The sequence below is a fragment of the Aeromonas sp. 25-AL00135 genome, from assembly GCF_054052385.1.
In genome coordinates this window covers 1-112,755 of record NZ_JBSTYQ010000016.1, presented here as the reverse complement: position 1 = coordinate 112,755, position 112,755 = coordinate 1, and the positions used below count along the sequence as shown (strand labels likewise).

At 59.2% G+C, this 112,755-nt stretch carries 103 protein-coding genes and 5 tRNA genes; 61 read left to right on the top strand and 47 right to left on the bottom strand.

The genetic code is table 11. The features are described from left to right. Nucleotides 1–122: 122 nt before the first annotated feature. Nucleotides 123–587 carry a thioredoxin-dependent thiol peroxidase gene (gene bcp / locus ACW5XC_RS15750; protein WP_005358255.1) on the bottom strand — a complete coding sequence of 155 codons (465 nt, stop codon included), beginning with the start codon at nt 585–587 and terminating at the stop codon, nt 123–125. Nucleotides 588–611: 24 nt separating this feature from the next. After that, nucleotides 612–1,145 carry a glycine cleavage system protein R gene (locus tag ACW5XC_RS15745; protein WP_005349229.1) on the bottom strand — a complete coding sequence of 178 codons (534 nt, stop codon included), beginning with the start codon at nt 1,143–1,145 and terminating at the stop codon, nt 612–614. 205 nt (nt 1,146–1,350) lie between these two features. Between ACW5XC_RS15745 and dapA the strand changes: the two genes are divergently transcribed. The 3 genes from dapA (at nt 1,351) to ACW5XC_RS15730 (ending at nt 4,629) form a co-directional block, all read left to right on the top strand. Then, entirely contained in the window at nt 1,351–2,238 is an 888-nt protein-coding gene (gene dapA / locus ACW5XC_RS15740; RefSeq protein WP_005349232.1) for a 4-hydroxy-tetrahydrodipicolinate synthase, read from the top strand. Continuing rightward, nucleotides 2,231–3,358, top strand: a complete 1,128-nt coding sequence (gene bamC, locus ACW5XC_RS15735; RefSeq protein WP_005349235.1) for an outer membrane protein assembly factor BamC — start codon at nt 2,231–2,233, stop codon at nt 3,356–3,358. The genes dapA and bamC overlap by 8 nt, the downstream gene beginning before the upstream one ends. A gap of 167 nt (nt 3,359–3,525) precedes the next feature. Beyond that, on the top strand, nt 3,526–4,629 hold the full coding sequence (locus tag ACW5XC_RS15730; RefSeq protein ID WP_040065098.1) for a phosphoribosylaminoimidazolesuccinocarboxamide synthase: 1,104 nt from the start codon (nt 3,526–3,528) through the stop codon (nt 4,627–4,629). A 128-nt stretch (nt 4,630–4,757) separates the two neighbouring features. Here the strand turns inward: ACW5XC_RS15730 and ACW5XC_RS15725 are convergent, their stop codons facing one another. Beyond that, the gene (locus ACW5XC_RS15725; RefSeq protein WP_042052299.1) at nt 4,758–5,360 is read right to left on the bottom strand and encodes a short chain dehydrogenase; all 603 of its coding nucleotides are present in this window, start codon (nt 5,358–5,360) and stop codon (nt 4,758–4,760) included. A 97-nt stretch (nt 5,361–5,457) separates the two neighbouring features. Here ACW5XC_RS15725 and ACW5XC_RS15720 point away from each other — a divergent pair, with 97 nt between their 5' ends. The 4 genes from ACW5XC_RS15720 (at nt 5,458) to ACW5XC_RS15705 (ending at nt 8,378) form a co-directional block, all read left to right on the top strand. Then, nucleotides 5,458–6,357, top strand: a complete 900-nt coding sequence (locus tag ACW5XC_RS15720; RefSeq protein ID WP_042052300.1) for a LysR family transcriptional regulator — start codon at nt 5,458–5,460, stop codon at nt 6,355–6,357. A 71-nt stretch (nt 6,358–6,428) separates the two neighbouring features. Further along, the gene (locus ACW5XC_RS15715; RefSeq protein WP_042052302.1) at nt 6,429–7,070 is read left to right on the top strand and encodes a DUF2057 domain-containing protein; all 642 of its coding nucleotides are present in this window, start codon (nt 6,429–6,431) and stop codon (nt 7,068–7,070) included. Nucleotides 7,071–7,143: 73 nt separating this feature from the next. Continuing rightward, the gene (locus tag ACW5XC_RS15710; protein ID WP_042052303.1) at nt 7,144–7,590 is read left to right on the top strand and encodes an HIT domain-containing protein; all 447 of its coding nucleotides are present in this window, start codon (nt 7,144–7,146) and stop codon (nt 7,588–7,590) included. 89 nt (nt 7,591–7,679) lie between these two features. Beyond that, a complete protein-coding gene (locus tag ACW5XC_RS15705) occupies nt 7,680–8,378 on the top strand; it encodes a DUF3334 family protein (RefSeq protein WP_005339098.1) in 699 nt (232 codons plus the stop codon). Between the two features lie 67 nt (nt 8,379–8,445). On the opposite strand, the gene ACW5XC_RS15700 is transcribed toward ACW5XC_RS15705, so the two are convergent. After that, entirely contained in the window at nt 8,446–9,432 is a 987-nt protein-coding gene (locus tag ACW5XC_RS15700; protein ID WP_019446216.1) for a DUF2860 family protein, read from the bottom strand. A gap of 206 nt (nt 9,433–9,638) precedes the next feature. Here ACW5XC_RS15700 and arcB point away from each other — a divergent pair, with 206 nt between their 5' ends. From arcB to ACW5XC_RS15670, 6 genes are all read left to right on the top strand, one after another. Then, nucleotides 9,639–11,951, top strand: a complete 2,313-nt coding sequence (gene arcB / locus ACW5XC_RS15695; RefSeq protein ID WP_005339096.1) for an aerobic respiration two-component sensor histidine kinase ArcB — start codon at nt 9,639–9,641, stop codon at nt 11,949–11,951. A gap of 51 nt (nt 11,952–12,002) precedes the next feature. Then, entirely contained in the window at nt 12,003–13,367 is a 1,365-nt protein-coding gene (dgt, locus tag ACW5XC_RS15690; RefSeq protein ID WP_042052304.1) for a dGTPase, read from the top strand. 315 nt (nt 13,368–13,682) lie between these two features. Next, the gene (locus ACW5XC_RS15685) at nt 13,683–13,886 is read left to right on the top strand and encodes a hypothetical protein (RefSeq protein ID WP_042052305.1); all 204 of its coding nucleotides are present in this window, start codon (nt 13,683–13,685) and stop codon (nt 13,884–13,886) included. 223 nt (nt 13,887–14,109) lie between these two features. Continuing rightward, nucleotides 14,110–18,351: an ATP-binding protein gene (locus tag ACW5XC_RS15680; RefSeq protein ID WP_042052306.1), complete on the top strand. Its 4,242-nt coding sequence runs from the start codon at nt 14,110–14,112 to the stop codon at nt 18,349–18,351. Then, entirely contained in the window at nt 18,332–19,543 is a 1,212-nt protein-coding gene (locus ACW5XC_RS15675) for an EAL domain-containing response regulator (protein ID WP_042052307.1), read from the top strand. Before ACW5XC_RS15680 ends, ACW5XC_RS15675 begins: the two co-directional genes overlap by 20 nt. Before the next feature lie 39 nt (nt 19,544–19,582). Next, nucleotides 19,583–21,559 carry a HAMP domain-containing methyl-accepting chemotaxis protein gene (locus ACW5XC_RS15670; protein WP_042052308.1) on the top strand — a complete coding sequence of 659 codons (1,977 nt, stop codon included), beginning with the start codon at nt 19,583–19,585 and terminating at the stop codon, nt 21,557–21,559. Between the two features lie 59 nt (nt 21,560–21,618). Here ACW5XC_RS15670 and rfaH read toward each other — a convergent pair whose 3' ends face one another. From rfaH to metN, 4 genes are all read right to left on the bottom strand, one after another. After that, nucleotides 21,619–22,119, bottom strand: coding sequence for a transcription/translation regulatory transformer protein RfaH (gene rfaH / locus ACW5XC_RS15665; protein WP_042052309.1), 501 nt, complete (start codon nt 22,117–22,119; stop codon nt 21,619–21,621). A gap of 96 nt (nt 22,120–22,215) precedes the next feature. Next, entirely contained in the window at nt 22,216–23,016 is an 801-nt protein-coding gene (gene metQ / locus ACW5XC_RS15660; protein ID WP_042052310.1) for a methionine ABC transporter substrate-binding lipoprotein MetQ, read from the bottom strand. 25 nt (nt 23,017–23,041) lie between these two features. After that, nucleotides 23,042–23,695 carry a methionine ABC transporter permease gene (locus ACW5XC_RS15655; RefSeq protein WP_005339070.1) on the bottom strand — a complete coding sequence of 218 codons (654 nt, stop codon included), beginning with the start codon at nt 23,693–23,695 and terminating at the stop codon, nt 23,042–23,044. Further along, nucleotides 23,676–24,719: a methionine ABC transporter ATP-binding protein MetN gene (gene metN / locus ACW5XC_RS15650; protein ID WP_042052311.1), complete on the bottom strand. Its 1,044-nt coding sequence runs from the start codon at nt 24,717–24,719 to the stop codon at nt 23,676–23,678. The genes ACW5XC_RS15655 and metN overlap by 20 nt, the downstream gene beginning before the upstream one ends. A 505-nt stretch (nt 24,720–25,224) precedes the next feature. On the opposite strand from metN, the gene ACW5XC_RS15645 reads away from it, so the two are divergent. Next, a complete protein-coding gene (locus tag ACW5XC_RS15645) occupies nt 25,225–25,680 on the top strand; it encodes a hypothetical protein (RefSeq protein ID WP_042052312.1) in 456 nt (151 codons plus the stop codon). A gap of 104 nt (nt 25,681–25,784) precedes the next feature. On the opposite strand, the gene ppgK is transcribed toward ACW5XC_RS15645, so the two are convergent. Next, the gene (gene ppgK, locus ACW5XC_RS15640; RefSeq protein ID WP_005339062.1) at nt 25,785–26,525 is read right to left on the bottom strand and encodes a polyphosphate--glucose phosphotransferase; all 741 of its coding nucleotides are present in this window, start codon (nt 26,523–26,525) and stop codon (nt 25,785–25,787) included. Nucleotides 26,526–26,636: 111 nt separating this feature from the next. Continuing rightward, nucleotides 26,637–27,791 (bottom strand): tRNA epoxyqueuosine(34) reductase QueG, encoded by a 1,155-nt coding sequence (gene queG / locus ACW5XC_RS15635; RefSeq protein WP_074042700.1) that lies wholly within the window; start codon nt 27,789–27,791, stop codon nt 26,637–26,639. Between the two features lie 60 nt (nt 27,792–27,851). Here queG and ACW5XC_RS15630 point away from each other — a divergent pair, with 60 nt between their 5' ends. From ACW5XC_RS15630 to ACW5XC_RS15580, 11 genes are all read left to right on the top strand, one after another. Further along, nucleotides 27,852–29,363: a bifunctional ADP-dependent NAD(P)H-hydrate dehydratase/NAD(P)H-hydrate epimerase gene (locus tag ACW5XC_RS15630; protein ID WP_042054879.1), complete on the top strand. Its 1,512-nt coding sequence runs from the start codon at nt 27,852–27,854 to the stop codon at nt 29,361–29,363. A 10-nt stretch (nt 29,364–29,373) separates the two neighbouring features. Beyond that, complete coding sequence (gene tsaE / locus ACW5XC_RS15625) at nt 29,374–29,847, top strand: tRNA (adenosine(37)-N6)-threonylcarbamoyltransferase complex ATPase subunit type 1 TsaE (RefSeq protein ID WP_005339056.1); 474 nt, start codon at nt 29,374–29,376, stop codon at nt 29,845–29,847. Between the two features lie 23 nt (nt 29,848–29,870). Then, the gene (locus ACW5XC_RS15620; protein ID WP_042054880.1) at nt 29,871–31,562 is read left to right on the top strand and encodes an N-acetylmuramoyl-L-alanine amidase; all 1,692 of its coding nucleotides are present in this window, start codon (nt 29,871–29,873) and stop codon (nt 31,560–31,562) included. 16 nt (nt 31,563–31,578) lie between these two features. Continuing rightward, entirely contained in the window at nt 31,579–31,758 is a 180-nt protein-coding gene (locus tag ACW5XC_RS15615) for a hypothetical protein (RefSeq protein ID WP_042054881.1), read from the top strand. 3 nt (nt 31,759–31,761) lie between these two features. Next, complete coding sequence (gene mutL / locus ACW5XC_RS15610) at nt 31,762–33,633, top strand: DNA mismatch repair endonuclease MutL (RefSeq protein WP_042054942.1); 1,872 nt, start codon at nt 31,762–31,764, stop codon at nt 33,631–33,633. Then, complete coding sequence (gene miaA / locus ACW5XC_RS15605) at nt 33,623–34,552, top strand: tRNA (adenosine(37)-N6)-dimethylallyltransferase MiaA (protein ID WP_074042699.1); 930 nt, start codon at nt 33,623–33,625, stop codon at nt 34,550–34,552. The genes mutL and miaA overlap by 11 nt, the downstream gene beginning before the upstream one ends. A 72-nt stretch (nt 34,553–34,624) precedes the next feature. Further along, nucleotides 34,625–34,888 carry an RNA chaperone Hfq gene (gene hfq / locus ACW5XC_RS15600; protein WP_005339045.1) on the top strand — a complete coding sequence of 88 codons (264 nt, stop codon included), beginning with the start codon at nt 34,625–34,627 and terminating at the stop codon, nt 34,886–34,888. 63 nt (nt 34,889–34,951) lie between these two features. Continuing rightward, the gene (gene hflX, locus ACW5XC_RS15595) at nt 34,952–36,238 is read left to right on the top strand and encodes a ribosome rescue GTPase HflX (RefSeq protein WP_042054882.1); all 1,287 of its coding nucleotides are present in this window, start codon (nt 34,952–34,954) and stop codon (nt 36,236–36,238) included. Between the two features lie 91 nt (nt 36,239–36,329). After that, a complete protein-coding gene (gene hflK / locus ACW5XC_RS15590) occupies nt 36,330–37,481 on the top strand; it encodes an FtsH protease activity modulator HflK (protein WP_005339041.1) in 1,152 nt (383 codons plus the stop codon). Between the two features lie 3 nt (nt 37,482–37,484). After that, complete coding sequence (gene hflC / locus ACW5XC_RS15585) at nt 37,485–38,369, top strand: protease modulator HflC (protein ID WP_005339038.1); 885 nt, start codon at nt 37,485–37,487, stop codon at nt 38,367–38,369. Between the two features lie 105 nt (nt 38,370–38,474). Next, nucleotides 38,475–38,663 (top strand): DUF2065 domain-containing protein, encoded by a 189-nt coding sequence (locus tag ACW5XC_RS15580; protein ID WP_005339036.1) that lies wholly within the window; start codon nt 38,475–38,477, stop codon nt 38,661–38,663. 105 nt (nt 38,664–38,768) lie between these two features. Here ACW5XC_RS15580 and ispB read toward each other — a convergent pair whose 3' ends face one another. Next, entirely contained in the window at nt 38,769–39,740 is a 972-nt protein-coding gene (ispB, locus tag ACW5XC_RS15575) for an octaprenyl diphosphate synthase (RefSeq protein ID WP_019444890.1), read from the bottom strand. Nucleotides 39,741–39,982: 242 nt separating this feature from the next. Between ispB and rplU the strand changes: the two genes are divergently transcribed. The 4 genes from rplU to ACW5XC_RS15555 all read left to right on the top strand — a co-directional run bounded on the left by rplU (nt 39,983) and on the right by ACW5XC_RS15555 (nt 43,709). Continuing rightward, nucleotides 39,983–40,294, top strand: coding sequence for a 50S ribosomal protein L21 (rplU, locus tag ACW5XC_RS15570; RefSeq protein WP_005304210.1), 312 nt, complete (start codon nt 39,983–39,985; stop codon nt 40,292–40,294). 17 nt (nt 40,295–40,311) lie between these two features. Continuing rightward, nucleotides 40,312–40,569: a 50S ribosomal protein L27 gene (gene rpmA / locus ACW5XC_RS15565; protein WP_005339028.1), complete on the top strand. Its 258-nt coding sequence runs from the start codon at nt 40,312–40,314 to the stop codon at nt 40,567–40,569. 200 nt (nt 40,570–40,769) lie between these two features. Continuing rightward, nucleotides 40,770–41,972: an Obg family GTPase CgtA gene (cgtA, locus tag ACW5XC_RS15560; RefSeq protein ID WP_042054884.1), complete on the top strand. Its 1,203-nt coding sequence runs from the start codon at nt 40,770–40,772 to the stop codon at nt 41,970–41,972. Nucleotides 41,973–42,338: 366 nt separating this feature from the next. Beyond that, the gene (locus ACW5XC_RS15555) at nt 42,339–43,709 is read left to right on the top strand and encodes a YjiH family protein (protein WP_042054886.1); all 1,371 of its coding nucleotides are present in this window, start codon (nt 42,339–42,341) and stop codon (nt 43,707–43,709) included. An 84-nt stretch (nt 43,710–43,793) separates the two neighbouring features. Here ACW5XC_RS15555 and ACW5XC_RS15550 read toward each other — a convergent pair whose 3' ends face one another. Then, complete coding sequence (locus ACW5XC_RS15550; RefSeq protein WP_042054887.1) at nt 43,794–44,132, bottom strand: hypothetical protein; 339 nt, start codon at nt 44,130–44,132, stop codon at nt 43,794–43,796. A gap of 305 nt (nt 44,133–44,437) precedes the next feature. Between ACW5XC_RS15550 and ACW5XC_RS15545 the strand changes: the two genes are divergently transcribed. From ACW5XC_RS15545 to ACW5XC_RS15535, 3 genes are all read left to right on the top strand, one after another. Beyond that, the gene (locus ACW5XC_RS15545; RefSeq protein ID WP_042054888.1) at nt 44,438–45,427 is read left to right on the top strand and encodes a luciferase-like monooxygenase; all 990 of its coding nucleotides are present in this window, start codon (nt 44,438–44,440) and stop codon (nt 45,425–45,427) included. 3 nt (nt 45,428–45,430) lie between these two features. Next, nucleotides 45,431–45,877 carry a bleomycin resistance protein gene (locus ACW5XC_RS15540; RefSeq protein WP_074042698.1) on the top strand — a complete coding sequence of 149 codons (447 nt, stop codon included), beginning with the start codon at nt 45,431–45,433 and terminating at the stop codon, nt 45,875–45,877. A gap of 123 nt (nt 45,878–46,000) precedes the next feature. Continuing rightward, nucleotides 46,001–46,501, top strand: a complete 501-nt coding sequence (locus tag ACW5XC_RS15535) for a 2TM domain-containing protein (RefSeq protein WP_042054945.1) — start codon at nt 46,001–46,003, stop codon at nt 46,499–46,501. A gap of 118 nt (nt 46,502–46,619) precedes the next feature. On the opposite strand, the gene ACW5XC_RS15530 is transcribed toward ACW5XC_RS15535, so the two are convergent. Genes ACW5XC_RS15530 through lptD form a run of 6 tightly spaced genes read right to left on the bottom strand, consistent with a single transcriptional unit; the run spans nt 46,620 to nt 53,402 of the window. Then, nucleotides 46,620–47,441, bottom strand: a complete 822-nt coding sequence (locus ACW5XC_RS15530) for a symmetrical bis(5'-nucleosyl)-tetraphosphatase (RefSeq protein ID WP_042054892.1) — start codon at nt 47,439–47,441, stop codon at nt 46,620–46,622. A 6-nt stretch (nt 47,442–47,447) separates the two neighbouring features. Continuing rightward, entirely contained in the window at nt 47,448–47,810 is a 363-nt protein-coding gene (gene apaG / locus ACW5XC_RS15525; RefSeq protein WP_031227971.1) for a Co2+/Mg2+ efflux protein ApaG, read from the bottom strand. 4 nt (nt 47,811–47,814) lie between these two features. After that, nucleotides 47,815–48,627, bottom strand: coding sequence for a 16S rRNA (adenine(1518)-N(6)/adenine(1519)-N(6))-dimethyltransferase RsmA (gene rsmA / locus ACW5XC_RS15520; protein ID WP_040065075.1), 813 nt, complete (start codon nt 48,625–48,627; stop codon nt 47,815–47,817). After that, nucleotides 48,617–49,612 (bottom strand): 4-hydroxythreonine-4-phosphate dehydrogenase PdxA, encoded by a 996-nt coding sequence (gene pdxA, locus ACW5XC_RS15515; protein WP_042054893.1) that lies wholly within the window; start codon nt 49,610–49,612, stop codon nt 48,617–48,619. Before pdxA ends, rsmA begins: the two co-directional genes overlap by 11 nt. Continuing rightward, nucleotides 49,612–50,910 carry a peptidylprolyl isomerase SurA gene (surA, locus tag ACW5XC_RS15510; RefSeq protein ID WP_042054946.1) on the bottom strand — a complete coding sequence of 433 codons (1,299 nt, stop codon included), beginning with the start codon at nt 50,908–50,910 and terminating at the stop codon, nt 49,612–49,614. The genes pdxA and surA overlap by 1 nt, the downstream gene beginning before the upstream one ends. Before the next feature lie 26 nt (nt 50,911–50,936). Then, nucleotides 50,937–53,402 (bottom strand): LPS assembly protein LptD, encoded by a 2,466-nt coding sequence (gene lptD, locus ACW5XC_RS15505; RefSeq protein ID WP_042054894.1) that lies wholly within the window; start codon nt 53,400–53,402, stop codon nt 50,937–50,939. A 174-nt stretch (nt 53,403–53,576) separates the two neighbouring features. Between lptD and ACW5XC_RS15500 the strand changes: the two genes are divergently transcribed. From ACW5XC_RS15500 to djlA, 3 genes are read left to right on the top strand one after another with little or no spacing between them, the layout of a single operon-like run. Next, nucleotides 53,577–54,587 (top strand): aminoglycoside phosphotransferase family protein, encoded by a 1,011-nt coding sequence (locus ACW5XC_RS15500; protein WP_042054896.1) that lies wholly within the window; start codon nt 53,577–53,579, stop codon nt 54,585–54,587. Then, nucleotides 54,584–55,252, top strand: a complete 669-nt coding sequence (gene murU / locus ACW5XC_RS15495; RefSeq protein WP_042054897.1) for an N-acetylmuramate alpha-1-phosphate uridylyltransferase MurU — start codon at nt 54,584–54,586, stop codon at nt 55,250–55,252. Before ACW5XC_RS15500 ends, murU begins: the two co-directional genes overlap by 4 nt. A gap of 19 nt (nt 55,253–55,271) precedes the next feature. Next, on the top strand, nt 55,272–56,105 hold the full coding sequence (gene djlA / locus ACW5XC_RS15490; RefSeq protein WP_005358354.1) for a co-chaperone DjlA: 834 nt from the start codon (nt 55,272–55,274) through the stop codon (nt 56,103–56,105). 81 nt (nt 56,106–56,186) lie between these two features. Here the strand turns inward: djlA and ACW5XC_RS15485 are convergent, their stop codons facing one another. Then, a complete protein-coding gene (locus ACW5XC_RS15485) occupies nt 56,187–57,638 on the bottom strand; it encodes an aminoacyl-histidine dipeptidase (RefSeq protein ID WP_042054899.1) in 1,452 nt (483 codons plus the stop codon). A 946-nt stretch (nt 57,639–58,584) separates the two neighbouring features. Here ACW5XC_RS15485 and gpt point away from each other — a divergent pair. The 5 genes from gpt (at nt 58,585) to ACW5XC_RS15460 (ending at nt 63,520) form a co-directional block, all read left to right on the top strand. Beyond that, a complete protein-coding gene (gene gpt / locus ACW5XC_RS15480) occupies nt 58,585–59,052 on the top strand; it encodes a xanthine phosphoribosyltransferase (RefSeq protein ID WP_005339007.1) in 468 nt (155 codons plus the stop codon). A gap of 172 nt (nt 59,053–59,224) precedes the next feature. After that, on the top strand, nt 59,225–60,493 hold the full coding sequence (gene frsA, locus ACW5XC_RS15475) for an esterase FrsA (protein WP_005349360.1): 1,269 nt from the start codon (nt 59,225–59,227) through the stop codon (nt 60,491–60,493). A 62-nt stretch (nt 60,494–60,555) separates the two neighbouring features. After that, nucleotides 60,556–60,948: a sigma factor-binding protein Crl gene (gene crl, locus ACW5XC_RS15470; protein ID WP_005339003.1), complete on the top strand. Its 393-nt coding sequence runs from the start codon at nt 60,556–60,558 to the stop codon at nt 60,946–60,948. Nucleotides 60,949–61,127: 179 nt separating this feature from the next. Further along, nucleotides 61,128–62,231, top strand: coding sequence for a glutamate 5-kinase (proB, locus tag ACW5XC_RS15465; RefSeq protein WP_033114873.1), 1,104 nt, complete (start codon nt 61,128–61,130; stop codon nt 62,229–62,231). Continuing rightward, nucleotides 62,231–63,520 (top strand): glutamate-5-semialdehyde dehydrogenase, encoded by a 1,290-nt coding sequence (locus ACW5XC_RS15460; RefSeq protein ID WP_265339894.1) that lies wholly within the window; start codon nt 62,231–62,233, stop codon nt 63,518–63,520. The genes proB and ACW5XC_RS15460 overlap by 1 nt, the downstream gene beginning before the upstream one ends. A gap of 75 nt (nt 63,521–63,595) precedes the next feature. On the opposite strand, the gene ACW5XC_RS15455 is transcribed toward ACW5XC_RS15460, so the two are convergent. Genes ACW5XC_RS15455 through rsgA form a run of 5 tightly spaced genes read right to left on the bottom strand, consistent with a single transcriptional unit; the run spans nt 63,596 to nt 66,430 of the window. Further along, nucleotides 63,596–63,985: a hypothetical protein gene (locus ACW5XC_RS15455; protein WP_042054901.1), complete on the bottom strand. Its 390-nt coding sequence runs from the start codon at nt 63,983–63,985 to the stop codon at nt 63,596–63,598. 2 nt (nt 63,986–63,987) lie between these two features. After that, nucleotides 63,988–64,239, bottom strand: a complete 252-nt coding sequence (locus ACW5XC_RS15450; RefSeq protein WP_005338984.1) for a DUF2960 domain-containing protein — start codon at nt 64,237–64,239, stop codon at nt 63,988–63,990. Beyond that, nucleotides 64,229–64,498: a VF530 family protein gene (locus ACW5XC_RS15445; protein ID WP_005349372.1), complete on the bottom strand. Its 270-nt coding sequence runs from the start codon at nt 64,496–64,498 to the stop codon at nt 64,229–64,231. The genes ACW5XC_RS15450 and ACW5XC_RS15445 overlap by 11 nt, the downstream gene beginning before the upstream one ends. Further along, nucleotides 64,495–65,367: an archaetidylserine decarboxylase gene (asd, locus tag ACW5XC_RS15440; protein ID WP_026034874.1), complete on the bottom strand. Its 873-nt coding sequence runs from the start codon at nt 65,365–65,367 to the stop codon at nt 64,495–64,497. Before asd ends, ACW5XC_RS15445 begins: the two co-directional genes overlap by 4 nt. A gap of 28 nt (nt 65,368–65,395) precedes the next feature. Continuing rightward, nucleotides 65,396–66,430, bottom strand: a complete 1,035-nt coding sequence (gene rsgA, locus ACW5XC_RS15435) for a small ribosomal subunit biogenesis GTPase RsgA (protein ID WP_042054948.1) — start codon at nt 66,428–66,430, stop codon at nt 65,396–65,398. Between the two features lie 91 nt (nt 66,431–66,521). Between rsgA and orn the strand changes: the two genes are divergently transcribed. The 6 genes from orn to ACW5XC_RS15405 all read left to right on the top strand — a co-directional run bounded on the left by orn (nt 66,522) and on the right by ACW5XC_RS15405 (nt 67,730). Beyond that, nucleotides 66,522–67,067, top strand: a complete 546-nt coding sequence (gene orn, locus ACW5XC_RS15430; RefSeq protein ID WP_042054902.1) for an oligoribonuclease — start codon at nt 66,522–66,524, stop codon at nt 67,065–67,067. A 177-nt stretch (nt 67,068–67,244) separates the two neighbouring features. Then, nucleotides 67,245–67,320, top strand: a tRNA-Gly gene (locus tag ACW5XC_RS15425). A gap of 25 nt (nt 67,321–67,345) precedes the next feature. Then, a tRNA-Gly gene (locus tag ACW5XC_RS15420) sits at nt 67,346–67,421 on the top strand. A gap of 33 nt (nt 67,422–67,454) precedes the next feature. After that, nucleotides 67,455–67,530, top strand: a tRNA-Gly gene (locus ACW5XC_RS15415). A gap of 24 nt (nt 67,531–67,554) precedes the next feature. Continuing rightward, nucleotides 67,555–67,630, top strand: a tRNA-Gly gene (locus tag ACW5XC_RS15410). Between the two features lie 24 nt (nt 67,631–67,654). Continuing rightward, a tRNA-Gly gene (locus tag ACW5XC_RS15405) sits at nt 67,655–67,730 on the top strand. A 369-nt stretch (nt 67,731–68,099) separates the two neighbouring features. Here the strand turns inward: ACW5XC_RS15405 and ACW5XC_RS15400 are convergent. The 3 genes from ACW5XC_RS15400 to ACW5XC_RS15390 form a co-directional block, all read right to left on the bottom strand. Continuing rightward, entirely contained in the window at nt 68,100–68,309 is a 210-nt protein-coding gene (locus ACW5XC_RS15400; RefSeq protein ID WP_005338972.1) for a cold-shock protein, read from the bottom strand. 276 nt (nt 68,310–68,585) lie between these two features. Next, nucleotides 68,586–69,254: a LysM-like peptidoglycan-binding domain-containing protein gene (locus tag ACW5XC_RS15395; RefSeq protein WP_042054903.1), complete on the bottom strand. Its 669-nt coding sequence runs from the start codon at nt 69,252–69,254 to the stop codon at nt 68,586–68,588. A gap of 99 nt (nt 69,255–69,353) precedes the next feature. After that, nucleotides 69,354–71,456: a methyl-accepting chemotaxis protein gene (locus ACW5XC_RS15390; protein ID WP_042054904.1), complete on the bottom strand. Its 2,103-nt coding sequence runs from the start codon at nt 71,454–71,456 to the stop codon at nt 69,354–69,356. Between the two features lie 273 nt (nt 71,457–71,729). On the opposite strand from ACW5XC_RS15390, the gene gltX reads away from it, so the two are divergent. After that, nucleotides 71,730–73,145: a glutamate--tRNA ligase gene (gltX, locus tag ACW5XC_RS15385; protein WP_042054905.1), complete on the top strand. Its 1,416-nt coding sequence runs from the start codon at nt 71,730–71,732 to the stop codon at nt 73,143–73,145. Between the two features lie 174 nt (nt 73,146–73,319). Here gltX and ACW5XC_RS15380 read toward each other — a convergent pair whose 3' ends face one another. The 3 genes from ACW5XC_RS15380 to ettA all read right to left on the bottom strand — a co-directional run bounded on the left by ACW5XC_RS15380 (nt 73,320) and on the right by ettA (nt 77,018). After that, a complete protein-coding gene (locus ACW5XC_RS15380) occupies nt 73,320–74,663 on the bottom strand; it encodes an NCS2 family permease (RefSeq protein WP_042054907.1) in 1,344 nt (447 codons plus the stop codon). 264 nt (nt 74,664–74,927) lie between these two features. Then, nucleotides 74,928–75,257 carry a hypothetical protein gene (locus tag ACW5XC_RS15375; protein ID WP_042054909.1) on the bottom strand — a complete coding sequence of 110 codons (330 nt, stop codon included), beginning with the start codon at nt 75,255–75,257 and terminating at the stop codon, nt 74,928–74,930. 93 nt (nt 75,258–75,350) lie between these two features. Continuing rightward, nucleotides 75,351–77,018, bottom strand: a complete 1,668-nt coding sequence (ettA, locus tag ACW5XC_RS15370; RefSeq protein ID WP_042054910.1) for an energy-dependent translational throttle protein EttA — start codon at nt 77,016–77,018, stop codon at nt 75,351–75,353. A 242-nt stretch (nt 77,019–77,260) separates the two neighbouring features. Between ettA and ACW5XC_RS15365 the strand changes: the two genes are divergently transcribed. Together ACW5XC_RS15365 and ACW5XC_RS15360 are read left to right on the top strand one after the other, a co-directional pair. Next, nucleotides 77,261–77,836 carry a Crp/Fnr family transcriptional regulator gene (locus tag ACW5XC_RS15365; protein WP_042054911.1) on the top strand — a complete coding sequence of 192 codons (576 nt, stop codon included), beginning with the start codon at nt 77,261–77,263 and terminating at the stop codon, nt 77,834–77,836. A gap of 57 nt (nt 77,837–77,893) precedes the next feature. After that, entirely contained in the window at nt 77,894–78,457 is a 564-nt protein-coding gene (locus ACW5XC_RS15360) for a YgjV family protein (protein ID WP_042054913.1), read from the top strand. An 8-nt stretch (nt 78,458–78,465) separates the two neighbouring features. Here the strand turns inward: ACW5XC_RS15360 and ACW5XC_RS15355 are convergent, their stop codons facing one another. The 5 genes from ACW5XC_RS15355 to ACW5XC_RS15335 all read right to left on the bottom strand — a co-directional run bounded on the left by ACW5XC_RS15355 (nt 78,466) and on the right by ACW5XC_RS15335 (nt 82,973). Beyond that, entirely contained in the window at nt 78,466–79,320 is an 855-nt protein-coding gene (locus tag ACW5XC_RS15355; protein ID WP_042054914.1) for a lytic transglycosylase domain-containing protein, read from the bottom strand. A gap of 155 nt (nt 79,321–79,475) precedes the next feature. Then, nucleotides 79,476–79,664, bottom strand: a complete 189-nt coding sequence (locus ACW5XC_RS15350; protein ID WP_042054915.1) for a hypothetical protein — start codon at nt 79,662–79,664, stop codon at nt 79,476–79,478. A gap of 204 nt (nt 79,665–79,868) precedes the next feature. Then, on the bottom strand, nt 79,869–80,474 hold the full coding sequence (locus ACW5XC_RS15345; RefSeq protein ID WP_042054917.1) for a DUF2076 domain-containing protein: 606 nt from the start codon (nt 80,472–80,474) through the stop codon (nt 79,869–79,871). Between the two features lie 109 nt (nt 80,475–80,583). Next, on the bottom strand, nt 80,584–81,597 hold the full coding sequence (locus ACW5XC_RS15340; RefSeq protein WP_042054918.1) for an NAD-dependent epimerase: 1,014 nt from the start codon (nt 81,595–81,597) through the stop codon (nt 80,584–80,586). Then, nucleotides 81,594–82,973, bottom strand: a complete 1,380-nt coding sequence (locus ACW5XC_RS15335) for a UDP-glucose dehydrogenase family protein (protein ID WP_042054919.1) — start codon at nt 82,971–82,973, stop codon at nt 81,594–81,596. The genes ACW5XC_RS15340 and ACW5XC_RS15335 overlap by 4 nt, the downstream gene beginning before the upstream one ends. A gap of 243 nt (nt 82,974–83,216) precedes the next feature. Between ACW5XC_RS15335 and ACW5XC_RS15330 the strand changes: the two genes are divergently transcribed. Further along, nucleotides 83,217–83,828, top strand: coding sequence for a YitT family protein (locus tag ACW5XC_RS15330; RefSeq protein ID WP_005349421.1), 612 nt, complete (start codon nt 83,217–83,219; stop codon nt 83,826–83,828). Nucleotides 83,829–83,929: 101 nt separating this feature from the next. Here ACW5XC_RS15330 and ACW5XC_RS15325 read toward each other — a convergent pair whose 3' ends face one another. The 5 genes from ACW5XC_RS15325 to ACW5XC_RS15305 all read right to left on the bottom strand — a co-directional run bounded on the left by ACW5XC_RS15325 (nt 83,930) and on the right by ACW5XC_RS15305 (nt 90,208). After that, nucleotides 83,930–84,976: an ABC transporter ATP-binding protein gene (locus tag ACW5XC_RS15325; protein ID WP_042054922.1), complete on the bottom strand. Its 1,047-nt coding sequence runs from the start codon at nt 84,974–84,976 to the stop codon at nt 83,930–83,932. Beyond that, on the bottom strand, nt 84,973–86,031 hold the full coding sequence (locus tag ACW5XC_RS15320) for an ABC transporter ATP-binding protein (RefSeq protein WP_042054923.1): 1,059 nt from the start codon (nt 86,029–86,031) through the stop codon (nt 84,973–84,975). The genes ACW5XC_RS15325 and ACW5XC_RS15320 overlap by 4 nt, the downstream gene beginning before the upstream one ends. 31 nt (nt 86,032–86,062) lie before the next feature. Next, entirely contained in the window at nt 86,063–87,880 is a 1,818-nt protein-coding gene (locus tag ACW5XC_RS15315) for an extracellular solute-binding protein (protein ID WP_042054924.1), read from the bottom strand. Between the two features lie 149 nt (nt 87,881–88,029). After that, nucleotides 88,030–89,073: an ABC transporter permease gene (locus tag ACW5XC_RS15310; protein ID WP_013724081.1), complete on the bottom strand. Its 1,044-nt coding sequence runs from the start codon at nt 89,071–89,073 to the stop codon at nt 88,030–88,032. A gap of 109 nt (nt 89,074–89,182) precedes the next feature. Then, a complete protein-coding gene (locus ACW5XC_RS15305; protein ID WP_031227629.1) occupies nt 89,183–90,208 on the bottom strand; it encodes an ABC transporter permease subunit in 1,026 nt (341 codons plus the stop codon). Between the two features lie 739 nt (nt 90,209–90,947). Here ACW5XC_RS15305 and ACW5XC_RS15300 point away from each other — a divergent pair. From ACW5XC_RS15300 to ACW5XC_RS15265, 8 genes are all read left to right on the top strand, one after another. After that, nucleotides 90,948–93,473, top strand: a complete 2,526-nt coding sequence (locus ACW5XC_RS15300; RefSeq protein WP_042054926.1) for a TonB-dependent receptor — start codon at nt 90,948–90,950, stop codon at nt 93,471–93,473. Nucleotides 93,474–93,581: 108 nt separating this feature from the next. Continuing rightward, nucleotides 93,582–94,346: a DUF3450 domain-containing protein gene (locus ACW5XC_RS15295; RefSeq protein WP_042054928.1), complete on the top strand. Its 765-nt coding sequence runs from the start codon at nt 93,582–93,584 to the stop codon at nt 94,344–94,346. Then, nucleotides 94,343–95,716, top strand: a complete 1,374-nt coding sequence (locus tag ACW5XC_RS15290; protein WP_042054929.1) for a MotA/TolQ/ExbB proton channel family protein — start codon at nt 94,343–94,345, stop codon at nt 95,714–95,716. Before ACW5XC_RS15295 ends, ACW5XC_RS15290 begins: the two co-directional genes overlap by 4 nt. Nucleotides 95,717–95,726: 10 nt before the next feature. Next, nucleotides 95,727–96,254 carry a MotA/TolQ/ExbB proton channel family protein gene (locus tag ACW5XC_RS15285; protein WP_005338936.1) on the top strand — a complete coding sequence of 176 codons (528 nt, stop codon included), beginning with the start codon at nt 95,727–95,729 and terminating at the stop codon, nt 96,252–96,254. Nucleotides 96,255–96,321: 67 nt separating this feature from the next. Beyond that, nucleotides 96,322–96,729 (top strand): ExbD/TolR family protein, encoded by a 408-nt coding sequence (locus ACW5XC_RS15280; RefSeq protein WP_005338933.1) that lies wholly within the window; start codon nt 96,322–96,324, stop codon nt 96,727–96,729. A 16-nt stretch (nt 96,730–96,745) separates the two neighbouring features. After that, nucleotides 96,746–97,381: an energy transducer TonB gene (locus ACW5XC_RS15275; RefSeq protein ID WP_005343441.1), complete on the top strand. Its 636-nt coding sequence runs from the start codon at nt 96,746–96,748 to the stop codon at nt 97,379–97,381. 11 nt (nt 97,382–97,392) lie between these two features. Continuing rightward, nucleotides 97,393–98,634, top strand: a complete 1,242-nt coding sequence (locus ACW5XC_RS15270) for a tetratricopeptide repeat protein (RefSeq protein WP_042054930.1) — start codon at nt 97,393–97,395, stop codon at nt 98,632–98,634. A gap of 510 nt (nt 98,635–99,144) precedes the next feature. Continuing rightward, complete coding sequence (locus tag ACW5XC_RS15265; RefSeq protein ID WP_005338927.1) at nt 99,145–100,065, top strand: L,D-transpeptidase family protein; 921 nt, start codon at nt 99,145–99,147, stop codon at nt 100,063–100,065. A 92-nt stretch (nt 100,066–100,157) separates the two neighbouring features. Here the strand turns inward: ACW5XC_RS15265 and sppA are convergent, their stop codons facing one another. Next, the gene (sppA, locus tag ACW5XC_RS15260; protein ID WP_042054931.1) at nt 100,158–102,002 is read right to left on the bottom strand and encodes a signal peptide peptidase SppA; all 1,845 of its coding nucleotides are present in this window, start codon (nt 102,000–102,002) and stop codon (nt 100,158–100,160) included. A gap of 208 nt (nt 102,003–102,210) precedes the next feature. On the opposite strand from sppA, the gene ACW5XC_RS15255 reads away from it, so the two are divergent. Both ACW5XC_RS15255 and ACW5XC_RS15250 read left to right on the top strand, forming a co-directional pair. Next, on the top strand, nt 102,211–104,238 hold the full coding sequence (locus ACW5XC_RS15255; RefSeq protein WP_042054933.1) for an NADPH-dependent 2,4-dienoyl-CoA reductase: 2,028 nt from the start codon (nt 102,211–102,213) through the stop codon (nt 104,236–104,238). 114 nt (nt 104,239–104,352) lie between these two features. Continuing rightward, a complete protein-coding gene (locus ACW5XC_RS15250; RefSeq protein ID WP_042054934.1) occupies nt 104,353–104,901 on the top strand; it encodes an NAD(P)H nitroreductase in 549 nt (182 codons plus the stop codon). A 382-nt stretch (nt 104,902–105,283) separates the two neighbouring features. Here ACW5XC_RS15250 and ACW5XC_RS15245 read toward each other — a convergent pair whose 3' ends face one another. The 3 genes from ACW5XC_RS15245 to ACW5XC_RS15235 all read right to left on the bottom strand — a co-directional run bounded on the left by ACW5XC_RS15245 (nt 105,284) and on the right by ACW5XC_RS15235 (nt 108,433). Beyond that, on the bottom strand, nt 105,284–105,838 hold the full coding sequence (locus ACW5XC_RS15245; protein WP_042054936.1) for a sugar O-acetyltransferase: 555 nt from the start codon (nt 105,836–105,838) through the stop codon (nt 105,284–105,286). Nucleotides 105,839–106,001: 163 nt separating this feature from the next. Further along, entirely contained in the window at nt 106,002–106,880 is an 879-nt protein-coding gene (prmA, locus tag ACW5XC_RS15240; RefSeq protein ID WP_005358410.1) for a 50S ribosomal protein L11 methyltransferase, read from the bottom strand. A 536-nt stretch (nt 106,881–107,416) separates the two neighbouring features. Then, the gene (locus ACW5XC_RS15235; protein ID WP_042054937.1) at nt 107,417–108,433 is read right to left on the bottom strand and encodes a zinc-binding alcohol dehydrogenase family protein; all 1,017 of its coding nucleotides are present in this window, start codon (nt 108,431–108,433) and stop codon (nt 107,417–107,419) included. Nucleotides 108,434–108,533: 100 nt separating this feature from the next. Between ACW5XC_RS15235 and ACW5XC_RS15230 the strand changes: the two genes are divergently transcribed. Next, on the top strand, nt 108,534–109,406 hold the full coding sequence (locus tag ACW5XC_RS15230; RefSeq protein ID WP_042054938.1) for a LysR family transcriptional regulator: 873 nt from the start codon (nt 108,534–108,536) through the stop codon (nt 109,404–109,406). A 1-nt stretch (nt 109,407) separates the two neighbouring features. Here ACW5XC_RS15230 and ACW5XC_RS15225 read toward each other — a convergent pair whose 3' ends face one another. From ACW5XC_RS15225 to ACW5XC_RS15215, 3 genes are all read right to left on the bottom strand, one after another. Beyond that, a complete protein-coding gene (locus ACW5XC_RS15225; protein ID WP_042054940.1) occupies nt 109,408–110,835 on the bottom strand; it encodes a PTS transporter subunit EIIC in 1,428 nt (475 codons plus the stop codon). 89 nt (nt 110,836–110,924) lie between these two features. Continuing rightward, a complete protein-coding gene (gene panF / locus ACW5XC_RS15220; protein ID WP_042054941.1) occupies nt 110,925–112,382 on the bottom strand; it encodes a sodium/pantothenate symporter in 1,458 nt (485 codons plus the stop codon). Beyond that, nucleotides 112,372–112,635: a YhdT family protein gene (locus ACW5XC_RS15215; RefSeq protein ID WP_042054949.1), complete on the bottom strand. Its 264-nt coding sequence runs from the start codon at nt 112,633–112,635 to the stop codon at nt 112,372–112,374. Before ACW5XC_RS15215 ends, panF begins: the two co-directional genes overlap by 11 nt. Between the last annotated feature and the right edge of the window lie 120 nt (nt 112,636–112,755).

Sequence of the window (112,755 nt, the reverse complement as noted above, 5' to 3'; positions counted from 1 at the left end):
ATATATAAAATGAATTTTTTGATCTGGGCGGGGGAGTTGGTGAGAAAAATCCGCTGGCAAGGGGCGGCTGACCAGACAAAAAAAGGCCTGCATGGCAGGCCTTTCAATGACGCAGGGGAGGATTATCCCTTGAGGAAATCCAGTACCACCTGATGGTGATCGCTGGTTTTGAACTTGTCGAAGTGGTGGGCAATCTTGCCCTCTTCGTCGATCAGGAAGCTCTGACGGTGAATGCCGTCATACTCCTTGCCCATGAACTTCTTCGGGCCCCAGACGCCAAAGGCATCGGCGACGGCGTGGTCTTCATCGGCCAGCAGGGTGAAGTTGAGCTGGTCCCGCTCTTCGAACTTTTTCAGCCGTTTGGCCGGATCCGGGCTGATGCCAAGCACCACCACATTGAGGGCGGCCAACTCGGCGTTCACATCGCGCAGGCTGCAGGCCTGGGTGGTGCAGCCGGGGGTCATCGCCTTGGGGTAGAAATAGACCAGCACCTTCTTGCCGCGCAGGCCAGCGAGGCTGACCTGATTGCCATTCTGGTCGGGCAGGGAGAAATCGGGGGCGGGGCTGCCAGCTTGTAGTGGTTGCATGGGGTCTCCTCGGGTAAAACGCCCTCAGGCGTGTTTGCGATTGACGATAAACTCGAACGATTCGGCACCCAGTTGACGACAGAATTCGGCGAAGGCGGTTTGCGAACCTTCCACTTCACCCTCTCTGGCCAGATTGAGCTGAAAACTGATCTTCAGCAGGTTGAACGGCTGCTGCTCCAGGGTCATGGATTGCATCGCCTGAATGTTCCAGCCGTGTTCGCTGAAGAACTGGGTGCACTGGCTTACGATGCCGGGCTCGTCGCGGATCAACAGGTCGGCACTGGCGCGGACGTCATACTGCAGGGACTGGTGGCGTTCGGTGCGTTTCATCATGGTGATGAGATCCCACTCCTGGCTACGCAGGGGCAGGCTGATTTCGAGTTGCATCATGCTGTTCCAGTCGCCCGAGAGCAGCATGATAAAGGTAAATTCATTGCCGAAGATGCCAAGGCGGCTGTCCACAATGTTGCAACCACAGCCACTGACGTGGCGGGTCACTTCATTGACGATGCCAGGCCTGTCCGTGCCGATGGCCGTTACGACCAGGTAGTGAGTCATAAATCTTCTCTCGTCCGTTAATTCGTTGCGAAAGCCGCGCTGGCAAGCCAACCCTCCGGCCCTGATGACCACTCCCTGAGGGACGCTGCCGACTTTCGTCCATTACTTTTTGTTCCGGATGGTATCACGGCTTACCCCCTCTCTCCCTTGTTTTTCAAAGGGGTCAGCTTTACCATTACGCCCCTGAAAATCGGGAGAAAAGTCCATGTTACGCGGTAGTATTGTTGCGCTCGTTACCCCCATGCTGGCTTCAGGTGAAGTCGATTGGGCCAGTCTGGCCAAACTGGTCGACTATCATGTCAGCGCCGGGACCAGCGCCATTGTTGCGGTGGGTACCACGGGGGAATCGGTGACCCTGAGCGAGCAGGAGCATATAGCCGTCGTTGAAAAGACCGTTGAGTATGCCGCCGGACGCATTCCCGTCATCGCCGGTTGCGGCTCCAACAATACTGCCCATGCTATTGAATTGGCAAAGCGACTGGCCAAAACCGGCGTGGTGGCGGGTCTCTCGGTGACTCCTTACTACAACAAGCCCACTCAGGAAGGTCTCTATCGCCACTATTGTGCGATCGCCGAGGCTAGTGGTCTGCCCCAAATTCTTTATAATGTGCCCGGTCGCACCTGTTGCGATCTCAAACCGGAGACCGTGGCCCGTCTGGCCAAGGTTCCCGGCATTATCGGTTTGAAAGAGGCAACCGGCGATTTGAGCCGCACCCCGCTGCTGCGCGAGCTGTGCGGGCCGGAGTTTGCTCTCTACAGTGGCGACGATGCCACTGGTTGTGATTTTATGCTGCAAGGTGGCGATGGCGTGATTTCGGTCACCACCAATATTGCAGCGGCCCAGATGGCCGACATGTGTCGTGCTGCGCTGGCCGGTGATGCCGGGCAGGCGCATGACATCAACAATCTCTTGATGCCGTTGCACAAGACTCTGTTCTGCGAACCGAGCCCCACCCCGGTGAAATGGGCCTGTGCCCAACTGGGGTTGATTGCAACAGCCACCTTGCGCCTGCCGCTGGTTGACCTCACCCCCGAGGGCGAGCAGCTGATGGCGCGAGCACTGACCACAGCGGAGTTGATGGCGAGTGTTTAAATCTAATGGAAAGGGAAATAGAGCCCGTCTGGTGCTGAGCGTTGCGACTGTGGCCGTATTGGCCGGTTGCAGCACCCCCCAGGATCGCAAAATGGCCAACCGCGACTTCGGTTATGAAGATGCCCGCCTCGAGGGCCGCGCGTTCTTGATCCCCGCAGGATTGAGTGCCCCCACCTTCAACAGCCAGTACGATATCCCGCCGCTTCCCGAGAGCAGCCGTGAAGGTGCCCTCGGCGCTCAGGTCGATGTGCGCCCACCCGCTCAACTGCTGACCGTGGTACCGGGCAGTCAGGTGGTGCAGAGCGCAACCGAACCGACCGTTGCCTTCTATGCCCTGAGCACCAGCCAGAGCGTGGAGCGCGATACCTGGTCGTTCCTGATGAACTTCCTGGCCAAATACAAGGTCACCACCGAGAAGCTGGATCAGCAGGATGGCGTATTGCAGACCGGCTGGTTTGACAACACGGTAGCCCTCGATGGCTGGGGTGAAGATGACGAAGACTTCAAAATCCGTCAGCGTTACCAGTTCACCGTACGCAACGACGCCCAGCGCCACGCCGTCAACATGTCGGTCCGGGTACTGGATCACGAAGAGACCATCGACGGCGAGACCAGCAACAAGCTGACCCCTGCCGATGCCCAGCGCTATGCCGCACGAGTGCTGAACCAGTTCTCTCTCTATTACGACAGCCAGCTGAAAGCCCGCGAGCAGCACAAGTCCAACGATGGCATGGGTCTGCAACTGGGTCTGGACAACAACGAGCTGAGCGCCTGGATTGCCGAAGGTTCCTTTGATCAGGTGTGGCGTCGCCTCAACCAGGTACTGCCTGCTTACGGTTTCACCATCAAGGATACCCAGCAGTCTCTGGGCTGGATCGACGTCGAGTACGAAGAGCCGGGTGCCGAGTTCTGGAAGGCGAAAGGGAGCGAGCCGTTCAAACTGGAGGAGGAGAAATACCGCTTCCAGCTTGGTGAAATGGCGGGAGGCAAGACCTCCATCACCCTGTTCGACAAGGACAAAAAGCCGGTATCGTCCGGGGTTATCTCCCAGATGTATATCAGCCTGTCCGAGGCGTTCGCCAAGGGGCTGGCCGATCAGGCAGCAGCAAAAGCAGAATAAATACAGGGGCCTTGTGCCCCTGTTTTGTTATCGGAATCCCCCTGAAAACGCGGGGATTCCGAGTGGTTTTCGATGATGCGAGCCCCCTTGCCAGCCCGTTGCAAACAGAGCGCGCAGGTGAGGAACTCGCGATGTTTACCCCCCACAAACAGGAAGTGTTATTAGCCATGAGTCTTGCAGATCAAGTATTGGCGGTGAATGACGATTTGCCGATCCGTACCGATAAACCTGTCCATTCCGGCAAAGTGCGCAGCGTCTACTGGTTGACCCCCGAAGACAGTGCCCGGCTTATAAAAGAGAAAGGCTATGATGTGCCGGCCGATGCGCCCCTCGCCCTCATGGTGATCAGCGATCGCATCTCGGCTTTCGATTGCATCTGGCAAGGTGTGGATGGCCTGAACGGCGTACCGGGCAAAGGGGCGGCGCTCAACGCCATCTCCAGCCACTGGTTCAAGCTGTTCAAGGAGAAGGGACTGGCTGACAGCCACATTCTGGATATTCCGCACCCCTTCGTCTGGATCGTGCAAAAAGCCCGTCCGGTGATGATCGAGGCGATTGCCCGCCAGTACATCACCGGCTCCATGTGGCGTGCCTACAAGGATGGCGAGCGCGAGTTCTGCGGCATCACCCTGCCGGAAGGGCTCAAAAAGGATCAGAAACTGCCGGAGATCCTCATCACTCCCTCCACCAAGGGCGTGCTGAAAGGGCTGGATGGCGTGCCGGAAGCCGATGACGTCAACGTCTCCCGTGCCGATATCGAGCGCCACTATAAAGGCTTCAACTTCAGCAAACCGGCCGACATCGACCGCTACGAAGTGCTGCTCAAAGAGGGCTTCAACGTCATCAGCGACGCGCTGGCCGGGCTGGATCAGATCTTCGTCGATACCAAGTTCGAGTTTGGTTACGTCCACGATGCGGCGGGCAATGAAAAGCTGATCTACATGGACGAAGTGGGTACTCCCGACAGTTCCCGTATCTGGGATGGCGCGGCCCTGCGCGACGGTCAGATTGTCGAGAAGTCCAAAGAGGGTTTCCGTCAGTGGCTGCTCAACCACTTCCCAGATCCGGACATCCTGCTCAACAAGAACCGTATGCCGGAACGTTTTGCCCTGGCCCGCGACAACAAGCTGCCTACCGAAGTGATGATGGATATCTCCAACACCTATGTCGGGATCGCCGAGAAGATCATCGGCCACAAGCTGGCGCGTTCTGCCAATCCCAAGCAGGAGATCATCGAGGTGCTGCGCGATCAGTACGGTCTGATCGACTAAGGGTTGCTCTCTTTTTTTGTCGTCAACAAACAAACGTTTGCTGATGGCGAAGGAGATAGGCAGAGAAACAGACGGGCCCCGCTACGGGGCCCGTTTTTATTGCTGGTCTGGCGGCAAGCGAGCGGCGATCAGCCGTTGACCCTGAACACCTGGCCGGTCTGGATGCCCAGCACCGACTTCTTGTAAGCCTGCGCCACCTTGGCGGCGGGCACCGGCACGAACCCCGGGAAGAAGTCGGCGTATTTGTCCATCGACTCCGCCAGCACGGTGGGGCTCACCACGTTGATGCGAATGCCCCTTGGCAGCTCGCAGGCGGCCGCTTTCACAAAGTGATCGATGGCGCCGTTGACGGTGCTGGCGCTCACGCCCCAGTTGATCGGCTCCTCGCTCAGAATACCGCTGATCAAAGTGATGGAACCCTTGTCAGTCAGATAGGGAATGGCGGCTCGGGTCAGGTTGATCTGGCCCATCAGCTTGCTCTCCAGTCCCACCTGCCACTGCTCGTCGGTCATCTCGGTCAGGCCGTTGAAGGCCACACTGCCGCTGGCCACCACCAGCGCATCAAACTGGCCCACCTGGGCAAACAGCGCCTTGATGGAGGCGGGATCGCGCATGTCGACCGTGGCATCGCCACGGCTGTGGCCGACCCGGATCACCTGATGATCTTTGGCAAGCAGTTCACTGACAGCGGAGCCGACGGTGCCGGAGGCACCCACAATCACAATTTTCATCTGCATCACTCCTGGTTGGGATGTGTTGATTCTAGCGCAACAGAAAATGCGAAAAAGCGCGTAAAATAAACCCATTGTTTCCATATTGGAGCTAATGATGGATATCGCCCATCTGGCCAGCTTTTACGAAGTGGTGCTGCGCGGCAGTTTCTCGGCTGCTGCCGATACGCTGGGGGTCAGCAAGGGGATGCTGAGCCGCCATGTCAGCGCGCTGGAGACCTCCCTCAATGCACAACTGTTGCAGCGCACCACCCGCCGCCTCAGTCTGACCGAGGCGGGCAAGACCCTCTACCAGCAGGCGGGGGAGATCTTCGCGCTGGCTCGGCAGGCGGAGCAGGATATTCAGGCGCTGACCGAAGAGGATTGCGGACGACTGCGCTTTACCTGCCCGGTCAGCACCGGCGATCGCATGGTGAGCGAACTGCTGACCAGCTTTGCCGCGCTCTGCCCGGGAGTGGAGGTGGAACTCAATTTCACCAACCAGATGGTCGACATGAGTCAGGGAGAAAACGACATCGCCCTGCGCGCCATGAGCGAGGTGCCGGACAATCTGGTGGCCCTGCCGCTGGGGCGGCTCAAGGATGTGGTGGTGGCCAGCCCCGCGCTGGTGGCGCGAGAGGGGTATCCTGCCACTCCCTATGAGCTGAGCGGGCGCAGCTGCCTGTTGCAGGGGCACAATCCGGCCTGGGAGCAGTGGCACTTTATCCGTGAGGGGGAAGAGGCCCACATTCTGGTGCAGGGCAAGGTGCGGGCCAACCACTACAGCACAGTGCTACAGCTGGCGCGCGCCGGTATGGGCTATGCCAAGTGCCCGCTGATGCTGGTGGAATGGCAGCTGACGGCAGGAGAGCTGGTGACCGTGCTCGACGAGTGGCAGAGCGGGCTGCATCAGCTCCATGTACTGCATGCCCAGCAGCGGCGGGTGCCGCGCAAGATCAGGCTGTTCAAGCAGGTGCTGGCCCAGTGGTTTGCCGAGCGACCCCACTACCTGCTCTGAGCGGCGTTATTTTTCTGTCATCTTCGGCTGCTACCCTGCGCCCATCATCGGCATCAGGAAGATCAGCGGGAATGAAGAGCAATAGAGGGTTGACCGGGTTTGTGCTGCTCTGTGCAGTGTTGGGGGCTGGCAGTGTGCAGGCCACGGTGGAAGTGAAGGTGCCGGAGAATTTCCGCATCCTCGCGGTGAGCAACGGCACCTTGCAGGATGAGCAGCATGCCACCCTGGCGGATGGCGAGCAGCAACTGCTGGTGCGCTTCGAGGGGGTGATCCCCAGTCGCAGCAGCAGCGAGAATGATCGGCAGGTACGCTCCGAGCCGCAGGTGGTGCGCTATCAGGGCAGCAATCAGCATTTGCAGCTGACGGCCAGCTTACCGGGAGACGAGCGGGGGATGCAGGCCTATGCCAAGGATCCGGTGGTGGCATTGCAGGAGAATGGCCGTGCGCTTGCTATCCAGCAGGATGCGCTGGTGACCAGTGGCATGCTGCTTGGGGTGGACTGGAACGGCAAACTGGCTGATTACAACCGCAGCGGTGGCAAGGCGGCGCTGACGGCCGTCGCTGTTACTACGCAGCCAACTGCCACGATCGCCAGCGGGACGCAACCCGTTGTGGCTGCCAGCGAGCTGGAAGGGCAGTTGCAGCAGTTGTTCCTCCAGGCCGATCCTGCCTTGCGCAAGCGCTTTATCGGTTGGGCCGTCCCACAGCTTTAAGTTTTCTGCCCGTTGCAGTAACGTGGACACTCCTTTTTCAGGCGCTCTGTTCATCGTACTCAACGAGGTTTTCATGTTTGAATTGCATTCACGCCTGCAGGCAGATACCCGGTGGCTCGGTGATCTGCCCCTCTGCCGTGTCTTGCTGGCCAAAGACAGCCAGTATCCTTGGCTGATCCTGGTGCCGCGAGTGACCGATTTGCGGGAAATTCACCATCTGGCGCCGGAGCAGCAGCAACAGCTGATGCAGGAGTCCTGCGCTGTCGCCAACCTGATGGAACAGGCCCTCAGCCCGGACAAGATCAACATCGGCGCGCTCGGCAATCTGGTGCCGCAACTCCACCTTCACCATGTCGCCCGCTTTGCGACGGATCGCGCCTGGCCAGGCCCCATCTGGGGCGCTCATCCGGTCGTGCCTTATGAGCCACAAGTTTTGGCACAGCAGGCCGATATATGGCGTGCCCGGCTCGCCAAGCTGAGCGGTTTCACCCCTGTGGCTGCTGATAACGGAGTCAACTGAGAGGCGTGTCGCTATTTCAGTCTCCGGGCCGCGCCATCTGTTAGAGTTATGGTATAGATAAGCCCATTTTCGATGTTCAGGAAGGTCCCATGATAGTGACAAGATCCGATGACGATGCCGTATTGACCACAGAGGATGTGCTGCTCAGCCTGTGCAACTCGGTGACGGACGTTTTGAGTGCCGCGACCATGAGTCAGGTGCGGTTTTCCGGCATGGTGCAGCGGATCAGCAAGACCTGCCTCAAGCCGGATATCGGCTGCTTCGTGCTGTTTGATGGCGGTTTTTCCGGTCTGGTGGTGATCAACTTCTCCGCCGCCGCCGCCATGGAGCTGTACGAGAGCTACATGCTGAGCATGGGGCTCTCCAAGGAGGATCTCGCCATCTCCCACACCTCTGATGAGGTGAGCAACGTGATGGGTGAGCTGATGAACCAGATCGTCGGCAGCTTTACCGTCAAGGTGGGCCGCGATCTGCAGACTCACATCACCCAGAACCAGCCGAAGATGCTGGCGCTAAACAAGCAGGTGATGCTGAGTGTCGATACCAATCTCGACAGCCCGGAGTCCCGCCGCGTCACTTTCTTCACCGCCCGCAACAACATCTTCTATCTGGAGCTGGCGATGGACAAAACCGAGTTCATCCGCATCCACAATGAGGGAATGGAGCATGAAGAGCTGGATCCCGATGCGCTGATCGCACAGGCCAAGCAGGATGCCGCCAAGCCGGCTCAGGCTGCGGCCCCGGTTGCCAACGATCACGACGATCTGCTCGACTCTCTGGGTATTTGAGGCAAACGCCGGATAGCAACAAGGCCACCTTCGGGTGGCCTTGTTGTATCGGTGCGCACAACAGTTGTTAGAAGTTGTAGAGCAGGCCGGTGTTGAACATCACGGATTCAGAATCGTAGAAGTTGATGTCGGAATCTGACTTGGCATAGCCAGCGGTAAAGGTCGCCGAGAGCGGCGCAATACCGAACAGGCGGTGCCAGAAGAAGGTACCGGTCAGGGCAAACTCGTCGGAGTCGGCGTTTTGGCCAAAGATCGGGTTGGCCTCATCATATTTGGTCTGGCCCAGATAGGCGTTGCTGACGAAAGACCACTGGGAAGCGCGCATGCCGTAGGTCAACTGGAGGCCGTTGCTCTTGTAGCTCTGGGCGCTGCCATCCAGATCTGCTTGGCGGTAGATAAAGGCTGGCTCCAGCATCTGACCGGGTGCCAGCTGCCATTTGTAGGAGAGGTCGAGGGCGTGGATCTTGCCGTTGCGATCCAGTTTGGCGGCAGTATCGGCGCCGTACTGGCTGCCGCTGCGCTCCTCATCCACCTCGATGTTGCGGGTGGTCAGGCTGCCATTGAAGTTGCTACCCCAGATGCTGTCCCAGGCGAAGCGCACCCCTTTTGACTTGATATCGGTCGACTGGCGATCAACGCCTACGGCGAAGGGATCGCTCCACTGCTCGGTCGGCATGGCATTAAAGACCACGGAGCCAGCTACGATGCCCTTGTCGCTCATCTCCTGACGGATACCGAGCTGCTGGGTGAAGTCGAAACGGATGGCATCCTGGATCAGGTTACCGAGGAAGACCTGGGTGCGGGTATCGGCAAAGGTGTAGCGGATATCGGCGTTGAGCAGCGGGGCAACGGCGGAGCTGCTCTCGGCACTGCCCAGTCCGCTCAGGCGGCGGTTTTCATCATCACCACTATAAAAATTCGATTCGTAATTGATGACACTGACCCCGCCAAGCAGGAAACCGGACCAGCCAGACTCCTTGGGAATTTCACCCAAATCAGCATAAGCACTATTTGCGACCAGCAGGCCCAGGCCCAGCAAGGTGGTGTTGCGCATCGGATAACTCCTAAATTAAATGGTGGTGAATTTTTTCGGCCGGTGAGTATAAAGAAAAAACCTTAATGGCAACTGACTCAATATTGCCAATTATCCTAACCCACTCATTTCATTCGGCGAATCGTTAATTAATTGTGCGAGATTAAGAAGAGTTCACTCGGTTGTGCTGGTATTCTGTACCGCGAATATCGGGGGAAAACAATAAGATGAAACAGATTAAATCCTGGGCGCAATATTATGTCGATCTGATGACCAAGCTGGGACTGGTGCGCTTCAGCATGTTCCTGGCGGCGGGTATTATCGTGCTGGCGGTCGCCATCCAGATGGGGGTGACCCTGTTCCTGCGCGGCAACATCGATGTGATCGACTTCGTTCGCTCGGTCTTCTTTGGCCTGCTGGTGACCCCTTGGGCGGTCTATTTTCTCTCCATCGTGGTGGATCAGCTGGAGGATTCCCGTCAGCGACTGAGCAGGATGGTGCGCAAGCTGCAAGATATGCGCGAGCGGGATCTGGAGCTCAATACCCAGCTGCAGGAGAACATCAGCCGCCTCAACGCCCAGATTGCCGAGACCAACCGGGCCGAGAGTCTGCGTCTGCAGGCCATCGAGGATCTCGAGAATGAGGTGTTCCAGCGAGAGAAAGCCCAGCTTCATCTGGGGGAGCGTACTGCCCTGCTGCGCTCCTTTATCGACTGCTCCCCAGATCTGGTCTACTACCGCAACGAGGATGAGCAGTTCTCCGGTTGCAACCGCGCCATGGAGGAGCTGACCGGCAAGGTGGAGGCCGAGCTGATTGGTCTGACCCCGTTCGATGTCTACAAGCAGGAGATCGCCAACAAGGTGGTGGAGACCGACAAGCAGGTTTTTGCCAGCAACGAGCCGCTCACCTACGAGCAGTGGCTGGAGTATCCCGATGGCCGTAAAGCCTACTTCGAGCTGCGCAAGGTGCCCTTCTTCGACCGCTTCGGCAAGCGACTCGGCCTGCTCGGCTTTGGCCGCGACATCACCGAGCGCAAGCAGTATCAGGACAAGCTGGAGAAGGCGAGCCGCGACAAGACTACCTTCATCTCCACCATCAGCCACGAGTTGCGCACCCCGCTCAACGGCATCGTGGGCTTAAGCCGGATGCTGATGGATACTCCCCTCGATCCCAAGCAACACCAGCAGCTCAAGACCATTCACCTGAGTGCGGTGACCCTTGGCAATATCTTCAACGACATCATCGACTTGGACAAACTGGATCGCCGTCGTCTCGAAATTGCGCCAACCCGTATCGACTTGCCTGCCTTCCTCGACGAGCTGGAGACCCTGTCGCGCATTCAGGCGGAGCAGAAGGGGCTCTATCTGCATTTCGATCGGGATGGCGACATGCCGCAATTTGTGATGGCTGACGGCACCCGCCTGCGTCAGGTGCTGTGGAATCTGGTGGGCAATGCGGTCAAGTTTACCGATGAGGGGGGCGTCACCGTGCGTTGTCTCTCCCATCCCGCCGACGAGCCGGGCAAGCTGGCCCTGCACTTCGAGGTGGAGGATACCGGTATCGGTATCCCGCGCGCCCAGCAGGAGAAGATCTTCGCCATGTACTATCAGGTGCAGGGCAAGAAGCACGCCACCGGCACCGGCATTGGCCTCGCGGTCTCCCGTCAGCTGGTGCAGGCGATGGGCGGCCAGCTCTATGTGGACAGCGATCCGGGCGAAGGTTCCTGCTTCACTGCCGAATTGGAAGTGGCTTGCGCCGAGCCTGTGTTGCCAGAGCAGGAGGAGGAGATGCCCTCCCTCGATATCCTGCTGGTGGAGGATGTGGAGCTTAACGTGACGGTGGCCTGCGCCCTGCTGGGCAAGTTGGGTCATCAGGTGCAGGTGGCACGAGATGGTACCCAGGCGTTGGCGATGGCCAACCCGGATGATTTCGACCTCATTTTGCTCGATATCCAGCTGCCGGACATGACCGGCTTCGATGTGGCGAAAACCCTGCTGGAGCGTTATGGCGACAGCCTGCCACCCATGGTGGCGCTCACCGCCAACTCCACCGGCGATCGCCAGTACTACCGGGATCACGGCATGCAGGATGTCATTAACAAGCCGCTTGGCTCCAAAGCGGTGCGGGAGGTGATTGGTCACCTGTTTGCCGATCTGGCCGAGGATGAAGCGGACGAGCAGGCGGATGCGGGCAATCAGGATGCCCTGCTGGATATCCCCTTCCTCACCGATTACGCCGATACCGTGGGCAAGCCTGTGCTGCTCTCCAGCGTCGATCTGTTCGAGAAGATGATGCCGGACTACATGGCAGTGCTCGACTCCAACATGATTGCCAAGGATCAGGCCGGCGTGGTGGAAGAGGCACACAAGATAAAAGGGGCGGCAGGCTCCATTGGCCTGCGCCGATTGCAGCAGACAGCCCAGCTTATTCAGAGCCCGGATCACCCCGCCTGGTGGGAAAACGTGGAAGACTGGATTGAGACGCTGCGCCGGGAATATCCCGGCGATATCGCCCGTCTGCGGCGCTGGTTGCTGTCTTGATGCTGGAGGTTGTCTTGAGTCTGATGGAAGTTGCTGGCAAGGAGCTGCGAGATGTATAGCCGTTTGATTACCCCCGCGCGCATCCACCCCTGGGGGGACGAGGATCTGCTGGAGGCGACCGAGCAGGATCGCGCCCGTATCGTGCAGGCCGCGCCGGTGCGTCGGTTGCAGCAGAAGACCCAAGTCTTTCCGCTCGATGTGAAGGCCTCGGTGCGCAGCCGTCTCACCCACTCGCTGGAGGTGCAGGAGACCGGCCGCCAGATCAGCCGCCGCATTCTGGCTGCCTTGCCAGCAGGCACGGTCTGCGAAGGGGCCTTTATCAATCTGGTGGAGATGTCCTGCCTGCTTCATGACGTGGGTAACCCGCCGTTTGGCCACTTTGGCGAGCAGGTGATGAGCCAGTGGCTCGGCGAGAGGCTCGATCCCCTTTATCAGCAGGCGCTGGCGCAGACACCCTCGGCCCAGTGGGCTGAATTGCGTCAGGACCTGCAACTGTTTGATGGCAACGCCCAGAGTCTGCGGCTGGTGCACAGCCTGCACGAGCTTAACCTGACACTTGGACAACTGGCGGCACTCTGCAAATACCCGCAGCAGCCCCAGCCCGGCGTGAGCTATGGTCAGCATCATGGCTGGAGCAGCAAGCGGGGCATCTTCTTCAGTGAGCTGCCGCTCTACCGCGCCCTCGGTCAGAGCCTGGGATTGGCCCCGGGCTGCCGTCATCCGTTGGTCTACATCATGGAGGCGGCCGATGACATCTCCTACTGCATCGCCGATCTGGAAGATGCGGTAGATCGGCGGATCCTGACTAAGAGTGAACTGCTGGCGGCACTGCGGGCCGCTGACCAGAGTGACTACATGGGCACCTTGCTGGATGAGGCGCTGGCTTCTGGTCGGGGCTTTTTCCCCCATTTTCGCCAGCAACTGACCCGGGATCTGGTGGCGCTGGCGGCGCAGAGCTATGTCAGCGAACATCAGGCCATTTTGCAGGGCTCCTATCCGCAAGCGCTGCTGCATGGCCAGGCGCCGGCGGCGCGGGTGCTCGATATCCTTAAGCGGGTGGCCCGTGAGCTGGTCTTTATGCGCCCCGAGGTGGAAGCGCTTGAGCTGGAGGGGTATGCGGCGCTGCGCGGGGTGCTGACCAGTTATGCCTGCCTGTTGTCGCTGCCAGCGCCACAGTTTGCCCGTCTGCTGGCCGGGGAGGGGAGTCAGACGCTTTTCTTTGCGCGCCGCCTCTATCACCGTCTCTCGGCCCGCCATCTCAAGGCCTATCGATTGGCGATCGCCACCCCGGATCCGCGCTTTGCCTGCCAGAACGAGCTGGAGTGGTATTACCGGGTGCGGCTGCTGCTCGATTATGTCAGCGGCATGACGGATACCTATGTACTGGAAGAGTACCGGCTACTCTCGGGGATCTGATGCCCCAAGCTCCCTGTCGGGCAGCATAAAATGCCGTAAAAACGTTTAAAAAGGAGTCGCAAGAGGCTTGTTTTAAATTCGGATATTTTTTAGACTTCTGCAACCTGTTCAACTTTTATCCGGTAAGGAGACGAATATGCAACATCTGATGCTTAATATTGCATTCTCTCGCGGCACTGCGTGCGGCGTGAAATCTCGTGCTCTTTTACCGCGTGGCGTAAACAGGTAACCCCTGTCTTTTTATCACCCGCGGTTCGTCCCGCAGGGTGATATCCACTTTCTCCGGGAGAACCGCATGTTCAACTGGAGAATGTCATGTCTATCGAACTGGTTTTACTGCGCAGTGTTGAATCCCTGGTCCAGAGAAAGATTGCCCGGGTCGAGCGTCGTCTCGTGCAGGTCAATCTGTCACCCGCCCTGCTCAGGGATATCGGGCTGGAAGGATATCAGGGTCAAATCGCCCTCGTTCGCGAGCGGGAGTATCAAACCGGCTTCCGCCTCGGGAATCGAATAACCTGATCGCGAGGGGGAGAATAAGATCCCCCTCGCTAGTGAAATGGCAGGCTGCATGCCTGCCATTTTTCCATCTTATGGTTGATTCCAGGTTCACATGTTGGTGACTCAGTATTATCCTCTCCGCCCTCTTTGTAACAGCTGCGATTGTTTTCTCGCCTTGCGTCGTCAGGATCTGCAAGATTAGAGGTGGCAGCCCTATCTGTTTTACTCATCAGGACAAGACCTTATGCCACTCCTTCGTCAGCTTTTTCTTCCCATTTTGCTGTTGTTTTCGGGCATGTTGGCTGTTGCGGCTCCCCAACCGCAAGATGAGAGCACAAGTAACGAGATTTCTGCACAAAAGGAGCTGCTGGTTGGGGTTCCCCGTGGCGGCTATCTCCCTTTCATCTATCAACTCCCCAACCTGCGTTATGCCGGTCCGCTCAAGGAGCTGGCCTCGCGTATTGCAGCCGAAATGGGCGTGTCATTGCGTTATATCCCCTATAACTCCTACGTGGATGCCCAGATTGCTCTCCAGGGCGGCCAGATCGATGCATTAATCGGGGTCGAACGTAATGCTCTTGAATTGAAGGGGATAAACCCTATTGGCAGTATCGGTTCTTATGCTCGCTCCATTTTAATGCATACCCCGGATCAGCGATTGACCCTGGAGCAGGCGCGCAAGTTACGCTGGGTCTGTATTCGCGGGTTTGGCAGTTGCACTGAGTTGGATCGTTTGGGGATCTCTGATGTAACTGAGCTTGAGAGCCGTGACGAGGCGACCTATATGGTCAAGCTGGGCGCTGTCGATGCATATCTTGATTTGGAACCAATTGTTTCCCTTAAGATGGAGAGAATGCCTGCATCAATGGGGGTTGTCGCTCCTGGGTGGCTTTCTGGCAGCACGCTGACGATGGCGACCAGCTCCCGCCAGCCAGAACTGAGCGAAAAGCTTTGGCATGCATATCAACAGATACCCGTTGCAGACTCACGATTACGGTTGCATCAGAAAGATGAACGCGCCAACGCTGGCCTTTTGCTGGAACCAGATGAGGCTAGTTGGCTGAAGCAGAGAAACAAGGTGATCAAGTTCGCCGTTGCCCCCGGATTTGCCGGCATCAGTGAAATCGATGACGAAGGTGAATTGCATGGCTATACAGCAGACCTGATGAAGTTGTTGAGTCTGCGCTCCGGGATCCGCTTTGAGCTGGTGTCGACAAATACTTGGCAGGAGTCACTTAAACTGCTGAAAGAGCACAAAGTGGACCTTATTCCCTTGATGACACCGCTCAAGGATCGTCAGTCCTTTGCCTCTTTTACCTCCTCCTATCTGAAGTTCGACAGCTATGTCGTAGCCAGACACGGTGCTCGCCCGCTGAAGTCACTGGTCGAGCTGAAAGGGCGTCTGATTGGTGGTGTGACGGGTTCTTACGAAGCCTCTCTCATTCACGCGCTGGGCGCCAATATTATCGAAGTGGGCAAGGATGCCGATTTACTGACCTTGCTTGACACTGGGCGAGCTGAATATGTGCTGTTGACCATGACCAATCTGGGACAGCAGGCAATGAAGGGTTTCAATGAGAAGTATCGGGTGGTGCTGAGTTCTCCCGAATTTTCCGTACCTATCAGTATGGCTGTCGACAATGCTCAGCCCGAGTTGCTCCGCATCATGGACAAGTTGCTGCTGACCATCACGGATGAGGAGTGGCAACTGCTGGAGCGACGCTGGCTCAATGTGTCGGTCAATATCGAATCCGATTACACCCTGATTTACAAATGGTTGGCCATAGGGGGGGGCGCCTTGCTCGTCAGCGGTTTGCTGGTGATGTTCTGGGCTCGCAGTTTGCGTCGCCAGATTGCGCAGCGGAAAATCGCAGAGGACAAGCTGAACGAACAGTTGCTGTTTGTGCAGACCTTGCTCAACTCACTGCCAACCATGGTGGCGCTACGTGATAGCGAGCAGCGGATCACCTTGTGCAATCAGGCCTACCGCGATGCTTTCCTTGGTGCTGGCAGTAGCAGTGAGGAGCTGCAAAACATGCCAGAGACTCTCAGAAACAGTGTGTTGGAAGAAGAGCGTTTGGTGTGGCAGACCGGACAGGATCTGGAGGGTGCAGGCAGTAACCTGCGAGCTGATGGTACGCCCTGCCATGTTATCTATGCCAAACGCCCTTATCGCGATCCCGATGGCAATATGTTGGGGGTGTTGACAGTATTGACCGATGTCAGCCGGATCAAGGAGGCGGAGGAGCGCGCCCGTCAGGCTGAAAATCGCCTTACCCAGATTACCGACAGCATGCCTGGGGTGGTCTATCAGTATTTGTGGCAAGGACCCGGCAAGGGGCGGTTTTTGTATGCATCTCAGGGTGCCAGCGAGATCCTCGGGGCTTCCCGGCAGGATCTGTTCAATGCCGAATCGGGTGGTGAGGTGTTCGGCTTTACCGAAGAGGCGCTGCAGGATTTTGTCAGCAAGGTGGCCAATCATGCCGAGACTCTGGCGCCCCTCGATCTGGAGGTCAAGGTAGAGCGACCTGATGGAGATCGTTATCTGCAAGTGCGTGGCAACTTTGTCAGACAGGAGCAGCAGGCACTGATCCTTAACGGGGTGATTCAGGACATCACCGCCCTCAAGCAACAGGAATATGAGCTGCGCGAAGCTCGCGCCTATGCCGAGCAGGCGATGCAGGCTCGCAGTCGCTTTTTGGCAACCATGAGCCATGAACTACGAACACCTATTTCAGGCATGCATGGCATGCTCGAATTGCTGCAAATGAGCGAGCTCAACGACGACCAGCGTTTTATGGTGCGCAATGTGGTCACCTCGACCAACAACCTGCTCTATCTGGTCAATGACATCCTCGATTTTTCCAAGATAGAAGCGGGTCAGTTGCAGTTGAATTACCAGAGCAGCCGGTTGCAAACGGTGATCTGCGATGCCATTCGTGGCCATGCGGCACTGGCTCATAACAAGGGGCTCAACGTGGTGCTGGAGTGGGAGCATGATGTGCCGGATTGGGCCGACATCGATGGGGTGCGTATCGGTCAAGTCATCTCCAACCTGCTCAACAATGCGGTGAAGTTTACCGAACAAGGGCGGATTACGATTCGGGTCAGCTACCTGAGCGAGCAACTGACCATCAGTGTCAGTGACACCGGTATCGGGATCGCCGAAGAGAAGCAGGCGCTGCTATTCACGCCTTTTGAGCAGGTGGAGTCAGATATCAACCGTCGTTTTGGTGGCACCGGACTGGGGTTGGCAATCTGTGAGCAGCTGGTATGCAAAATGGGGGGGGCACTGACACTGACCAGCAAGGCAGGAGAGGGCTCCTGCTTCCGCTTTACCGTACCGCTTACCAATCCGCAGTGGGATCCCCCTGCTCTGGCTGACACAGAATGGTGGTTTTTCAGCGATGACACCAACCTTGAAGCGGCCATGGTACGGCAGGGGGCCAAGCTCAGGTACTTGGGGGCCAGTGAGCTCAGTCGCTCACTGGAAGGGTTGCTGTTGGCCGATCAACGGTGGCTTGAGCAAGCGCTGGGAGGGGAATGGCAAAGCTGGCTGCAACACTCTGCGCTGAAGGGGATCATAGCGTCACCCGATGAGGCGTTACGGGGGCGGATTGGTGAACAGAAATGGTGGCGCCTGGGTCTATCTCCTCTCTATCCGGATCTTCTGCTGGAGAGCTGCCACGAATTGCTACAGGAGCGGGTCACACCAATCCTCCCTGCGCTTGCAGAGAAGCTGGGTGGCAAAGTATTGGTGGCCGATGATCATCCGGTCAATCGTGCCTTGCTGGCACGGCAGTTAGCCATTCTTGGTATCGAGGCTCAGGTTGTGGAAGATGGCGAGAAGGCTCTGCGGGCCTGGCAGGGACAGCAATTCTCTATGCTGCTGACTGATTGCCATATGCCGGTGATGGATGGTTATGCCCTGACCAAGGCGCTGCGGGCTGCGGGAGTGACGGCCCCCATCATAGGGGTAACGGCAGATACGTCGGAAGAGGCGAGTGCTCGTATGGTAGAGGCAGGCATGAGTGACATGTTACTGAAGCCCTACCCGCTGGATATCTTGCGCCAGATGCTGGCCCATTGGCTGGCAGAGAGGACGCCAACCAGAAGCGCGGTTGCGCCCGTTGTTGGGGCTACAGGCATGCAGGCTGAGCGCTGGTTGGCGCTGTTTGGTGACGAGCTGACCGCGCGAGCCATGGCGGTGGAGTATCTCGATTCCAACCGGCAGGATGGCGAGGCCATGATGGCAGCGCTGATTTGTCATGATGCCAGCGCCTTGGTCGAGACCGCCCACCGGATCAAGGGGGCTGCCCGAATGGTCGGGTTGGAGGAGCTTGCCAGTCAGGCTGCCATGCTGGAATCGGCAGCGCGATTGAAGCGGCTCGACGAACTCGACGATCTGGTCAGCACAGTGCAGAGGCTGATGACGGCGATTACCCACGACATTGGATTATGGCTCGATGAAAAAAGCACAACATGAGTTGGTCATCATGGTCGTGGAAGACCATGGATTTCAGCGCAAGGCGCTGCTGCACCAGATCCGCAGCCTGGGTTACCAGAATCTGCTGGAAGCGGTTGATGGTGTCGAGGCATTGGCGCTTAGCCAGCAACACAACGTCGATATCCTGTTTTGTGATCTGCGAATGCCCGGAATGGATGGCATGGCGCTGTTGCGCCGCCTGTCGCTGGGTGGTTTTCAGGGCGGCATTATCCTCTCCAGCGCGCTTGAGGGGGATGTGGTAGAAGCCGTATTGCGTATGAGTACCGCTTATGGCTTGCAGGTGCTTGGTCGCATAGAGAAACCCTCAACGCCGCAGCAGCTCCAGCTGCTTATCCAGGCTTGGTCACCCCGGCAGGAACCCGTCAGGGAGGAAGAGGGGCACAGAATAGGACTCGATGAGTTGCGTCGGGCGATCGAGCAAGATCAACTGCTGCCCTGGTATCAGCCCAAGGTGAGTTTTGCATCCGGCGAGTGGGTCGGGATGGAGGCGTTGGCCCGCTGGCAACACCCCGAGTTTGGCCTGATCCCTCCAGGGCGTTTTATTTCACTGGCGGAGAGCAACGGGCTTATCGATCCGTTGACCGAGGTGATCATCAGCAAATCTCTGAGTGATGGTCATTTATGGGAGGAAACTGGGTTGTCACTCAATCTGTCGATGAACCTCTCCACCACCTCGCTCATTGAAGGGGACCTCTGCAACTTATTGATTGATCAGTGCAAGCGCTGGAGTATCAATCCTGAGCTCATCACCCTAGAGGTGACCGAGAGCGCATTCGTGCAGGATCTGGGCAAGTCGCTGGAGGTCCTGACCCGGCTAAGGATGCATGGCTTTGGCCTCTCCATCGATGATTTTGGTACCGGCTACTCCTCGATGCAGCAGCTGGCACTGTTGCCGTTCACCGAACTCAAGCTGGATCGCTCTTTCGTCGATCGCTGCCATGCCGATCCGTCACGTTTGGCTATCATCGAGTCCAGTATCGAGTTGGCCCGCAAGCTGGGGCTGAAGTCGGTGGCTGAAGGGGTAGAGGATGAGGCGACCTGGCGAGCTCTGGCCCAACTCGGTTGCGACCTCTGTCAGGGATTTTTCTCTGCCCGCCCGATGCCGCGCAGTGAATTGGCTAATTGGCACCGGACTTGGCAAGATAGATTGCCTACACTGATATCTATCTGATTCTGTTGGTTGGATCCCTCCGTTTGAACAAGGATGTTCATGAAAATCTCAAGCAAGTTGCTGCTCAGCTTCGGTTTTATCAACCTGCTGATCCTGCTCTCCTCCACGCTGGTCTATTACCGGCTGACCCAGATCAATCAGGCCCAACACACCCTGCTGGAGCAGGCGCTGCCCGCCTTGCAGCGGGATGAGGCGAGCCAGAAGGCGCTGGTTACCACCGTTTCTGCCTTGCGTGGCTATCTGATCCTCGGCAAGGATCCGGCTCAGGCTTCCCGCCTCAAGCAGGAGTGGGAGTCGGCCTGGCAGGCCATTGCCCATCAGGCCTTCAGTCCGGCGCTCGCCAAGTCTCTCGAGACCTTCAAAAGCCATCAGGAGAAGGTGTGGACCATAGCTCAGAGCGAAGAGAATCTGCCCGCTCACACCCTGATGCTGCAGGAGGCAGGGCCGCTGGCGGAGGCGGCGCTCGATCAGTTGCAATCCTTTGCCAATGAAGAGGTTGGTACTCCGCAGGATCAACTCTCCGGCGATCGCCGCATGCTGCTCAAACAGGTGGGGGATGCCTACAACAGCTTCGCCAACGCCCTCTCTGCCCTGCGGGATTTTCTTATCTCAGGTGACCCCGAATACCGCAGCAAGTATCAGGATTACTACCAGTTTCATCAGCAGCGGGTGGCTGAGGTTAAACAGCAAGCCGCGCTCTTTACCGACACCCAGCAGAGCCTCTGGCAGCTGTTTGAAGAGATGGCGACCCCTTTCTCCGAGCTGGTGGGGCAGGTGATCGAGAAGCGCCAGGCGCCGGATTGGGATCAGGCAAACTACCTGATGGCCACCGACATCGAGCCGATGCAGTCCAGCCTCAGCGAGCAGCTGGTCAAGCAGGTGGGGAAAACCCGTGCCGAGGTGGATCAGATTTCGGCGCAGATGACCGGAGCCGGGAGGGCCATCAACCAGACACTGCTGTTGGCTACCGGCAGTGCCATCGTGCTTGGCATGCTGGTCGCATGGCTCTTTAGTCGCCGTCTGACCCGTGACATTGCCTGTCTGGTGACCCGGGCGGGGCAGGTTGCGGATGGCCGGCTGGCGGCCGAGCCCTTGCCAATCACAGGGCAGGATGAGTTGGGAGAATTGACCGGTTCCATCAACCGGATGTCTGCCCAGTTACATCATCTGGTCGGGGAGTTGCAGGGGGCTGTGGGGCAGGTCGAGGTGGCCTGTCTCGATGTGGGCAGCACTACCAGAGCCATAGTGGCGGACCTGACGGAGCAGGATCAGCGGGTCGATGCGGTGGCGGCGGCTATCGATCAGATGTCAGTGAGTGCTCGTGATGTGGCTGGCAACATTGCCGGTGTGGCGGATGGAGCCCATCAGGTGCGGCAGCAGACCCGTCAGGGAGAGGCCGCGCTGGCGCGAATGAGCGATACCATGCAGCAGATTGCCGCCATGATTGGACAGGCCAACGAAGCCATGGGGCTGCTGGAGCATCAGAGTGAACAGGTGGGGCAGATCACCGAGGTGATCGCCACTATAGCCGAGCAGACCAATCTGCTGGCACTCAATGCGGCGATAGAAGCGGCGCGGGCAGGCGAGCAGGGGCGCGGTTTTGCGGTGGTGGCCGACGAGGTACGCCAGCTGGCGACCCGTACCCATCAATCCACCGCCGAGATCAGCCAGACTATTGCGGCCATCTCCCAGCAGACTCGCCAGACGGTAAGTACCGTCAGCAGCGGTACCCGGTTGGTAGAGCAAGGGCGGGATGCAGTCGGATTGGTGACAGATACCCTGAGAGCCATGAACCAGCTGGTGCACTCGCTGTCGGGCCAGCTGGAGGCCATTTCGGTGGCAACCGAGCAGCAGTCGCGGGTGGCCGCCGAGGTATCCGGGACGGTCGACGACATTGCCGCGCTCAGTCGGCAATCCTGTCAGCGCAGTCAGCAGGGGGAGGAGATCGTAGCCAGACTGGCTGGCGATACAGGTAAGCTGAAGGCGGTCATCGTCCGTTTTGATCTGGATGCGTGAGATGGCGGGGTCATCCCGCCATTGCTATTGCCATGCACCGGGCCGCCTGGCCCGTGGGTTTAATCCAGACGTCGGAAGGTGTGGTTGTCGAAGCTGCTGGTGGTCTCCCGGTTGAGCAGGCTGACCAGCAAAATCGCACGTTTATCTCCATCCGGCTCCATATAGATGGCTTCGAAGCCGGCAAGCGGCCCCTCTTCAATCAGCACCTTATCGCCCGAGCAGGGCAGGCTGGCGTAGCTGGCTCTCGCCTCGTCGCTGTCATCGCGGCTCATCAGCTGATAGACCAGCTTGCTGCTGATGGGGGTCCATTCACTGCCAAAGTGGATGATTCTGCTGATGCCGCGGGTCGATTTCAGGGTGACCGGTGTCACCTCTTCCAGATCGACAAAGATAAACAGATAGTTGGGGAACATGGGTTCCCGTACCGGAACTCGTTTGCCCCGGCGCAGCTTCTCGATCTCCACCATGGGGTAATAGGATTCGATACCCTGGGCATCGAGGTGGGCGCGGGCGCGGGCCTCTTCTTTTGGCTTGCAGTAGGCCAGATACCATTTTTTCATGTTATGAGTATGTTCGTGTTGCCGTGCTCGCGGATATGATAGCGGCGCCAATAAAAAAGGCCACGCATTGCGTGGCCTTTTTTGCCGAGTGAGCAATTACCAACCTTTTACCAGGCCGCCTTTGAACAGCTCGAGACCTTTCTTGTAGACATCATCGGTCTGGAAAGCTTGTACGAACTGTTTGACCTTCTCGTCATCCTTGTTGTTGTCGCGGGCGACGATCAGGTTGACGTAGGGGGACTCTTTGTCTTCAACAAACAGGCCGTTCTCGGTCGGGGTCAGACCAATCTGACCGGCGAAGGTGTTGTTGATGATGGCCAAGTCCACGTCTTCCAGCGAGCGCGGCAGCTGGGCTGCTTCCAGTTCCACAATCTTGAAGTTACGCGGGTTGTTGGCGATATCCAGCACGGTGGCTTCCAGACCGGCGCCATCCTTCAGGGTGATCAGACCCTGTTTGGCCAGCAGGATCAGGGAGCGGCCCAGGTTGGTCGGATCGTTCGGTACCGCGATCTGGGCGCCATCTTGCAGCTCGCTCAGCGCCTTGATCTTCTTGGAGTAACCGGCAATCGGGTAGACGAAGGTGTTGCCAACCGGCACTAGCTTGAAGCCGCGATCACGCACCTGCGCATCCAGATAGGGTTTGTGCTGGAAGGCGTTGACGTCGATGCTGCCATCGTTCAGCGCCACGTTCGGGGTGACGTAGTCGGAGAAGTTGACCACCTCGACTGTCAGACCGTATTTCTCTTTGGCTACCTTGGCAGCCACTTCAACCAGTTCGGTCTCCGGGCCGGCAATAGCGCCCACTTTCAGAACCTTGCTCTCTTCTTTTTGACCGCAACCGGCCAGAACCAGACCAGCCAGCAGCGCAGCCGCAACGGATTTGATGCCAAATTTCATAAAACCTCCTGTCAGAAATCGACGATTAACGATGATCACATTTGTTGACCAGGCGCTCACCCGCGCTCTGGATAAGTTGAACCAGTACTACCAGGATAACCACGGTCACCAGCATGACGGTCGGGTCAAAGCGCTGATAACCATAACGAATACCCACATCCCCCAGACCACCGCCACCGATGGCCCCGGCCATGGCCGAGTAGTTCACCAGAGTGACGAGGGTAATGGTGACACTGTTGAGGATGCCGGGCAGAGCCTCGGGCAGCAGCACCTTGGTGATAATTTGCAGCGGCTTGGCGCCCATCGCCTTGGCCGCTTCCAGCAGGCCGTCCGGCACCTCCATCAGGGCCCCTTCCACCAGACGAGCAATGAAAGGGATGCAGCCGACAGTCAGCGGCACGATGGCGGCGATGGTGCCGATACTGGTGCCGACAATCAGCCGGGTTAGCGGAATGATGGCGACCAGCAGGATGATAAAGGGCACCGAGCGACCCACGTTGACTACCATACCCAGAGTACGGTTGAGCAAGGGGTTGGCCAGGATCTGGCCAGCCTTGGTCACATGCAGTGCCACGCCGAGCGGCAGACCCAGCAGGCAGCCGAACAGAGCGGAGGCAAACACCATGATCAGGGTGTCGCCCAGGGCCGTGATGAGCAGATTAATCATGGCTTCGGACATAACCCATTACCTCCAGCTGAATGTGGTTGTCGATGAGGAACTGCTGGGTCGCCTCGCACTGGGCTTCATCCCCGAACAGCTCGGCCAGCAGGAAACCGAATTTGACACCACCGGCGTACTCGATGTCCGCGCTCAGAATGCTGATGTCGATATTGAAACGGCGGCTCGCCTCGGAAATCAGCGGCGTATCGACCGTGCTGCCGGTAAAGCCGAGCTTCACCAGTGGGTAGCTGCCCGGCACCCGCTCCGCACTCATCCGATCCTGATACTCCTGCGGTACCTCCAGATGGATGGTGGAGTGGATGAAGTCACGGGCCAGCTGGGTCTTGGCATTGCTGAAGAACCAGGCCACTTCGCCCTGTTCGATCAGACGGCCGTCGCTGATGATGGCCACTTCGTCACAGATCCCCTTCACCACGTCCATCTCGTGGGTGATGAGCAGGATGGTGAGCCCCAGCTTGACGTTGATCTCCTTGAGCAGGGTCAGGATCGAGCGGGTGGTCTGCGGGTCGAGGGCCGAGGTGGCCTCGTCGCAGAGCAGTACCTTGGGGGCCGGAGCCAGTGCGCGGGCAATGGCGACGCGCTGCTTCTGACCCCCGGAAAGCTCGGACGGATAGGCCTGGGCACGGGCTTCCAGCCCGACCAGTGCCAGCAGCTCGGCAACCCGTTGCTGGATCTTCTCTTTGCTCCAGCCTGCCAGCTCCAGTGGAAAGGCGATGTTGGCAAACACGGTGCGGGAGGCAAGCAGGTTGAAGTGCTGGAAAATCATCCCGATCTGGCGGCGAGCCTGGGTTAGATCCCGTTCGCTCAGGGCGACCAGATCCTGGCCATCGACAATCACCTGGCCGTCTGTCGGGCGCTCCAGCAGGTTGACACAACGAATGAGGGTACTCTTGCCGGCACCGGAGGCACCGATCACCCCGAAAATTTTGCCTTGGGGTACATGCAGACTCACATCACGCAGGGCGTGCACGGCGTCACTGCCTGTACCGTAGACTTTGTTGAGACCGATCAACTTAATCATGGATTCTTCCGTGCTAACAGCCTTAAAGCACAGGGCGCTACAGGCGGGGAAATTGGGCAGAGGTTCCACTGGGTTACTCTGTCATCATGGAGGATGATGCTAAGATGTCTGGATGGCCATGTCAACGCATGTTTTTACGTCTAGACGTCTAAAAAAGTGATAAGGATTTCTGTCAGGCGGATAACGATCAGGATGGTATTGTTGCTCTGCCAGATCCTGTTTCGTCCCTACGGCAGATAACCGAATTAAAGATGGTTTATGCCGGGTAAATGCTGGTTTTATTAGTGTGCCAGCCTGTTTCTGTCCATATCGGCTGTCGAGCTTAATGCTCCTCCATCGTTACACAAATTGCTGCACAAATCGTTCCCTATTCGTGACCGGATCACCTGATCGCCACTTTGTCGGCGTCAACCTTGATGCAGCGCAAGGGGGGCACGGATAGGGATTGGGTCGGTGGCGCCGGTTTTTTATACTGATGATGTCGACAAGCATGGAGGGCAGTGCGATGAGATTCCAACAGATCAAAGAGTTGCTGCACTATCTTGAGCAGGTTCATCACCAGCTCGGACTCTGTTACGGGCGTTTGACCAGTCAGGTCGACAGCGAACGCAGCCGGATGTTGCTGGTCTATCTGCAAGGGCGTGAGGATGCGGGCTGTGCCCATCTGCACGAATATACCGCTCAGCTGGGAGAGGCGGTCAGGGAGACCTGGCTGAACCAGAGTTTCAGCGAGGACATGCTGCCTGCCATTACCCGCTTCGAGCTGCCGGCATCAGTCCAGACCCAGGATATCGTCACTCAGGTATGCCGTTGGGAAGAGCAGCTGGTGGGCGAACTGAGTCATCTGGCCCGGGAGTGCCCGACACCGGCCACCACCGCCTTGCTCGAGAATCTGGCCAGGCTGGAGCAGACCCGCCTGACCCGACTGGTGCACGGAGTGCACCGACTCGACGACATGTAGCGGGTGATAAGCGCCAAACTCGCAAGATGACGGCCAAACAAAAGGGCCCGGCAGCAGTGCCGGGCCCTTTCCATTGGTATCTGCTGACTTGCAGTGAACGTCGGTCAGCCCTGCTGCTCGGCCGCGTAGAGGGCGGCCCCGATAATGCCCGCCTGATTGAGGCTGGCCGCCGGAATCAGCGGTGCCCGGGTCTCGATGCGATCGACAAATTTATCCAGCTTGGCTGCGCTGCCGCCCCCCAGAATGAAGAGGTCGGGGGAGAAGAGAAACTCGAGGCGCGCCAGATACTTGTTGAAACGCTTGCCCCAGCGGTTCCAGGAGAGATCTTCCCGTTTGCGCGCCGCATCGGAGCAGTAGTGCTCGGCGACCATTCCTTCCAGCATCAGATGGCCCAGCTCGGTGTTGGGCAGCAGATGGCCATTGACGAAGATGGCGGTGCCGATACCGGTGCCGACCGTGATGAGGATGATGACCCCCTTGCGATCCTTGCCAGCGCCAAAGCGCATCTCGGCCAGACCGGCGGCATCGGCATCGTTCAGCACATAGCAGGGCTTGCCGGTGACATCGGCAAACAGATGCTCGGCATCGGTTTCGATCCAGCTCTTGTCGATGTTGGCGGCACTCTTGGCAACCCCGTTGTGGATAGTGGCGGGAAAGCCGCAGCCCACCGGTCCTTTCCAGTCGAAGTGTTCGACCAGCGCCTTGAGGGTATGGGCGATGGCGGCCGGGGTGGCCGGTTGCGGTGTGGCAATGCGATGGCGCTCGCCAATCAATTCGCCGGTTTTGGTATCGACCAGACAGCCCTTGATCCCTGAGCCTCCAATATCCACTCCCAACATATGCATCTGTGTTGTCCTTGTTGTGTGCCGACCAGTTTGCAGTGACCACGCTGTTATGGGCACTGCAGGTCGGCAGAGCATGAAAAAAGTGCTGTAATCCGGCAAGGGGCAGATCACTTATGCGTGATCCGACAGACCTTTTTCGATGCAGCGGATCAGCAAACGGGTCTTCTTGTTCTCTTCATCCTGACGCCGGGCAAGGGTGGCCAGCGCCCATTCGATATGTTCGGCCACCATGGGCTCGGCGGTGGTCAGCCCCAGTTGCAGGGCGGCGATCACCTCGGGGGTCGCCGGGCCATTGCCAAGGGCGACTGCCAGATTGCGGCGCCAGCGTTGATAGCCGATGCGGCGGATCGGGCTCCCCTCGGTCTGTTTGAGGAAATCGCTCTCGCTCCAGCACCACAGCGCCAGCAGGGGCGGGCGGTGCAGGCTGGGGCGGGGGCTGAAGTCGGGTTCCGGGCTGGCATCGGCGTAGCGATTCCAGGGGCAGATAAGCTGGCAGTCGTCGCAGCCGTAGATGCGGTTGCCCATCAGGGGCCGGAACTCTTCCGGAATAGGGCCGTCATTCTCGATGGTGAGATAGGAGATGCAGCGGCGGCCATCCACCACATAGGGGGCGACAATGGCGCCGGTCGGGCAGATGTTGATGCAGGCGACGCACTTGCCGCACTGCTCCTTCTCCACTGGCTGGTCGAGCGGCAGCGGCAGGTTGAGCAACAGCTCACCGAGAAAGAAGAAGGAGCCGGCCGATTCGTTGAGCAGCAGTGAGTGTTTGCCAACCCAGCCTAGGCCCGCCTTGGCTGCCAGTGGCCGCTCGAGGATGGGGGCGGAGTCGACGAAGGGGCGCCACTCACCCAAGGTATCTTCGGTGCCCTGAAACAGCTCGGCGCAGCGCGCTTCGATGCGATCACCCAGCTGTTTGAGCCGGTTGCGCAGCACCTTGTGGTAGTCGCGGCCGAGGGCATAGCGGCTGATATAGCCGAGGGTCGGATCGCGCAGGGTGGCGGCAAAACCCGCCTCGAACGGCAGGTAGTTCATCCGCACCGACAACACCCGCACCGTGCCCGGCAGCAGCTCGTGGGGGCGCGCGCGCATCATGCCGTGGCGCGCCATGTAATCCATGCTGCCGTGATAGCCCGCATCCAGCCAGGCCTGCAATCTCGGCTCTTCGATACGCAGGTCGGTGTCGGTGATGCCCGCCTGGTCAAATCCTAGCTCCCGTGCCCAGAGCTTGATATCGTGGGCCAGCTGGTGGAAGTCAGGTGCGCTCATGCGGCTTGGCCTGGCCGGTGTTTGCTGGCGTGGGTCGATTGATAAGAGGCGGGAGCCGTCATGGTAGAGATCATCAGGGGCGCGTTGGGCACAAAAGAGGGGGGCAGTTTACCACAGGGGCTGTGGCAGACTGAACAGATCCGCACACTGGAGCGCAACTGGGCCACGCGTGAGGGGCAACCTCTCTATGCCCTGATGGAGCGAGCCGGTGCTGCGCTGCGCACCTATGCCACTCTGCATTGGCCCGAGAGCCGCTGCTGGTGGATCTTCGTCGGCCCCGGTAATAACGGCGGTGATGGCTATGTGCTGGCCCGCCTTGCCCGCCAGATTGGCATCGAGGTGGTGGTGATTGCCGCCAGAGCACCCGACCAGCTGAAGGGGGATGCCAGACGGGCCGCCGATGAGTGGCTGGCGGCCGGTGGCCGGGTCTGGCTGGCCGAGCAGTTTGATGATGCACAACACTCCGCCCCGGATCTGGTGATCGATGCCCTGTTTGGCACCGGCGTCAACACGCCCCTCTCGCCACTACTGACAAAGATCGTCGCAACAATGAATGGCTTGGCTGTGCCCGTGCTGGCGGTGGATCTCCCCTCCGGCCTCAACGGCGATACCGGCCGTGCCATGGGGGCCATGGTGCAGGCCACTCGCACCCTCACCTTTATCGGTATCAAGCAGGGGATGCTTACCGGCGACGGGGTGGATTGTGTCGGCCAGCTCGACTGTGATCCCCTTGGCGTCACGCCTGATGACACTATGCTGCCTGCCGCCTGGCGTATCGATTATCCGCAGCTGAGCACGCAGCTGACCCCGCGCCCGCGCGCTTCCCACAAGGGCTCTTATGGCAAGGTACTGCTGGTGGGGGGCAATCGCAGCATGCAGGGGGCTATCGTGCTGGCGGCCCGCGCCTGCCTGCGGGCGGGGGCCGGGCTGGTGAGGGTGTGTCAGCATCCAGAACATCCGCCGGTCAGCCTCTACCAACCCGAGCTGATGAGCCTCACCACCGCTGATGACGAGGGGTGGGCGTCGGTGCGGGTCATTGGCCCCGGGCTCGGTCAGGATGAGTGGGGAAGAGCGCAAATCGCTCGTAATCTTACCGATCGGCTGCCACTGGTTTTGGACGCCGATGGATTGAATTGGCTGGCGCAATCTCCCCGCCATCAGGATAATTGGGTGCTCACGCCCCATCCCGGCGAAGCGGCGAGACTGCTGGGATGCTCCATTGCCGAGATTGAAACCGACCGGTTTGCCGCCGTGCAGGCACTGCAGCGGCGTTATGGCGGTGTGGTGCTGCTAAAAGGGGCGGGAACACTTATTTATGACGGCGAGCGGGTCGCTCTCTGTTGTGAAGGCAATCCCGGCATGGCAAGTGGCGGCATGGGCGATCTGTTATCTGGTATAATCGCCGCCCTTTTGGCCCAGGGCTGGTCTGTCACCATGGCAAGCTGGCTGGGCGCCGTGATCCACGGTGAGGCTGCAGATCTGGCCGCCGCTGACGGCGAGCGGGGCATGCTGGCGTCAGATCTGCTGCCGCTGATCCGCAAACTGGTTAATCCCGACACCATTACAAGTTAAAAAGAAGAACATGGCAAAACAGTTGATGATGACACTGCCGGACGAGGCAGCAACCGTGGCACTGGGCGGCCGTCTGGCACAGGCCTGCCAGCAGGCGACTACAGTGTTTTTGCATGGCACGCTTGGCGCCGGTAAAACCACCCTGACCCGCGGCTGGGTGCAGGGCCTTGGCCATCAGGGCAAGGTAAAAAGCCCGACTTACACCCTGGTCGAACCCTATGAGCTCGATGGCTGGCAGGTCTACCATTTTGATCTCTATCGCCTGGCTGATCCGGAAGAGCTGGAATTCATGGGCATTCGGGACTATTTTGCCGCCAACACACTCTGTCTGGTGGAGTGGTCCGAGAAGGGCGAGGGCTGGTTACCGGCTCCCGACCTGGAAATTACCCTCACTTATGTAGGCGAGCAGCGCGAGGTTCTGATAGAGGCTCGTACTGCTATTGGCGAAGCCATTCTGGAACGGTTGTCATCTACGTGCGCTTGATCCTTGTTATTGCTCTCTCTTTGATGGCGTTACCCTCCTGGGCGAATCAGCTCAAGAGCGTACGAATCTGGCCATCACCGGATAACACCCGGGTGGTGCTCGATATGAGCAGCGCCCCCAATTACAACTACTTCACCCTCACCGGTCCGGATCGGCTGGTGATCGATCTGAAAGGGGCGAGCAACGCCGCCAATCTGGCCCGGATCGAGAACAACAGCGAACTGGTGCGCAAGATCCGCCAGAGCACTCCGCTGGAGAAGGGCGGTCTGCGGCTGGTGATGGATCTCAGCTCCGCCATCAAGCCGGTGGTCTTTCCGCTGGCGCCAGCCGGGCCCTATGGCCACCGTCTGGTCATCGACCTCCCTTATGAAGAGAAGCGCTCGGCGGCAGCAGTGCAATCCACGCCTGTCGGTGGCAAGGGCAAAGGGGTGGTGATTGCCATCGACCCGGGCCACGGCGGAGAAGACCCGGGCTCCATCGGCCCGCGCCGTACCTATGAAAAACGGGTGACGCTGGCGGTCTCCCAGAAGCTGGCGGCACTGATCGACCGCGAGCCGGGGATGCGCGCCGTGATGACCCGTCGTGGCGATTACTTCGTCGACCTCAACAAGCGCTCCGAGATTGCCCGCAAGGCCAAGGCGGATCTGCTGGTCTCTATCCATGCAGACAGTTTTCATAACTCGACCCCGCGTGGTGCCTCGGTCTGGGTCTTGTCGACCAACCGTGCCAACCGCGAGATGGGCAGCTGGCTGGAGAAGCAGGAGAAGCAGGGCGAGCTGCTGGGCGGTGTCGGCAAGGTGTTGGCGGAATCCGATCCCAACCCCTATCTGGCGCAGACCTTCCTCGACCTCTCCATGGACAAGTCCCGTGCCGAAGGATATGACGTCAGCCGCCAGATCCTGCGTTCCATGGGCAAGGTCGCCCGACTGCACAAGAAGGCGCCGGAACACGCCAGTCTGGCGGTGCTGAAGGCGCCGGATATTCCCTCGGTGCTGGTGGAGACCGGTTTTATCTCCAACCATGCGGAAGAGAAGCTGCTGGCCACCGCCAGCTATCAGGACCAGCTCGCCCGCGCCATCTTCGAGGGGATCCGCAACTACTACCGCGCCCACCCGACCAAGGGGGCCATGCTGACCGGCAAGGGGCAGGTGAGCCAACCTGTCGCGACCACTCGCCCTGCACCGGTAGCCCGGCAGCCGGTGAGCCAGCCCAGGCAGACACAGTCGCAGCCGGTAGTGACCAACAAGATGCCCGCCACCGCCCGCGACGGCGGTGCTGGGAGTGGCTCTGGCGCCGGGGTGATCAAGCCTTACTCGGCGGCAGCGCAGGAGAGCGGTGCACCGGTCAGCAGTGTGGGGGACTATGACAAATCGCGGATGCTCCGCCATGTGGTCAAACGGGGTGAGAGCCTCTCCCGCCTTGCCGAGAAGCATGGAGTGAGTCAGTCCACTCTGGTGGAGATCAACCAGCTGCGCAGCCGGGATATTCAGATTGGTCAGACCATCTATATCCCCCAGCAGGGGCAGAGCCGCGCTGCTGCTCCCGTTCGCAGTGACGACAAGTCGCAGATGATCCGCCATGTGGTCAAGCGGGGCGAGAGTCTCTCCCGCCTTGCCGAGAAACATGGGGTGAGTCAGGCTCGGCTGGTAGAGATCAACAAGCTCAAGTCGCGGAATATTCAGGTAGGGCAGGTGCTCTACATTCCGCAAAACTGACGCGCGGGAGCGGGCGATGCCGCTCCCGCTGTTAGCGAATACCATCAGCAAGATTGAAATTCAGGAGTCAGCGATGCCGATCCGTATATTGCCCCCTATCCTTGCCAACCAGATTCCGGTTGGTGGAGAGGTGGTAGAGCGGCCCTCCTGGAGACTTAAGAGACTGACCATCCGCAAGATTGAAATTCAGGAGTAAATGATGCCGATCCGTATTTTGCCACCCATTCTGGCCAACCAGATTGCAGCCGGAGAGGTGGTGGAGCGGCCCTCTTCTGTGGTGAAAGAGCTGGTGGAAAACAGCCTGGATGCGGGGGCTGACCGGGTCGAGATCGACATCGACAAGGGGGGCGCCAAGCTGATCCGCATCCGTGACAACGGCTCTGGCGTCGCCAAAGACGAGCTGGTGCTGGCGCTGTCGCGTCATGCCACCTCCAAGGTGGCCACGCTGGACGATCTGGAAGGGATCAACAGCCTCGGTTTTCGTGGCGAGGCGCTCGCCTCCATCAGCTCGGTCTCCCGTCTCACCTTCACCTCCCGTACTGCAGATCAGTCCGAAGCCTGGCAAGCCCAGGCGGAAGGGCGGGAGATGAGCGTCACTATCAAGCCGGCGGCCCATCCGGTAGGCACCACGGTGGAGGTGGTGGATCTCTTCTTCAATACCCCGGCGCGGCGCAAGTTCATGCGCAGCGAAAAGACCGAGTTTGCCCATATCGACGAGCTGGTGCGCCGCATCGCGCTCTCCCGCTTCGATGCCACCCTGATCCTGCGCCACAATGGCAAGGTGGTGCGCCAGTACAAGGCCGCCAATACCGTGCCGGAGCAGGAGCGACGTCTCGCCGCCGTTTGCGGCACTCCCTTCATGCACCATGCGCTGGCGGTGGAGAGCGAGCATAGCGACGTGCGTCTGTGGGGCTGGCTGGCGACTCCGGAGGGGGCAAGACCGCAAAACGATCTGCAATACACCTATGTCAACGGCCGGATGATGCGCGACAAGCTCATCAATCACGCCATTCGTCAGGCCTATGACGAGCTGCTGCCTCCCGATCGCTTCGCCGCTTATGTGCTCTATATCGAGCTGGATCCCCGTCAGGTGGATGTCAACGTCCACCCGGCCAAGCATGAGGTGCGCTTCCATCAGGCGCGACTGATCCACGACTTTATCTTTCAGGCGTTGTTTACTGCGCTGCGCCGCGAAGGAGTCAGCGCCGCTCATCAGGACGCGCCGCTGGCCGAAACTCTGGTCGAGTTGCCGGTCAGTCCGCAGATTGAATATCCCGGTCAGGCGCCACGCCCGGAGTGGTACGGTGCCGAGCACAGCTACCGGGCACCTGCACAGGTGCGGGAGGGGGGCGGTGGGTCTGGCCGAGCCAGCAATTATCAACCGCCCGAGCCCCCAAGCCGGGAGGCGATGCGCGGCATGGGCGCTCTGCTCACTACGCTGCCTATCGCAACTGCGGCTGAGGCTGCTCCCGCACAGTCCACCGACACAGTGCCGTCACCTAAACAGGGGGGATGTCGCGCCCTGACTCTGGTGGAGCAGGCCTACTTGTTGATCGAGCGGGATAATCAGCTGGTGCTGCTCTCGCTGGTGCGCGCCGAGCGGGTGCTGCTGCGCCACTGGCTGCTGGAGACCTGGGGCCAGGGACTGGCGGCCCAGCCACTGTTGCTGCCGGTCTCCTTCAAATTGCCGAAGAATTTTATCGCGCTGGTGACCGAGCAGGAACGTTTGCTGAAACGGATGGGGCTGGAGTTGAAAAGCGGGGGGCGCGACACCATGATCCTGACTCGGGTGCCGGCTCTGCTGCGCCAGACCGATCTGGTGCGTCTGTTACCCGAATTGCTGCAAATTATCGAGGGCGGATCTGACAGTGATGCTGGTCAGCAGGCTGAAGTATTATGCCAATGGCTGGTGGAGCAGGGGATAAGCCGCGAGAAGATATACGATTTTTCAACTGCCAGTCGTCTGCTGACGGAACTTGTGGCCGCTCACGCTGACCAACTGACAGACATTCGCATGGTACGCCCCCTTTCGCTGGCGACCGTGCTGGAGGAGTTTGAACATGGCGAGTGACTTGCCGACCGCAATTTTTCTGATGGGGCCGACGGCCTCCGGCAAGACGGATCTCGCCATTGAACTGTGCCAGGCGCTGCCCTGCGACATCATCAGCGTCGATTCGGCGCTGATCTATCGCGGCATGGATATAGGTACGGCCAAGCCGACCGCCGATGAACTGACACGTGCCCCGCACCGGCTGATCGACATTCTTGATCCCGCAGTGAGCTATTCGGCAGCCGATTTTTGCAAGGATGCCCTGCGGGAGATGAAAGAGATCGCCGACCGTGGCCGCATTCCGTTGCTGGTGGGCGGCACCATGCTCTATTTCAAGGCGCTGCTGGAGGGATTGTCCCCGCTGCCCTCTGCCGATCCCGCCATTCGTGCCGGGATTGAGGAAGAGGCTGCCCGCCTCGGTTGGCAGGCTCTACATGACGAGCTGGTGCGCATCGACCCGGTGGCCGGGGCGCGGATCCACCCCAATGACCCGCAACGACTCTCCCGGGCGCTGGAGGTCTACCGCATCAGCGGCAAGACCCTTACCGAGCTGACGCAGGTGCAGGGGGAGGGCTTGCCCTATCGGGTGCAGCAGTTTGCCATCGCCCCGAGCGATCGCGCCGTGCTGCATCAGCGGATCGAACTGCGCTTTGACAAGATGCTGCAAGGCGGCTTTGAACTGGAGGTTCGCGCGCTGATGGCGCGCGGCGATCTGCACCCTGATCTTCCCTCCATTCGCTGTGTGGGTTATCGCCAAATGTGGGACTACCTGTGCGGTGAAGTGGGGTATGATGAGATGCGTTATCGTGGCATTGTTGCCACACGCCAATTGGCAAAACGACAGATGACCTGGTTGCGCGGCTGGCCCGATGTGACCTGGTTGGAATCTGGTGAGTCTGGCAATCTCGACCGCGTGCTTGCTCGCGCTGGTGCGGCTTGACACTCCCTGTATAATCAGGTTGTTATATTGATATTCGGTGTTTAAAAACAACAAACTATAAGGAAAAGAAAAATGGCTAAGGGGCAATCTCTCCAAGACCCGTTTTTGAATGCGCTGCGCCGTGAGCGGATTCCTGTTTCTATCTATTTGGTGAACGGCATCAAACTGCAAGGTCAGATCGAGTCTTTTGACCAGTTTGTTATCCTGCTGAAAAACACCGTGAGCCAGATGGTTTACAAGCACGCCATCTCGACTGTCGTACCGGCCCGTGCCGTCAATCATCACCAGCCCACTCCGGGTGGCGCGGCTGATGAACAGGGTGATGCCGAGGCGTGATATCCCTGGGCGAGTCGACTCGCCAACTCAGATTCATCATGATTCCTGTTAAGGAGCAAGCGCTTGTTTGACCGTTATGAAGCTGGCGAACAGGCCGTTCTGGTGCATGTCAACTTCAGTGATGAGGGTGAGCGGGAGGATCTGGAAGAGCTCAAGATGTTGGTGAGCTCGGCCGGAGTCAATGCGCTGGGAGTGATTACCACCAATCGCAGTGCGCCCAGTGCCAAATTTTTTGTCGGCAGTGGCAAGGCTGAAGAGATCGCGTCCCAAGTCCAGATGCTGGATGCCGACGTCGTCATCTTCAACCATGCCCTGACCCCTGCCCAGGAGCGCAACCTGGAGCGTCTGTTCCAGTGCCGGGTGGTGGACCGAACCGGCCTGATCCTCGATATCTTTGCCCAGCGCGCCCGTACCCACGAAGGTAAACTGCAGGTCGAACTGGCCCAGTTGCGCCATCTTTCCACTCGTCTGGTGCGAGGCTGGACCCACCTTGAGCGTCAAAAGGGCGGGATCGGTCTGCGTGGCCCGGGTGAAACCCAGCTTGAAACTGACCGACGTCTGCTGCGGGAACGCATCAAGGCGATTTTGCGTCGGCTCGACAAGGTGGCCAAACAGCGGGAGCAGGGACGCCGCGCCCGCAACCGCAACGAAGTGCCGACGGTGTCACTGGTTGGTTATACCAACGCCGGAAAGTCCACTTTGTTCAACCAACTTACAGCTGCCAGCGTGTATGCTGCCGACCAATTGTTCGCAACTCTGGATCCCACCCTGCGTAAACTGGTGATTCGGGATGTGGGTGATGTGATTTTGGCGGATACAGTTGGATTTATTCGACACTTGCCCCATGATCTGGTCGCGGCCTTCAAGGCGACCCTGCAGGAGACCCGTGAAGCGGATCTGCTGCTGCATGTGGTGGACTGTGCCGATGAGCAGATGCAGGAGAATATCGACTCCGTGCAGCAGGTGTTGGCCGAGATCGAAGCCGATGACAGGCCCCAGCTGATGATCTGCAACAAGATCGACAAGCTGGCGGATCGTCCGGCAGGTCTGGAGCGAGATGACGAGGGGCGCCCGTTGCGCGTCTGGTTGTCGGCCCAGACCGGTGAAGGTTGTGAGCATCTGTTTACGGCGCTGACCGAATTGCTGGCTGGCTCCATGGTGCATCACACCCTGCAGTTGCCTCCTTCTGCCGCGAGATTGCGCAGTGCGCTCTATCAGCTGAAAGGGATTGAGCAGGAAGGTTTTAGCGAGGAGGGTGATTTCGTGCTGGAAGTCCGCTTGCAAGTGGCCGACTGGAACCGCCTCGTGAAACAGGAAGGTGAGAGTTTACAACGCTTTATCAGGCATTGATTCGTCGATGAAGATGAACCCTTAGGGGCTTCTCAACGTATGATGGCCCGATAGAGATGATATCCATCCGCATGTATTAATGGAGACGCTGATGGCTTGGAATGAGCCTGGTAACAACGGCAAAGACCGTGACCCTTGGGGGAATAACGGCAAGAATCAGGGACCCCCTGATCTGGATGAAATGCTGCGCAAAGTGAGTCGCCGTTTCGGTGGCTTGTTTGGTGGCGGCAAATCTGGCGGCGATGTAGGTCGCTTTGGTATTTCCATCGCGCTGGTTGTGGCTGTGGTGGTGTGGGTCGTCAGCGGCTTCTACACCATTCGCGAAGCGGAGCGTGGTGCCGTGCTGCGGTTTGGCAAGTTTTCCCATATTGTCGAGCCGGGCCTGCGCTGGAAGCCGACCTTTATCGATCAGGTGATCCCGGTGGACGTCGAGTCCGTGCGTTCCCTGCCTGCCTCCGGTTTCATGCTGACTCAGGATGAGAACGTGGTACGGGTCGAGATGGACGTGCAGTACCGTGTGGTCAATCCCGAGCAGTATCTGTTCAGCGTGACCAATGCCGACGAGAGTCTGGGTCAGGCCACCGATAGCGCACTGCGCTACGTGGTGGGTCATACCCGGATGGATGACGTCCTGACTACCGGTCGTGAGAAGGTGCGTCAGGAGACCTGGCAGGTGATCGATGGCATCATCGAGCCTTACCAGATGGGTCTGCAGATCGTCGACGTCAACTTCCTTCCGGCGCGTCCGCCGGAAGAGGTGAAAGACGCCTTTGATGACGCCATCTCCGCTCAGGAAGATGAACAGCGCTTCATTCGTGAAGCAGAAGCCTATGCCCGTGAAGTGGAGCCCAAGGCCCGTGGTCAGGTGAAGCGTCTGGAGCAGGAAGCGGAAGCTTACAAATCCCAGATCGTGTTGAAAGCCCAGGGTGAAGTCGCTCGCTTCAACGAGCTGCTGCCCCAGTATCTGGCTGCCCCCGAGCTGACCCGTGAGCGTATCTATCTGGAAACGATGGAAGAGCTCTATCAGCAGGCCAACAAGGTGGTGGTCGACATGCCGGCTGGCAACAACAGCATGATCTACCTGCCGCTCGACAAGCTGTCTGGCAAGCCGAAGGCTGCCCAGTCTGATCGTGCCACTGTCGCCCCGGTCACAGAGCAGGTCCCCGTTTCCAACGAGGGTGCCAACTCTACCCCGACAATGCCGCTGCGTAGCGGTGACCGCTTCAGCTCAGGGAGAAACTGATAGATGAAAAAGCTAGCTATTGGTGCAATCGCTGTCGCGGCCATGGTCTGCTTCTCCTCTGTCTTTATCGTTGATGAAGGTCAGAAGGGGATTGTGGTGCAGTTTGGCAAGGTGAAGCGGGTTGACTCCGGTGAACCCCGCCTCTATGAGCCGGGCCTGCACTTCAAGGTGCCGCTCATCGACCAGGTTCGCAAGATGGATGCCCGCATCCAGACCATTGACAGCCAGGCCGACCGTTTTGTCACCTCCGAGAAGAAAGACCTGATCATCGACTCCTACGTGAAGTGGAAGATCGAGGATTTCTCCAAGTACTACCTGGCAACTGGTGGTGGCAACAAGCTGCAGGCTGAAGATCTGCTCAAGCGCAAGATCAACAACGGTCTGCGTTCCGAGATAGGTAACCGCACCATCAAGGACATCGTCTCCGGTGAGCGCAGTACCGTGATGGAAGATGCCTTGAAGAAGATGGCGCGCTCCTCCGAGCTCGGTATCAAGGTGGTGGATGTGCGGATCAAGCAGATCAACCTGCCGGTGGAAGTCTCCAACTCCATCTACCAGCGGATGCGCGCCGAGCGTACCGCGGTTGCCCGTGAGCACCGCTCTCAGGGTCGCGAGAAGGCTGAAATCCTGCGTGCCGATATCGACCGCAAGGTGACCGTCATGATCGCCGACGCCGAGAGTAACGCTCGCCAACTGCGTGGTGAAGGGGATGCGGAAGCCGCCAAGATCTATGCCGACAGCTACAAGAAAGACCCCGAGTTTTTCAGCTTCGTGCGTAGCATGGAGGCCTATCGCAAGAGCTTTGCCGGTGGCAACGACCTGATGGTGTTGAAGCCGGACAGCGAGTTCTTCCGTTACCTCAAGTCTCCTCACGGCACCAAGCAGTAATCGCCACGAGGTCACATTCAAAGGGTCTGCATTGTCAGACCCTTTTGTTTTTGGTGCCAATGCCAGCCGTCGACCCGGGTGGCTGGTTGCATTGAAGGAGGTCGGATGCTGACATCCATGCTGATGGGGTTGGGATTGCTGCTGTTGTTCGAGGGGCTCGGCCCGTTGTTGATGCCCAGGGCATGGCAGCAGATGTTGCGGCTGCTGAGCGATCAGCCACCGGAGCAGTTGCGCCGTATCGGCGGCTCGTTAGTGGTTGCGGGTAGCGTGATCCTCTGGATGCTGAGTCGCTGAGTCGCTGAGTCGCTGAGTCGCTGAGTCTGGTGCAATGCACTGTCCAGCAGATAGCAGACAATAAAAAAGAGGCCGAAGGCCTCTTTTTTCATCCATGTCGTTTACTCAGGCACTGCGCTGCACGGCCATGTGGGCCAGTGTTTCCAGCGCCTGTTTGTGCGGGGAGTCCGGCAGGATGGCGAGGGCGGCAATGGCCTTGTCGGCCTCTTCTCTGGCACGCATGCGGGAGTACTCCAGCGCGCCAGTGCGGTCGAGAATGCCGAGGATCTGCTCAAGATGCTCCATGCCGTTGCGGTGCTCGATGGCATCGCGCACCAGCTGGCGCTCTTCCGGCGTGCCCACTTCCATGGCGCGCAGCAGCGGCAGGGTCGGTTTGCCTTCGGCCAGATCGTCGCCGACGTTCTTACCCATCTCTTCGCTCTGGGAGCAGTAGTCCATCACGTCATCGATGATCTGGAACGCGGTGCCCAGATACTTGCCATAATCGGTCATGGCCTGTTCGACGGGCTCGGGCTGATGAGTCAGCACGGCTGCAAGGCGAGTGGCGGCCTCGAACAGCTTGGCGGTCTTGCAGTAGATGACCGTCATGTAGCTCTCTTCGGTGGTATCCGGGTCGTTGCAGTTCATCAGCTGCAACACTTCTCCTTCGGCGATGGTGTTGGTGGCATCCGAGAGGATCTCCATCACCCGCAGGTTGGAGAGTTCGGCCATCATCTGGAAGGAGCGGCTATAGAGGTAGTCACCGACCAGCACGCTGGCGGCATTGCCAAACATGGCGTTGGCGGTCTCCCGGCCGCGGCGCAGGTCGGATTCGTCGACCACGTCGTCATGCAACAGGGTAGAGGTGTGAATGAATTCGATGATGGCGGCCAGTTTCAGGTGATCCTCACCCTCATAGCCCAGCGCACGCGCAGCCATCACGGTCAGCATGGGGCGCATCCGTTTCCCGCCGGCGCTGACAATGTAGAAACCCAGCTGATTAATCAGACTAACGTCGGACTGGAGTCGGGCCAGGATCAGTTCATTGACCGCCGTCATGTCGGCGGCACAGAGCGCACGGATAGTCTGTTGGTCCATAAGTCTCGTAACGTGACAGCAGCAATAACTGCGATTTTAGTAATGGCAGGGATTCTACACGATTTCACAATGGGTTACAGTTAGGCGTTTATCCACGGCGGCAGATATGCGCACAAAATAAACTTTTTGCTAAATTGGCCTTGCCTGAGCAGATCGATTTGCGTAGAATGCCCGCCCATTGTTATAGGTTTTTGCGCATGTCTAGCCTTGAGCAAAAGACATGCCTTTACGGAGTTAATCAAATGTACGCGGTATTCCAAAGCGGCGGAAAACAACACCGTGTGGCCGAAGGTCAAATCGTTCGTCTGGAAAAGCTGAACGTTGAGACTGGCGCTACCATCGACTTCAACGAAGTTCTGATGGTTGCTGCAGGCGACACTTTTAAAGTAGGTGCTCCTTTCGTTGAAGGTGGCAAGGTTGTAGCTGAAGTTGTGGCTCACGGCCGTGGCGAGAAAGTGACTATCGTCAAGTTCCGTCGTCGTAAGCACCATCGTAAGCAAGCGGGCCACCGTCAGTGGTTCACTGAAGTCAAAATCACTGGCATCAGCGCTTAATTAGAGGAGTCCGATAAATGGCACACAAAAAAGCTGGCGGTTCATCCCGCAACGGTCGCGATTCTGAAGCTAAACGCCTGGGCGTGAAGCGTTTCGGCGGCGAAACAGTTCTGGCTGGCAGCATCATCGTTCGTCAACGTGGTACCAAGTTCCACGCTGGCACCAACGTTGGTCTGGGCAAGGATCACACCCTGTTCGCAACCGCGACTGGTAAAATCCTGTTCGAAGTTAAAGGTCCGCTGAATCGTAAATACGTTAGCATCGTTGCTGAGTAATTACGGACCGCAAGGATCCGAAGCCCCGCCAACAGGCGGGGCTTTTGTTTTTCTGACGTCTTTCTGATGTCGTTGACGAAAAAACGGAACGCAGCTGACTTTGGCTCTGACGGGCATGATTGGCAAGATGCGTATCGCCCGCAGGGGTCTGTACCACTATAATTGCGTATCGGTTTTTCGAATTAAGGTGACGGTTACCTATGAAGTTTGTTGATGAAGTCCAGATTCGAGTCGATGCCGGTGACGGTGGTAACGGTTGTGTAAGCTTTCGCCGTGAAAAATATATTCCCAACGGTGGTCCGGACGGCGGTGACGGCGGTGACGGTGGCGACGTATATCTGATCGCCGACGAGAACCTCAATACCCTGATCGACTACCGTTTCGAGCGTTTCCATGCTGCCGAGCGCGGTGAGAATGGCCAGAGCGCCAACTGTACCGGCCGCCGCGGCAAGGACAAGATCCTGCGCGTGCCGGTCGGTACCCGAGCGACCGATGAAGATACCGGTGAACTGCTGGGGGATCTGACCCACCACGAGCAGAAGCTGCTGGTTGCCAAAGGTGGTTTCCATGGTCTGGGCAACACCCGCTTCAAGAGCTCCGTCAACCGTGCTCCCCGCCAGAAGAGCAACGGTACTCCGGGTGAAGTGCGTACCCTGAAGCTGGAGCTGCTGCTGCTGGCCGATGTCGGCATGCTGGGTCTGCCCAACGCAGGCAAGTCTACCTTTATTCGCGCCGTTTCTGCGGCTCGCCCGAAAGTAGCTGATTACCCCTTCACTACCTTGGTACCGAACCTAGGTGTGGTGCGTGGTGAAAACTCCCGCTCCTTCGTGATCGCCGATATCCCGGGTCTGATCGAAGGTGCAGCCGAAGGCGCAGGCCTGGGTATCCGCTTCCTGAAACACCTCGAGCGTTGCCGCGTGCTGATCCACCTGGTGGATATCTGCCCGGTTGATGGCTCCGATCCTGCTGAAAATGCCGTGACCATCGTCAAGGAGCTGGAGAAGTACAGCCCGGAACTGGCTGGCAAGCCGCGCTGGTTGGTGTTTAACAAGATGGACCTGATCCTGGAGGAAGAAGCCCGGGAGGTGATGGATCGCGTCAAGGCAGCCCTGAACCACGAAGGTCCGGTCTATGCCATCACTGCCATTAGCAAGGAAGGTACCAAGAAGGTCTGCTACGACATTCTGGATCTGCTGGATACCATGCCCCGTCAGCTGGCGGAAGATGCCAAAGACGCCATTGAGAAGGTGGAGTTCAAGTGGGACGACTACCACAAGAACCAGCTGGCCAAGGCTGAAGCGGAAGCACTGGCTGCCTCTCTTGCCTTCGATGAAGGGCTTGATGATGACGATTGGGATGACGACGAAGATGATGGCGTTGAAGTCATCTACGTCCGTGACTGATCCCCGTCACTCTCATTGAAAACCGGAGCCTGAACAGGCTCCGGTTTTTTTATGTCTATCGAGCAGAAACTCATTAGGTATATTTGTGATGTCACTTATTGCCTGCCACTGATAACCGATTATACTGCCCACCAAAATTAACAATAACGAAACAATCATCTGGCGATGTCGATTGAATCGATATGCGCATCTGTATCTTATTGTTTTAATGGAAGGTTTGCCTGTATAAATATTTATGCGCAGATTTCTGACTTAAGGGCTTGTTTGTGCATTTTTTTAGAGTATTCTTGCGCCCGTTTTGCCGGTTAATGCATGAATACGCAGGTTGGCCGGGCTAGGGAAAAGTAACATTAGGGTAGTCATATCATGTTGGAAAAGAGTCTCGAAGCACCTGCGGTCAATACTCGCCGTAACTTGTTGATGTTTCTGATTCCGTCACTTATCGGGATCCTGTTGTTCATGACGCCGGTCGTCTATGACGGTAACGTCACCATCCCGGTGGCCGTGCTGGCCAAGCTGGTACAGCGCGTTTTTGCCGATTATCTGGTCGCCATGGTCAGTGCGGTGATCACCACCACCATGCTGATGACGCTGATTGCCTGGCTGTTCAAGCCAGCGATCTTGGTGCGTCGTCCTTTCCTCAACAGTTTGTTCAATGTCTCCCCTTTCTGGGCCTGCGTGCGGGTATTGGGCGGTATCTTCGTGCTGCTGACCTTCTTCCAGGTGGGGCCAGAGGTGCTTTACTCCGGCGCAACCGGTGGACTGGTGCTCAACGATCTGCTGCCGGTGCTGTTTTCAGTCTTCATTTTTGCCGGCCTGCTGCTGCCGTTGCTGCTCGATTTCGGGCTGCTGGAATTTGTCGGCACCATGATGACCCGCATCATGCGTCCTGTCTTCCGGTTGCCGGGTCGCTCCGCAGTGGACTGCTTTGCCTCCTGGCTTGGCGATGGCAGCGTTGGCATCCTGCTGACCAGCAAGCAGTATGAGGGTAAGTTCTATACCCAGCGTGAAGCCGCGGTGATTGGCACCACTTTCTCTGCGGTCTCCATCACCTTCTGTCTGGTGGTGATCTCCCAGGTGAAGCTGGAGCACATGTTTGTCCCCTTCTATCTGACTGTCTGTCTGGCTGGGGTGGTTGCCGCTATCGTGGTGCCACGTCTGCCGCCGCTATCCTGGAAGAAGGATATCTATATCGATGGCGCTCCCCTGTGTCGCAAGCAGGAGGCGGTGCCCCACCAGCACAGTGTGATGAGTTATGGTCTCGAACGTGCATTGACCAAGGCAGAGCAGATGACCGGTCTCGGTGCCGTCGCCCGGGAAGGGGTGAAGAATGCACTGGATATGGTGTTTGGTGTGCTGCCGGTGGTGATGGCGATCGGTACCTGTGCCCTGATGCTGGCCGAACATACCCCTATCTTCAACTGGCTTGGCGCCCCGTTTGTCCCCTTGCTGGAGCTGCTGCAACTGCCGGAGGCGGAAGCGGCTTCCAAGACCATCATGGTCGGTTTTGCCGACATGTTTATTCCGGCGGTGCTGGCCTCGACCATCGAGAGCGACATGACCCGCTTCGTGATTGCCGCCATGTCGGTAACCCAGCTGATCTATATGTCCGAAGTGGGCGCCCTGCTGCTGGGCAGCAAGATCCCGGTCAAGCTGTGGGAACTGTTTGTTATCTTCCTGCTGCGCACTCTGGTTACCTTGCCGGTTATCGCCGGGGTGGCACACCTGCTGTTCTAAGGACGCAACGCAGTGAAAAACGGTCAACCTCGGTTGACCGTTTTCTTTTTCGCAGTAACGGGAGAGAGTACCCCTTCGGTTGGTTTAGCCTCTAGTGACAGGACACTGGATGGTTAACGAGTGGACCGTGTTGGCGATGCGATAGGGCTTGGCAGCTTGGTAGATTTTCTTCTCCTTGTCATAGCTTCCCCCCAGATACTGGGTGCTGTAGAGCGTCTGCTGGCGGCGGTCGGTCTCCTTGTAACCTTGCGGGCAGGTCTGGTTGGCCTGCTGGAAGCAGGCTTTCATGCTGCTGCACTCGATGTAGAAGCCGCGCTGGCTGGTATCGGCAAGGTGCACCGGGGTGACGGTGGGGGCGGGGGGAGACAACAGGGCGCAACCGGACAGCGTCAGCGCGCCCAGCAGAACGAGATGTTTTGACATAGATAACCTGAACAGTGTGGTGTGACAAAGAGTGAGGGGGAGTCTGTTGCTCCCCCTTCGCTATAGGGGCACCGTTATAACCAGCCCGGGGCGCTCAGGCCAGCCCGCAAATGTAAGAAAATATGATCCACCCCCGGGCTTGTGCGGCCAGCAGGATGAGCGTTCAAACAATACTTGCCTGAGATTTGTTCCGTTCGATTGCTGCCGCTTGGCAGGCAGAGTGTGGCAGGAGATAGTGATTCATTCAGGTATCCCGTGCTACATTGCCCCACTTGTTACTGGCCTGTAAATCAATGGAGTGACCCATGTCTGCCATCCCCTATTCCGTGCTCGATCTGGTGCCTGTTGCCGAAGGATCTGTACCTGCCGAGTCGTTTCGCCGTTCGCGGGATCTTGCCCGCCATGCCGAGGGTTGGGGTTACCAGCGCTACTGGCTTGCCGAGCATCACAACATGCCGGGCATTGCCAGTGCCGCCACCTCGGTGCTGATCGGCCATCTGGCCGAAGCCACCACCACTCTGCGGATCGGGGCGGGTGGCATCATGCTGCCGAACCACTCGCCACTGGTGATTGCCGAGCAGTTTGGCACTTTGGCTTCTCTCTATCCCGACCGCATCGACCTTGGCCTTGGCCGCGCCCCCGGGACCGATCAGCGCACCATGCGGGCGCTGCGGCGTATGCGCAGTGGCGAGGTGGATGATTTCCCGGCCGATGTGCGCGAGCTGATGAGCTATTTTGGCGACGAGATCGGCGCTGTGCAGGCGGTGCCCGGTCAGGGGCTGCATCTACCCATCTGGCTGCTTGGCTCCAGCCTCTACAGCGCGCAACTGGCGGCGGCGATGGGTTTGCCGTTCGGTTTTGCCTCCCATTTTGCTCCCGCCATGTTGCTGCAAGCGCTGGAGATCTACCGTAGCCAGTATCGCCCCTCTGCGCGCTGGCCCAAGCCCCATGCGGTGGTCTGCATCAACATGATCGCCGCCGACAGCGAGCGGGAGGCACGCTTCCAGTTCACTACCGTGCAGCAGCAGTTCTTGCGCCTCCATCGCGGTGATGCGGGCAAGCTGCCCGCGCCGGTCGTCCAGCTTGGCGACGAGTGGGCACCCCGTGAGCTGATGGCGATGGAGCAGACCTTGGCCCGCTCTCTGGTGGGAGATCCGGAGCAGGTTCGTCACGGTCTCAAGGCGCTGCTGGCGGAAACCCGTGCCGATGAGCTGATGTTCAATGGCCCCATCGTCGATCATCAGGCCCGACTGCGCTCCTTTGAAATTGCCGCCGAGCTGATGCAGAGCCTGTAAGCCATGACGAACCCTACTGTCGCTGTGGATGAGGTGTATTGGAATCCCATGGTACCGGAGCTGTCGGTTACCGATCTGGCTCGATCTCTGGTTTTCTATACCGGTTTGTTGGGCTTCTCGGTCCGCTATCGGCGCGATGACCCTCCTTTTGCTTATCTTGAACAGCAACAGGTACAACTGATGCTGGAGCAGGTACATCCGGCGGGTTGGCAGGTCGGGGCGCTGGAGCCACCGTTCGGTCGGGGGATCAATCTGCAGATGGAGCTGACCGAGATCCAGCCGCTACTCGACCGCTTGCAGGCCGCCGAGATTGCACTTTTCCGGCAGCCCACTGAGGTCTGGTATCCAGTGGGCGAGATGCTGGCCGGGCAGCGCGAATTTTTGCTGCAGGATCCCGATGGTTATCTGTTACGGTTTGTGCAATATCTGGGGAAACGAGCGGCTGACTGACAAGATCAAAATCTTAACCATCTGATTTTAAAGGACTGTCAGATGTATGTCGGCTATCTGTCGTGTCACCTTTCGCGGCGCAAGCCCTATGCTGGCCCTGTCAATTACCACAAGGAGTTCGAGATGATCGTCAGGAAGTTGAGATTGCAACGGGGTTGGTCCCAGGATCAGTTGGCAACGTTGACTGGTTTGAGTGTCCGCACTATCCAGCGGATCGAGCAGGGGCAGCAACCCGGACTGGAATCTCTCAAGGCCCTGGCCGCCGTCTTTGAACTCGATGTGGCTCAACTGGATGGATCAGAGCAACAGGAGCGCGAGATGAGAGGAAGTGACACTATGGGTCAGGATGTGGTGCAGGTATCGGCAGAGGAGCGGGCGGCAATGCGCTATGTGGAGGAGCTCAAGGGCTTCTATCACCATGTCGCCAGCTACGTGGTGGTGATCTGCGGGCTGTTTGTCATCAACTACCTGAGCAATCCGGAGTACATCTGGGCCTGGTGGCCAACCCTGGGTTGGGGGCTGGGGCTTGCCTCCCATGCTGTTCGAGTGTTTCAGCCCTTCAAGCTGTTTGGCCCCGAGTGGGAGCGGCGCCAGATCGAGAAGCGGCTGGGGCGCAAGTTGTAACTTCATTCGCCGGAAAACAGGGAACCTAAAACAGCAAGCCCGGCAGATTGCCGGGCTTTGTTATTGGTGCGGGTTGTTGCAATCCCTGCGGCAGCGACCGCCAGATTGCTGCGTCCCCCTAGCTGGCGTGAACCGGGCAGGGGGTGGCGATCAGGGCATCATCCTCGTAGCGCCACAGGGTCAGGCTGTTGCCCCAGACACAGCCGGTATCGAGCGCCTTGATATCGCTCTTGCCGGTGTTGCCCATCAGGGCTGCCCAGTGGCCGAACACCAGAATGGGGTCGTCCACGTGATGCTCGCGCTGCTCGAACCAGGGACGCAGCCCCGGGGTCGACTCCTTGGGCCCCTTCTTGCATTTGAAGTCGAGACGACCGTCGAAATAGCAGAAGCGCATCCGGGTGAAGGTGTTGATGATGTAGCGGTAGCGGTCGATCCCGACCAGATCATCTTTCCAGCCATCGGGCTGGTCGCCGTACATGTTGTGCAGCAGCCAGCTGTACTGGTCACCGCGTAGCAGGCTCTCTACCTCGCGGGCGCAATTGCGCGCGGTGCGGACATCCCATGCGGGGGAGATCCCGGCATGCACCATCATGATGGGGAGATCCGGATGTTCGGCCAGTAGCGGGCGGTGGCGCAGCCACTCCAGCAGTTCATCCCGATCAGGGGCATCCATCAGGCTTTGCAGCTTGTCTTTCTTCTTGAGCGGTGCAACGCCATCGGCGACGGCCAGCAGGTGCAGGTCGTGGTTGCCGAGCACGGTAACGGCGCGGTTACCCAGCCCTTTGACAAAACGCAGGGTATTGAGGGAGTCCGGGCCGCGGGCGACCAGATCGCCGCACAGCCAGAGCATGTCTTGGTCGGGATCGAACGCGGCAAGATCCAGCAGACGGCGCAAGTCGTCGTAACAGCCCTGGATGTCACCGACAAAACAGTTCGCCATGAAACCTCAGTTGATAATATTGGGGATGGCCAGCGTGAAGGGGGCGATGGGCGCCTCAAACTGCTGACCAGAGCCATCTTGCAGGGTATAGCTCCCTTCCATCACCCCAAGCGGGGTCGCCAGCGGCACGCCGCTCTGGTAGCGGTAGGTCTCACCTTCGGCAATGACGGGTTGTTCCCCGACCACGCCCGGGCCTGCCACTTCCAGCATCTTGCCATTGGCATCGGTGATGAGCCAGCGCCGATGCAGCAGTTGCACCGGGCCGGGCCCCAGATTCTCAATCTCGATCAGATAGTGAAACTGGTAAGGGTCTTTGGAGCCCGCCACATACACGGGGTATGGGCGGATCTCGATGTGCGGGAGTGCCACAGGATCAGGCCTGTTGCTGATCCGCCAGCCAGTTGGCGATCATGACAAACTGCTCGAGGGAGAGATTCTCCGGGCGCAGGTTGCCATCGATACCAAGCTCGGTCAGCTGGGCGTCGGTGATGAAGTTGGAGAAGCTGTTGCGGATGGTCTTGCGACGCTGGCCAAAGCCCTCGGTACAGACGCGATTCAGACAACGAATGTCTTTTGCGACTATGGTCGGATTCTTGTGCGGGATCAGGCGAACCACGGCAGAGTCCACTTTCGGCGCCGGTTTGAAGGCGCCCGGGCCCACTTCCAGCACCGGCACCACCTGGCAGTAGTACTGGGTCATCACGCTCAGACGGCCATAAGCCTTGCTGCCCGGGCCGGCGGCCAGACGCAACACCACTTCCTTTTGCAGCATGAAGTGCATGTCTTCAACCCGGTCGGCAAATTCGCACAGGTGGAAGATGAGCGGGGTGGAGATGTTGTAGGGCAGGTTGCCGAAGATGCGCAGCGGCCCCTTGCCTTCACCCATCAGGGTACTGAAGTCGAAGCGCATGGCATCCGCTTCGATGACGGTCAGCTTGTCTTTGAGGGTCGGGTGCTCGCGCAAGCGAGCTGCCAGGTCCCGGTCAAGCTCGACCACGGTCATTTTGTCCATCTGGGCGGCAACCGGCTCGGTCAGCGCGGCCAGACCCGGACCGATCTCCACCAGATTCTGACCCGGCTGCGGGTTGATGGCGGCGACGATTTGATCGATCACATACCGGTCGTGCAAGAAGTTCTGACCGAAACGCTTACGGGCCGTGTGACCCATGTGCACCTTACTGCTCATATCTTTTTTTCTCTACCATCTTGATGGCGTGGTTAATCGCGGTGACAAGGCTGCCCGGATCGGCCAGGCCCTTGCCTGCCAGATCCAGCGCGGTGCCGTGATCCACCGAAGTGCGGATGAAGGGAAGCCCCAGGGTGATATTGACCGAACTGCCGAAGCCCTTGTATTTGAGCACAGGCAGCCCCTGGTCGTGGTACATGGCGAGTACCGCATCCGCATCCTTGAGGTATTTCTCCTGGAACAGGGTGTCGGCCGGCAACGGGCCGACCAGATCGATCCCTTCCTGGCGCAGGATGGCCAGGGCGGGTTCGATCACGTCAATCTCTTCACGTCCGAGATGGCCACCTTCCCCCGCATGGGGGTTGAGGCCACAGACGTAAATACGGGGTTTGGCGATGCCAAACTTGGTGGCGAGATCCTCATTGAGGATCCGGATCACCTTGCCGAGGCGATCCTCGGTGATGGCCATCGCCACATAGGCCAGCGGAATATGGGTGGTTGCCAGCGCAACCCGCAGCCCCTCGGTTGCCAGCATCATCACCACATCGGCGGTGTTGGATTGCTGGGCAAAGAACTCGGTGTGGCCGCTGAACGAGACCCCGGCCTGGTTGATGATCCCCTTGTGCACCGGCCCGGTCACCACGGCGGCAAATTCGCCGCTCATGTTGCCATCGCAGGCACGCTGCAGGGTCGCCAGCACATAGGCGCCATTGCCTTCGTTCAGCTCGCCCGGCACCACAGAGGCGCCGAGGGTGACCGGACAGACGGTCAGGGTGCCCGCCCGCTGGGGGCGGGCAGGTGCGGCGGCATCGTAGGGCTCAAGCTCGATGCTGAGCCCCAGCAGGGCGGCCCGCTCGCGCAGCAGCGCCGGATCGGCGATCACCACCAACTGGTGGGGCCAATCCTGCTGGGCAATCTGCAGCACCAGATCCGGGCCGATCCCGGCCGGTTCGCCCGGGGTAACGGCAAGGCGACGGCAGCTCATCAGCTACCGGCTCCTTCGATCTGGATGTAGGCCTCGTCACGCAGCTCATCCAGCCACGCCTGGGACTCTTCCACGAAGCGGCGATTGTAGATCAGCTGGTAGGCGCGCTGCTCCTGAGCCTTGTCGGTCGCATCCTGGCTGCGGCGATCTTCCACCTGCACGATGTGCCAGCCATGGCTGGTACGGAACGGGGCACTGATCTGGCCCGGTTGCAGACGGTTGACCATGTCGCGGAACTCGGGGACATAGACGTTGGGATCAGACCAGCCCAGTTCGCCACCCTGCACCGCAGAGCCCGGATCTTCGGAGTACTTCTCCGCCATGCTGGCGAAGCTGGCCTTGCCGCTCTTGATGTCGTGCAGAATGCCATCCAGCATCCCCTTGGCTTTCTCTTCGCTCAGGATGATGGAGGGCTTGATCAGGATGTGACGTGCTTTCACCTCGGTCTGCATCACTTGCTGCTGACCCTTGGTGTCGAACACCTTGACGATGTGCAAGCCGGCGCCGGAGCGCAGTGGGCCGACGATATCGCCCTTCTGGGCACCCTGTACCGCTTCGGCCATCAGGGTCGGCATCTCTTGCGGGCTCATCCAGCCCCAGTCACCCCCTTCCAGCGCCTTGGGACCATTACTCTCGGCAATGGCCAGTTTGCGGAAGTCGGCACCTTGCTTGAGGGCGGCCAGAATGCGCTCGATCTTGCTCTTGGCGGCATCCAGCTGGGCGGCAGTGGGGTTGTCCGGCAGGGCAATCTGGATATGGCCGACGTGGTATTCGTTCTGCTGTTGACCCTGTTTCTTCAGGATCTCCACCACCTGCTTCACCTCCTGCTCGGAGATGTTGATACGGCGGCGCACCTGGTTGCGGCGCACCTCGTTCATCAGGATCTCGCGGCGAACCTCTTCCCGATATTGGGCATAGGTCATCCCTTCACGGGCGAGCTGGGCCCGCAGCTGATCCAGGGTCATCTTGTTGTCGGCAGCGATGCCCTGAATAGCCTGTTCCAGCTGGGTGTCGCTGATCTTCAGCCCCTGGCGCTCCGCCAGTTGCAACTGCAGGCTCTCCTGGATCAGGCGATCCAGCGCCTGTTTGCGCAGGGTGGCGTCGTCAGGCAGGGACTGGCCGCTCTCCTGAGCAGAGAGTTTTACCTTGTTGACCAGTGCGTCCTGTTGGCTGGACAGCACCACGTCCTTGTTGACCACGGCCAGCACCTTGTCCATCAGCTCGGGCGCAGCCAGTGCGGCCTGGCTCATGGCACCGAACATTCCCGCGGTCAGCAGGGCAATCAGGGTCTTTTTCATATCCATCTCTCAAGGCTGGGCCAGCATCATTGCTGGCCTTTCAGATTAAACGGGCGAACATAGGGCAACAGCTCGGTATCCAGGGTGACGCTGCGGCCACCTGTACCCACGCTGCCAAGTCCCTTCATTTCAAACTGCAGACCAATGACTCTTTCCGAAGTGGGTTTCAGGGTGACGTTGTCAGGCTGATTGTGCCACTCCAGGCTCATATTGATGCTCCAGCAGCAGGAGTCGTATTTGACACCGATCTTGCGGTCAATGTTCACATCCTGCTTGATGTCACGGTAGTAACCGCCATACATCTGCCACTGATCGGCGATCGGCGCCATCATCACCAGACCCGCCTGGCTCAGATCTTCTGCCAGCGCCGTGTTGGTCGGATAGCGATAGTCCAGGTTGCCATCCTTGATGTAGCGGTAGTTGGCCTGAGTGGTCAGCTTGCCGGTCCGGTATTCGACAGCACCGTTGCCAGCCGTAAATTCACCCTCGGAGGTATCGTACTGGGTTCCTGCGTGGGCAAACCACTCATCGGTGATGCGGGCATCCCCCTCGAACGAGAGCAGGGAGCGGGCGTTGGTGCTTTCCGGAGCGGACGAGTAGAGGCGCACCTTGGGTGGTGTCATTTCGAAGGCCTGGGCTACCGCCAGTCGCAACCGTTCATCACCCACATTGTCATAGACCCGGCTGGTCAGGCCAACGGTGACCCGATTGGCATCGCTGATGCGGTCGAGACCGGCAAAGCGGCGATCACTGAACAGGCTGTAGTAATCCTGACGGGTGGTGGTGGTGTCGTAGATCCCGATCTCGTCCTGATTTTTGTAAGGGATATAGAGGTACTGGAACTCGGGCTCCAGGGTCTGGGTGCCCTTGCCATCATACCAGTCGAGCGGCCGATCGAAGTTGACTCCCCCCTTGAGGCGGAAGGACGGTAGAGTACGGGTAATAGTGCCCTCTTTCAGGGTCAGCTGTTTGCTGTCTGCATCGGTGAAGCGGCTGCGGTCCTGGCTAACCAGATCCTTGGGTACCTCCTGGTTGTAGGAGGTAAACATCAATTTGTACTGACTGGTCAGGTAGTAACCCGGCGCATCCACCAGGGGCACAGTCAGGGTGGGTGCCAGATGCAGACGGGTGGCGGTATAGCGCTCACCGGCCTGCTGGATGGTGGCACTGCCGCTGTTATAGCCAAACTTGGTCAGTTCACTGTTCCAGGCCAGATCGAACCACTTGCCCTGCTGGAAGTAGTTGTAGTCGATACGCGGCAGCATCTCGTGGGGTAGCAGCGCATACGGACTCAGGATCTGGTAGCGGCGCACCTCGGAGGTGAGGTTCCAGTTGTGCTGGTAGTAGCCGGCGGTGAAGGATTGCTGCAACTGGCTGTCGACCTGAGTGCCCACTTGCGGGCTGAAGTCGTTGAAATAGTTGTAATCCTTGTCGCGCACTTGGGTGTAGTCGATGCCCAGACGCAGGGAGCCATCCATCAGGGTGGAACTGTGGCGGACGTTCATCAGGTAACGATGCCCATCGGAGAGGTACGGAGTCCCTGTCGAAGGGTTGGTAAAGCTCGGGTTGCCAGCATCATACTGCTTGTCATCCCTGAGGCTTTCAAAATAGAGGGTACCGGTGTGGGCAGGGTCCGGCATATAGCGGAACTCCACCTGCTCCATCAGGCCGCGTTTGTCCATAAAACGGGAGGTGATGGTGGCATCATAGTTGGGGGCAATATTCCAGTAGAAGGGCTGGGTGATATCCATGCCGTTGCTGGAGCTTTGCTTGTAACCCGGGTAAAGCAGACCGGTCTTCCGCTCATCCTTGATGGGGAAGTTGATATAGGGGAAGTAGAACACCGGGTAGTCATAGAGCCAGAGGCTGGCGTTCCAGGCTTCGCCGAACACCTCTTTCTGGTCGATGTCGATACTGCCCGCCTTGAGGGTCCACACTTCCTGACCGGGGGGGCAGGTGGTGTACTGGGCCCCCTCCATGGTGATGTTCTGGTTGTTGTTGGTCATCACCACGCGCTTGGCAAAGCCGCGCACCGGTGAGCCATGCACCTGATACTTGCCCTCTTCCAGTTCGGAGTTCTTGGTATCCAAGTTGGATTTGAGGGTCTTGTCGCTGGTGACGGTCACCTGACCGTCGTTGTAATAGATGTTGCCGATGGCGATGACATCCCGGCTCTTCTGGTCGAGCTGGGCATAGTCGGAGTCAAACTTGCGAACACCCTGACGAACCTTGACGTCGCCTTCATAGACGGCGGTGCCGCCCTGTTTGGCCTCGAGACGGTCGGCATCAACCTCGACCGGCTGTGCGTTGGCATCCTGACCCGATGCAGGCTTCTCTATCTTGGGAACATAGTCATAGCAGAGACTATCGAGAATGCCGGTGGCTGGCGGCGCTTCGAACGGGGCCGCCTGCACCATCATAGGGGTGAGTGCGGGGGCCAGGCTGATAGTCAGGGCGATGGGATAGCGGTACCCCAGTGTCCATTTTGTCATGTGAAAGACTCGTGCAATCCGTGATAGATACGGTTGATCCAAGGCATGCATTTTACGACAGGTTTCATCGAGTTGACATTGCATGTCATTGCTTTATGTTAGCCGGCAATGATAAAGCATTATTGCGGCCAGGGCTAACAGCCAAGTGCTGCTTTCCACCTTGGTCCTCTACTTATGCACGATCGCGATTCCCTGCTATTGCAGTGGGCACGCCGTATTTCCGGTGATGCCACTCTCACGCTTACCCTCATTTCCGGTGATGCCAGCTTCCGCCGCTACTATCGCGGTGGTGGTCTGGTGTGGGTGGATGCCAATCCGAAAACCGAAAAAAATCATGAGTTTGTTCGTAACGCGGCCGCCTTGCAGGCGCGTCAGCTGTTGGCGCCAGAGGTCAAGGCTGTGGACTACGAACAGGGTCTGCTGGCGGTCAGTGATCTGGGCGATACCCAGCTGATCAGCTGCCTGAACGAGCACAACGTGCTGGCCTGGTATGGCAAGGCGATTGATTTGCTGCCCCGCCTGGGGGCGGTTGAACTGGCGCTTGAACCCTTCGATGCGGCTTTTATGGCGCGGGAGAACAGCATTTTCCCCGAGTGGCTGCTGGGTCATCATCTGCAACTGACTCTGAGCCATGAAGAGCAGCAACTGCTGGACGAGACCTTTGCCTGCCTCACCGCCTGCAATCTGGCCCAGCCGCAGGGGGTGATGCATAGAGATTTCCACAGTCGCAACCTGATGGTGTGTGGCGGAGACACTCCTGATAGCAGCGAACTCGCCATCATCGATTTTCAGGATATGGTCATCGGGCCGCTTACCTATGACTTGGTTTCCCTGCTGAAAGATTGCTACGTGCGCTGGCCGGACGAGGTGATCGATGAAGGGATGCGTCACGGCTTTGCCACCCTGCAACAGGCGGGTCTGCTTGGCGAGCTAGATTATGCCAGTTTCCGTCGTGATGCCGACCTGACCGGCATGCAGCGACACCTCAAAGCGGCCGGAATCTTCACCCGGCTCTATCATCGCGACGGCAAGTCCGGCTATCTCAAGGATATTCCCCGTACCCTTGGCTACGTGGTGGATGTCTGTCGCACTCACGGTAGCGCCTATCCGGTATTGGCCCGTTTTGGTCAGTGGCTGGAGCAGGTGGTGTTGCCGGGGATCGCCAATGCTGGAGTTAAATCATGAAGGCGATGATCCTGGCCGCTGGCCGTGGCGAGCGGATGCGCCCGCTGACCGACTTGCTGCCCAAGCCGCTGCTGGCGGTGGGGGGCAAGCCGCTCATCGTTCATCACATCGAAAAACTCAAAGCCGCTGGCGTGACCGAGTTGGTCATCAACCACGCCTGGCTTGGCCACAAGCTGGTTGAGAGCCTGGGTGATGGCCGTGCCCTTGGCGTGACCATCCACTGGTCAGCCGAGGAGAGCGCACTGGAGACCGCAGGCGGCATCGTGCAGGCACTGCCGCTGCTGGGCGCAGAACCCTTTCTGGTGATCAACGGCGATACCTGGCTCGATCTCGATTATCACACTCTGGCCAGCCAGCCCCTTGGCGATGATCTGGCCCACCTCTGGCTGGTGCCCAATCCGCCTCAGCACCCGAGCGGGGACTTTGCCTTGCAAGGAGGGCGAGTTATGGATACGCCAGCGTTTACCTTCAGCGGGGTCGGACTATATGATCCGGCGGCCTTTGCCGGTCTCGCGGGCGGCGCCCGCAAACTGGCGCCCCTGCTCCGTGACTGGATGGCGCAAGGGCGGGTGGGCGGTAGCCTGCTCGCTGGCGAGTGGCGCGATATCGGCACGGTCGATCGACTGCGCGAGCTGGATGACCAGCTCCAGGCCCGCACTCATTAACTTCAAGAGGTCTTGAACCATGCGTATTTGGGGTAAGGTGCTGGGCGCCTTCTTCGGTTTTTTGCTCGGCAATATCATCGGCGCCCTGATTGGCCTCTGGATCGGCCACCGTTTCGACCGTGGCATGGGGCTGCAGGGGGCGTTTCGTCGCGGCCCGAGTCAGGAGCAGCAAGCCGTCTTCTTCCACGCCACTTTCTCGGTGATGGGTCACATCGCCAAGTCCAGCGGTCAGGTGACCGAGCAGGAGATCCGGGTTGCCTCCAACCTGATGGATCGGATGCGGCTGGCGGGTGAACAGCGTGCTCGGGCACAGGAGTCATTTCGTCTCGGTAAAGAGGCCGACTTCCCACTGCGCGAGACCCTGGCCGAGTTCCGCCGTGCAAGTCTGGGGCAGCGCGACATTCTGCGCTTCTTCCTCGAGGTACAACTGCAGGCGGCCTTTGCCGACGGGCGGGTGGAGGAGGGCGAGCGCGCCATTCTGCACACCATTGCCGACGAGCTGGGCTTCAGCCGCATCGAGTTGGCCCGCATTCTGGCGATGGCCGAAGCGCAGATGAACTTCTTCAATCAGGCTCATGGCCAGTATCAGGGGGGCCATTCCGGTGGCCAGCAGTATCGGCAGGCGGCACCCTCTGCGGATCGCCTCAAGAATGCCTACCAGTTGCTGGGAGTGAGCGAGAGCGACAGCGATCAGGATATCAAGCGCGCCTACCGCAAGGAGATGAGCAAACATCACCCGGACAAGCTGGCCGCCAAAGGGCTGCCGCCGGAGATGATGGAGATGGCCAAGGAGAAGACCCAGGAGATCCAGCAAGCCTGGGAGTGGATCCGCGAGGCCCGCGGCATCCGTTAAGCGCCAAAATCTGGCTGTAACAGACAATAAAAAGCCCCGCAGCAGTGCGGGGCTTTGTTTTGCCGTGTGGCGCAGGCCGGGTTATTTGGCCGGAATCGCTTCCAGTACGTGCACCAGCAGTTGCCAGAAACGTTCGACCGCCGGGATATGTACCTTCTCGTCAGGGGAGTGGGCACCGCGGATGGTCGGGCCGAAGGAGACCATGTCCCACTCCGGATAGGCGCTCTTGAACAGACCGCACTCGAGACCGGCGTGGATCACCATGACGTTGGGCATGGTGCCGAACAGGGTTTGGTAGCTATTGCGTACCAGCGCCATGACGGGGGAGTCCACGTTCGGCGCCCAACCCGGGTAGGCACCGGTGAATTCGCAGCTGGCGCCTGCCAGGGTGAACAGGGAGCGGGTCATCTGCTCGATGCTCTCGCGGCCGGAGTCAATCAGGGAGCGGATCAGGCACTGTACGTACACTTCGCCATCCTGAGTCTTGATGACCCCCAGGTTGGTCGAGGTTTCGGTCACGCCGGGCATGGCATCGCTCATGCGCATCACGCCGTTCGGGCAGGCCATCAGGGCATCCAGCAGGCGCTGCTGCAGAGAGACGCTCATCAACTTGGCCGGTTTGGCGGCGCTGTTAACCAGCACGGTCAGGTTCGGCTCGGTGGCGGCCAATTCGGTCTGGTAGATCCCGGTGTAGCGGTCAACCAGCGCCTTGAACTCGTTTACGCTGGCAGCAGGCACCAGCAGGGTGGCACGGGCTTCGCGCGGGATGGCGTTGCGCAGCGTGCCGCCGTGGATCTCGGCCAGACGAACACTCAGCGGCTCGGCTGCTTTGAGCAGACGCACCAGCAGCTTGTTGGCATTGCCACGACCGCGATGGATATCGCAACCTGAGTGGCCGCCACGCAGCCCTTTTACGGCCAGCTCGAACGCTTCGCCTTCGCTGGCGTTAACCAGCTCGAGCGGGAAGCGGATATTGGCATCCACTCCGCCAGCGCAGCCCATATAGACTTCGCCATCCTCTTCGGAGTCGGTGTTGAGCAGGATTTCGCCCTCCAGCCAGCCCGCTTCCAGACCGAAGGCGCCGGTCATGCCGGTCTCTTCGTCTGTGGTCAGCAGCACTTCCAGCGGACCGTGCTTGATGGTCTTGTCAGCCAGCACTGCCAGGCAACCGGCCATGCCGATGCCGTTGTCGGCACCCAGGGTGGTGCCACGGGCAGTGACCCACTCGCCATCGACATAGGCATCGATGGGATCGGTCGCGAAGTCGTGTTTGGTGTCGGCGTTGGCCTGCGGCACCATGTCGATGTGGGCCTGCAGTACCACGGCTTTGCGATTTTCCATCCCCGGGGTGGCCGGTTTCTTGATGATGATGTTGCCGACCTTGTCCTGCTTGACCGCCAGACCTTCCCCTTGAGCCCATTGGATGATCCAGGCGCTCAGTTTGGCTTCATGTTTGGAAGGGTGGGGGATGGAGCAGATCTGTTCGAAGAAATGCCAAATCAGTTTGGGAGAGAGAGAGCTAAGCTGTGCCACGTCGGGACTCCTTACCAGCACGGAATTAACAGGGCCCCATCAGCGGGCCGGGGAAGAGGATAACGATAATACAGTCAATCACACAAAAATGTGAGCAATCAGCGCAAATCGCAGGCAGCTTGTGCTGGCTGATGGCAACCAGGCAGTACGATCGTCAGGTTCGGACGACGCTGACCGATAGAAAAGAAAATGTGTGACCGATCTCACAAAAATATTGAATTTAATGCACCGACTGGTAAATTAGCTCCCGTGGTTCGCCACCCGTCAGGATGACGATGAAAGCCTCCAGGGAACCGAAGCAAAGCAAGTGCGCCTCCATGGAACCGAGTGTTCGTTCAAGGATTTGAGCCCGCATTAAAGGTACGTAACTTGTTAAGCAATCAGGAGTTTCAATATGCCAGGCAGCAACTCAACCTATTGGTTTGCCCCCTCTTTGTATACCCAGGGTTTCAGCTACCCTAATCCCTTCGTCACTCGTCGCTGAGACGAGCTGCCTAACCAGGCAGAGGCGAGAAAGCAGCAGGTGCGTGAGGTAAATCCTCCCCCTGCTATTTTTTTATCTGCGATTTGCCGCACAGCCCATCTGGACTCGGCAGCAGGGACGGCAGGTTAGTCGTTTGGCGCTCTAGATGTGCCGAATGGAGAGGGTGATGCCGATTTTTCCTGTTTTTGGCATACGTTTGCCAGGCATTTTCTCTGCAAACGGTGCTATCATATCGGCCCAACAGCCTGTCCGCGGTTTGGACACATCATCTAACCGATCGCCGGATAAGCCCATCTTGCTTCCATTGTTATCAGATTTGCTGCCGAGGCTTAGCCCTGAGGCAGCCGAAGTGCAATCTGAATTCAGTCGGGCAAGGGCCGCCATTTACTGGCATCCGCAGGATAATTGCGGATGTTGTTATTTTAAGTAATTGTTTTTAAATAACTATTCGAGATCGATAACATGCCGAAAAAGTTCTATGTGTCGTGGGACAACCTGCAACGTGAAGCTCGCCGTCTGGCCCGTCGTCAGCTGCCTGTCAGCCAGTGGAAAGGTATCATCGCGGTCAGCCGTGGTGGCCTGGTGCCCGCAGCCCTGATGGCCCGTGAACTTGGCATTCGTAATGTGGAAACCCTCTGCATCTCCAGCTATGACCATGACAGCCAGCGCGAGCTGGTGGTCGTGAAGGCTGCCACCACCGCCGGTGACGGCGAAGGCTGGTTGGTGGTGGAAGATTTGGTGGACACCGGCACTACCGCCAAGGCGATCCGCGAGCTCTACCCGAAAGCCAAGTTCATCGCGATTTTCGCCAAGCCGATGGGCGAAGCGCTGTTGGACGATTTCGAAGTGGCGATCCCGCAGGATACCTGGATCGAACAGCCGTGGGATATGGCACTGGAGTTCGCCACACCGATCTGCGACGAAAAGTAACGGGATCGGGATGTGACGTTCGCTGCGTCCATTGGTCGCAACCGGCAACAATGGTTTCACTGGGCTCCAATTCGGAGCCCTGTTTTTTTGTGTATCAATCTGTTGCAGGGTGGCTGATGGGCAGTAAAAGTGGTTAAGATGAGCTATTGCCTGATATGAATGGGACACTATCTTGGACTTGAACGAAGACCTAAACCTGACCGAACAGCTCTTTACCCGCGTCAAGAAGGTATTGGAAACATCCGAGATCTCCAACTCCAGTGCGGCTGATCTGGCCCAAGCCGAGTCAGACGAGATGTTTATCGACGGCTCCATGTCAAAGAGCTGGTATCGCCTGCTGCGCCGCCCCTCCTGGACCTGGCAGGGGGCAGATCCCATCGAAGTGGAGCAGACCCTGGCCCGTATCGCCATGGCGACCGGCGAGCGTACCCACGATTGCTATCTCGATACCATCAAGGGCTATGTACCCGGCAACTGGATCTACGAGTGGAGCCAGGTGGCTGGCAACTATTTCAAGCAGGGCCGCGAACTGCGCGAGAAGGGTGATCCTTCTGGCGCCTTGAAACAGCTGCTCAAGGCGGTGCGCTACTACTCCATCGCCAGCTATCCCCATCTCAAGGATGACGAGCTGGCGGATCAGGCCCAGCTGCTCGGTAACATGGCCTATCGCGAGGCGGGTCGCCTGTTCAAGGTGCCGCTCAAAGAGATCCAGGTGCCTTTTCGCGGCAAGCATATTCAGGGTTATCTCCACCTGCCGACGACCGAAAAACCGGTACCGCTGGTGATCATCAGCGGCGGGATCGACTCCTTGCAGCTCGATTTCCTCAACTTCTATCTCAAACGGCTCGAGCCCAACGGTATCGGCATGCTCTCCCTCGATATGCCCGGGGTTGGCTATGCCGAGCATTGGCCACTGGTGCAGGATACCAGCCGTCTCCATCAGGCGGTGCTCCATTACCTCTCCGAAGTGGCCTGGGTCGATCATCAGCGTATCGCCATGGTGGGGATGCGTCTGGCGGGTAATATCGCAGCCAGACTGGCCTTTATCGAGCCGTTCAAGCTGCGCACCGTGGTCTGTGTCGGCGCCGGGGTCAATCAGGTGTTTACCAATCAGGAGCTGTTTGCCAAGTGCCCGCGCATGATGCGGGATAGTCTGGCCAACCGGTTGGGGGCTGATGCGGCGCAGTGGGACGGCATGCGTACCAAGTGCCAGGTATTTTCACTTAAAACACAAGGATTACTGGGGACTCGCACCTCTGTGCCGATATTGAGTATTGGGCACAAGCGAGATTTTATTTGTCCCGAGCAGGATGTACGGGCATTGGCGGCGGCCAGTCGTAACGGCAAGGCCATCGTATTCGACAAACAGCCTTTGCTGGAGGTGTATGACAAGGCGCTGGACGAAATCGTCGAGTGGCTGAAACAGCATTTGTGTACCTGACATTGCGCTAAAGAACTGACGCCATCCCGAGGTGGCGCGGCTTGTTTAACAGGGAGGTTAACATGTCTGAAAGAGTGACCTACAAGCGACTGCTGAGGCAGTTTGCTGCCATTGGCCCCTATTTGCGCGAAGATCTCTGCGAAGAGGGGCGTTATCGTTTCGACTGCCTGTCGGTCTGTGTCAGTGCCAAGCCGGCGCCGGACAAGCGGGAGTTCTGGGGCTGGTGGCTGGTGCTGGAGCAGGACGATCACCATTTCCGTTACCACTATCAGCTCGGTTTCTACAATGCTGATGGTGAGTGGCTGGACAAGCCGATCCCCAAGAAGCACCAGGTAGAAGTGGAGCGGACCCTCAACCGCTTCTACAAGCTCATCAGCGACAAACTGACGGCTCTGGAGTGTCAGTTAGCGCCAGCGGATCAGGTCACCAATGAGTTGACCGTGACCGCTGCTTGATCCCTGATGCCCGGTGAGCAGCATCCCGCTGTTTGCCGGGCCATCAGTCAGCCATCTCCCCTTCCGACCGCAATCATCCGGGCCTTTGCTTCATCTCCTCGCCCCGGCGTTAATTGCCTTGCAGGGCACCATGGCCGTGGGTATAAAGATATTCCTTACTTTTTAGCCTTTATGCTCCCATGGAAAACAGAACCATAGTTGTCAAGTTGGGCACCAGCGTGCTCACAGGGGGGTCTTCCCAGCTCAATCGTGCCCATATGGTCGAGCTGGTCAGACAGTGTGCGGCCTTGCACCGTCACGGCCACAGGGTCGTGGTCGTCACATCAGGGGCTATCGCCGCCGGGCGTGAACATCTGGGTCACCCGCCACTGGCGCCAACCCTGCCCAACAAGCAGATGCTGGCGGCAGTCGGTCAGACCCAACTCATTCGGGTGTGGCAGGATCTGTTCAACCTCTATGGCTTGCATATCGGCCAGATGCTGCTGACTCGCGCCGATCTGGAAGATCGGGAGCGCTATCTCAATGCCCGCGACACCATGCGCACCCTGCTCGATCACCGCATCATTCCGGTCATCAACGAAAACGACGCGGTGGCGACCGCCGAGATCAAGGTGGGCGACAACGACAACCTCTCCGCCCGCGCCGCCATCCTGGCCGATGCCGATCTGCTGATCCTGCTCACCGACCAGAAGGGGCTCTTTACCGCCGATCCCCGTACCAATCCCGATGCCCAGCTGATCGAAGAGGTGCAGACCATTGACGATACCCTGCGTTCGCTGGCGGGTGACAGTGTCAGTGGCCTCGGTACCGGCGGCATGGCCACCAAGCTGCAGGCGGCCGATGTGGCGCGTCGCGCCGGCGTCAACGTGGTGATCGCGACCGGCCAGATGCCGGAGGTGATCGGCCGTCTCGCCAAGGGCGAGCGGATTGGCACCCTGTTCCCGGCGCTGGCGTCCCCGCTGGAAGGGCGCAAGAGCTGGATCCTGGCAGGCCCACCTCCTCACGGCGAAGTACATGTGGATCAGGGCGCAGTGGCCGCCATGAAGGAGAAAGGCTCCAGCCTGCTGCCCAAGGGGATTGTGGCGGTCAAGGGCGACTTTATTCGAGGCGATGTGGTGCGGATCCTCGATCCCAAAGGCGCCGAGCTGGCGCGCGGTATCTGCCGTTACGACCATCTGGAGCTGGATAAGCTGCGCGGCGTCCACTCGGATCAGATTGAGCAGGTACTGGGCTATGGATATGGTTCAGTAGCCATCCATCGAGACGATATGGTGCTGCTCTAATCAGGGCGGCACGGCATGAACAAAAGGGAACCGAGATGAGTCTGGAGAAAATGGGGCAGGCGGCCCGTGAAGCCGCCTATCAGCTGGCTACCATCAGCACGGCGCAGAAGAACCGGGCGCTGGCCGCCATCGCCGACGAGCTGGAGGCGCGCAGTGAACAGATCCTCGCTGCCAACGCGAAAGATATTGCCGCCGGTTGTGAGGCTGGCTTGTCAGAAGCCATGCTGGATCGCCTGCTGCTCAATCCGGCCCGGCTGGCCGGGATTGTGGCGGATGTGCGCAAGGTAATTACTCTGGATGATCCGGTCGGTGCCGAAATGGATAGCCGGGTGCTGGAGAATGGCCTGCGGCTCTCCCGTCGTCGGGTGCCCATCGGGGTTATCGGCGTCATCTACGAGGCGCGCCCCAACGTCACCATCGACATCGCCAGCCTCTGCCTCAAGACCGGCAACGCCAGCATCCTGCGCGGCGGGCGCGAGACCTTCCACTCCAATCTGGAGCTAGTGCGGGTGATCCAGCATGCCTTGGCGGCCTCCGGTCTGCCCGAGGCGGCGGTGCAGTACATCGACAACCCGGATCGGGCGCTGGTCGGCGAGTTGCTACGTCTCGACCGCTATGTGGACATGATCATCCCCCGTGGCGGTGCCGGCCTGCACAAGATGTGCAAGGAGAACAGCTCCATCCCGGTCATCATCGGCGGCTTTGGCATCAGCCACATCTTCGTCGACGAGAGCGCCGATCTGGTGCGCTCTCTGGCGGTCATCGACAACGCCAAGGTGCAACGCCCCTCCGCCTGCAACGCCCTCGATACTCTGCTGGTACACGAGAAAGTCGCTTCGGCTTTCCTGCCGCAGCTGGTGACGCTGATGAACGAGCGCAAGGTGACGCTGGTGGCCGCGCCCAACGCCATGCCGTTGCTGACTGGCGCCGATAACCTGTGCGAGGCAGGGCCGGAGGATTTCGATACCGAGTGGCTCGGGCTGACGCTGGGGGTCAAGTTGGTGGCAGACGTCAACGAAGCGCTGGCCCATATGCGCGAGCATAACGCCGGCCACTCCGATGCCATCCTGACCAACGATCTGGGCAATGCCGAGCGTTTCGTCAACGGGGCCGGTTCGGCGGCTGTCTATGTCAACGCCTCTACCCGTTTCACCGATGGTGGCCAGTTTGGTTTGGGGGCCGAGGTGGCGGTGTCGACCCAGATGCTGCATGCCCGTGGCCCCATGGGGTTGACCGAGCTCACCAGCTACAAGTGGGTGGGACAGGCCGATTACCTTAGCCGCGCCTGATAACAGTCTGTTTCACATACAAAAATGCCGACCCCTTGGGTCGGCATTTTATTTGGCGGATATCGGGCGATCGGGTTATTCCCCGTGATAGAGCGCCTTGTCACCGTGCTTGAGCACATAACCCTTCCAGATAAAGAGGGTGTAACCGCTGCCCTGCCACAACCAGTTGCCCTCCGCACCTTGACGGGTCAGCAGGTGCTGCTCGCCGCTTGGCAGATGCAGTTCGGCCTGCGTCTGGTCGGTGTTGAACAGCACGAAGGCGCTGCTGGTCTGGCTGGCATCGGTCGGATTGAGCCGGATACCCTGCTCAAACAGGCGCACACATTTGCCAGTCAGTGCTGACCACTGATAGCCCGCACTGCCGATACAGCCGTGACTGTCGCGATCGCTGCCCACCAGATGTTGTTCCGGTGTACTGCATGCCGCCAGCAGCAGAGAAGCGGCCATCAGAGTCAAGGTGCGCATGGTTACTCCTGAAGATCCCGTTCGATGACGATGTTGGAGAATCCCAACTCTTTGAAGTAGTTCTCCTGATAATCCTTCACGCTCTTTTTGTCACGGCGACAAACCTGAGCCAGCTGGGCCTCCATGGCGTGAAAACTGGTGAGATCCAGCCCTTCGGCAGCGGCGATGGCGTCGTAGATGCTGCGGAACTTGTCGTTCGCGTAGCCGATCTCTTTGGCCTGCTTTTTATAGGTATACGTAATCTTAAAGGCCATCTTGCCCTTCCTTCTTCGATTTGGCTTGCTTGCGCTGGACGTAGAGGTAGAGGCTTTCGACCTTCTCCCGAGCCCAGGGGGTCTTGCGCAAGAACTTCAGGCTGGACTTGATGCTGGGATTATCGGTAAAGCAGCGGATATTGATCTGCTGCCCCAGCTCTTCCCAGCCGTAGTGTTCGACCAGCGCGGTGACGATGGCTTCCAGTGTCAGCCCGTGCAGCGGGTTGTTCTTCTGCGAGGCGTTCGGTTGCTCGCTCATGCCTGCTCCGCCAGCTTGGCAAAGGGCTGACCCATGCGGGTAGTGACCCCGTTGGCCAGATGGGGTTCGAAACCGGCCAGCATGCCCGGGCCAAACAGGCAGACCACGGTGCTGCCCAGCTTGAACAGGCCCATTTCGGCGCCTTTCTGCAGGGTAATGGCCTCATCGCCGGTGTAGTCCCAGCGCACCACCTTCTTCTCTTTGGTCGGCGCAATATTGCCGGCCCAGATGGTCTCAATGCTGGCCACGATCGTGGCACCGACCAGCACCAGCGCCATGGGGCCGTGCGGGGTGCGGAAGGTGGCGACCACCCGCTCGTTGCGGGCAAACAGGTTGGGCACGTTCTCGGCGGTGAGCGGGTTGACGGAGAAAAGATCCCCCGGCACGAACACCATGCTCTCCAGCACGCCGTCCAGCGGCATGTGGATGCGGTGGTAATCCTTGGGCGCCAGATAGATGGTGGCGAAGTCGCCATCCTTGAACGGCGCCACCAGATCCTCATAGCCGCCCAGCAGCTCGCGAGCGCTGTAGTCGTGGCCCTTGGCCTGAATGATGCGACCTTGCTGGATGGGGCCGAGCTGACTGACGGTGCCATCCACCGGCAGCGCCAGAGTCATGGCATCTTCTACCACGGGGCGGATACCGGGCTTGAGCTCGCGGGTGAAGAACTCGTTGAAGCTCTTGTAGTGGGCCGGGCTCTCGTGCAGCGCCTCGCTCATGTCGACCTGGTACTGCTTGATAAAAGCCTCGATCACTTTGGTGGTGATGTTGCCCGCTTCGGCGGCGGCAAACTTGCCGATCAGACGGGAGAGGGCGTGCTTGGGCAGACAGTATTGACCGGCAATTTTCAGGTTGTCAGTAATGCTCATGTTCATCATCAACGTAGGTTTATTAGGGTCACAGGCGCGCTTGCTGGCGACCGTGACGGGCTTCCTGCATGGTTTCCAGGATGCGGTGATAGTTGTGGAAGCGATCGGCACTGATAGCGCCCGCGTCGACCGCGGCGCGCAGGGCACAGCCGGGATCGTCCTTGTGGGTACAGTCGCGGAACTTGCAGCCACCCAGATAGTCGCGAAACTCGACGAAGCACCAGGTGATGCGGTCGGCTTCCAGATGCCAGAGGGCGAACTCGCGGATCCCGGGGGAGTCGATGAGATCGCCACCGCTCGGGAAGTGGTAGAGCCGCGCCGTGGTGGTGGTGTGCTGGCCGAGCCCCGAGTTTTCGGAGATCTCGCCGGTCAATACATCCAGCCCCGGCATCAGGGCGTTGGTGAGCGAGGATTTGCCCACCCCGGACTGGCCGACGAAGATGCTGATCTTGTCGGTCAGGGCGGCTTTTAGCTCATCGAGCCCTTCGCCGCTCTCACAGCTCACCAGCAACACCTCGTAGCCGAGCTTGCGATAGGTTTCGAGCTGGCTTTCGATGCGCGCTCTGGCGGCATCATCCAGCATATCGACCTTGTTCAGCACGATGAGGGGGCGGATCTCCACATCCTCGGCGGCCACCAGGTAGCGGTCGACGATGTTGGTGGAGAACTCGGGCATCACCGCCGAGACGATGATGATCTGGTCGATGTTGGCGGCGATGGGTTTGACCCCGTCGTAGAAGTCCGGCCGGGTCAGTACCGAGTGGCGCGGATGCACCGCCTCGATGACGCCCGCTGTCGCGGCATTGAGGCCGGGACGCCACACCACCTTGTCGCCACAGACCAGACTGCTGATGCTGCTGCGCCGCAGGTTGCTGCGGTGGATGGTGCCATCGACCGCTTCCACGTCTGCGTGCTGACCAAAACGGCTGATCACCACCCCTTCGATGGCGGGGCCAAACAGGGTGTCATCCACCACTGTGGTGTGATCTTTTTGCAGCCGCCGTTCGCGGTTGGCCTGGACGCGCCTTTGTTGACCCAGATTGAGTTTTGCTTTCTTTGCCACTCGATTCGCCAGTTTATGAACAGATCCAAAGCCAGTATGATACATGCAAATTGGCAAAATTCCGCCATTCCTCCCAATAGAGAGAGCAATCATGACAGTCAGCGCGCAGAACCTGGTATGGATCGACATGGAGATGACGGGTCTCGACCCCGAAGAGAACGTGGTACTGGAGATTGCCACCATAGTCACCGACAAGGATCTGAACGTACTGGCCGAAGGGCCGGTTATCGCCATTCATCAGAGTGATGAAGAGCTGGCCAAGATGGACGACTGGAACGTCAACACCCATACCAACAGCGGTCTGGTGGCCCGGGTCAAGGAGAGTCAGCACGACGAGGCGAAAGCCATTGCCGAGACCCTCGCGTTTATTCGCCAGTGGGTGCCGGAGCGCACCAGCCCGCTGTGCGGCAACAGCATCGGTCAGGATCGCCGCTTCATGGTCAAGCACATGGCCGAGCTGGAAGCCTTCTTCCACTACCGCAATGTCGACGTCAGCACCATCAAGGAGTTGGTACGCCGCTGGCAGCCGGAACTGCTGGATCAGTTCAAGAAGAGCGGCACCCACCAGGCGCTGGACGATATCCGCGAATCCATCGCCGAGCTGCAGTTCTATCGCAGCCACGTCTTCAAGATCTGATTCCCCGGCAAGGGTTTGTCATACTCTGGCTGCTAAAATCGACAGTTCGGCCAGCTTTTGAGCGAACGCGCGCAACCAGACAAAAAAGCCCTTGCAATTGGAATGTCTGCTCTTATAATTCGGCTCCCGTACAGTAGCGCAAGCAACCAAATGCTGTACGGCCGTTTTAAGGTAGTTGCGGGAATAGCTCAGTTGGTAGAGCACGACCTTGCCAAGGTCGGGGTCGCGAGTTCGAGTCTCGTTTCCCGCTCCAAAAAGTTTGCTGATGACGTTCCGATGCGGGAATAGCTCAGTTGGTAGAGCACGACCTTGCCAAGGTCGGGGTCGCGAGTTCGAGTCTCGTTTCCCGCTCCAATCATCAGCACAGCCTCAAGACAACCTAATGTTGCGGGAATAGCTCAGTTGGTAGAGCACGACCTTGCCAAGGTCGGGGTCGCGAGTTCGAGTCTCGTTTCCCGCTCCAAAAATTTGTAAGTGACATTCCGTTGCGGGAATAGCTCAGTTGGTAGAGCACGACCTTGCCAAGGTCGGGGTCGCGAGTTCGAGTCTCGTTTCCCGCTCCAATCACTTGCAAATGACATTCTGTTGCGGGAATAGCTCAGTTGGTAGAGCACGACCTTGCCAAGGTCGGGGTCGCGAGTTCGAGTCTCGTTTCCCGCTCCAATCTCTCTTCAAATTCACTATCTTTCCCCCCAAGCTCACGAATTCAGTTTCTCCATACAATCGCAGCCACATTCAGTTGGTAGAGCATGATCCGCGCTTGCCAAGGCTGGGGTCGCGAGTTCGAGTCTCGTTTCCCGCTCCAATCTCTCTTCGAAGTTTTCATAATCCCTTTGAATTGCCCTTCACATCGCGCAGCGATGCTTTGTCGTATCTGGCGTTTACTAGGCGCTCCTGCCAACAGGAAGGGGATGTGGGCTCATGGTGCGGATTGTACGAGGCAAGCGGTTGCGACAGGTGGTGGGAGGCGAGAACTGCGGGCAAAAAAGAGGAGGGGCCTTGGCTCCTCCTGCATGATTCACTGGCGCGGGCTTAGACCAGAGTAACGTTCTCAGCCTGAGGGCCTTTTTTGCCCTGGGTCACAGTGAACTGGACTTTTTGACCTTCAGCCAGGGTTTTGAAACCGGTGCTCTGGATGGAGGAGAAGTGAACGAATACGTCCGGACCCTGGGATTGTTCAATAAAGCCAAAACCCTTGGTTTCGTTGAACCATTTTACCTGGCCGGTGCGAATGTCAGACATGTGCTAAATCCTATCAATAACAAAATGAAACTAAGCCCGTGCTGGGCTGCATTTGCCTTGCAAGCAGGGGTTGGCTCATGACTGACCACGTCTCTTTGTCCCAGTAGCACGTAGAACAATCCCTGTCTAAAGCACAAACGATTGTACGTTAGCGCCGATCCTTGTCAATTTGACCCCTTTCGTTTTTTGAACAAGCTAAAAATATTGTGAAGTCAGTAGCTTATTTGAAGATATTTGACTGAAAAAAAAACGGGAGGCCAGCGCCTCCCGTTTTTGTTATTCCTTGAGGGCGAATCCTTCGCCCTGCCGGTCGTAGCGGTAAACCGCCTGACCGTAGGAGCGGATCTCCACCCGCTGGATGCGGCGGGTGTCGTCCACCAGGATGAAGATAGAGCGGCCCGATTGCAGGCGGGTCAGGGGGCGATCCGGCCCCTCGATGGCGATCAGGCGGCTCAGCTCGGCACCCGGCAACTCGAATTTACGCCAGATGGAGTAGAGGGTCTCACCCGCCTGCACATCGTGTTGCAGCCAGGTGCCGTTGACCTTCTCTTCGACCGGCTTGGCTGCCGCGGGCGCACTGCCTGCAGCGCCACTGCCGACAGTTAGAGCTTGAGCAGGCACGGCCAGCGGCACTTCCAGCGAGCCGGAAGGGGCGGCTTTGGGGGCGGATGGCGCTGGCTCCCAGGCCAGCACCAGCAACCAGAGCGGGAGCAGGATCAGCAGACCTATGGTGTTTTTGCGGGGCAGCGGGCTGGACAGCTTGAATTTGCCTGCTTTGGCATCCTGGCGGCGTTGGCCGAGGTTGCTCATCCCTTGGCCAAAACGTTGGCGCAGGGACAGGGTCGCGGCATTGATGCGATGGAGCAGGGATCCTTGTGATTCGTCTTGGCGACGCTGCTGGGCTCGTCTGTTATGGCCTCGTGGGCGACGGTCCGGGGTGGGCACGGCATTTACCTCTCACTACATTGCCTGCCATCAGGCAAATTCGTCGCCTATGGTAAACGGACTCGCCCCCGAGGGGGAGAGTCCTGAAGCGGAAAATTATCAGCTGAGACGAAATTGACCCAATAATTGCTGCAATTTGTCGGCCGCCTGACGCAATGCCTGACTGGCTTTGGCCGTTTCGGTCGCATCCTGAGCAATGTCGTTGGCCAGTGCGTTGGTTTTTGACAGGTTGCCGGAGACGGTTTCTGAGACCGAGCTCTGCTCTTCGGCGGCGGAGGCGATCTGATAGGTCATGTCGTTGATGGTGGAGATGGCCTGGTAGATGCTGCCGAGCGCCTCTTCCGCCAGATCCGCCTCGCCCACCGCCTGATGGGTCAGCTGCTGGCTCTGGGTGATGGCGTTGACTGCATTGGTGGAGCTGAGGCGGATCTTCTCTATCAACTCCTGGGTGTTCTGTACCGCCTGCTGGGTATTGCCCGCCAGTTTGCGCACCTCGTCGGCGACTACCGCAAAGCCGCGGCCCTGTTCGCCAGCCCGGGCAGCCTCGATGGCGGCGTTGAGGGCCAGCAGGTTGGTCTGGTCGGCAATCCCCTGAATGACGGTGAGGATGCTGGTGATCTGGGCGCTGTCGTGAGCCAACCCTTCCACCACTTCGGCCCCTTTCCCGGCTTCTGCCGCGACCTTGTGCATCGACTGGATCACCTGCTGGAAGCGCTCCTTGCCCTGATCGGCTGCGCTTTGCGCCTGTTTGGCCGAGTCGGCGGTATTGTTGGCGTGGGTGGCGACCTCCTGACTGACGTAGGACATCTCCTGTACCGCGGTCAGCATCTGCTCCATCTCCGCCTGATGGTGCTGCAGGTTGTTGTCGGTCTGACCAGCAATGCGGTCTGTGTCACCGGCGTAACGGTTCACCTCGCTGGCAGTCTTGAGCACATCCCCGAGCAGCCCTTGCAACTTGTCGATAAAGCGGTTGATCCCCTTGGCGAGATCCCCCAGCTCATCCACCGAGCGGGTTGCGAGACGTTTGGTGAGATCCCCTTCACCATCGGCGATGTCATCCACCAGGCTGACCATCTGACGGATGGGGCCTGTGATGCTGCGGGCAATCACCAGCATGGTGGCCAGCGCCAGCACCAGTACGATCACGGCACCCACCAATTGCTGGGTCATGGCTGCCTGGTTCATGTCGCTCAGCTGGCTCTCCAGTTGATCGGCCCCCGCCAGTACCACCTTGTAGGGCAGGGTGACGATGATGGCCCAGTTGCGGCTCATTCCCGGTACCATGATGGGGACGGAAATACGGAATGACTCGTCCAGCTCCTGACGCTGAACTTCCGGTTTCAGGTACTGCTGCCACTGGTTGCCCAGCACCTTACTTGCGCTGCTGCCGAGCAGGCTGGCATCGCCGCTGGTGCCGGTGATGACACCGGCGGCGCTGACGATCAGGGTTTCGCCCTGGCCGTCATAGATGTTGCTGTTGAGGCTCTTGGCCTGACGGCTGATGGAGTCCACCGCCAGATCGAGCGCTGCGATCCCCTTGAACTGACCATTCACCATGATGGGGGTGGTGATGGTGCTCACCAGCACCTGCTGACCGTTGATATCCACCTTGAAGGGATCGATGAGGCAAGAGCGTCCTTCCCGCTTCGGGCAGGCGTAGTAGTCGTTGGCGGGATTGCCGAATTCGTCCGGGTCGGTTTTTTCGATGGAGAGCAGCAGATCGGTACCGATTTGATCCTTGTCGCGATAGAAGTAGGGCACGAAGCGCCCCTTGTCATCACTGCCCAGCGCACTCTGGCCAGCAAAGCTGGCATCCTGACCGTCGAAACCGTTGGGCTCGAAGCCGGCGAAGGCGCCATAAAGCTGGGGCTCCAACGCCAGTTGTGCCTTGAGCAGGTCGGTGGCCTGCTGGCGATCCAGCGGCAGTTTGCCTTGCTGTTGCAGGGCGAGGGTGCTGGCCATCTGCTGGGTGTAGGAGAGCCCTTTTTGCAGCAGCTGGGTGATGGTGGCTGCCTCGGCGCGGGCATTGGCGCTGACCTTTTGCCATGCCTCCTGCTGCAGCGCTTCACGGCTGGAGCTGATGGTTAGTTGTTGGGTCTGTTTGCCGGAGTATTGGTTGAGCAGGATCAGGATGACCAGGGCTGCGGTCATGGCGATCCCGGCCATCACTAGAATGCGATTCTGGATAGAACGGAACTGCATCGTCTCTTCCTTGTTCGTGAGAAGTGTGGTGAGCGTTATTTGGGTATCGACCGGAGGAGGCAGCTCTCCAGCATTGTGCATAGCAAATCGGAAACGGGGCTTCTGTTTTGCGATCCTCTTCAAATATCGGGCTACAGATGCAAATGGCGACAGATTTAATCCCCTACTTTAGCCCGCAATGGCGTCATGGTTTTCCCATCCGTGATTGTCGGTGCTAAAATGCGACGGTTTTTTTAACGAATTGGCCCAAGGCCCTCTACACAAGGCTTAAAGATGAAAGTCAAAACCCGTTTTGCTCCCAGCCCGACCGGCTTTTTGCATGTCGGCGGTGCCCGTACCGCACTCTATTCCTGGTTGTTTGCAAAGAACCAGGGCGGTGAGTTCGTGCTGCGTATTGAGGATACCGACCTGGAACGTTCCACTCAGGAGGCGATCGACGCCATCATTGAGGGCATGGAATGGCTGGAGCTGAACTGGGATGAGGGCCCCTACTACCAGACCAAGCGCTTCGATCGCTACAACGGTCTGATCGACGAGATGCTGGCCGATGGCCGCGCCTACAAGTGCTTCTGCTCCAAAGAGCGTCTGGAAGCACTGCGCGAAGGCCAGATGGCCAACGGCGAGAAGCCCCGTTACGACGGCAAGTGCCGCGACCACGCCCACGATCACCCGGCCGATGCGCCGCACGTCATCCGCTTCCGCAACCCGACCGAAGGTTCCGTGGTGTTCGATGACCATGTCCGTGGCCGTATCGAGTTTGCCAACACCGAGCTGGACGATCTGATCATCCGCCGTACCGACGGCGCGCCGACCTACAACTTCTGCGTAGTGGTCGATGACTGGGATATGGAGATCACCCACGTGGTGCGTGGTGAAGACCACATCAATAATACCCCGCGCCAGATCAACATCTACAAGGCGCTGAACGCGCCGGTGCCGGAGTTTGCCCACGTCTCCATGATCCTGGGTGACGACGGCGCCAAGCTCTCCAAGCGCCACGGTGCTGTCTCCGTGATGCAGTACCGCGATGATGGCTACCTGCCGGAAGCGCTGCTGAACTATCTGGTACGTCTGGGCTGGTCCCACGGCGATCAGGAGATCTTCACCCTGGAAGAGATGATCAAGCTGTTCAGCCTGGATGCCATCTCCAAGTCCGCCTCTGCCTTCAACACCGACAAGCTGCTGTGGCTGAACAACCACTACATGCGCAGCCTGGATCCGGCTTATGTTGCCAAGCATCTGGCATGGCACATGGAAAACCAGAAGATCGACACCAACAATGGCCCGGCGCTGGCCGAGGTAGTCACCCTGCTGGCCGAGCGCTGCAACACCCTGGTCGAGATGGCCGCCCAGAGCCGCTACCTGTTCGAAGAGTACGAGGCCATCGACGAAGCAGCTGCCAAGAAGCACCTGCGTGGCGTCGCTGCCGAGCCGCTGGCTCTGGCCAAGACCAAGCTGGCAGCACTGGATAGCTGGACCACTGAAGCGCTGCACGAGCTGATTGAAGCGACCGCTGCCGAGCTGGGTCAGGGTATGGGCAAGGTTGGTATGCCGCTGCGCGTGGCCGTCACCGGTCTGGGTCAGTCCCCTGCCATCGACGCCGTAATGGCACTGGTGGGCAAGGAGCGCGTACTGGCGCGTATCGACCGCGCACTGGCTTACATCGAAGCCCGCATGGCTGCCGAGTAAGTTCTGCCGATGTGGCAGGCGAGGGGATAAAACCCCGCTCTGCCACATGCTGAATAGCAAAAATCCGAAACCACTGGTTTCGGATTTTTTTATGGCCAGCGCACAGGCCGAAAATACTTTGGATAAAAAAATGCCAGTCAGCTGACTGGCATTTTTATTGGGACAGAGTGTCGCTTAGTGACTGTCGACCCAGACGAACTTGAGCACGAACAGCAGGGCAACCACCAGCACGCAAGGGTTGATCTCGCGCCAGCGGCCGGTACCTGCCTTCATCACGCAGTAGGAGATGAAGCCCACGGCGATCCCCTCGGTGATGGAGAAGCTGAACGGCATCATCACCGCGGTCATAAAGGCCGGTACCGCTTCGGTCAGATCTTCCCACTTGACCCGGGTCAGCTCGGAGCACATCAGCACGCCCACATAGATAAGGGCGCCAGCTGCGGCGTAGGCCGGCACCATGGCGGCGACCGGAGAGAAGAAGATCGCCAGCAGGAACAGCAGGCCGACCACAATGGCGGTCAGACCGGTACGGCCGCCGACGGCGACGCCGGAGCTGCTCTCAATAAAGGCGGTAACCGAGGAGGTACCCATGAAGGCGCCGCCGACCGAGCTCACGCTATCGACCAGCAGTGCCTGCTTCATGCGTGGGAAGTGGCCCTTGTCATCGGCCAGCTTGGCGCGGTTGGTGACACCGATCAGGGTGCCGGAAGAGTCGAACAGGTTGACCAGCATAAAGGAGAAGATGATCCCTGCCAGGCCGATGTCGAGCGACCCCATCAGATCCAGCTGGCCGAACACTGGCGCTATGCTGGGGGGCATAGAGACGAACCCTTTGAAGGTGACATCGCCAAACAGCCAGCCCAGACCCGTGGTGACCACGATGGCGATCAGTACCGCAGAGTGGACGCCACGGGCGGAGAAGATACAGATGATAAAGAAGCCAAGCAGCCCCAGCAGGCAGGGCAGGGAGGTGAGGTTGCCCACCGTCACCATGGTGGCCGGGCTTGCTACTACGATCCCTGCGTTGTGCAGGCCGAGCAGGGCGATCAGCAGACCGATACCGGCGGTGATGCCGACCCGCAGGGTGAGCGGGATGTTGCCGATCAGCCAGTAGCGCACCCGCAGCAGGGTGAGGATCAACAGACCCATGGCGCCCCAGAAGATGGTGCCCATGCCCACTTGCCAGGAGTAACCCATACCTGCAACCACCACGAAGGCGAAGAAGGCGTTGAGGCCCATGGCGGGGGCCAGCGCGATCGGCAGGTTGGCCAACAGGCCCATCAGGATGCTGCCGATACCGGCGATAAGGCAGGTGGTGACGAACACGGCCTGGGTGTCCATGCCCGCAGCAGAGAGGATCTGCGGGTTGACGAACACGATATAGACCATGGTCAGGAAGGTGGTGATACCGGCGATCACTTCGGTGCGGGCGGTAGTGCCATGGCCTTGCAGAGCAAACAGGCGCTCAAGCAATCCTTGCCCGGCGGCCTGATTGGCAGCTTGGTGTTGTTGATTCATGTTGGATTCCAATAGGTGACGTGAAATAAGCAGCAGGGGAACGGGCTATCCCATCCATGCGGGGTAAATTGCCCTGTTTCTGGCGGTTAAGTAACCAGACTCGTCCTGATACCGTGACAGCGCGCACATTTTTACACAGGCGGCGCCGTTTACAAACCCCGGATCTGCGAAGCAGATCAATGAATAGAGTAAAAATTCAAACGTTTGCTTTTTGAGCGTGAAAAAAGGTTCTCAGCAGAGAACCTTTTATCGAAAATTGGGGGCTTAAAGGGTCTTGAAGTAGCGCTCGACCAGCTGGGCCAGCACCGAGTCGAGCCGGTCTTGTACCTCACCCAGCTCGCGGCCGAAGCGGCGCAGAAAGAGGCTTGCCTGCTCTTCGGTCAGCTTGCGCCCCTCGATAAAGAACTCCTGCTCCGGTAGTTGCTTGTTGTAGCGGGGGATCAGCACCCAGCTCACCAGCTCGGGCTCCACGGCGGCAAAAATCTTGGCGGCAGCAGCACAGAAGGTCTCTATGTGCTCCTTGCCATCCGGCCCGAGGCAACCCGGTTCAACCCGGATCTGGATGGTGAGTTTTTTCTCTATGGGGGTCGTCATCGTGCTACATCCATGCAAAGGCATCCGTCTAGGATTGTAAGTCAAAAGGCAAGAGAAAGGGGAGCCGAAGCTCCCCTCAACACGCAGTCAGCCTTATTTGGCGATGCGCTTATATTTAGCGCGGTGCGGCTGGATCGCCTCGGCGCCGTAGGTCTTCTTCTTCCACTCTTCGTATTCGGTAAAGTTACCTTCGAAGAACTCGATCTTGCCCTCATCCTGATAGTCGAGGATGTGAGTGGCGATACGGTCGAGGAACCAGCGGTCGTGGGAGATGACCATGGCACAACCCGGGAACTCCAGCAGGGCGTTCTCGAGGGCGCGCAGGGTTTCGATATCCAGATCGTTGGTCGGTTCATCCAGCAGCAGCACGTTGCCGCCGGTCTGCAGCAGCTTGGCCAGATGCAGACGACCGCGCTCACCACCGGAGAGTTCGCCAACCCGCTTCTGCTGATCGGAACCCTTGAAGTTGAAGCGGCCGATATAGGCGCGGCTCGGGAACTCGTAGTTGCCGATGCGCAGGATATCCTGACCGTCAGCGACCTCTTCGAATACCGTCTTCTTGTCATCCATGCTGTCGCGGAACTGATCGACAGAGGCCAGTACCACGGTTTCACCCAGGGTGATGGAGCCGGAATCCGGCTGTTCCTGACCCGACATCATGCGGAACAGGGTCGACTTACCGGCACCGTTCGGGCCGATGATGCCGACGATGGCACCCTTCGGAATGGCAAACGACAGATCGTCGATCAGTACACGATCACCGTAGGATTTGCGCAGGTTGGCCACTTCAACCACCTTGTCGCCGAGGCGCGGTCCGGGCGGGATGAACAGCTCGTTGGTCTCGTTGCGCTTCTGGTAGTCGTTGGTGTTGAGCTCTTCGAAGCGAGCCATACGGGCCTTGGACTTGGCCTGACGGCCTTTCGGGTTTTGACGAACCCACTCCAGCTCTTTCTCGATGGACTTGCGACGGGCAGCTTCGGAACTTGCTTCCTGCGCCAGACGGGCGTCCTTCTGCTCCAGCCAGGAGGAGTAGTTGCCTTCCCACGGGATACCTTCGCCGCGGTCCAGCTCCAGGATCCAGCCCGCCACGTTGTCGAGGAAGTAACGGTCGTGGGTGATGGCTACGACCGTGCCTTCGTAGTCGTGCAGGAAGCGCTCGAGCCAGGCCACGGATTCCGCATCCAGGTGGTTGGTCGGTTCGTCCAGCAGCAGCATGTCCGGCTTTTCCAGCAGCAGACGGCAGAGTGCCACACGGCGGCGCTCACCACCGGAGAGGTGCTTGATCTTGGCATCCCAAGCTGGCAGGCGCAGGGCATCGGCCGCACGCTCCAGCTGGTTTTCCATGTTGTGGCCGCCCTGGGCCTGGATGATGGCCTCCAGCTCGCCCTGTTCGCGGGCCAGCTTGTCAAAGTCGGCATCCGGGTCGGCGTAGGCCGCATAGACCTCGTCCAGACGGGCCATGGCGCGCTTCACCTCGCCAACGGCCTCTTCGACCGCTTCGCGTACGGTCTGCTCCGGCTCCAGCTTCGGCTCCTGCGGCAGGTAGCCGATCTTGATGCCGGGCTGTGGACGGGCTTCCCCTTCGATCTCGGTATCGATGCCCGCCATGATGCGCAGCAGGGTCGATTTACCGGCGCCGTTCAGACCCAGCACGCCAATCTTGGCGCCCGGGAAGAAGCTCAAGGAGATGTTCTTGAGAATATGACGCTTGGGCGGCACTACCTTGCCGACCCGGTTCATGGTGTAAATAAATTGAGCCATTGGCTAATTCTCTTCCTTTTCAGCAGGTTAATGTCTTGGCATTAACAGACTGATGTCGTGGTGGGGCCAGGTCGACACAGGTCAACCGGGTTCCAAAAAACCCGTCGATTGTAAACCAACGGACGAGGGGGGGCAAAGGTGGCACCCGGCTATGTCCCCCCTTTGCCGCAGCGGTCACGCCTTGCTGCATCAGCCGTGCAATTTGGGCATGATGTGGGCTGCCGTTTTGTTCCGGAGCCGTCATGAACCCATCTCCTCAAGCCCCCTCACTGGCCGACTTTCTCTGCACAATGGGATTGGACGCCGCGCTGAGTGAAGCTCTCTGCCAGCGCTTGCCACGGCAGACGCTGCGCGCCGGTCAGGCACTGTTGGCGCAAGGGGCAGGGCAGGAAGCTGCCTTCTATATCGAAGCGGGCATCGCTCGCGCCTGCCACTACACCCGGGACGGACAGGAGCGCTGCAAGGAGTTCTACTTCGAGGGGGAACTCTGCCTGCTCTATGACAGCTGGCTCACGGGATCGATCGCCCGCTATCAGCTGGAGGCGCTGACGGAGTTGCAGGTGGTGCGGGTGCCGCTCACCCTGCTGGATGAGCTCGCTTGGCAGCCGGTTTGCATGGCCCTGCTACGCCTGCAGCTCGGTTACAAGGAGCGCAAGGAGGCGTTTTTGCTGCTTCACTCTCCCGAGGAGCGTTATCGGGAGCTCTGCCACACCTTCCCTCACTGGCCTGCGCGGCTCACTCAGGTGCAGCTCGCCAACTATATCGGTATCAGTCCGGTCACTCTGTCACGGATCCGCAGGCGCATTAACACGGGTTAATGCCGCTCTCCGACCATCCCCTCAAGCTGCGCCATCCAAATGACGGATGAGGTGTGGATGATGTCGCTGTTTCTGTGGTCGCAGCTGGTGGTGAGCCTGGCCTTGTTGCTCGATCTGTTGTCGTTTCAGTTGCGGGATCGCCGCAGGATCCTGGCCTGTCTGGCCCTCTCCTGCGCCCTCAATGCCGGTCACTTTGCCCTGCTCGGGCAGTGGTCGGCCGCCAGCCTGTTGCTGCTAGCCAGTATGCGCTTTGTTGTGAGTATCTGGCTGGTTCGCCGCATCTTGATGTGGTTTTTCATGGGGTTGGCCTGTGCGGCTGCGCTGGCGACCTATCAGGGCCTGCTCTCATGGATCGGGCTGCTGGCGAGCCTGCTGCAAACCCGGGCGGCCTTCTGCCAGGATGATCGCCTGCTGCGGCGCTGGATGCTGCTCGGCACCCTCTGTTGGTTGGCCAACAACTTGCTGGTGGGTTCACCGGTGGCAGCGCTGATGGAGGGGCTGTTTCTGGTCAGCAATCTGGTGGGTTACTACCGCCACTATGGCTTCTATTATTGGGGCCGTGGCCGCCACAGTGGCCGCAGAAAGAGGCGCGTGCCGCCTTCCGATCGGGCGAGCTCCTGATTTTCCGCTCAGGGCTGCTTGTGGCCAGCGAAGTAGAGCACCCGTTTCACATACTCCCGGGTCTCGTCATAGGGCGGGATCCCGCCATAGCGCTCCACCGCTTTTTCCCCGGCATTGTAGGCCGCCGAGATCAGTACCCAGTCGCCATCGAAGCGGCGATCCAGCCACTTGAGATAACTGACGCCTCCCTTGATGTTCTGTGCCGGATCAAAGGGGTGAGTGACACCAAACCGCTGCTGGGTTTCGGGGATCAGCTGCATCAGCCCCTGAGCATTCTTGGGTGAAACGGCACGGCTGTTGAGATTGGATTCGGCGATGGCAATCGCCAGCACCAGCCGGGCATCCACCTTATGGTGTTTGGCGGCGTGGCGCAGCATGGTGACCAGCTTTTGCTTGGCAGGAGGCTGGCGGGCAACCCAGGTGTCGACATTGAAGGGGGTGGAGGGGAGCCCGGCCAGATAGCCACCCTGACCGCCACGGATCCCGATGCCGCACTGATCACCTATGGGGGCATTGCCGATGCGAGCGTTGTAGTAGCGGGCAGCCTGTCGGTTACCAAGGCGCATTGCCATGGCGAGGTAGCTGTTGGCCAGCTTGGCGCTGCGTATCGAGGTGGGGCCGGTGGCGAGCAGGCGGCCGATCCGGAAATAACCTTCGGGATTGCCGGTGCTGGCGGCTACGCAGTAGAGGGCTATCGCCTTTTGCAGATTGCCGCTGTGCTGGGCTGCTTGCCCCTGCCTGAGCGCCGTCATTGCCCTGGGGGCTTGTCTGAAATCCCTGCCCTGTGCCGTCTGCGGAATGCCCGCCAGTAGCGACGACAAAAAAAGCAGCAAAAACAGTCCGTTTTCGCTGATCTTCCCCATCGTTTATCTCCTGCTTGAGTAGAGAAGATATAGAGGAACATGGCTGCCATCGCCATGAAAGCAGTGGATCCTGTTGTTATAGCGGGGGGATTTCAGAGAGCAAAATGGTATGGAACTAACGGCATTGCGAGAGTTTCACACCATTTTTCATCCGGTTAGAAGTCGTGGTGATACTCCTGCTCATCCAGCACGGCGGGAGGAAGCGTGCGATAGAAGCTGCCAATTTCACTGACAACCCAGAGCGAAAGCAGGGCCAGCAGGCTGAGCAGGGGAAGCAGAGAGTGGCTCTGGGTCAGGGCATAGGCCGCAATGGCGGCACCGGTCAAAAGCAGGGTTCGGATCATGAGGTGGCTCCTTGTCGTCATGGGGGTGTTGCGTGGCCACGGACAGAGCGCCTGGGGTCGGGAGTTGTTCCCGGGTGGCACGAAGCGCGCTGAGTATATCGCGTCATGCCGCTGCCGATCCGTGGTGTCATCACACTTTCCATAGTCATGGGTTTCGTATCGAGTTGAGCCCCGCCAGATGCGGGGCCAGTAATGGTTTGACGGTCAGAAGAAACCGCCGTTGTTATCGTCACTGTCGGCCCAGCCGCCACTCAGGTTATCGTCGTCGAGAAAACTGCTGCCAACATCGGGAGGTGAATCCCAGCCGTCCCAGCGTACCGGTTCCGCATCGACCGGATTGGCGATGGGCGCTGGCTCTATTATGTCGATGATCTCCTCGGGCCGGTTGCTGTGAAACAGTCCGCCGATCATATCGGCCAGCATCACGCCACCGGCAACCCCGGCTACGGTTTGCAGGGCGCCCCCTAAAAAGGAGCTGGCACGGGACGCGGGCTGGGCAGGCGCGGTTGCCGGTGGCGGCGTAAAGCGCGGGGGCGTGCTGCTCTCGCTACCAAACAGGCCGGAGAGAAAACTGCCGCCGCTCGAACTGTTCTGGCTGGCCTCCAGCTCCTTGACTCGATCGTTGAGGCGGGTAAGGGCTGCCTGCTGAATTAGCAGCGCCTGGGCCATGTAGTAGGGGGCATCGGGCTGCTGGGCCAGATGCTGGCGGATCAGCTGATCCGCTTGTGGGTCTCGCTTGCTATCCCTGGCTTGCGCTTGCTTGAGGCGGTCGAACAGTCCATCGATCAGACCCTGTTCCTGTGATTGCATCTCAAATCCTCGCTATGGTGCGCAGACAGTGCGTTCAGCCATCCTAAAACCCGCGGGGCATCAGTGGTATCTGATTAACTCATCAATGACCGAGGGGCTACCGCGCTCGTCAGCGGGCGGGCCGGTAGTAGTCGAGATACCAGCGGACAAACTCGGCAACACCTTGCTTGAGGGGCGTAGCGGGGCGCAGGCCGGTGAGGGTGTGTAGCGGTTCGCTGTCGGCCCAGGTGGTGTGCATGTCACCTGCCTGCATCGGCAGCATCCGCTTGATGGCGGGCTTGCCGATGGCCTCTTCCAGTGCCTCGATAAAATCGAGCAGCCGCACCGGCTGGCCGTTGCCGATATTGAGGATGCGGTAGGGAGCTGCGCTCTCGGCCGCGCTCTGCTCGCTGGCGTGCCAATCGGAATTGGGGCGGGGCGGCTGGTCGGCCACGGCGAGGATCCCCGCGACTATATCGTCGATAAAGGTGAAGTCGCGGCTGAGATTGCCGTGGTTGTACACGTCGATAGGCTCACCCGCGAGGATGGCGCGGGTGAACTTGATGATGGCCATGTCGGGCCGACCCCAGGGGCCGTAGACGGTAAAGAAGCGCAGCCCTGTGGTGGGCAGGCCATAGAGCGCCGAATAGGCGTGGGCCATCAGCTCGCCGCTCTTTTTGGTCGCAGCGTAGAGGGAGACCGGGTGATCCACCTGCTGCGCGGTGGAGTAGGGCATCTGATCCCCCATGCCATAGACCGAGCTGGAGGAGGCGTAGATGAGGTGCTGAATCCCGTGGTGACGACACCCCTCCAGCACCGTCAGCATGCCGGTGAGGTTGCTGTCGGCATAGGCGAACGGATTGTCGATGGAGTAGCGCACCCCCGCTTGCGCCCCCAGATGGAGCACCCGCTCGAAACCGTGGCTGGCAAACAGGGTCGCCATCGCCTCGCGATCTGCCAGATCAAGCCGCTCGAAGCGAAAATTGGGGAAACTGGCAAGTTGGGCAAGCCGCGCCTCTTTCAGACTCACCTCGTAGTAGTCGTTGAGGTTGTCGATCCCCACCACCCGATGGCCTGCGGCGCACAGCTTGCTGGCCACATGAAAACCGATAAAACCGGCGACGCCGGTAACCAGATAGATCATGGTTGAGTCTCCGGGTTGCAGCTGGTGTTGGCAGGCTGCTTTTTGGCGGGAAGATGTGGCCGCCCGATGGCGTGATAGTCAAACCCGAGTTCGCTGAGCTGGCGCGGGTCATAGAGGTTGCGGCCATCGATGATAACGTGCTGGTTGAGCAAGGCTTTCAACTGCTGGAAATCGGGGGCGCGAAACGCCTGCCACTCGGTGCAGATGAGCAGGGCATCAGCCCCTTCCAGCGCAGATTCCTGAGTGGGGCAGAGCAGCAGATCCGGCCGCTGGCCGTAGATCTGGCGGGCACGCCCCATCGCCTTGGGATCAAAGGCCTGCACCCGGCCACCGGCAGCCCAGATGGCTGCCAGCAGCGGGCGGCTCGGCGCATCGCGCATATCGTCGGTGCCGGGTTTGAACGCCAGCCCCCACAGGGCGAAGGTGCGGCCGCGCAGATCCGGGCCAAAGCGGGTCTGCAGGGTTTGCGCCATCTTCTGTTGCTGGCGCAGGTTGACCTGCGCGACCGCCGCTAAAAGCGGGGCGTCGCAGCCGACACTCGCCGCGGTATGGCGCAAAGACTTGATATCTTTGGGGAAGCAGGAGCCGCCGTAGCCGCAGCCCGGGTAGATAAAGTGGTAACCGATGCGGGGATCGGCTCCCATCCCCTGACGCACCGCCTCGATATCGGCCCCCAGCTGCTCGGCGAGGGCTGCCATCTCGTTCATAAAGGAGATCTTGGTGGCCAGCATGGCGTTGGCGGCGTACTTGGTGAGCTCGGCGCTGCGCAGATCCATCACCACGATCCGGTCGTGATTGCGGTTGAAGGGGGCGTAGAGGGCGCGCAACTGCTCAAGTGCCCGCTCACTGTCACAGCCGATGATGATGCGATCCGGCCGCATGCAGTCGTTGACCGCCGCTCCCTCCTTGAGAAACTCGGGGTTGGCCGCCACCTCGCAGGCGAGAGTCAGCCCACGTTCGGCCAACTGTAGCTCAATGTGTTCCCTTACTTGCTGCGTTGTGCCGACCGGTACTGTGCTCTTGGTCACCACCAACTTGGGGCGGCTCATCAGTCGGCCTATGGTGTCGGCCACCGTCAGCACATGTTGCAGATCGGCCGAGCCATCCTCGTCAGCCGGGGTGCCCACGGCGATCAGCAGCAGGTCGGCGTGTGCCACGGCAATGGCGGGATCGACCGTGAAGCTCAGGCGGCCGCAGGCAAGATGGCTCTCGACCAGCGTGGCCAGCCCCGGCTCGTAGAAGGGGATCTGCCCCAGCCTGAGGGCGGCGATCCGCTCGTCATCCACATCCACGCAGCAGACCTGATGGCCCACCTCGGCCAGAACGGCGGCCTGCACCAGCCCGACATAGCCTGTGCCAAAAATGGTGACTTTCATGAAAAGTGCCTCGTGCTGTGAATGGGGGGATGGCGCGCTTAAACCGCGGCATGCTGCATCTTGGTGCAGCGAGTGTCAATGTCAGATGACAGGCACCAGAATGGGGCGTTCAGCCTGACTGTTGTGATCCTTTTCACAAAAAATAGACTGGATCCCATAACGAAGCCCTGTGGACAGGGCTCGCAGCCCGCCCGCAACGGCAGGCGACAGACACTCTCTCTTTACTTCGCTTGGATACAGGTTATGGACAACACCTCGATTCGCACTGCCCATCCTATTTATGAGGATGTGCTGGCCCTGCTGACGGCGGCCGGCTTTGTTTCCCTCGGCATCTTTCTGTTTCATCAGGTTGGTCTGCTCACTGGCGGCACCGCCGGGCTGGCGCTGCTGCTGCAAAAGGTGACCGGCATCAGCTTCGGCCTGCTCTTCTTCGGCATAAACCTGCCCTTCTATGCGCTGGCATGGCTGCGGATGGGGCCACGTTTTACCTTCAACACCTTTGTCTCGGTGGCGGCAGTCTCCTACATGACCGATCACCTCAACGGGGTGTTGCAGATCGGCAAGATAGAGCCCCTCTATGCGGCGCTGATCGGCGGCACCCTGATCGGCATGGGGCTGCTCATCATGTTTCGCCACAAGTCGAGTCTGGGGGGCTTCAACATACTGGCGCTCTTTATTCAGGATCGCTTTGGCATCCGGGCGGGCAAGCTGCAGATGGGGCTCGATTGCGCCATTGTTGTTGCCTCGTTTTTCGTGGTGCAGCCCTGGATCCTGGCGCTCTCCATCGTGGCGGCGGTTATCTGTAATCTGGTGTTGACACTCAACCACAAGCCGGGCCGTTACCAGATTGCCTGACAAGCTGCGGCAGTGGCTCGATAAGACAAGAGTGACCCGATAGTACGAGGCGGCCTGATGGCCGCCTCGTCTGTTTCTACCCTGGGGTTTGTTCGCTGCGCCTAGCTTGCCTGCTCCAGCCTGCTGTCGCCGCTCATGGCGTTGCCACTGATGGCGCTGCCGCTGATAGCGTGACCACCGACGGCGAGCGGGGTGTGGCAGGCCACCTGATGATGGGCATCATCACACGCCTCAAGCTTGGGCGCCTTGCTTTTGCACAACTCGGTCGCATGGGGGCAGCGCTGGTGGAAGTGGCAGCCGCTTGGCGGCGAGATGGGGGAGGGCACATCGCCGGTCAGCAGAATGCGCTGGCTGCGCCTGCGCGGGTCCGGTACCGGAATGGCAGAGATCAGCGCCTGGGTGTAAGGGTGGCGCGGCGCCAGATAGAGCGACTGGGCATCCGCCAGTTCGACGATCCGTCCCAGATACATCACCGCGATGCGATCCGAGATGTGTTTGACCACCGACAGATCGTGGGCGATGAAGATGATGGAGAGGTTCATCTCCCGCTGCAGGCTGAGCAGCAGGTTGACGATCTGCGACTGCACCGAGACATCGAGGGCCGAGACTGCCTCGTCGCACACCAGCAGCTTGGGCTTGAGGGCGATGGCGCGGGCGATGCCGATCCGCTGGCGCTGACCGCCGGAAAACTCGTGGGGGTAGCGATCCACCGCGCTGCCCGGCAGGCCCACTTTCGCCAGCAACTCCTGCACCCAGCCGCGGCGCTGCTCAGTGTTGCCTTTACCGTGGATGATAAAGGGCTCCTCCAGGATCTGACCCACGGTGTGGCGGCAGTTGAGGGATTCTGCAGGATCCTGAAACACCATCTGCATCTCCTGGCGCAGGGAGCGCATCTCCTTCGGGCTGAGGGCGGTGATATCGCGCCCCTCGAAGGTGATGGTGCCCGCGGTCGGCTCGAACAGCTTGAGCAGGCTGCGCCCGAGGGTGGACTTGCCGCAGCCCGACTCACCCACCAGCCCCAGCGTCTCCCCCTGCTTGAGATCGAAGCTGATGCCATCCACCGCATGAACCGTATATTGCTTGCGCAGGAAACCGCCTCCCAGCCGGAAATGCTGTTTTAGATCCCTGACCGATAACAGAGTGCTCATGGGGTCAACTCCTTCCAGTAGTGACAGGCGACATGGTGGCGCGGATTGCGTTGCTCCACCGCCGGAATGGCGCTGATGCAGAGATCGGTCGCATGGGGGCAGCGGTTGGAGAAGCGGCAGCCAGCGGGCATCTCGTGCAGGGCTGGCACCTGTCCCTTGATGGTCTTGAGCAGGCTCTTGGGCTCATCCTCGAGGCGCGGGATCGAGCTCATCAAGCCGTGGGTATAGGGATGACGGGGATGGTCAAACAGTTCGAACACATCGGCCTGCTCTACCGCCCGCCCGGCATACATCACCACCACCTCGTCGCACAGCTCTGCAACCACCCCCAGATCGTGGGTGATAAAGATGATGGCCATCCCGGTCTGGGCCTGCAGCTCTTTCATCAGTTCGAGTATCTGGGCCTGAATGGTGACATCCAGCGCCGTGGTCGGCTCATCGCAGATAAGCAAGGAAGGCTCGCAGGAGAGCGCCATGGCGATCATCACCCGCTGGCGCATACCGCCGGAGAGGTTGTGGGGATAGACCGCAAAGCGCTGGGCCGGTTCCGGGATCCCCACCTTCTGCAGCATGGCAATGGCCGCGGCTTTGCGCTGGGCCTTGTCATACTCGGGGCGATGGAGGCGAAACACCTCCATCAGCTGCTCACCGACCGTCTGCACCGGGTTGAGGGCCGTCATCGGCTCCTGAAAGATCATCGAGATGCGGTTGCCGCGCACCTTGTACATCTGATCCGGCGCAAGCGACAGCAGCTCCTCCCCCTGAAAGCGGATGGAGCCTGCTACCACCTGACCGTGGGGTTTGGGCAAGAGCCCCATGATGGCGAGTGAAGTGACACTCTTGCCACAGCCGGACTCGCCGACGATCCCCAGCGTCTGACCCGGGGCCACCTTGAAGCTGACCCCGTCGAGCACCTTGATCTTGCCGTCATCGACGGCGAACTCCACCTCGAGATCGCGTACTTCGAGGATTGGGGCCTGGTGCTGGCCGTTATCAACGGCGAACTCCCCCCCGTTATCCGGTACGTCAAGAATGGGGGCCTGAGTGTTGGGCATAACGGCTGCTCCCTTCGCAATGGCCTGAATATCAATGACGTGCATAGGTCTTGTCGAGCAGGTTGATGGGCGCCAGCGCCTCCCCTGCCTCCTTGGCGTTGCGGGTCTCTTCCTTCACCTTGGGATCGAGCCAGAGCAGACCGCCACTACTGTGAGGATAACCGTCCATCGGCCAGTAGAGCAGATCCGGCGTGTTCTTGGTGGCAGGCACCTCCGGCAGCATCACATAACGCCAGCTGCTGGCCCGCACATAGTTGAGCTGCACCCCGGGCACGAAGATGGCGAGGTCATAGATGCGCTGCTGGATCTGCTGGGAGAGCTTGGCCCGTTTGGCCATGTCGAATTCGACGTTGTAGGCATCGATCAGCGCGTCCAGCTCCTTGTCAGCCACGTTGAACAGGTTGTTGGTCTGCGGTTTGTTGGCGTTGGCGGAGTGGAAAAACTCCCAATATTGCGGATAGAGACCGCCGCCGCCCCAACCGAGCCAGGCCGCTTCGTGTTTCTTCTCCAGCATCACCTTGAAGCCGGTGGCGCCATCCACTAGGTTAAGCTCCAGATCGAGACCCGCCTTCTTGGCCTCCTCTTTCAGCACGGTCAGGCGCTTGGAGTGCTCCTGACTGGTGTAGGTGAGTGCCAGCGTCAGCCGCTCCCCCTTCTCATTTTGCAGGATGCCGTCCGGCCCCGGCTTGTTGTAGCCGCCCTTGGCAAAGTACTCCCGCGCCTTGCCAATGTCATAAGCCCGCTCCGGCAGCGTGATGTCAGTGAACTCGCCAAAGCCCGAGTCGAAGGTGGTGGCTCTGTCATAGTCGCCGCGCAGCACGGTCTCGATCATCTTGTCGATGTTGAAGGCGTGCTGGATGCCGAGGCGTACGTTTACGTCCGCCAGCTTGGGGTTGGCCACATTGAGGTGAACCCCCTGACCGCCCTGTTTGGTATCGGTCATGGCCATTACCTTCTGCACGTAGCCTTTTTTGTACTCCGGGGTGACCGCTTTTTCATGCCACCAGTTGGGCAGGATCATCTCGAAGGTATCGATCTCCCCTTTCAGGAAGTGGCGGAAGGCGATGTTATGGTCGCGGATCACCTGCACCTTGATGGTGTCGATGTTGAATCTGTGCTGGTTGTAGCGATCATCCTTTGCCCACCAATCCTTCTGCTTGCTGAAGGTAACCGACTTGCCCTTCTTGACGTCGCTGATCACGTAGGGACCTGTGGTGGGCACCACGGCCCAGTTGTATTGCTTCACCCAGTTGGGGGTCAGCTTGTAGTAGTGCTTGGGCTGGGGCCACAGCTCGGTAGTGTTGAGCAGGTCCATCTTGGCCTTGCGGTTGCCCGCTTTGACCATAATGGTGTGATCATCGATCTTCTCTACCGCGACCACTTCAGTGGTGTAGTAGTTGTTGAACCAGGGCCCCTTGATGTGTTTGGAGCGCATCATCTCGTAGCCGAAGGTGTAGTCGTCAGCATTGACCGGCTTGCCATCTGACCATTTGGCTCGCGGATCCAGCTTGAAGTAGACGGTCTGGCTGTCTGGCGCGATGGCCCAGTGGGTCGCGAGCGAGGGGATGGGGTTGCCGGTATTGGGGTGGAAGCTGATGAGCCGCAACTGGTTATCGAGAATAAAGGAGCGGAACGATCCGTTGGAGTCAGGCCCCACGGTGCGAAACGTCAGCGGAAAGCTCTCCACAAACATATTGAGGCTGCCGCCCGGTAGTGCCTTGGGGGAGGCGAACACCGGATCCGTGTCGTTGGTCTCCCATTTGAGATCCGCGGGCAGGCTGGCCGCCCAGACCCAGGATCCGTTTACCAGCACAAAAAGAGCACCTATCCATTTGATTTTATTTTTCATGTTTGACTTCCAGGTCTGGCCCCTGCACTGGGGGTCTTGATTGATAACGGGATTATCCCTTGCTCCCGGGACCGCCGATGGCGGTGGCCCGTCCTTCATTCATCACTGTTCGTTACCCGGCGCCAGCCGATGCGCTGGCATCGGCTGGCTCATTGGTAACGGGTAAATTTGCGCGGATCAAACGCCTCGCGGATTGCCTCGCCGATAAAGGAGACCATGATCAGCACCAGACTCACCGCTGCCACCACTGAGCTGACGATCCAGATGGCATCCAGATTGTTGATGCCCTGGGAGAGCAGCTCCCCCCAGCTCGGGGTCGGCGGAGCCAGCCCGAAGCCCAGATAGTCGAGCGCCGTCAGGGTGGAGATATTGCCCACCACGGCGAACGGCGCCAGGGTGACGATCATCATCAGGGTGTTGGGCAGGATGTGGTTGAAGATGATCCGCCCGGTGGTCGCCCCTTGCGCCCGCGCCGCCATCACATAGTCCCGTGCCCGCTCCTTGTAGGTGAGGGTGCGCATATACCAGGTGATCCCCATCCAGCCGAACAGCACGTTGATGGCGACAAACAGGCCGAAGTTGGGCTTGGCCAGCGACACCAGGATCATGATGACGTAGAGAAATGGCACCTGGGACCAGATCTCGATAAAGCGTTGCAGGATGAGGTCGAAGCGGCCGCCGAGAAAGCCCATGAGACAGCCGATTGTTACCCCGATGGCGTAACTGGCCGCCAGCGCGATAAAGGCAAAGCCGATGGCAATGCGAAAGCCGTAAACCAGCCGCGCCAGCACGTCGCGGCCGCTGGTGTCGGTGCCGAGGAAGTGGCGCTCGGCCGCGCTGGGGGCGTAAGGCGGGTAGGCATCCTCCTTGAAATCCTGCTCGTAGGGGTTCCAGGGCACCGGCGGCAGCAGTACCCAGTCGCCCTGGCCCTCTGCGGCAAACTTGGCCTTGAGCTGGCGGTAGTTGGTTTCGTACTCGTAATCGAGCCCGAACTGCTGACCGGGGATCACATCGCCATAGGTGGGGAAGTGCAGCTGGCCCTGATAGCTCACCATCAGTGCCCGGCTGTTGACCAGCAGCTCCGCCAGCAGGGAGAGCAGCACCAGGGTGGTGAAGATGATGAAGGAGTAGTAACCGCGCTTGATCGACTTGAAGCGCTTGAGTTTTTTCAAGGTAACCGGATTGAGCTTCATGGTCAGTCTCCAAACCGCACGCGGGGGTCAACAGAAGGTGCAACGCAGATATCGGAGACGATATGGCGTGATATCAGCATCGGCATGGCAATAGAGGTCTGGTTCATGGTCAATCTCCAAACCGCACGCGGGGATCAACCAGGGCAACGCAGATATCGGAGACGATATTGCCAATCAGCATCAGCATGGAGGTGATGGCCAGAATGCCCATGACGGTGGGGTAATCCCGCTCGACGATCGCCTCGTAACCGAGCAGGCCGATGCCGTCGATGTTGAAGATGGTCTCGATGAGGAAAGAGCCGCCAAAAAAAACAGTGAGCACAGACCCCAGGTGACTGGCGATGGGGATCAGGCTGTTGCGCATCGCGTGGTCGGTGACCGCCTTGCGAAACGGCAGTCCCTTGGCCACGGCGGTACGCACATAATCGGCCGACAGGTTCTCCATCAGGCTGTTTTTCATGGTCATGGTGAGGATGGCGAAATCGCCGATGGCGTAGGCGATAAGCGGCAGCAGGGCGTGGGCAAAGACAGTGCGGATTTGATCCCAGCTGCTCTCCATGTACTCAAAGTCGTCTCCCGGAAAACCGCCCATCGGCAGCCACTCCAGATGGAAGGCGAAGACGGTGATGAGGAAGATCCCCACCACATAGGCGGGCAGGGCATAGGCCATGTAGATAAGCATGGAGCTCAACGAGTCGAAGCGGCTGTTGTGCCTGAGCGCCTTCGCCACCCCGAGCGGAATGGAGACCGCATAGCTCAGCAGAAAGGTTGCCAGCCCGAAGAAGGCGGTAACGGGGAGCCGCTCCTTGATGAGATCCCACACCGGTTCGTAGTAGCGGGTCGATTCGCCCAGATCCAGCACCGCCAGCTTCTGCAGCCACTCCCAGTAGGCGACCAGCATCGGTTTGTCGAGGCCATAGAAGGCCTTGAGCTCCTCGATCTGTTCATCGGAGAGGGCCTGCGCCCCCTTGCTGCCGCTGGAGCGGCCAGATTCATTCTGGGAAACCTGGGCTTGCAGCAGCATGCGTTCGACCGGACCGCCCGGCACGAAACGGGTGATGGTGAAGACGAGCAGGGTGATACCGAGAAACGTCGGGATGATCAAAAGCATCCGGCGTAGGAAATACGACAGCATGGTGGAACCTCGTCCTTGTTGTTCTTTTTTGCGGCCAGTCAAATCCGGTGACGGGCCTGTCCTTCCTGGCATTACGCGCTGGATTGGTTGCCAAACAGCAGACAATCCGCTTGGCCACTGTAAAAGCTCTGCAACAAAAATCAAGTACAAGGAAATGGAAAACTGGGACAAATGACCCGCTGAGACCAAAAGCACCGAAAAATGACGTTTTTTATCTGAAAAGTGAAAATCAAAACAAAACGCTACTGCTCAACATTATTTTAAAAAATATAAACAGCTGTTTGCTTGAGCTTTAAATGTTTTTAACTTGTTGATTGGTAATGCTTTTGTTTTGGGGGTGAAATTGAAGGAAAACGATATCATCTCGACGACTTTAACTGTTATCCCCATGGGAGCGGTCAGGTTCAACCCTCATGAAGTTAGTGTTTTATTCTTATTAAGGCCGATAAATCAAAATAAGATATAAACGGACAGCACGTTAACTAATAAGTTCATCAATTTTTAATTCAGCGCCATTTACGCCATTTAACAATGTTTTTACATTGCGTGAATTGTTTTTGGTAGAATTATTCACTAATTATGCCGGTCAAAATTAATACACTCCGCTTATTCTACGCCTGACCTCGCCATACCCCTGCTCCATTGACGTCGCTAGTCAAAGATTGATAAGCCTTACACATCGCTCCAAAGAGGGCGGTATCAGGAAGCAAACAATAAACAACCAGGAAGGATATAAGCGATGCTTAGGAAGAGCAGAATCTCTGCTGCGATTGCGTTCGCCTTGGCGAGCCTTGCGGCGGCCCCATCCGTATCTGCCGAAGAAGGGCAGAACGTCGAAAAACTGCAGAAAATCAAAGTCACTGGCTCCCGTATCTCCCGTGTTGATGTTGAGGGGGCGACTCCGGTTGTCTCTGTCAGCAAGGCTCAAATTGAACAGTCTGGTCAGCAGACTGTGGCCGATTATCTGAAACAGGCCTCCTACAACTCCTTTGGTGGTTTCTCCCCATCCTCCGGTAGCTCTGCCCAGTCACAAGCCACAGTAGGGCTGCGTGGCTTGGGCTCAGAACGTACCCTGGTGCTTCTCAATGGCAAACGTGTTGCTGGATCCCCCTCCATGGGGGGCACTTCCATCAACCTTAACACCATCCCCATGGCTGCTGTTGAGCGGGTGGAAGTTAACCTGGATGGCGGCTCCGCACTCTATGGTTCTGATGCCATCGGCGGTGTTATCAACGTGATCCTCAAGGAGGGTTTCGAAGGATTGACATTCCAAGGGCGTCTTGGCTCACCAACCGAAGAGGGCGGTGATGAGAAGAGTGGCTCTGTGGTTGCGGGCGTCAATGGGGAGAAAGGGTCCCTGATGATGGTTTACGAGCACGATGAGAAGGACGTGATCTATTATCGTGACCGTGACTATCTGGCTTTACAAGGTGCAATGTCTCCCAGCGTGGCTGGCCGTAATATCATGGATTTAGATACAGGTGATCTGAAGCAGCTTGCAGGTATTAACTGTGCCAATGTCGGGACCGGCTTTGTTGAACAGGATGGTTTGTGCAACTTTGATTTTGCCAAGGTTGCTGCTAAAACAGCCTCTCGTTCTCGCGATACTGTCTATGTGAATGGTCGCTATCACATCAATGACAGCGTGGATTTTGTTCCTCAGTTTATCGGCTCTCGGGTGACCAGTTTTGGCCGCTTTGCCCCTGCTGCGGGCTCATTTGTGACTGATGATCCTGCGTTGTTGGCTGCGAACGGAATCACTGGCGGTCAGGCTGCAATTTTCTATCGATTCAACAATATTGGTCCCCGTGATAACGATGTGACGGACTTTACCGGCAGCATGAACCTGGGCTTTGACGGTGTACTACCTACCGAGGCCGTTGGGGATGTTGAATGGAACGCCGGTTACATGTACTCCAAGACTGACAATACCAGCGATGGTAGCGGTTATATCCTCAAAAGTGCTGCCCGTAATGCAATCAAAGATGGCAAGTTCACCAATGGTGAGTTTGATAAGTCAGTAAATGATCTGTTGTCCTACGATACCTCGCGTACTTCCAAGATGGACTTTTTCCAGTGGTATGGCGGTTTGGGTTGGGAAATGGGCGAACTGCCTGCCGGTCCAATCGGTTGGTACTGGGGCTCCGAGTATAACGACTGGACTTACTCCGATACCTATGACAGTCAGTCTGAAGCAGGCAACGTCATAGGTTCATCCGGCAACTCCGGTGGTGGTGTGCGCGATGTGTTTGCCACCTACATCGAGAGCCTGATCCCCATCACCGAGCAGGTCGAGCTGAACCTGGCGGGTCGTTATGACAAGTACAGCGACTTTGGCAGCGCCTTCTCGCCCAAAGCGAGCCTGCGTTACCAGCCGCTAGACAACCTGATGTTCCGGACCTCCTGGTCCCAGTCGTTCCGGGCGCCCGGGCTGGATGATCTCTATGCCGCAGACTCGTTCTCTGCCGACTTTGCCAAGGACTATGTACGCTGCAATGCTACCGGCACAGCTAACTGTCCTGAGAAACAGTATGACGTTACCCGTCAGTCCAATAAAAATCTGAAGGAGGAGACGGCTGATACCTTCACTATCGGGGCTGCTTACAACCCGCTGGATAACTTGAATCTGTCACTCGATTACTACTACATCAAGATTGATGATGTGATCCAGCTAGCCACGGCACAAACCCAGATTTATCAGGAGCTGAACAGTGGCAGCAACCCGAACGTAATTCGTCTCCCCAACGGCACCATCAAGGAGATCAAGGCTGGCATGGTCAACTTGGGGCAACTCAAGACCAGTGGTATAGATTTTAAAGCCGATTACAAGTACGACTTCAACACCTTCACCCTGCGTTATGACTTCGGTGGTACTTACATCCTGCAGTACGAAGAGGGGCTGTTTGCCGGTGGTCCGATGATCGACAAGAAGGGTTGGAATGGCAAACCTGACTTGCGCCTCAACTCCGGGATCGGTGCCAACTTCCCGCAGCTGTGGAATCTGGATACCTACCTGAGCGCCAACTATATCGACTCACAGAGCCAGGACTATGTTGATGGTCAGGAAGAGGGTCATATCGCTTCCAACACCGTCTGGAACCTGAACGTGGCGGTCGATACCAGCTGGAATGGCAAGATCCAGACCGGTGTGAAGAACATGTTCAACCGTGGCCCCTCCCTGTCCAACGATGGCTTCACTTACGATGAAGACCTCTACAGCATCGACGGCCGCATCTACTACATCGACTACACCCAGAAGTTCTAATCAACCCTGTTGATATACAACCTCAGCCGGCCCGGTCGGGCCGGCTGTGCCCAACGTCCAAGGAAGTTACGGAGATAGGGTAATCCTATGAAGACAAGGACCATTACAATGAAGAAAGCGCTCCTTGGCAGCCTGGTTTCGGCCGCCTTGTTGACCAGCTTCAATCTGAGTGCCGCCACTGCCAGTCAGGCCGTGGACGCTCAAGCCGCCACCGACAACGCATCCAAAGTTTCCCAGCAGAAGATCGACAGCTATGCCGAATCTGCCGAATCCGCACTGGCCCAGTACAAGGCAGCCCTGCGTCAGGTCGACAGTCTGCGCACCTACAACGAGCAGGTGAGCAAGATGGTCGAGTCCCAGAGTGCCGAGCTGGCGTCGATGCAAAAGCAGATCGCCCAGATTGATCAGACCAGCACCGAAGTGGTGCCCTTGATGCTCAAGATGATCGACTCCCTCGAGCAGTTTGTGGCGCTGGATCTGCCGTTCCAGAAGGTCGAGCGCGAGGACCGCGTGGCGGCCCTGACCGACCTGATGAACCGGGCCGATGTCACCATCTCCGAGAAGTACCGCAAGATCCTGGAAGCCTACCAGATCGAGGAGGGCTTCAGCCGCACCATCGAGGCCTACAAGGCGAGCCTGGACAAGGATGGCAGCGAGAAGACCTACGAGTTCCTGCGTGTTGGCCGCATCGCGCTGCTCTATCAGTCCCCGGATGGTCAGGAGACCGGCATGTGGAACAAGCAGACCCGTCAGTGGGAAGAGTTGCCCCAGGAGTATCGCAGTGCGGTTGAACAGGGCCTTCGCATCGCCAAGAAGCAGGCGCCTCCCGCGCTGATCAAGCTGCCGGTTCAAACTGCGGAGAAAGCATCATGAAAGGAATCAAACTTGCTATTGCCTCCCTGATTGCGGGAGCAACCCTGGTCACCCTGCCGGTGACCGCCGCCGAAAAACCGGTGGATCTCAATGCGCTGCTGAATCAGGTCAAGGCCTCCAGCCTGAGCGAATCCCAACTCAACAAGGAGCGGGAAGCCCGCTTCCTGGCTGACAAGAACGAGCAGGGGGCGCTGCTGGCCAAGGCCAAGGCCGAGCTGGCTGCCGAAACCGCCAAGGGCGAGCAACTCAAGGCGACCTTCGATGCCAATGACAAGCAGCTGACCGAGCTGACCGAAACCCTGCGCCAGCGTTCTGGCAACATGGGCGAGATGTTTGGTGTGCTGCGTCAGTTCGCTGGTGAGTTCAAGGGGATCTTCAACGCCTCCGCCCGTCGGGTCGAGCATCCGGAGCAATCCGCCCTGTTGACCCGTCTGGCCGAGAGTAAAGAGCTCCCCTCCAGCGATGATCTGGAAGCGTTCTGGACCACCACCCTCAGCCGCATGGTGGATGGTGGCAAGGTGAGCCAGATCCCGGCGACAGTGGTTTACGGCGAGGGCAACCAGGCCGAGAAGACCGTCACCCAGATCGGCGAGTTCAACACTGTCTCCGAAGGCAAGTACCTCACCTTCGTGCCGGAGACCGGCAAGTTCGAGCAGCTCTCCCGTCAACCGGAGAAGAGCGTGCTGGCTCCCATCGCCGAGTTTGAACAGGGCGGTGACGGGGTCAAGCCCATATTTATCGACCCGTCTCGCGGCGTGATCCTCTCCCTGTTGGTGCAGTCACCGACCCTCAAGGAGCGTATCGATCAGGGTGGTTCCGTGGGTTATGTGATCCTGGCATTGGGGGTAATCGGTACCCTGCTGGCCATCTTCTGCGGTATCCGCCTGTCGCTGATCGGCTCGTCCATGCGCAAGCAGCTGAAATCCGATCAGATCATCAAGGGCAACCCCATTGGTGACATGCTGGGGGCCTACCAGAACCATCGCGGTGACAACATCGAGGATCTGGAGTCCAAGCTCGACGAGATCATCCTGCGCAACGTGCCCAAGTTCGAGAAGGGCATCAGCATCATCAAGCTGATCGCCTCCGTCGCACCGCTGCTGGGCCTGCTCGGCACCGTAGTGGGGATGATTGCCACCTTCCAGGCCATCACATTGTTCGGTACCGGCGATCCCAAGCTGATGGCGGGCGGTATCTCCGAGGCGCTGGTGACCACCATGCAGGGTCTGGTCGTCGCGGTGCCCATGCTGTTCCTCTACACCATTGTGCAGACCCAGAGCCGTCGTCTGATCCAGGTGCTGGAAGAGCAGAGCGCCGGTTTCGTCGCCCGTTATCAGGAACGTCTGCACGCCTCCAAAGCCGCAGCGTAAGGAGTCATCCATGTGGTTCTGGTTGATTGAAGAAGTCGAGTCGGTCCGCCGGTTTTTGGGATTGGGGGGCGATGTACTGGTCGCCCTGTTCTTCCTGACCCTGATGATGTGGGCCCTGTTGCTGGAGCGCTGGTTCTACTTCATGGCGGTTTACCCCAAGCAGGTGAAGCAGACCAAGGCCACCTGGCTGGCCCGTACCGATCATCTCTCCTGGTCTGCCAAGCAGATCCGGCGCGAACTGGTCTCACGGGTTGCCATGGCGGTGGACAAGGGGATGCCGGTCATCAAGGTGCTGATCGCTCTCTGCCCGTTGATGGGGCTGCTCGGGACCGTGGTGGGGATGGTGCAGGTGTTTGACACCCTGGCCATCACCGGTACCGGTTCGCCGCGGGCGATGGCATCGGGGATCTCCAAGGCAACGGTACCGACCATGGCGGGCATGATCGCCGCCCTTTCCGGCCTGTTTTTTGTCAACCAGCTCGATCACAAGGCCAAACTGGCGGTGCAAAAGCTGGAAGACAACCTGAAACACGGTTGATGCAGGATGCATACCCCCGGCGAGGCATGGCCTGCCGGGGGCACAGAACAAGCAAGGAGTTTCTGCTATGAGAAAACGTTACAGCGACAGCGGTGCTGACGAGGCGGCTATCGATCTGACCCCCATGCTGGACATAGTGTTCATCATGCTGATCTTCTTCATCGTCACCACCTCCTTCGTCAAGGAGTCCGGTGTCGAGATCAACCGTCCCAGTGCCAGCACGGCCGAGACGGTAAAGAAGGGCAATATCATGGTCGCGGTGCGCGAAAACGGTCAGGTCTGGGTCGACAAGCGGGTGGTCGAGGTGGGGGCGGTACGCGCCAACATCGAGCGGCTGCGGGCCGAAAACCCGGAGAGCGCCGTGGTGATCCAGGCCGATAACGAATCCCGTTCCGGTCTGGTGGTGCAGGTCATGGATCAGATCCGCATGGCCGGTGTCCAGAACATCTCCATCGCGGCAGACAAGAGCAGCTGATGCCGGAGAGAGACCTATGAGATACCTGATATCGTTGGCGGTCTCCTGTGTGGTGGTGTTCTTTCTGTTTCTGGGAATGAACAAGCTGATCACACCGGATCACCGGGAGCTGGTGGAGAAGGATGACGTCACCATGACCGATTTCATCCGCCTCAAGCCCCAGGAGACCCTGCAAGAGAAACAGCGGGAGCTGCCCAAACCGCCGCCGCCCAAGCGTCCGCCACCGCCTCCCGAGATGGAAGTGGCCAGCACGGATAGGCCGAAGATGGAGAGCGCGCCGATGGACATGCCCAAGCTTGACATCCCGGTCAACATCGGTGGTGGCAACGCGCTGGGTGCCTACAGCACCGGCGGCGGTGGTGGCGGCGTCGGTGGCAACAACGGCGCCATTCCGCTGGCAACCTTCGAGCCCATGATGCCCCGCAAGGCGGCACTGGCGGGGCTGGCTTCCGGCAAGGTGCTGGTGGAGTTCACCGTCACCGAGCGCGGCACCGTCAGCAACGTGCGGATCGTCAAGGAAGAGCCGCGCAGCTATGACCTCGGCAAAGAGGCGCGCAAAACCATCGCCAAGTGGACGTTCAAACCGGCCATGGTGGATGGCAAGCCGCAGGCGAGCCGGATGCAGCAAGAGATCGAGTTTGCGGTCAACTAAGGAAGGTGGCGATGAACAAGTTACAGAAGATGATCCTCGCCCCGGTCGCCATGGCGGTGCTGCTCAGCACCGCCAGTTGGGCCGCCGAGCAGCCGGCCCTGTCGGATCGGGCCTATCGGGCAGTCAACAAGGCGCAGGAGCTGATCACCGAGAAGAAATACGGCGAGGCCAATGCCAAGCTGCAAGATGCGCTCTCCGGCGCGGGCGAGCGAGTCTACGACAAGGGGGTCATATTGCAGACTCTCGGTTTCGTAGCCGCCCAGCAGGAGAAATACGGTCAGGCGACCAAGTACTTTGCCGATGCCATCGCGACAGGCGGCCTGCCACCACCGGTGGCCCAACAGGTGCGCTACAACCTGGCCCAGCTCTATATGGCGGAGGGTAATTATCAGGGGTCGATCAAGACCATGAAGGAGTGGTTTGCCAACCAGGGCAAGGATGACAAGCCCAACTCCCATGCCTATATCACGCTGGCCAACGCCCACGTGCAGCTCAAGCAGTACCGTGACGCGATCCCGGCAGTGGATCAGGCGATCAAGCTGTCGGCAGGTAAAGCGCCGGAGTCCTGGTATCTGCTGAAGATGGGCGCTCACTACGAGCTGAAACAGTACAAACCGGCGACCGAGGTGCTGACCTCTCTGGTCAACATGTTCCCGGAGAAGAAGAAGTACTGGACCCAGCTGTCGGCCATGCATATGCAGGCAGGCAACGATGCCAAGGCGCTGGCTGCGCTGGAGTCGGCCTACAACCTCGGCATGCTGACCGAGGCAGCCGAGCTGCAGCGCCTCGCCAACTACCTCGCCTTCACCGGCATTCCCCATCGCGCCGCACGTGTGATGGAGAAGGGGATGAAGGATGGGGTGATTGAGCAGAGCGCCAGCAACTACAAGACCCTGGCCAACTACTGGCATCAGGCCAAGGAGCTGGATCCGGCCATCGACACCCTGGCCAAATCTTACCAGCTGGCCCCGAGCGCTGAATTGCAGCTGAAAATGGCACGTATGATGATCCAGAGCAAACGCTATCAGGATCTGGTGGCGCTGGCCGCCAAACCGGCAGCCAATGCCAATGGTGAACAGCGGGCGGATCTCAAGTTCCTGACCGGTGTCGCCTATTTTGAGCAACAAAAGCCGAAGGAGGCCCTCAACGCCTTCACCCAGGCAGCTCAGAATGGCAACGTCAGCGGTCGGGCATCTCCGTGGATCAGCTTCCTCAAGGAGCAGAGTGGCACCGGGGAGGCAGCCGTCCAGTAATTCCAATGACAACTACCTGTAGTCCCTTTTATGGTTGCCTGGTGGCTCCATTAACCGCTCTTCGGAGCGGTTTTTTTATAGCTGAAACCGGCACCGGCTGGTGGCCGATGCGCGGTTTTATCTCTCTTCATACCAATAAAGAGCCTACGTCGACATTGGTCTATCTCTCCCGATGTGACAAACGTTTCGGCTAGGGCTGCAACCGTGACACAAGGTGGCACAGCGCTGTGGTCTACGGGGGCGGGGTTGGTCCGCAGAGATGGGGCTATGCTGTACATCTCTCTTTCAATGGCGACTTGCCAAGGGGGCTTTTGCCCTGTTGATAAGCGTCACATCGAAAACGGCTACTTTTAACAAGAAAAGCAACATATGGAAGTTGAAATTTTGGCCGACTCAGGAAAGAATGCGCGCTCGGTTATTGGCGTCGTGGGGCAGGTTGACCCGCCACCGGCAGACCGAGGATGAGACGGCCCCCGGCCCATTTGGTACAGGAAACCACACAGGAATTTTATGAATCCCCTTCGCACTGCCGCTTCGGCCCTTTTATGCACATTTGCGCTGGTCAGCCAGCAGGCTGCCGCCGTCGAGTACCGTCTGCCTGCGGCCAACAGCCGCCTGATCGGTGAAAACCAGGAATACGTGGTGCCTGCGGACAACCGTCCGCTGGAGCAGATCGCTGCTGACTTCCAGCTGGGTCTGACTAACATCATGGAAGCCAACCCGGGCGTTGATCCCTATCTGCCGAAAGCGGGTAGCACCCTGATCATCCCCCACCAGCTGATCCTGCCTAACGCGCCCCGCGAAGGGATCGTCATCAACGTTGCCGAGATGCGTCTCTACTACTACCCGAAAGGGAAGAACGTGGTGGAAGTGCTGCCCATCGGCATCGGTCAGCTGGGGGTAAACACCCCGGAGAACTGGATCACCAAGGTAGAGCGCAAGCGCGCCAACCCGACCTGGACCCCGACCGAGAACATCCGTCGCCGCTATGCCGCCCAGGGCAAGACTCTGCCGGCAGTCTGGCCAGCCGGTCCGGATAACCCCATGGGTCTGCACGCCCTCTACATTGGCAACCTCTATGCCATCCACGGCACCAACGCCACCTTCGGTATCGGTCTGCGGGTGAGCAGCGGTTGCGTGCGTCTGCGCGCTGACGACATCAAGTATCTGTTCGACAACGTGCCGGTCGGCACCCGCGTCCAGTTCGTCAACCAGCCGGTCAAGACCACGGTCGAGCCGGATGGCGGTCGCTACATGGAAGTACATGAGCCGCTGTCGCGCACCGAGGAGGAGTTCAACTCCACCGCCTCCGTGCCGCTCCCGATGACACCGGCTATCACCCGCTTCATCGCTCACGCCGAGTCTGACTCCAACGTGGTCAAGCAGGTGCTGGAACAGCGTACCGGTATGCCGACCCGCCTCAATCCCTGATTGAGCAAGTTGGCGGTGCCGCGCGCACTGACTGAATAAAGAAAACGGCGACCATCTGGTCGCCGTTTTTTATGGGGGGAGTCACCGCTTGCTTACTGCACGCAGACCGGGCAGAAGGCGTAGGTGCCTTGCGGATCGTTGAAGCGGGTGAGCGGGTCGAGACTGCGGTTCACTTCCAACAATGCCTTGGCAAATCCAGCCGGCAGCCAGCTTTGCAACTGGGGGGCCAGCACTTGGGCACTGCTGTCAAACAGCTGGCGCAGGAACTTGTCCTTGGTGGACTCCTCCTGCTCGATGGGGGTCACCTGCCACTCCTTGAGGTTGGCCAGTTCGGCGGCGGCTTTGATGGCCTCATCCAGATTGCCGAACTCGTCCACTAGCCCCAGGGCCTTGGCATCTTCGCCGGTCCAGACTCGCCCTTCGGCCGCTTTTTCGGCCTCTTCCGGGCTCAGACCACGGCCCTTGCTGACCAGACCGATGAAGCGCTGGTAGGTATCTTCCACGCTCAGCTGGATAGCCTGACTGACGTGCTCCGGCAGGGCGCGGGTCGGGCCTACGCCGACGTAATCTGTGGTGCCGACCCCGTCGGTATGCACGCCGAACTGGGCCAACGCCTTGTCGATGGTGGCAAACATGCCGAACACCCCGATGGAGCCGGTGAGGGTGGTCGGGGAGGCGAAGATCTTGTCCGCATCGGCGGAGATCCAGTAGCCACCGGAGGCGGCATAGCTGCCCATGGAGACCACTACCGGTTTGCCTGCCTGTTTCAGGGCCAGCAGCTCGGCGCGGATCTGCTCGGCGGCGAAGGCGCTGCCGCCCGGACTGTCGACCCGCAGGACCACGGCTTTGACCTTGTCATCGCGGCGGGCATCGGCCAGCAGGTCGGAGAGGCTGTCGCCACCGATGGTTCCGGCAGGCTGGACGCCATCCATGATGGCGCCGCTGGCGACCACCAGACCCACCTCATCCTTGCCGCTCTGGGGATATTGTTCCGGAATGGCAGCCAGATACTCTTTCAGGCCGACCCCTTTCCAGCCGTGGTCGTCCGCTTCACCCACCTCTTTAATGACCGCCTGGGTCATCTCGTCGCGGGTGGCCAGCTGATCCACCAGCCCGTTGTCGAGGGCGTAGTTGGCGGCATTGCCACCGGCTTTGCGCAGCAGCTCGAGGAAACGATCCTTGCCCGGCGCGACCGCATCGGGTTCGATCTCCCGCTGCTCGGCTACGTCAGCCACATAGGATTGCCACAGCTGATCCAGCCAGCGCTGGTTCGCTTCTTTGCTCTCGGGGGACATCTCGTCGCGGGTATAGGGCTCGACGAAGGATTTGTAGGTGCCGACCTTGAATACGTGCGGGGTGATGTTGAGCTTCTCCAGCGCCGACTTGAAGTAGGTCTGGTAGACCCCAAGCCCCTCGATCACCACGGCGCCGCTCTGGTTGAGCAGCACGTGATCGGCGTGGGCCGCCAGCAAGTATTGGCCCTGAGTGTAGAAGTCGGCCATGGCGATCACCGGTTTGCCGCTCTCCCGGAAGGAGTCGATGGCACTCGCCACCTCCTGCAGTTTGGTGAAGTTGGCTCCCTGCAGCCCTTGTGGCTTGATCACCAGCGCCTTGATGCGCTCGTCATCCTTGGCACTCTTGATGGCCCACAGCAGGTCGGAGAGGACGATCTCGCTAGGCTGCTCGTCACTGCTGTCCATCTGGCGCAGCAGTTGTACGGTGGGATCTGTCTGGGAGCGTTGCTCCACCAGCACGCCGTTGAGATTGAGGGTTAGCGCCCCTTCGATGGGCGCCTTGGGCGCCTCTTTCTGGCTGACGCTGAAGACGATGACCAGCACTACGATGAGAAACAGCAGATTGACCAGCATCAGCCGGGTGAAATTGAGCAGGCGCCACAGGCTGCGGAACAACCAACCCAGACCTTTGAAAATAGACATAGTCGCGTTATCGCCCTGTTAATGGGTAGAGAAGAGCCATTATTAACCAGTTGCGGGCGAAATTGCCATTTCCGACTGGCGAATCCCGCCTATCTTCGTTCAGGGCACGGCTGTTCGCTGAAAAATTGTCCAAACATTTGTTTGAAAAAGAATTTTCGATTCTTTACTCTAGCCTCAGTTTGATAACAAAAAATTAACTGGAGGCATCGTGAGCCGCTATCCGACCCTGCTGACCCCGCTCGACCTTGGCTTTACCCAGCTGCGCAACCGCGTGTTGATGGGCTCCATGCATACCGGCCTCGAAGAGGAGAAGGGCGGTTTTGACAAGCTGGCTGCCTTTTATGCCGAGCGCGCCCGTGGTGGCGTTGGCCTTATCGTCACCGGCGGCATCGCCCCCAACCTGCGCGGTCGGCTGGTGCCTCACGGCTCTCAGCTGAGCTTTCCCTGGCAGGTGAGCAAGCACAAGAAGGTTACCAGCGCCGTGCATCAGGAGGGGGGCAAGATAGCGCTGCAGATCCTCCATGCCGGTCGTTACGCCTACCATCCCTTCAGTCTGGCCCCGAGCGCCCTCAAGGCCCCCATCTCCCCATTCAAACCGCGCGCCATGAGCGAGCGGCAGATCCGCGGCACTATTCGCGACTTCGCGGCTACAGCTGCGCTTGCCAAGGCGGCCGGTTATGACGGCGTCGAGGTGATGGGCTCGGAAGGCTATCTCATCAACCAGTTCATCTGCGAGCGCACCAACAAACGCACGGACGGCTGGGGTGGCAGCAGCGAAAACCGGATGCGCTTCCCGGTGGAGATTGTCCGCGCCATCCGCGAGCGGGTCGGCACCGACTTCATTATTATCTTCCGCCTCTCCATGCTGGATCTGGTGGAGCAGGGCTCGACCCTGGAAGAGGTGATTGCCCTTGGCAAAGCGCTGGAAGCGGTGGGGGTGACCCTGATCAACACCGGTATCGGTTGGCACGAAGCGCGTATTCCCACCATCGCCACCAGCGTGCCGCGCGGCGCCTTCAGCTGGGTCACTGCCGAGCTGAAAAAGCATCTCAAGGTGCCGCTTATCACTACCAACCGGATTAACACCCCAGAGGTGGCAGAGCGGATTCTGGCGGGTGGCGAGGCGGATATGGTCTCCATGGCGCGCCCCTTCCTGGCTGACCCCGAATTTGTCATCAAGGCGGCCGAGAACCGGGCGGACGAGATCAACACCTGCATCGCCTGCAATCAAGCTTGCCTTGACCATGTGTTCAAGCAGAAGCGAGCCTCCTGTCTGGTCAATCCCCGCGCCTGTTTCGAGACCGAGCTGACCTTTGGCCGCGTGCCCCAGCCCAAGAAGCTGGCGGTAGTGGGGGCGGGCCCCGCCGGGCTGGCGTTTGCTTGCTACGCTGCCGAGCGCGGTCATCAGGTGAGCCTGTTCGATCAGGCCAGCGAAATCGGCGGCCAGTTCAACTTCGCCAAGCAGATCCCGGGCAAGGAGGAGTTTCACGAAACCCTGCGCTATTTCGCCAAACGGCTGGAGAAGTGCGGCGTCGAGCTCTATCTCGGCCAGCGCCAGAGTGCCGAGAGCCTGCTCGGCGGCGGTTTTGACGAGGTGATCCTCGCTACCGGTATTCGTCCGCGCACCCCCAATATTCCGGGCATCGAGCATCCCAAGGTGATGAGTTATCTCGACGTATTGCGGGATCACAAACCGGTCGGCCAGAAGGTGGCGGTGATCGGCGCCGGCGGTATCGGTTTCGATGTAGCGGAGTATCTGGTCGAGAAGAAGGTGGAGATGGATGCCGATGGGCACCGTGATCACTGGCTCAAGGAGTGGGGCATCGACAAACAGCTTGGCGAGCGCGGTGGCCTCACGGCTCCTGAAATCGACGCCCCCGAGCGCCAGATCTGGCTGCTCCAGCGCAAGGAGAGCAAGGTGGGTGATGGACTTGGCAAGACCACTGGCTGGATCCACCGTACCGTACTCAAGAACCGCAAGGTGCAGATGCTCTCCGGGGTGCAATATCTGGGGATCGATGACGAGGGTTTGCACATTCAGGTGGGCGAGACCAAGCAGTGTCTGCCGGTGGATCAGGTGATCGTCTGCGCTGGGCAGGAGCCCCTTAAAGAACTGCAGGCCGGGTTGCAGTCGGCAGGCAAGCCGGTGCACATCATCGGCGGAGCCGACGTGGCTGCCGAGCTGGATGCCAAGCGCGCCATCCGGCAAGGGGCCGAACTGGCTGCGGTCATCTAGCCAACTGTGCCCTCTTGTCCTTTATAGTGCGATAAACCCCTGAGCCTCAGGGGTTTTCTTCATTCGGTGCTGTGCTAAGGTAGCGCCATCATTGCCCCAGAGAAGGAATTGCCCATGGATGCCCTCACCCTGTTGCTCAATCGCCACTCCTGTGGCCGCCTCGCCGATCCCGCCCCGAGCGGTGAGGTGCTCGACAATATCCTCAAGGCGGGACTGCGCGCGCCGGATCACGGCACCCTGACCCCCTGGCAGTTCATTCTGTTTGAAGGGGAGGGTCGTGAGCGGTTGGGCAAGCTGCTGGCCGAGGCCGCCCGCGCCCGTGGCGAGGATGACGATAGCATCAAGAAGTGCCAGGAGGCGCCGCTGCGCGCGCCCTTGCTGGTGGCCGTCGCCACCCGCTATCAGGCCCACACCAAGGTGCCGAAACTGGAGCAGGAGCTCTCTGCCGGTTGTGCCCTGATGGCGATGCAGATGGCGGCGCAGGCGCAGGGCTTCAACGGTATCTGGCGCTCCGGCTGGTTTATCTTCGATGAGCAGATCAACAAGGGATTGGGACTGGCGGCAGAGGATCAGCTGGTGGGTTTCCTCTATCTCGGTACTCCCATGCTGGAAGCACGCAAACTGCGCGAGCTGCCGCTCGATGAGTTTGTCCGCCGTTTCTGACTTTTCGGCCATGTTGCGGTTGAGAGAAGCAAAGCCTCGAGATATCGGGGCTTTTCTGTTTAACCGTGAATAGTAACCAGAGAAATTGGGGAAAATAAATGGGTCAAAGAGGCTTCGCGCGCCATAGCAGGTAATTATTTAAATAGTGCGATGTACCTCGCAATCCTGTTGTATTTCACTATGTAAAACGTTTGCGCATTCGCTAATATCTCCCTGCCAGTTTAGAAGGGCACTCCTTCTAATTTTTCTGCGATGAGAGTCGCAATTCCGTAGCACCTTTTAACAGCCCAACGTCTTCGTGACATTGGGCTTTATTTTTTTATGGGGTGTCTGGGCTGTTGTGAACTGATGGCGGCATCAAGATGCAGCCCGGTTGGCAGCCTTATGACCTGTTTTTGGTTGGCAGGATCCGGGCCGGGTTGCCGACTACCCGAGCACCGGCCGGTACATCTTTGGTGACTACGGCACCCGCGCCGACGATCGCCTCCCGCCCTATGGTGACGCCGGGCAGCAAGATGGCGCCGCCCCCAATCCAGACCTTGTCTTCAATGGTGACCGGCAGCGCCGTCTCTGTGCCCTGAATCCGTTTGTCGGCCTCCAGTGCATGGGCTGCGGTATAGATCTGCACGTTTGGCCCAATCATCACATGGGCGCCGATGCGAATGGGGGCATTGTCCAGCAGGGTCGCCCCCATATTGATGTAGGAGTCCTTGCCAAGCTGAATATTACGGCCATAGGTGCAGTAGAGTGGCGGGCAGATAAAGGCATTCTCAGCCAATTCGCCAATCAGCTCCGCCAGTAGTGCCCGCTGCTCTGCTTCCTCTTCCGCCTGATTGAAACGGCGATAGCGCCGTGCCGCCTCCCGGCGCAACTGGGCCAGCTCGGGTGCCATGCAGTTGTACGGTTGGCTGCTAATCATCTTCTGGTATTCGCTCATGGCAGGGCCTCAATGATGTGGAAGAACGATGTTAATCCCTCATTGGCCAGAGAAGCGTGAACCGTCCCCCAGAGTGGGAAAGGGGGAGAAACAACAAGAGCACCCGCGGGTGCTCTTGTTTGATAAAGATGCTGACTTTCCGCCTTGAGAGCGGGAGCTATGTTTAGCCGTGCTTGCGGCCGGAGAGGCGGCACCACTCCTCCTTGACGGCGGTCGGGTCCATCTCGAACCACTGGCCGTAGATAGTTTCCAGCTCTGGCGCCTGGCTCTCCAGCACGCCGGAGAGGGCCATCAGGCTGCCTGGCTTGCCGTGGCCGGCGATAAGTGGAGCCAGTTCGCGCAGCGGGCCGGCCAGGATGTTGGCGACCACCACGTCCGCTTCGACATCTTGCGGCTGGTCGGCCGGCAGATAGAGCTCAATCTGGTCGGCGACGCCGTTACGCGCGGCGTTGTCGCGGCTGGCCTGAATGGCCTGCGGGTCGATGTCGATGCCGATGACGCGGGCGGCACCCAGTTTCAGGGCGGCGATGCCGAGAATGCCGGAGCCACAGCCAAAATCGACCACGGTTTTACCGGTCAGATCGAGGCCGTCCAGCCATTGCAGGCAGAGAGCTGTGGTGGGGTGGGTACCGGTACCGAAGGCCAGACCCGGATCCAGCATGACGTTGACTGCATCGGGGTTCGGCACATCGCGCCAGCTCGGGCAGATCCAGAGGCGCTCGCCAAACTGCATCGGGTGGAAGTGATCCATCCACTCGCGCACCCAATCCTTGTCTTCCAGCTGCTCGACCTTGTAGCCGACGTTTTCGCCGAAGATCTGCTGGAAGAAGGCGATGGTGGGAGCCGGGTCGGTTTCGGCATCGAACAGACCCATCACTTCGGTCTCGCCCCAAAGCGGGGTTTCACCGGGCATGGGTTCGTAGACGGGCACATCCTTGGCATCCATAAAGGTCACCGCCTGGGCTCCACGCCCCAGCAGCATGTTGCTCACCTTGTCTGCGGTCTTGGCAGTGGCGTTGATTCGAATTTGTATCCAGGGCATGGCGTCGACTCTTCATAAATGTGAAACCGCGAGATTCTACCATCATGGGGCAGTGCTGTCGTGGTTTGCCCATGACGTGGAGGGATACGGGGGCTTTTGCCGGATTGGCACGGTTCCTGTATTGCTCTATACAGGCGAAGACAACCGGTTTTCGCTGAACGCTTTGCTCAAGTTCCGTCATCTTTCACTGCCACCCTCGGGTGGCATTTTTTTTCTGCGCTTGTTTGCCTGGTAAACAGTCTGCCAGACAAAAAAAGAGCAAGGTCGGCACCTTGCTCAAGGACGGGCTGACGCCGTTTTGGCGCATTCATGCTGCTGTTGGCACGCCAGATGCAAAGACTAATATGTCCTGCATAAGGATATGTGTGTGATTGTTACCCCAATGTTCAGGTATTCAGGCCATTTCTCGCGAAATGGCCTCTTTTTTGGCTGATTGTCGGACGTTGGCCTGCCACAGGCAGTCATGAGTGCCGCTGGTTGTGCCCGTTTGGGGCATCTCCTTGGTGAACTTATCCCATCATGGTGCGTTTGAGGGCTTAGTTGGCAAAGCCGCTCATGTCGATCACCAGCTTGCCAACCATACGGCCCGCTTCCACCTCGGCATGGGCCTGAGCCAGCGTGACCGGGGTCAGTGACGGGATGGTTCTGGTCAGGGTGGTCTGTAGTACCCCTTCATCGACCAGTGCCGCCACCCGGCCGAGCAGGCGGTGCTGCTCGATCATGTCTGGCGTCTGGAACAGGGAGCGGGTGAACATGAACTCCTGGCTGAAGGTGACGCTCTTGCTCTTGAGCAGGGAGAGATCCCACGGCTCGCTCGATTCTGCGATGGTGCAGATATGGCCAAACGGACGGATCAGCCCGGCCATGGTGGCCCAGTGCTCGGCGGTGGCGTTGGTGCAGAAGATGGCATCGACCTGGGTGATGCCAAGGGCGGTCAGCTCCTCTTGCAACTTGTGGTGGTTCACGACCTGATGGGCGCCCATTTCGAGGCACCATTCGCGGCTCTCGGGGCGGGAGGCGGTAGCAATCACCTCCATACCGGTGAGCTGGCGAGCCAGCTGGATGGCGATGGAGCCCACGCCACCGGCGCCGCCGATGATCAGCAGTTTGCCACGGCTTTCGCGGGTAAGAGCGAAGCGCTCGAACAGGGTCTCCCAGGCGGTGATGGCGGTGAGCGGCAGGGCGGCGGCCTCCACATCGCTCACGCTGGTGGGGGCGATCGCGGCGATACGCTCATCCACCAGTTGCAGGGCGCTGTTGCTACCCGGGCGGCTGATATCGCCGGCATACCAGACCCGGTCGCCCGCCTTGAACAGGGTGACTTCGCTGCCGGTGGCGATCACTTCCCCCACCGCATCCCAGCCCAGTACCCGGGGCGAGCTTTCAATTTTGGCCTTGGGGGAACGCACCTTGGTATCCACCGGATTGACGGAGGTAGCGGTAACCCGCACCAGCAGATCCCGCGGACCCGGAACCGGATCGGGCTGGTTGGCGGCGATAAAGCAGTCGGGGTGGTCGCTTGGCAGATAGTGAGTCAGGGCAATGGCTTTCATGGTTTTTCCTTTCAAATCGCTGTGTTCGGGATTGCCACTCACTCTAGTCTGGTTGATTATCAAGATTAAGATGGGTAATCGGTAAAGACTGTTTGAATATATGAACAATGTCGATCTGGAGTTGATGGGACTGTTTGCCACCGTGGTGGAGCAGGGAAGCTTTACCCGGGCCGCCGAGCTGCTTGGTATGCCCAAGTCATCGGTGAGCCAGAAGATCTCGCGGCTCGAATCCCAGCTCGGGGTGCGGCTGTTGCAGCGTACCACTCGCAGGTTGAGCCTGACCCCGCAGGGGGAGCTCTATGTGGAGCACTGTCAGGGGCTGCTGGCACTGGCCCGCAGTGCCAATCTGGCGATGGCACGGCTGCGCTCGGCCCCGGCGGGGCGGGTGCGGATTACTGCCCCCGAGGCGACCGGTACTCTATTGCTTGGCCGGATCCTCGCCGAGTTTCGCGCCCTCTATCCCGAGGTGGTGCTGGAACTGACCCTGAGCGACGATCAGCTCGATCTGGTGGGGGAAGGTTATGATCTGGCGCTGCGGGCGGCGCCGCTGAAAGACTCCAGCCTCATCTGTCGTCGTATCGGTGAGGTGGCGCGCCATCTGGTGGCGGCGCCCGCCTATCTGGCGGCCCACGGCATGCCGCAACAGCTGAGCGAGCTGGGCCGTTATGCCTGTCTGGTGCACTCGGCCATGCCGGTGTGGCCATTGCAGGAGGGTGGCTGGCGGCCGCAGGGGGCCTGTGTCAGCAACAGCTTGTTGGCGCTGCGGGAGATGGCACTTCATGACGGGGGGATTGCCCTGTTGCCCCACCATGTCTGTGAAGGGGATTTGGCGGCGGGGCGGCTGCAGAAGGTGTTGCCGGATCAGCCCATTCCGGCCAACCCGTTTTACCTTATCTATCCGAGCCGGGAGCATCTGGCCCCCGCTCTGCGCACTCTGATGGATTTCGTGGCCGAGCGGTTGCCGTTCGCCTGAGTTACCAGCTGCTCTGGCTGGCCGACTCCTGATTGGGTTTGAGGCCGAGGGGGACCGACTGGCGCTCCGCCAGCATGCGGATCTGCCCTTCAATCAGGCTGGCGCTGGGGCCCAGCACCAGCACCAGCTGGTGGTCGTTGAGCTGGATCCAGGAGAGGCAGCCCAGGCCCAGCAGGCGGGATTCATCCACCAGTGAAATATCGCGCACCCGCAGGCTGAGGCGGGTGATACAGACACTCATCGCCACCAGATTGTCCATTCCGCCCAGTACCTTGAGATACTGGATCGCCAGCATCTGCGGGTCTGAGGGGGCAACGCTGGCAAGGCGCGGATGCTCCACCGCGATGGGCTTGCTCGGCATGCTGAGGGGGGCACGCTCCAGCAGTTGATAGAACAGCAGGGTGTAGGTGACGAAGAACAGGATACCGACCGGAATGAGCCAGAAGCTGTGCTCCCCAGCCTGATAGCTCAGCACCAGATCCAGCAGACCGGCGGAGAAGTAACTGCCCACCTTGATCCCCAGCCCGCTACAGACCGCCAGCGACAGTCCGGTCAGCAGGGCGTGGGCGAGAAACAGCCAGGGGGCGGTAAAGGCGAACAGAAACTCGATAGGCTCTGTGATACCCACCAGTGCCGAGGTGAGCGCCAGGGTGAGCAGCAGCCCGCCCTGCGGCAGCCGCTGCATCCGCTGGCGGTGCAGCCAGATGGCAAAACAGGCGCCCGGCAGGCCGAACATGATGATGGGGTAAAGACCGGCCACATACCCTTCATGAAGGGGTTGGGCGGTGGCCAGCGCCTGCAGGTTGCTCTCGCCAAGGCCGATGACGCTGCCCAATACCTGATGGAGCCCGAGCGGGATCAGCAGCCGGTTGAGGGTGCCGTAGCAGAAGGCGCCAAACGGCGTGGTAAGCAGCTCGGAGGTGAGCAGGGTCAGCCCGCGCTCCAGCGGCGGCCATAGCAGCGAGAGGGGAATGGCGATCAGCAGGCAGGCCAAGGCCGACACCAGCAGGCTGGGAAACTCCCCCTTGGCGATTTGCAGCCAGCGGGGCAGGGTTTGCTGGTGTACCCAGGGGTAGATGATGGCGGTGGTGAGCCCCGCCAGCAGGCCGCAGATCATGTCGGCGTGCAGGTTGGGGGCCAGCGTATTGAAGGCGGTGCTGAGCAGCAGGAAGTTGACCGCACCCGCCAGCGTCTGTCCGCCCAGCTCTTGCCGACTCAGGCCAAAGGCGATCGCCACCGCATAGATAAGCGGCATCTGGCTGAAGATCGCCTGACCGGTGAGGGAGAGCACCGCCAAATCGAGCACGTCGGGTTGCCCAAGCCGGTAGATCAACGCCGCCATCGGCAGGATGGAGACGGGCAGCAGCAGGGCATAACCGAGCCGCTGCAGGGCTTGAGTAACGACTTGTCGAGTGGCTTTAACGGGCATACAGCGGCTACGTTCTGTGACTTGGCGCACAGTTTAACCGGAAAACACCTATTTGGGGATAGTTTTGGAACCCCTAATTTATATTTTTATTATTTCTGCCCGAAAAGCTCGCGCACTTCCCGCGAGGGCGGTGTCGTCAGCAGGCTGACCGTGATAAAGACCACCAGTGCCAGCGTGAGGCTTGGCACGATGGCGTGCAGGCCAGCCAGCTTGATCCCCCACTGACTGAGCACCCCATAGCTGACGATGCCGCTGACCATGCTGGCCAGTGCGCCCGGGCCGTTGGCCCGCGACCAGTAGAGGCCGAGCACCAGTGGCCAGAGGAACACCGCCTGCAGACCGCCAAAGGCGAGCAGGTTGAGCCAGATGATCATCTCGGGCGGTTGCAAAGCCGCCAGCAGCACCAGGGTGCCGAGGATCAGGGTGCAGAGCAGGGAGAGGCGCGGAATGCGCACTTCCAGCTTCTCCTGCTTTGGATTGAGATAGTTGAGATAGAGATCCTTCACCAGAGTGGCGGAAGCCTGGATCAGCTGGGAGTCGATGGTGGACATGATGGCCGCCATCGGCGCCGCCAGAAAGACCCCGGCCAGCCAAGGTGGCAGCACTTCCATCATCAGGGAGGGCATGATCTTGTCCGGGCTGTCCATGCCCGGCAGGATGGCGCGGCCAAGGGCGCCAGCCAGATGCATGCCGAACATCAGCAGGGCGCTGACCACGGTGCCGATCAGAATGCCGCGATGGAGCGCCTTGCTGTCGCGATAGCCAAAGCAGCGCAGCGCCGAGTGGGGCAGCCCCACCACCCCGACACAGACCAGGATCCAGAAGCTCAGCATAAAGGGCTGGGTCAACATGTCGCCGGCCCCTTGCGGGCTTACCAGCTTGGGATCGATCTCCCTGAGCTGGTGGATGAGGTTCGGCAGCCCGTCACCGGCAATCAGAATTCCCGCCAGCAAGGCACCGGTGCCGATCAGCATGATAATCCCCTGCAGGGCATCGGTCATCACCACGGCGCGGAAGCCGCCGATGATGGTGTAGAGCAGTACGCAGCTGGCAAACAGCATCAGCCCCTGCTGGTAGGAGAGGCCGGTGGCGGTTTCCAGCAGGCGGGCGCCGCCGATAAACTGCACCACCATGGTCGCGATAAAGGCGAGGATGATAGTAACGGAGCCGAGGATCACCACCGCCTTGCTCTGATAGCGGGCCCACAACATGTCGTTGATGGTCACCGCATTGACCCGGCGGGCGATGATGGCGAACTTCTTGCCAAGCACTCCCAGAGTGAGCCAGACGGTGGGCAGCTGGATCATCGCCAGCAACACCCAGCCCAGACCGATCTTGTAGGCCGCGCCCGGTCCGCCGATAAAGGAGGAGGCCGAGGTGTAGGTGGCCACTAGCGTCATCGCCAGCACCAGCCCGCCCATGCTGCGGTTGCCGATGAAATACTCCTGCACGAAGTTGCCTTCTGCGCGATGGCGGCTGGCCCAAAAACCCACCCCCAGCACCAGCACCAGATAGATGACGAGCGGCAGCATCAACTCAAGATTCATGGGATGACTCCTTGCCGGAAGGGAAGTGGGTATCGAGGGGGATCTCCACAAACAGCCGGTTCACCATCAGGGCGCAGAGCAGAATGAACAGCAGCGGCATCACCATGCAACTGAGCAGGAACCAGAGCGGGATGTCCCACAGCTCCAGATGGACTGGGATGAAATAGGCGGTGCCATACCAGGCAAAGAAGTAGAACAGGGTCAGCAGCAGGCAGAAAGCTGCTTCCCGGCGGGCGAGAGCAAAACGGTTCACCTTGGCCTCCGACAAATTTGAGGGGCGCAAGGTGTCTAGTCCTGAAATAGGTTTACACATTTTCAACTAGCATTTCTCTACTCAGAACCCCCTATGTACCGCATCGGGGGTTCTGTATTT

Excerpts from the sequence above, each read along its gene's own strand:
- ACW5XC_RS15320 (WP_042054923.1), bottom strand. The coding sequence starts at position 86,031 with ATGCCCAACACTCAGGCCCCCATTCTTGACGTACCGGATAACGGGGGG.
- ACW5XC_RS15380 (WP_042054907.1), bottom strand. The coding sequence starts at position 74,663 with ATGAATCAACAACACCAAGCTGCCAATCAGGCCGCCGGGCAAGGATTG.
- bcp (WP_005358255.1), bottom strand. The coding sequence starts at position 587 with ATGCAACCACTACAAGCTGGCAGCCCCGCCCCCGATTTCTCCCTGCCC.
- ACW5XC_RS15280 (WP_005338933.1), top strand. The coding sequence starts at position 96,322 with ATGAGAAAACGTTACAGCGACAGCGGTGCTGACGAGGCGGCTATCGAT.
- ACW5XC_RS15620 (WP_042054880.1), top strand. The coding sequence starts at position 29,871 with ATGGCGTTACCCTCCTGGGCGAATCAGCTCAAGAGCGTACGAATCTGG.
- proB (WP_033114873.1), top strand. The coding sequence starts at position 61,128 with ATGGAAAACAGAACCATAGTTGTCAAGTTGGGCACCAGCGTGCTCACA.
- ACW5XC_RS15340 (WP_042054918.1), bottom strand. The coding sequence starts at position 81,597 with ATGATCTATCTGGTTACCGGCGTCGCCGGTTTTATCGGTTTTCATGTG.
- ACW5XC_RS15365 (WP_042054911.1), top strand. The coding sequence starts at position 77,261 with ATGAACCCATCTCCTCAAGCCCCCTCACTGGCCGACTTTCTCTGCACA.
- queG (WP_074042700.1), bottom strand. The coding sequence starts at position 27,791 with ATGAGCGCACCTGACTTCCACCAGCTGGCCCACGATATCAAGCTCTGG.
- tsaE (WP_005339056.1), top strand. The coding sequence starts at position 29,374 with ATGGCAAAACAGTTGATGATGACACTGCCGGACGAGGCAGCAACCGTG.
- sppA (WP_042054931.1), bottom strand. The coding sequence starts at position 102,002 with ATGTCTATTTTCAAAGGTCTGGGTTGGTTGTTCCGCAGCCTGTGGCGC.
- ACW5XC_RS15730 (WP_040065098.1), top strand. The coding sequence starts at position 3,526 with ATGAGTCTTGCAGATCAAGTATTGGCGGTGAATGACGATTTGCCGATC.
- ACW5XC_RS15680 (WP_042052306.1), top strand. The coding sequence starts at position 14,110 with ATGCCACTCCTTCGTCAGCTTTTTCTTCCCATTTTGCTGTTGTTTTCG.
- panF (WP_042054941.1), bottom strand. The coding sequence starts at position 112,382 with ATGAATCTTGAGTTGATGCTGCCGCTCGTCATCTATCTGGTGCTGGTG.
- ACW5XC_RS15655 (WP_005339070.1), bottom strand. The coding sequence starts at position 23,695 with ATGTCCGAAGCCATGATTAATCTGCTCATCACGGCCCTGGGCGACACC.
- hflK (WP_005339041.1), top strand. The coding sequence starts at position 36,330 with ATGGCTTGGAATGAGCCTGGTAACAACGGCAAAGACCGTGACCCTTGG.
- ACW5XC_RS15265 (WP_005338927.1), top strand. The coding sequence starts at position 99,145 with ATGAATCCCCTTCGCACTGCCGCTTCGGCCCTTTTATGCACATTTGCG.
- ispB (WP_019444890.1), bottom strand. The coding sequence starts at position 39,740 with ATGGACCAACAGACTATCCGTGCGCTCTGTGCCGCCGACATGACGGCG.
- ACW5XC_RS15310 (WP_013724081.1), bottom strand. The coding sequence starts at position 89,073 with ATGAAGCTCAATCCGGTTACCTTGAAAAAACTCAAGCGCTTCAAGTCG.
- ACW5XC_RS15375 (WP_042054909.1), bottom strand. The coding sequence starts at position 75,257 with ATGACGACCCCCATAGAGAAAAAACTCACCATCCAGATCCGGGTTGAA.
- arcB (WP_005339096.1), top strand. The coding sequence starts at position 9,639 with ATGAAACAGATTAAATCCTGGGCGCAATATTATGTCGATCTGATGACC.
- ACW5XC_RS15715 (WP_042052302.1), top strand. The coding sequence starts at position 6,429 with ATGAAGAGCAATAGAGGGTTGACCGGGTTTGTGCTGCTCTGTGCAGTG.
- rplU (WP_005304210.1), top strand. The coding sequence starts at position 39,983 with ATGTACGCGGTATTCCAAAGCGGCGGAAAACAACACCGTGTGGCCGAA.
- ACW5XC_RS15675 (WP_042052307.1), top strand. The coding sequence starts at position 18,332 with ATGAAAAAAGCACAACATGAGTTGGTCATCATGGTCGTGGAAGACCAT.
- hfq (WP_005339045.1), top strand. The coding sequence starts at position 34,625 with ATGGCTAAGGGGCAATCTCTCCAAGACCCGTTTTTGAATGCGCTGCGC.
- ACW5XC_RS15720 (WP_042052300.1), top strand. The coding sequence starts at position 5,458 with ATGGATATCGCCCATCTGGCCAGCTTTTACGAAGTGGTGCTGCGCGGC.
- ACW5XC_RS15450 (WP_005338984.1), bottom strand. The coding sequence starts at position 64,239 with ATGGCCTTTAAGATTACGTATACCTATAAAAAGCAGGCCAAAGAGATC.
- ACW5XC_RS15535 (WP_042054945.1), top strand. The coding sequence starts at position 46,001 with ATGATCGTCAGGAAGTTGAGATTGCAACGGGGTTGGTCCCAGGATCAG.
- rfaH (WP_042052309.1), bottom strand. The coding sequence starts at position 22,119 with ATGAAAAAATGGTATCTGGCCTACTGCAAGCCAAAAGAAGAGGCCCGC.
- dgt (WP_042052304.1), top strand. The coding sequence starts at position 12,003 with ATGTATAGCCGTTTGATTACCCCCGCGCGCATCCACCCCTGGGGGGAC.
- ACW5XC_RS15725 (WP_042052299.1), bottom strand. The coding sequence starts at position 5,360 with ATGAAAATTGTGATTGTGGGTGCCTCCGGCACCGTCGGCTCCGCTGTC.
- metN (WP_042052311.1), bottom strand. The coding sequence starts at position 24,719 with ATGATTAAGTTGATCGGTCTCAACAAAGTCTACGGTACAGGCAGTGAC.
- ACW5XC_RS15290 (WP_042054929.1), top strand. The coding sequence starts at position 94,343 with ATGAAAGGAATCAAACTTGCTATTGCCTCCCTGATTGCGGGAGCAACC.
- orn (WP_042054902.1), top strand. The coding sequence starts at position 66,522 with ATGACAGTCAGCGCGCAGAACCTGGTATGGATCGACATGGAGATGACG.
- gltX (WP_042054905.1), top strand. The coding sequence starts at position 71,730 with ATGAAAGTCAAAACCCGTTTTGCTCCCAGCCCGACCGGCTTTTTGCAT.
- ACW5XC_RS15745 (WP_005349229.1), bottom strand. The coding sequence starts at position 1,145 with ATGACTCACTACCTGGTCGTAACGGCCATCGGCACGGACAGGCCTGGC.
- rsmA (WP_040065075.1), bottom strand. The coding sequence starts at position 48,627 with ATGAGCAGTAAGGTGCACATGGGTCACACGGCCCGTAAGCGTTTCGGT.
- ACW5XC_RS15300 (WP_042054926.1), top strand. The coding sequence starts at position 90,948 with ATGCTTAGGAAGAGCAGAATCTCTGCTGCGATTGCGTTCGCCTTGGCG.
- ppgK (WP_005339062.1), bottom strand. The coding sequence starts at position 26,525 with ATGCATATGTTGGGAGTGGATATTGGAGGCTCAGGGATCAAGGGCTGT.
- ACW5XC_RS15685 (WP_042052305.1), top strand. The coding sequence starts at position 13,683 with ATGTCTATCGAACTGGTTTTACTGCGCAGTGTTGAATCCCTGGTCCAG.
- ACW5XC_RS15250 (WP_042054934.1), top strand. The coding sequence starts at position 104,353 with ATGGATGCCCTCACCCTGTTGCTCAATCGCCACTCCTGTGGCCGCCTC.
- crl (WP_005339003.1), top strand. The coding sequence starts at position 60,556 with ATGTCTGAAAGAGTGACCTACAAGCGACTGCTGAGGCAGTTTGCTGCC.
- ACW5XC_RS15615 (WP_042054881.1), top strand. The coding sequence starts at position 31,579 with ATGCCGCTCCCGCTGTTAGCGAATACCATCAGCAAGATTGAAATTCAG.
- cgtA (WP_042054884.1), top strand. The coding sequence starts at position 40,770 with ATGAAGTTTGTTGATGAAGTCCAGATTCGAGTCGATGCCGGTGACGGT.
- ACW5XC_RS15555 (WP_042054886.1), top strand. The coding sequence starts at position 42,339 with ATGTTGGAAAAGAGTCTCGAAGCACCTGCGGTCAATACTCGCCGTAAC.
- ACW5XC_RS15445 (WP_005349372.1), bottom strand. The coding sequence starts at position 64,498 with ATGAGCGAGCAACCGAACGCCTCGCAGAAGAACAACCCGCTGCACGGG.
- ACW5XC_RS15270 (WP_042054930.1), top strand. The coding sequence starts at position 97,393 with ATGAACAAGTTACAGAAGATGATCCTCGCCCCGGTCGCCATGGCGGTG.
- ACW5XC_RS15315 (WP_042054924.1), bottom strand. The coding sequence starts at position 87,880 with ATGAAAAATAAAATCAAATGGATAGGTGCTCTTTTTGTGCTGGTAAAC.
- ACW5XC_RS15400 (WP_005338972.1), bottom strand. The coding sequence starts at position 68,309 with ATGTCTGACATTCGCACCGGCCAGGTAAAATGGTTCAACGAAACCAAG.
- ACW5XC_RS15580 (WP_005339036.1), top strand. The coding sequence starts at position 38,475 with ATGCTGACATCCATGCTGATGGGGTTGGGATTGCTGCTGTTGTTCGAG.
- pdxA (WP_042054893.1), bottom strand. The coding sequence starts at position 49,612 with ATGAGCTGCCGTCGCCTTGCCGTTACCCCGGGCGAACCGGCCGGGATC.
- hflC (WP_005339038.1), top strand. The coding sequence starts at position 37,485 with ATGAAAAAGCTAGCTATTGGTGCAATCGCTGTCGCGGCCATGGTCTGC.
- ACW5XC_RS15295 (WP_042054928.1), top strand. The coding sequence starts at position 93,582 with ATGAAGAAAGCGCTCCTTGGCAGCCTGGTTTCGGCCGCCTTGTTGACC.
- asd (WP_026034874.1), bottom strand. The coding sequence starts at position 65,367 with ATGAGCATTACTGACAACCTGAAAATTGCCGGTCAATACTGTCTGCCC.
- ACW5XC_RS15540 (WP_074042698.1), top strand. The coding sequence starts at position 45,431 with ATGACGAACCCTACTGTCGCTGTGGATGAGGTGTATTGGAATCCCATG.
- ACW5XC_RS15245 (WP_042054936.1), bottom strand. The coding sequence starts at position 105,838 with ATGAGCGAATACCAGAAGATGATTAGCAGCCAACCGTACAACTGCATG.
- rpmA (WP_005339028.1), top strand. The coding sequence starts at position 40,312 with ATGGCACACAAAAAAGCTGGCGGTTCATCCCGCAACGGTCGCGATTCT.
- ACW5XC_RS15670 (WP_042052308.1), top strand. The coding sequence starts at position 19,583 with ATGAAAATCTCAAGCAAGTTGCTGCTCAGCTTCGGTTTTATCAACCTG.
- ACW5XC_RS15550 (WP_042054887.1), bottom strand. The coding sequence starts at position 44,132 with ATGTCAAAACATCTCGTTCTGCTGGGCGCGCTGACGCTGTCCGGTTGC.
- ACW5XC_RS15285 (WP_005338936.1), top strand. The coding sequence starts at position 95,727 with ATGTGGTTCTGGTTGATTGAAGAAGTCGAGTCGGTCCGCCGGTTTTTG.
- ACW5XC_RS15630 (WP_042054879.1), top strand. The coding sequence starts at position 27,852 with ATGGTAGAGATCATCAGGGGCGCGTTGGGCACAAAAGAGGGGGGCAGT.
- dapA (WP_005349232.1), top strand. The coding sequence starts at position 1,351 with ATGTTACGCGGTAGTATTGTTGCGCTCGTTACCCCCATGCTGGCTTCA.
- ACW5XC_RS15530 (WP_042054892.1), bottom strand. The coding sequence starts at position 47,441 with ATGGCGAACTGTTTTGTCGGTGACATCCAGGGCTGTTACGACGACTTG.
- ACW5XC_RS15355 (WP_042054914.1), bottom strand. The coding sequence starts at position 79,320 with ATGGGGAAGATCAGCGAAAACGGACTGTTTTTGCTGCTTTTTTTGTCG.
- ACW5XC_RS15455 (WP_042054901.1), bottom strand. The coding sequence starts at position 63,985 with ATGCGCACCTTGACTCTGATGGCCGCTTCTCTGCTGCTGGCGGCATGC.
- ACW5XC_RS15390 (WP_042054904.1), bottom strand. The coding sequence starts at position 71,456 with ATGCAGTTCCGTTCTATCCAGAATCGCATTCTAGTGATGGCCGGGATC.
- miaA (WP_074042699.1), top strand. The coding sequence starts at position 33,623 with ATGGCGAGTGACTTGCCGACCGCAATTTTTCTGATGGGGCCGACGGCC.
- ACW5XC_RS15225 (WP_042054940.1), bottom strand. The coding sequence starts at position 110,835 with ATGCCCGTTAAAGCCACTCGACAAGTCGTTACTCAAGCCCTGCAGCGG.
- murU (WP_042054897.1), top strand. The coding sequence starts at position 54,584 with ATGAAGGCGATGATCCTGGCCGCTGGCCGTGGCGAGCGGATGCGCCCG.
- ACW5XC_RS15345 (WP_042054917.1), bottom strand. The coding sequence starts at position 80,474 with ATGCAATCACAGGAACAGGGTCTGATCGATGGACTGTTCGACCGCCTC.
- ACW5XC_RS15230 (WP_042054938.1), top strand. The coding sequence starts at position 108,534 with ATGAACAATGTCGATCTGGAGTTGATGGGACTGTTTGCCACCGTGGTG.
- ACW5XC_RS15700 (WP_019446216.1), bottom strand. The coding sequence starts at position 9,432 with ATGCGCAACACCACCTTGCTGGGCCTGGGCCTGCTGGTCGCAAATAGT.
- gpt (WP_005339007.1), top strand. The coding sequence starts at position 58,585 with ATGCCGAAAAAGTTCTATGTGTCGTGGGACAACCTGCAACGTGAAGCT.
- ACW5XC_RS15330 (WP_005349421.1), top strand. The coding sequence starts at position 83,217 with ATGGACAACACCTCGATTCGCACTGCCCATCCTATTTATGAGGATGTG.
- ACW5XC_RS15500 (WP_042054896.1), top strand. The coding sequence starts at position 53,577 with ATGCACGATCGCGATTCCCTGCTATTGCAGTGGGCACGCCGTATTTCC.
- ACW5XC_RS15335 (WP_042054919.1), bottom strand. The coding sequence starts at position 82,973 with ATGAAAGTCACCATTTTTGGCACAGGCTATGTCGGGCTGGTGCAGGCC.
- ACW5XC_RS15545 (WP_042054888.1), top strand. The coding sequence starts at position 44,438 with ATGTCTGCCATCCCCTATTCCGTGCTCGATCTGGTGCCTGTTGCCGAA.
- mutL (WP_042054942.1), top strand. The coding sequence starts at position 31,762 with ATGCCGATCCGTATTTTGCCACCCATTCTGGCCAACCAGATTGCAGCC.
- surA (WP_042054946.1), bottom strand. The coding sequence starts at position 50,910 with ATGAAAAAGACCCTGATTGCCCTGCTGACCGCGGGAATGTTCGGTGCC.
- ACW5XC_RS15275 (WP_005343441.1), top strand. The coding sequence starts at position 96,746 with ATGAGATACCTGATATCGTTGGCGGTCTCCTGTGTGGTGGTGTTCTTT.
- ACW5XC_RS15305 (WP_031227629.1), bottom strand. The coding sequence starts at position 90,208 with ATGCTGTCGTATTTCCTACGCCGGATGCTTTTGATCATCCCGACGTTT.
- prmA (WP_005358410.1), bottom strand. The coding sequence starts at position 106,880 with ATGCCCTGGATACAAATTCGAATCAACGCCACTGCCAAGACCGCAGAC.
- ACW5XC_RS15705 (WP_005339098.1), top strand. The coding sequence starts at position 7,680 with ATGATAGTGACAAGATCCGATGACGATGCCGTATTGACCACAGAGGAT.
- metQ (WP_042052310.1), bottom strand. The coding sequence starts at position 23,016 with ATGAAATTTGGCATCAAATCCGTTGCGGCTGCGCTGCTGGCTGGTCTG.
- ACW5XC_RS15710 (WP_042052303.1), top strand. The coding sequence starts at position 7,144 with ATGTTTGAATTGCATTCACGCCTGCAGGCAGATACCCGGTGGCTCGGT.
- lptD (WP_042054894.1), bottom strand. The coding sequence starts at position 53,402 with ATGACAAAATGGACACTGGGGTACCGCTATCCCATCGCCCTGACTATC.
- ACW5XC_RS15235 (WP_042054937.1), bottom strand. The coding sequence starts at position 108,433 with ATGAAAGCCATTGCCCTGACTCACTATCTGCCAAGCGACCACCCCGAC.
- ettA (WP_042054910.1), bottom strand. The coding sequence starts at position 77,018 with ATGGCTCAATTTATTTACACCATGAACCGGGTCGGCAAGGTAGTGCCG.
- ACW5XC_RS15360 (WP_042054913.1), top strand. The coding sequence starts at position 77,894 with ATGATGTCGCTGTTTCTGTGGTCGCAGCTGGTGGTGAGCCTGGCCTTG.
- djlA (WP_005358354.1), top strand. The coding sequence starts at position 55,272 with ATGCGTATTTGGGGTAAGGTGCTGGGCGCCTTCTTCGGTTTTTTGCTC.
- ACW5XC_RS15325 (WP_042054922.1), bottom strand. The coding sequence starts at position 84,976 with ATGAGCACTCTGTTATCGGTCAGGGATCTAAAACAGCATTTCCGGCTG.
- ACW5XC_RS15645 (WP_042052312.1), top strand. The coding sequence starts at position 25,225 with ATGAGATTCCAACAGATCAAAGAGTTGCTGCACTATCTTGAGCAGGTT.
- ACW5XC_RS15350 (WP_042054915.1), bottom strand. The coding sequence starts at position 79,664 with ATGATCCGAACCCTGCTTTTGACCGGTGCCGCCATTGCGGCCTATGCC.